Annotated in this window: 112 protein-coding genes, 1 tRNA gene and 1 riboswitch (1 of these 114 running past the window's edge); of the genes, 62 read left to right on the top strand and 51 right to left on the bottom strand. The window is 67.8% G+C overall.

What is annotated here, in order from left to right; genetic code table 11:
* A protein-coding gene (locus ACFPZ3_RS60715) for a hypothetical protein (protein ID WP_379523550.1) crosses the window boundary here: on the bottom strand, positions 1-1,209 show its 5' portion. The gene continues 87 nt to the left of window position 1, outside the view; the window shows 1,209 of its 1,296 coding nt (coding positions 1-1,209); the start codon lies at positions 1,207-1,209; the stop codon falls past the left edge of the window.
* Between the two features lie 399 nt (positions 1,210-1,608).
* Between ACFPZ3_RS60715 and ACFPZ3_RS60710 the strand changes: the two genes are divergently transcribed.
* The 18 genes from ACFPZ3_RS60710 to ACFPZ3_RS60625 all read left to right on the top strand — a co-directional run bounded on the left by ACFPZ3_RS60710 (position 1,609) and on the right by ACFPZ3_RS60625 (position 23,439).
* A complete protein-coding gene (locus ACFPZ3_RS60710; RefSeq protein ID WP_379523549.1) occupies positions 1,609-1,776 on the top strand; it encodes a hypothetical protein in 168 nt (55 codons plus the stop codon).
* A gap of 61 nt (positions 1,777-1,837) precedes the next feature.
* Positions 1,838-2,128 carry a WhiB family transcriptional regulator gene (locus ACFPZ3_RS60705; protein WP_379523548.1) on the top strand — a complete coding sequence of 97 codons (291 nt, stop codon included), beginning with the start codon at positions 1,838-1,840 and terminating at the stop codon, positions 2,126-2,128.
* Positions 2,128-2,511 carry an RRQRL motif-containing zinc-binding protein gene (locus ACFPZ3_RS60700; protein ID WP_379523547.1) on the top strand — a complete coding sequence of 128 codons (384 nt, stop codon included), beginning with the start codon at positions 2,128-2,130 and terminating at the stop codon, positions 2,509-2,511. Before ACFPZ3_RS60705 ends, ACFPZ3_RS60700 begins: the two co-directional genes overlap by 1 nt.
* A complete protein-coding gene (locus ACFPZ3_RS60695; protein WP_379523546.1) occupies positions 2,508-3,515 on the top strand; it encodes a DUF2637 domain-containing protein in 1,008 nt (335 codons plus the stop codon). The genes ACFPZ3_RS60700 and ACFPZ3_RS60695 overlap by 4 nt, the downstream gene beginning before the upstream one ends.
* A 26-nt stretch (positions 3,516-3,541) precedes the next feature.
* Positions 3,542-3,919 (top strand): hypothetical protein, encoded by a 378-nt coding sequence (locus tag ACFPZ3_RS60690; RefSeq protein WP_379523545.1) that lies wholly within the window; start codon positions 3,542-3,544, stop codon positions 3,917-3,919.
* On the top strand, positions 3,916-6,180 hold the full coding sequence (locus ACFPZ3_RS60685; RefSeq protein WP_379523544.1) for a cell division protein FtsK: 2,265 nt from the start codon (positions 3,916-3,918) through the stop codon (positions 6,178-6,180). Before ACFPZ3_RS60690 ends, ACFPZ3_RS60685 begins: the two co-directional genes overlap by 4 nt.
* Positions 6,181-6,318: 138 nt before the next feature.
* Positions 6,319-6,537, top strand: a complete 219-nt coding sequence (locus ACFPZ3_RS60680; protein ID WP_379523543.1) for a hypothetical protein — start codon at positions 6,319-6,321, stop codon at positions 6,535-6,537.
* A 26-nt stretch (positions 6,538-6,563) separates the two neighbouring features.
* A complete protein-coding gene (locus ACFPZ3_RS60675; RefSeq protein ID WP_379523542.1) occupies positions 6,564-7,010 on the top strand; it encodes a single-stranded DNA-binding protein in 447 nt (148 codons plus the stop codon).
* Positions 7,011-7,108: 98 nt separating this feature from the next.
* On the top strand, positions 7,109-7,315 hold the full coding sequence (locus ACFPZ3_RS60670) for a hypothetical protein (protein WP_379523541.1): 207 nt from the start codon (positions 7,109-7,111) through the stop codon (positions 7,313-7,315).
* Complete coding sequence (locus ACFPZ3_RS60665) at positions 7,302-8,228, top strand: bifunctional DNA primase/polymerase (protein WP_379523540.1); 927 nt, start codon at positions 7,302-7,304, stop codon at positions 8,226-8,228. Before ACFPZ3_RS60670 ends, ACFPZ3_RS60665 begins: the two co-directional genes overlap by 14 nt.
* Before the next feature lie 23 nt (positions 8,229-8,251).
* On the top strand, positions 8,252-9,430 hold the full coding sequence (locus ACFPZ3_RS60660) for a DUF3631 domain-containing protein (protein WP_379523539.1): 1,179 nt from the start codon (positions 8,252-8,254) through the stop codon (positions 9,428-9,430).
* An 88-nt stretch (positions 9,431-9,518) separates the two neighbouring features.
* A complete protein-coding gene (locus ACFPZ3_RS60655; protein WP_379523538.1) occupies positions 9,519-9,800 on the top strand; it encodes a helix-turn-helix transcriptional regulator in 282 nt (93 codons plus the stop codon).
* 12 nt (positions 9,801-9,812) lie between these two features.
* Positions 9,813-11,177 carry a tyrosine-type recombinase/integrase gene (locus ACFPZ3_RS60650; RefSeq protein ID WP_379523537.1) on the top strand — a complete coding sequence of 455 codons (1,365 nt, stop codon included), beginning with the start codon at positions 9,813-9,815 and terminating at the stop codon, positions 11,175-11,177.
* A gap of 513 nt (positions 11,178-11,690) precedes the next feature.
* Complete coding sequence (locus tag ACFPZ3_RS60645; RefSeq protein WP_379523536.1) at positions 11,691-12,125, top strand: group II intron maturase-specific domain-containing protein; 435 nt, start codon at positions 11,691-11,693, stop codon at positions 12,123-12,125.
* 1,364 nt (positions 12,126-13,489) lie between these two features.
* On the top strand, positions 13,490-14,617 hold the full coding sequence (locus tag ACFPZ3_RS60640) for a DNA cytosine methyltransferase (protein ID WP_379523535.1): 1,128 nt from the start codon (positions 13,490-13,492) through the stop codon (positions 14,615-14,617).
* Positions 14,614-16,497: a P-loop NTPase family protein gene (locus ACFPZ3_RS60635; RefSeq protein ID WP_379523534.1), complete on the top strand. Its 1,884-nt coding sequence runs from the start codon at positions 14,614-14,616 to the stop codon at positions 16,495-16,497. The genes ACFPZ3_RS60640 and ACFPZ3_RS60635 overlap by 4 nt, the downstream gene beginning before the upstream one ends.
* A 3,892-nt stretch (positions 16,498-20,389) precedes the next feature.
* On the top strand, positions 20,390-22,927 hold the full coding sequence (locus ACFPZ3_RS60630) for an ATP-binding protein (protein ID WP_379523533.1): 2,538 nt from the start codon (positions 20,390-20,392) through the stop codon (positions 22,925-22,927).
* Positions 22,924-23,439, top strand: a complete 516-nt coding sequence (locus ACFPZ3_RS60625; RefSeq protein ID WP_379523532.1) for a very short patch repair endonuclease — start codon at positions 22,924-22,926, stop codon at positions 23,437-23,439. The genes ACFPZ3_RS60630 and ACFPZ3_RS60625 overlap by 4 nt, the downstream gene beginning before the upstream one ends.
* Positions 23,440-24,334: 895 nt before the next feature.
* Here ACFPZ3_RS60625 and ACFPZ3_RS60620 read toward each other — a convergent pair.
* Positions 24,335-24,406: transfer RNA gene (locus tag ACFPZ3_RS60620), tRNA-Arg, on the bottom strand.
* Between the two features lie 115 nt (positions 24,407-24,521).
* Here ACFPZ3_RS60620 and ACFPZ3_RS60615 point away from each other — a divergent pair.
* From ACFPZ3_RS60615 to ACFPZ3_RS60595, 5 genes are all read left to right on the top strand, one after another.
* The gene (locus ACFPZ3_RS60615; RefSeq protein WP_379523567.1) at positions 24,522-24,908 is read left to right on the top strand and encodes a response regulator transcription factor; all 387 of its coding nucleotides are present in this window, start codon (positions 24,522-24,524) and stop codon (positions 24,906-24,908) included.
* 260 nt (positions 24,909-25,168) lie between these two features.
* Positions 25,169-25,795 (top strand): tetratricopeptide repeat protein, encoded by a 627-nt coding sequence (locus ACFPZ3_RS60610; RefSeq protein WP_379523531.1) that lies wholly within the window; start codon positions 25,169-25,171, stop codon positions 25,793-25,795.
* A gap of 269 nt (positions 25,796-26,064) precedes the next feature.
* On the top strand, positions 26,065-26,733 hold the full coding sequence (locus ACFPZ3_RS60605) for an AIM24 family protein (RefSeq protein WP_379523530.1): 669 nt from the start codon (positions 26,065-26,067) through the stop codon (positions 26,731-26,733).
* A 42-nt stretch (positions 26,734-26,775) separates the two neighbouring features.
* Positions 26,776-27,078: an ArsR/SmtB family transcription factor gene (locus ACFPZ3_RS60600; protein ID WP_379523529.1), complete on the top strand. Its 303-nt coding sequence runs from the start codon at positions 26,776-26,778 to the stop codon at positions 27,076-27,078.
* Positions 27,068-27,589 (top strand): YbaK/prolyl-tRNA synthetase associated domain-containing protein, encoded by a 522-nt coding sequence (locus tag ACFPZ3_RS60595; protein WP_379523528.1) that lies wholly within the window; start codon positions 27,068-27,070, stop codon positions 27,587-27,589. Before ACFPZ3_RS60600 ends, ACFPZ3_RS60595 begins: the two co-directional genes overlap by 11 nt.
* A gap of 10 nt (positions 27,590-27,599) precedes the next feature.
* Here the strand turns inward: ACFPZ3_RS60595 and ACFPZ3_RS60590 are convergent, their stop codons facing one another.
* The 3 genes from ACFPZ3_RS60590 to ACFPZ3_RS60580 all read right to left on the bottom strand — a co-directional run bounded on the left by ACFPZ3_RS60590 (position 27,600) and on the right by ACFPZ3_RS60580 (position 29,921).
* On the bottom strand, positions 27,600-28,640 hold the full coding sequence (locus tag ACFPZ3_RS60590) for a cellulose binding domain-containing protein (RefSeq protein WP_379523527.1): 1,041 nt from the start codon (positions 28,638-28,640) through the stop codon (positions 27,600-27,602).
* 106 nt (positions 28,641-28,746) lie between these two features.
* Positions 28,747-29,568, bottom strand: a complete 822-nt coding sequence (locus ACFPZ3_RS60585) for a universal stress protein (protein WP_379523526.1) — start codon at positions 29,566-29,568, stop codon at positions 28,747-28,749.
* Between the two features lie 5 nt (positions 29,569-29,573).
* On the bottom strand, positions 29,574-29,921 hold the full coding sequence (locus ACFPZ3_RS60580; RefSeq protein ID WP_379523525.1) for a hypothetical protein: 348 nt from the start codon (positions 29,919-29,921) through the stop codon (positions 29,574-29,576).
* Between the two features lie 90 nt (positions 29,922-30,011).
* Positions 30,012-30,124, top strand: a riboswitch (TPP riboswitch).
* On the opposite strand from ACFPZ3_RS60580, the gene thiC reads away from it, so the two are divergent.
* Together thiC and ACFPZ3_RS60570 are read left to right on the top strand one after the other, a co-directional pair.
* Positions 30,117-31,661 (top strand): phosphomethylpyrimidine synthase ThiC, encoded by a 1,545-nt coding sequence (thiC, locus tag ACFPZ3_RS60575; RefSeq protein ID WP_379523524.1) that lies wholly within the window; start codon positions 30,117-30,119, stop codon positions 31,659-31,661. It overlaps the preceding riboswitch by 8 nt.
* A gap of 138 nt (positions 31,662-31,799) precedes the next feature.
* Entirely contained in the window at positions 31,800-32,123 is a 324-nt protein-coding gene (locus tag ACFPZ3_RS60570; RefSeq protein WP_379523523.1) for a hypothetical protein, read from the top strand.
* 42 nt (positions 32,124-32,165) lie between these two features.
* Here the strand turns inward: ACFPZ3_RS60570 and ACFPZ3_RS60565 are convergent, their stop codons facing one another.
* The 5 genes from ACFPZ3_RS60565 to ACFPZ3_RS60545 all read right to left on the bottom strand — a co-directional run bounded on the left by ACFPZ3_RS60565 (position 32,166) and on the right by ACFPZ3_RS60545 (position 36,385).
* Positions 32,166-33,122 (bottom strand): glycine betaine ABC transporter substrate-binding protein, encoded by a 957-nt coding sequence (locus tag ACFPZ3_RS60565; protein ID WP_379523522.1) that lies wholly within the window; start codon positions 33,120-33,122, stop codon positions 32,166-32,168.
* Positions 33,119-33,895, bottom strand: a complete 777-nt coding sequence (locus ACFPZ3_RS60560) for an ABC transporter permease (RefSeq protein ID WP_379523521.1) — start codon at positions 33,893-33,895, stop codon at positions 33,119-33,121. The genes ACFPZ3_RS60565 and ACFPZ3_RS60560 overlap by 4 nt, the downstream gene beginning before the upstream one ends.
* On the bottom strand, positions 33,892-35,070 hold the full coding sequence (locus ACFPZ3_RS60555) for an ABC transporter ATP-binding protein (RefSeq protein WP_379523520.1): 1,179 nt from the start codon (positions 35,068-35,070) through the stop codon (positions 33,892-33,894). The genes ACFPZ3_RS60560 and ACFPZ3_RS60555 overlap by 4 nt, the downstream gene beginning before the upstream one ends.
* A complete protein-coding gene (locus ACFPZ3_RS60550) occupies positions 35,063-35,728 on the bottom strand; it encodes an ABC transporter permease (RefSeq protein WP_379523519.1) in 666 nt (221 codons plus the stop codon). The genes ACFPZ3_RS60555 and ACFPZ3_RS60550 overlap by 8 nt, the downstream gene beginning before the upstream one ends.
* A gap of 63 nt (positions 35,729-35,791) precedes the next feature.
* A complete protein-coding gene (locus ACFPZ3_RS60545) occupies positions 35,792-36,385 on the bottom strand; it encodes a TetR/AcrR family transcriptional regulator (RefSeq protein ID WP_379523518.1) in 594 nt (197 codons plus the stop codon).
* 95 nt (positions 36,386-36,480) lie between these two features.
* Between ACFPZ3_RS60545 and ACFPZ3_RS60540 the strand changes: the two genes are divergently transcribed.
* Positions 36,481-36,918: a nuclear transport factor 2 family protein gene (locus ACFPZ3_RS60540; RefSeq protein ID WP_379523517.1), complete on the top strand. Its 438-nt coding sequence runs from the start codon at positions 36,481-36,483 to the stop codon at positions 36,916-36,918.
* Positions 36,911-37,765: an NAD(P)H-binding protein gene (locus ACFPZ3_RS60535; RefSeq protein WP_379523516.1), complete on the top strand. Its 855-nt coding sequence runs from the start codon at positions 36,911-36,913 to the stop codon at positions 37,763-37,765. The genes ACFPZ3_RS60540 and ACFPZ3_RS60535 overlap by 8 nt, the downstream gene beginning before the upstream one ends.
* A gap of 16 nt (positions 37,766-37,781) precedes the next feature.
* On the opposite strand, the gene ACFPZ3_RS60530 is transcribed toward ACFPZ3_RS60535, so the two are convergent.
* Positions 37,782-38,564 (bottom strand): SDR family oxidoreductase, encoded by a 783-nt coding sequence (locus ACFPZ3_RS60530; protein ID WP_379523515.1) that lies wholly within the window; start codon positions 38,562-38,564, stop codon positions 37,782-37,784.
* Positions 38,565-38,677: 113 nt separating this feature from the next.
* On the opposite strand from ACFPZ3_RS60530, the gene ACFPZ3_RS60525 reads away from it, so the two are divergent.
* From ACFPZ3_RS60525 to ACFPZ3_RS60480, 10 genes are all read left to right on the top strand, one after another.
* Complete coding sequence (locus ACFPZ3_RS60525; protein ID WP_379523514.1) at positions 38,678-39,013, top strand: hypothetical protein; 336 nt, start codon at positions 38,678-38,680, stop codon at positions 39,011-39,013.
* A gap of 18 nt (positions 39,014-39,031) precedes the next feature.
* Entirely contained in the window at positions 39,032-40,435 is a 1,404-nt protein-coding gene (locus ACFPZ3_RS60520) for a sensor histidine kinase (RefSeq protein WP_379523513.1), read from the top strand.
* Positions 40,432-41,094, top strand: coding sequence for a response regulator transcription factor (locus ACFPZ3_RS60515; protein ID WP_379523512.1), 663 nt, complete (start codon positions 40,432-40,434; stop codon positions 41,092-41,094). The genes ACFPZ3_RS60520 and ACFPZ3_RS60515 overlap by 4 nt, the downstream gene beginning before the upstream one ends.
* A gap of 87 nt (positions 41,095-41,181) precedes the next feature.
* Entirely contained in the window at positions 41,182-41,721 is a 540-nt protein-coding gene (locus tag ACFPZ3_RS60510; RefSeq protein ID WP_379523566.1) for a DUF4956 domain-containing protein, read from the top strand.
* A 50-nt stretch (positions 41,722-41,771) separates the two neighbouring features.
* Entirely contained in the window at positions 41,772-42,611 is an 840-nt protein-coding gene (locus ACFPZ3_RS60505) for a polyphosphate polymerase domain-containing protein (RefSeq protein WP_379523511.1), read from the top strand.
* A gap of 62 nt (positions 42,612-42,673) precedes the next feature.
* Positions 42,674-43,459, top strand: coding sequence for a DUF6891 domain-containing protein (locus ACFPZ3_RS60500; protein ID WP_379523510.1), 786 nt, complete (start codon positions 42,674-42,676; stop codon positions 43,457-43,459).
* 381 nt (positions 43,460-43,840) lie between these two features.
* Positions 43,841-44,446, top strand: coding sequence for a DUF6879 family protein (locus tag ACFPZ3_RS60495; protein WP_379523509.1), 606 nt, complete (start codon positions 43,841-43,843; stop codon positions 44,444-44,446).
* 997 nt (positions 44,447-45,443) lie between these two features.
* Positions 45,444-45,722, top strand: a complete 279-nt coding sequence (locus ACFPZ3_RS60490) for a hypothetical protein (protein ID WP_379523508.1) — start codon at positions 45,444-45,446, stop codon at positions 45,720-45,722.
* A 76-nt stretch (positions 45,723-45,798) separates the two neighbouring features.
* On the top strand, positions 45,799-47,103 hold the full coding sequence (locus ACFPZ3_RS60485) for a sensor histidine kinase (RefSeq protein WP_379523507.1): 1,305 nt from the start codon (positions 45,799-45,801) through the stop codon (positions 47,101-47,103).
* Positions 47,100-47,756 carry a response regulator transcription factor gene (locus ACFPZ3_RS60480; RefSeq protein WP_379523506.1) on the top strand — a complete coding sequence of 219 codons (657 nt, stop codon included), beginning with the start codon at positions 47,100-47,102 and terminating at the stop codon, positions 47,754-47,756. Before ACFPZ3_RS60485 ends, ACFPZ3_RS60480 begins: the two co-directional genes overlap by 4 nt.
* A 244-nt stretch (positions 47,757-48,000) precedes the next feature.
* Here the strand turns inward: ACFPZ3_RS60480 and ACFPZ3_RS60475 are convergent, their stop codons facing one another.
* Genes ACFPZ3_RS60475 through ACFPZ3_RS60450 form a run of 6 tightly spaced genes read right to left on the bottom strand, consistent with a single transcriptional unit; the run spans position 48,001 to position 55,409 of the window.
* Complete coding sequence (locus ACFPZ3_RS60475; protein ID WP_379523505.1) at positions 48,001-48,762, bottom strand: class I SAM-dependent methyltransferase; 762 nt, start codon at positions 48,760-48,762, stop codon at positions 48,001-48,003.
* A gap of 8 nt (positions 48,763-48,770) precedes the next feature.
* On the bottom strand, positions 48,771-49,994 hold the full coding sequence (locus tag ACFPZ3_RS60470) for an acyl-CoA dehydrogenase family protein (RefSeq protein WP_379523504.1): 1,224 nt from the start codon (positions 49,992-49,994) through the stop codon (positions 48,771-48,773).
* Positions 49,995-50,008: 14 nt separating this feature from the next.
* Positions 50,009-50,986, bottom strand: a complete 978-nt coding sequence (locus tag ACFPZ3_RS60465; protein ID WP_379523503.1) for an ABC transporter ATP-binding protein — start codon at positions 50,984-50,986, stop codon at positions 50,009-50,011.
* Positions 50,976-52,862, bottom strand: coding sequence for a dipeptide/oligopeptide/nickel ABC transporter permease/ATP-binding protein (locus ACFPZ3_RS60460; protein ID WP_379523502.1), 1,887 nt, complete (start codon positions 52,860-52,862; stop codon positions 50,976-50,978). The genes ACFPZ3_RS60465 and ACFPZ3_RS60460 overlap by 11 nt, the downstream gene beginning before the upstream one ends.
* Positions 52,855-53,793, bottom strand: a complete 939-nt coding sequence (locus tag ACFPZ3_RS60455) for an ABC transporter permease (RefSeq protein ID WP_379523501.1) — start codon at positions 53,791-53,793, stop codon at positions 52,855-52,857. The genes ACFPZ3_RS60460 and ACFPZ3_RS60455 overlap by 8 nt, the downstream gene beginning before the upstream one ends.
* A complete protein-coding gene (locus tag ACFPZ3_RS60450) occupies positions 53,790-55,409 on the bottom strand; it encodes an ABC transporter substrate-binding protein (RefSeq protein WP_379523500.1) in 1,620 nt (539 codons plus the stop codon). Before ACFPZ3_RS60450 ends, ACFPZ3_RS60455 begins: the two co-directional genes overlap by 4 nt.
* A 109-nt stretch (positions 55,410-55,518) precedes the next feature.
* Between ACFPZ3_RS60450 and ACFPZ3_RS60445 the strand changes: the two genes are divergently transcribed.
* Positions 55,519-56,208, top strand: coding sequence for a TetR family transcriptional regulator (locus ACFPZ3_RS60445; protein ID WP_379523499.1), 690 nt, complete (start codon positions 55,519-55,521; stop codon positions 56,206-56,208).
* 6 nt (positions 56,209-56,214) lie between these two features.
* Here ACFPZ3_RS60445 and ACFPZ3_RS60440 read toward each other — a convergent pair whose 3' ends face one another.
* The 4 genes from ACFPZ3_RS60440 to ACFPZ3_RS60425 are packed head-to-tail and all read right to left on the bottom strand — an operon-like array spanning position 56,215 to position 60,969.
* A complete protein-coding gene (locus ACFPZ3_RS60440) occupies positions 56,215-58,158 on the bottom strand; it encodes a DUF6807 family protein (RefSeq protein WP_379523498.1) in 1,944 nt (647 codons plus the stop codon).
* The gene (locus ACFPZ3_RS60435; RefSeq protein ID WP_379523497.1) at positions 58,158-59,210 is read right to left on the bottom strand and encodes a mandelate racemase/muconate lactonizing enzyme family protein; all 1,053 of its coding nucleotides are present in this window, start codon (positions 59,208-59,210) and stop codon (positions 58,158-58,160) included. The genes ACFPZ3_RS60440 and ACFPZ3_RS60435 overlap by 1 nt, the downstream gene beginning before the upstream one ends.
* Entirely contained in the window at positions 59,207-60,079 is an 873-nt protein-coding gene (locus tag ACFPZ3_RS60430; protein WP_379523496.1) for a 5-dehydro-4-deoxyglucarate dehydratase, read from the bottom strand. The genes ACFPZ3_RS60435 and ACFPZ3_RS60430 overlap by 4 nt, the downstream gene beginning before the upstream one ends.
* Entirely contained in the window at positions 60,076-60,969 is an 894-nt protein-coding gene (locus ACFPZ3_RS60425; protein ID WP_379523495.1) for an NAD-dependent epimerase/dehydratase family protein, read from the bottom strand. The genes ACFPZ3_RS60430 and ACFPZ3_RS60425 overlap by 4 nt, the downstream gene beginning before the upstream one ends.
* A gap of 180 nt (positions 60,970-61,149) precedes the next feature.
* On the opposite strand from ACFPZ3_RS60425, the gene ACFPZ3_RS60420 reads away from it, so the two are divergent.
* From ACFPZ3_RS60420 to ACFPZ3_RS60395, 6 genes are all read left to right on the top strand, one after another.
* The gene (locus ACFPZ3_RS60420; protein ID WP_379523494.1) at positions 61,150-62,103 is read left to right on the top strand and encodes a LacI family DNA-binding transcriptional regulator; all 954 of its coding nucleotides are present in this window, start codon (positions 61,150-61,152) and stop codon (positions 62,101-62,103) included.
* A 194-nt stretch (positions 62,104-62,297) separates the two neighbouring features.
* The gene (locus ACFPZ3_RS60415) at positions 62,298-63,260 is read left to right on the top strand and encodes a carbohydrate ABC transporter permease (RefSeq protein ID WP_379523493.1); all 963 of its coding nucleotides are present in this window, start codon (positions 62,298-62,300) and stop codon (positions 63,258-63,260) included.
* 79 nt (positions 63,261-63,339) lie between these two features.
* Positions 63,340-64,110, top strand: a complete 771-nt coding sequence (locus ACFPZ3_RS60410) for a carbohydrate ABC transporter permease (RefSeq protein ID WP_379523565.1) — start codon at positions 63,340-63,342, stop codon at positions 64,108-64,110.
* Between the two features lie 43 nt (positions 64,111-64,153).
* Positions 64,154-65,440: an extracellular solute-binding protein gene (locus tag ACFPZ3_RS60405; RefSeq protein WP_379523492.1), complete on the top strand. Its 1,287-nt coding sequence runs from the start codon at positions 64,154-64,156 to the stop codon at positions 65,438-65,440.
* Between the two features lie 9 nt (positions 65,441-65,449).
* Positions 65,450-66,730: a Gfo/Idh/MocA family protein gene (locus ACFPZ3_RS60400; protein WP_379523491.1), complete on the top strand. Its 1,281-nt coding sequence runs from the start codon at positions 65,450-65,452 to the stop codon at positions 66,728-66,730.
* Positions 66,720-67,808 (top strand): dienelactone hydrolase family protein, encoded by a 1,089-nt coding sequence (locus ACFPZ3_RS60395; protein ID WP_379523490.1) that lies wholly within the window; start codon positions 66,720-66,722, stop codon positions 67,806-67,808. The genes ACFPZ3_RS60400 and ACFPZ3_RS60395 overlap by 11 nt, the downstream gene beginning before the upstream one ends.
* A 52-nt stretch (positions 67,809-67,860) precedes the next feature.
* Here the strand turns inward: ACFPZ3_RS60395 and ACFPZ3_RS60390 are convergent, their stop codons facing one another.
* From ACFPZ3_RS60390 to ACFPZ3_RS60360, 7 genes are all read right to left on the bottom strand, one after another.
* Positions 67,861-69,645 (bottom strand): ABC transporter substrate-binding protein, encoded by a 1,785-nt coding sequence (locus ACFPZ3_RS60390; RefSeq protein ID WP_379523489.1) that lies wholly within the window; start codon positions 69,643-69,645, stop codon positions 67,861-67,863.
* Between the two features lie 19 nt (positions 69,646-69,664).
* A complete protein-coding gene (locus ACFPZ3_RS60385; protein ID WP_379523488.1) occupies positions 69,665-69,937 on the bottom strand; it encodes a DUF2160 domain-containing protein in 273 nt (90 codons plus the stop codon).
* A 3-nt stretch (positions 69,938-69,940) separates the two neighbouring features.
* A complete protein-coding gene (locus ACFPZ3_RS60380) occupies positions 69,941-70,774 on the bottom strand; it encodes a carbohydrate ABC transporter permease (RefSeq protein WP_465263607.1) in 834 nt (277 codons plus the stop codon).
* Positions 70,775-70,779: 5 nt separating this feature from the next.
* A complete protein-coding gene (locus ACFPZ3_RS60375) occupies positions 70,780-71,694 on the bottom strand; it encodes a carbohydrate ABC transporter permease (RefSeq protein WP_379523487.1) in 915 nt (304 codons plus the stop codon).
* The gene (locus ACFPZ3_RS60370; protein ID WP_379523486.1) at positions 71,691-72,785 is read right to left on the bottom strand and encodes an ABC transporter ATP-binding protein; all 1,095 of its coding nucleotides are present in this window, start codon (positions 72,783-72,785) and stop codon (positions 71,691-71,693) included. Before ACFPZ3_RS60370 ends, ACFPZ3_RS60375 begins: the two co-directional genes overlap by 4 nt.
* Positions 72,778-73,863, bottom strand: a complete 1,086-nt coding sequence (locus ACFPZ3_RS60365; protein ID WP_379523563.1) for an ABC transporter ATP-binding protein — start codon at positions 73,861-73,863, stop codon at positions 72,778-72,780. Before ACFPZ3_RS60365 ends, ACFPZ3_RS60370 begins: the two co-directional genes overlap by 8 nt.
* Positions 73,864-73,946: 83 nt before the next feature.
* Entirely contained in the window at positions 73,947-74,546 is a 600-nt protein-coding gene (locus ACFPZ3_RS60360; RefSeq protein WP_379523485.1) for a TetR/AcrR family transcriptional regulator, read from the bottom strand.
* 97 nt (positions 74,547-74,643) lie between these two features.
* Here ACFPZ3_RS60360 and ACFPZ3_RS60355 point away from each other — a divergent pair, with 97 nt between their 5' ends.
* On the top strand, positions 74,644-75,783 hold the full coding sequence (locus ACFPZ3_RS60355; protein WP_379523484.1) for an FAD-dependent oxidoreductase: 1,140 nt from the start codon (positions 74,644-74,646) through the stop codon (positions 75,781-75,783).
* A gap of 11 nt (positions 75,784-75,794) precedes the next feature.
* Here ACFPZ3_RS60355 and ACFPZ3_RS60350 read toward each other — a convergent pair whose 3' ends face one another.
* Positions 75,795-76,292 carry a MarR family winged helix-turn-helix transcriptional regulator gene (locus tag ACFPZ3_RS60350; RefSeq protein WP_379523483.1) on the bottom strand — a complete coding sequence of 166 codons (498 nt, stop codon included), beginning with the start codon at positions 76,290-76,292 and terminating at the stop codon, positions 75,795-75,797.
* Between the two features lie 60 nt (positions 76,293-76,352).
* Between ACFPZ3_RS60350 and ACFPZ3_RS60345 the strand changes: the two genes are divergently transcribed.
* Complete coding sequence (locus tag ACFPZ3_RS60345; RefSeq protein ID WP_379523482.1) at positions 76,353-76,745, top strand: VOC family protein; 393 nt, start codon at positions 76,353-76,355, stop codon at positions 76,743-76,745.
* Here the strand turns inward: ACFPZ3_RS60345 and ACFPZ3_RS60340 are convergent.
* Positions 76,723-78,216, bottom strand: coding sequence for an alpha/beta fold hydrolase (locus tag ACFPZ3_RS60340; protein WP_379523481.1), 1,494 nt, complete (start codon positions 78,214-78,216; stop codon positions 76,723-76,725). The two genes, ACFPZ3_RS60345 and ACFPZ3_RS60340, sit on opposite strands and share 23 nt — an antisense overlap.
* Before the next feature lie 116 nt (positions 78,217-78,332).
* Positions 78,333-79,157: an SDR family NAD(P)-dependent oxidoreductase gene (locus ACFPZ3_RS60335; RefSeq protein ID WP_379523480.1), complete on the bottom strand. Its 825-nt coding sequence runs from the start codon at positions 79,155-79,157 to the stop codon at positions 78,333-78,335.
* Positions 79,158-79,242: 85 nt separating this feature from the next.
* On the opposite strand from ACFPZ3_RS60335, the gene ACFPZ3_RS60330 reads away from it, so the two are divergent.
* Genes ACFPZ3_RS60330 through ACFPZ3_RS60320 form a run of 3 tightly spaced genes read left to right on the top strand, consistent with a single transcriptional unit; the run spans position 79,243 to position 81,654 of the window.
* Positions 79,243-80,805 (top strand): hypothetical protein, encoded by a 1,563-nt coding sequence (locus tag ACFPZ3_RS60330; protein WP_379523479.1) that lies wholly within the window; start codon positions 79,243-79,245, stop codon positions 80,803-80,805.
* A 37-nt stretch (positions 80,806-80,842) separates the two neighbouring features.
* Positions 80,843-81,304, top strand: a complete 462-nt coding sequence (locus ACFPZ3_RS60325) for a hypothetical protein (protein ID WP_379523478.1) — start codon at positions 80,843-80,845, stop codon at positions 81,302-81,304.
* A complete protein-coding gene (locus ACFPZ3_RS60320; RefSeq protein WP_379523477.1) occupies positions 81,304-81,654 on the top strand; it encodes a hypothetical protein in 351 nt (116 codons plus the stop codon). The genes ACFPZ3_RS60325 and ACFPZ3_RS60320 overlap by 1 nt, the downstream gene beginning before the upstream one ends.
* 40 nt (positions 81,655-81,694) lie before the next feature.
* Here the strand turns inward: ACFPZ3_RS60320 and efeB are convergent, their stop codons facing one another.
* The 7 genes from efeB to ACFPZ3_RS60285 all read right to left on the bottom strand — a co-directional run bounded on the left by efeB (position 81,695) and on the right by ACFPZ3_RS60285 (position 89,488).
* Positions 81,695-82,975, bottom strand: coding sequence for an iron uptake transporter deferrochelatase/peroxidase subunit (gene efeB / locus ACFPZ3_RS60315; protein ID WP_379523476.1), 1,281 nt, complete (start codon positions 82,973-82,975; stop codon positions 81,695-81,697).
* A 13-nt stretch (positions 82,976-82,988) separates the two neighbouring features.
* On the bottom strand, positions 82,989-84,110 hold the full coding sequence (efeO, locus tag ACFPZ3_RS60310; protein ID WP_379523475.1) for an iron uptake system protein EfeO: 1,122 nt from the start codon (positions 84,108-84,110) through the stop codon (positions 82,989-82,991).
* A 12-nt stretch (positions 84,111-84,122) separates the two neighbouring features.
* On the bottom strand, positions 84,123-84,950 hold the full coding sequence (gene efeU, locus ACFPZ3_RS60305) for an iron uptake transporter permease EfeU (protein ID WP_379523474.1): 828 nt from the start codon (positions 84,948-84,950) through the stop codon (positions 84,123-84,125).
* A gap of 84 nt (positions 84,951-85,034) precedes the next feature.
* Entirely contained in the window at positions 85,035-86,402 is a 1,368-nt protein-coding gene (locus ACFPZ3_RS60300; RefSeq protein ID WP_379523473.1) for a glycoside hydrolase family 5 protein, read from the bottom strand.
* Between the two features lie 4 nt (positions 86,403-86,406).
* Positions 86,407-87,255, bottom strand: coding sequence for a carbohydrate ABC transporter permease (locus ACFPZ3_RS60295; RefSeq protein WP_379523472.1), 849 nt, complete (start codon positions 87,253-87,255; stop codon positions 86,407-86,409).
* Positions 87,252-88,211: a carbohydrate ABC transporter permease gene (locus tag ACFPZ3_RS60290; RefSeq protein WP_379523471.1), complete on the bottom strand. Its 960-nt coding sequence runs from the start codon at positions 88,209-88,211 to the stop codon at positions 87,252-87,254. The genes ACFPZ3_RS60295 and ACFPZ3_RS60290 overlap by 4 nt, the downstream gene beginning before the upstream one ends.
* Entirely contained in the window at positions 88,208-89,488 is a 1,281-nt protein-coding gene (locus ACFPZ3_RS60285) for an extracellular solute-binding protein (RefSeq protein ID WP_379523470.1), read from the bottom strand. The genes ACFPZ3_RS60290 and ACFPZ3_RS60285 overlap by 4 nt, the downstream gene beginning before the upstream one ends.
* A 148-nt stretch (positions 89,489-89,636) precedes the next feature.
* Between ACFPZ3_RS60285 and ACFPZ3_RS60280 the strand changes: the two genes are divergently transcribed.
* The 3 genes from ACFPZ3_RS60280 to ACFPZ3_RS60270 all read left to right on the top strand — a co-directional run bounded on the left by ACFPZ3_RS60280 (position 89,637) and on the right by ACFPZ3_RS60270 (position 91,634).
* Positions 89,637-90,650 carry a LacI family DNA-binding transcriptional regulator gene (locus ACFPZ3_RS60280; protein ID WP_379523469.1) on the top strand — a complete coding sequence of 338 codons (1,014 nt, stop codon included), beginning with the start codon at positions 89,637-89,639 and terminating at the stop codon, positions 90,648-90,650.
* A gap of 256 nt (positions 90,651-90,906) precedes the next feature.
* Entirely contained in the window at positions 90,907-91,230 is a 324-nt protein-coding gene (locus tag ACFPZ3_RS60275) for a DUF6247 family protein (protein WP_379523468.1), read from the top strand.
* Between the two features lie 26 nt (positions 91,231-91,256).
* Complete coding sequence (locus ACFPZ3_RS60270; RefSeq protein ID WP_379523467.1) at positions 91,257-91,634, top strand: Scr1 family TA system antitoxin-like transcriptional regulator; 378 nt, start codon at positions 91,257-91,259, stop codon at positions 91,632-91,634.
* Between the two features lie 34 nt (positions 91,635-91,668).
* On the opposite strand, the gene ACFPZ3_RS60265 is transcribed toward ACFPZ3_RS60270, so the two are convergent.
* A complete protein-coding gene (locus tag ACFPZ3_RS60265) occupies positions 91,669-92,121 on the bottom strand; it encodes an ATP-binding protein (protein WP_379523562.1) in 453 nt (150 codons plus the stop codon).
* Between the two features lie 283 nt (positions 92,122-92,404).
* On the opposite strand from ACFPZ3_RS60265, the gene ACFPZ3_RS60260 reads away from it, so the two are divergent.
* Positions 92,405-93,265: a helix-turn-helix domain-containing protein gene (locus tag ACFPZ3_RS60260; protein ID WP_379523466.1), complete on the top strand. Its 861-nt coding sequence runs from the start codon at positions 92,405-92,407 to the stop codon at positions 93,263-93,265.
* A gap of 30 nt (positions 93,266-93,295) precedes the next feature.
* Positions 93,296-93,571, top strand: coding sequence for a DUF397 domain-containing protein (locus ACFPZ3_RS60255; RefSeq protein WP_379523465.1), 276 nt, complete (start codon positions 93,296-93,298; stop codon positions 93,569-93,571).
* A 336-nt stretch (positions 93,572-93,907) separates the two neighbouring features.
* On the opposite strand, the gene ACFPZ3_RS60250 is transcribed toward ACFPZ3_RS60255, so the two are convergent.
* From ACFPZ3_RS60250 to ACFPZ3_RS60240, 3 genes are all read right to left on the bottom strand, one after another.
* Positions 93,908-94,240 carry a hypothetical protein gene (locus tag ACFPZ3_RS60250; protein ID WP_379523464.1) on the bottom strand — a complete coding sequence of 111 codons (333 nt, stop codon included), beginning with the start codon at positions 94,238-94,240 and terminating at the stop codon, positions 93,908-93,910.
* A 134-nt stretch (positions 94,241-94,374) separates the two neighbouring features.
* Positions 94,375-94,932: a hypothetical protein gene (locus tag ACFPZ3_RS60245; protein ID WP_379523463.1), complete on the bottom strand. Its 558-nt coding sequence runs from the start codon at positions 94,930-94,932 to the stop codon at positions 94,375-94,377.
* 242 nt (positions 94,933-95,174) lie between these two features.
* On the bottom strand, positions 95,175-96,065 hold the full coding sequence (locus ACFPZ3_RS60240) for an AraC family transcriptional regulator (RefSeq protein ID WP_379523462.1): 891 nt from the start codon (positions 96,063-96,065) through the stop codon (positions 95,175-95,177).
* A 76-nt stretch (positions 96,066-96,141) separates the two neighbouring features.
* On the opposite strand from ACFPZ3_RS60240, the gene ACFPZ3_RS60235 reads away from it, so the two are divergent.
* A complete protein-coding gene (locus tag ACFPZ3_RS60235) occupies positions 96,142-96,978 on the top strand; it encodes an alpha/beta fold hydrolase (protein ID WP_379523461.1) in 837 nt (278 codons plus the stop codon).
* Positions 96,979-97,164: 186 nt separating this feature from the next.
* Positions 97,165-97,917: a maleylpyruvate isomerase family mycothiol-dependent enzyme gene (locus tag ACFPZ3_RS60230; protein ID WP_379523460.1), complete on the top strand. Its 753-nt coding sequence runs from the start codon at positions 97,165-97,167 to the stop codon at positions 97,915-97,917.
* A 155-nt stretch (positions 97,918-98,072) separates the two neighbouring features.
* On the opposite strand, the gene ACFPZ3_RS60225 is transcribed toward ACFPZ3_RS60230, so the two are convergent.
* Entirely contained in the window at positions 98,073-98,888 is an 816-nt protein-coding gene (locus tag ACFPZ3_RS60225; RefSeq protein ID WP_379523459.1) for an alpha/beta fold hydrolase, read from the bottom strand.
* A 45-nt stretch (positions 98,889-98,933) separates the two neighbouring features.
* Positions 98,934-99,374, bottom strand: coding sequence for a MarR family winged helix-turn-helix transcriptional regulator (locus ACFPZ3_RS60220; protein ID WP_379523458.1), 441 nt, complete (start codon positions 99,372-99,374; stop codon positions 98,934-98,936).
* A gap of 40 nt (positions 99,375-99,414) precedes the next feature.
* Between ACFPZ3_RS60220 and ACFPZ3_RS60215 the strand changes: the two genes are divergently transcribed.
* The gene (locus ACFPZ3_RS60215) at positions 99,415-99,777 is read left to right on the top strand and encodes a nucleotide pyrophosphohydrolase (RefSeq protein WP_379523457.1); all 363 of its coding nucleotides are present in this window, start codon (positions 99,415-99,417) and stop codon (positions 99,775-99,777) included.
* 4 nt (positions 99,778-99,781) lie between these two features.
* Here ACFPZ3_RS60215 and ACFPZ3_RS60210 read toward each other — a convergent pair whose 3' ends face one another.
* On the bottom strand, positions 99,782-101,275 hold the full coding sequence (locus tag ACFPZ3_RS60210; RefSeq protein WP_379523456.1) for an MFS transporter: 1,494 nt from the start codon (positions 101,273-101,275) through the stop codon (positions 99,782-99,784).
* Between the two features lie 94 nt (positions 101,276-101,369).
* Between ACFPZ3_RS60210 and ACFPZ3_RS60205 the strand changes: the two genes are divergently transcribed.
* On the top strand, positions 101,370-104,519 hold the full coding sequence (locus tag ACFPZ3_RS60205) for an AfsR/SARP family transcriptional regulator (RefSeq protein ID WP_379523455.1): 3,150 nt from the start codon (positions 101,370-101,372) through the stop codon (positions 104,517-104,519).
* On the opposite strand, the gene ACFPZ3_RS60200 is transcribed toward ACFPZ3_RS60205, so the two are convergent.
* Positions 104,486-104,962, bottom strand: a complete 477-nt coding sequence (locus ACFPZ3_RS60200) for an SRPBCC family protein (protein ID WP_379523454.1) — start codon at positions 104,960-104,962, stop codon at positions 104,486-104,488. The two genes, ACFPZ3_RS60205 and ACFPZ3_RS60200, sit on opposite strands and share 34 nt — an antisense overlap.
* Before the next feature lie 103 nt (positions 104,963-105,065).
* Here ACFPZ3_RS60200 and ACFPZ3_RS60195 point away from each other — a divergent pair, with 103 nt between their 5' ends.
* The 3 genes from ACFPZ3_RS60195 to ACFPZ3_RS60185 are packed head-to-tail and all read left to right on the top strand — an operon-like array spanning position 105,066 to position 108,031.
* The gene (locus ACFPZ3_RS60195; protein WP_379523453.1) at positions 105,066-106,280 is read left to right on the top strand and encodes an amidohydrolase family protein; all 1,215 of its coding nucleotides are present in this window, start codon (positions 105,066-105,068) and stop codon (positions 106,278-106,280) included.
* Positions 106,281-106,299: 19 nt separating this feature from the next.
* A complete protein-coding gene (locus tag ACFPZ3_RS60190) occupies positions 106,300-107,331 on the top strand; it encodes an alpha/beta hydrolase (RefSeq protein ID WP_379523452.1) in 1,032 nt (343 codons plus the stop codon).
* Positions 107,332-107,350: 19 nt separating this feature from the next.
* Complete coding sequence (locus ACFPZ3_RS60185) at positions 107,351-108,031, top strand: helix-turn-helix domain-containing protein (RefSeq protein ID WP_379523451.1); 681 nt, start codon at positions 107,351-107,353, stop codon at positions 108,029-108,031.
* Here ACFPZ3_RS60185 and ACFPZ3_RS60180 read toward each other — a convergent pair.
* Genes ACFPZ3_RS60180 through ACFPZ3_RS60165 form a run of 4 tightly spaced genes read right to left on the bottom strand, consistent with a single transcriptional unit; the run spans position 108,015 to position 110,525 of the window.
* Positions 108,015-108,695: an alpha-ketoglutarate-dependent dioxygenase AlkB family protein gene (locus ACFPZ3_RS60180; RefSeq protein WP_379523450.1), complete on the bottom strand. Its 681-nt coding sequence runs from the start codon at positions 108,693-108,695 to the stop codon at positions 108,015-108,017. The genes ACFPZ3_RS60185 and ACFPZ3_RS60180 overlap by 17 nt on opposite strands.
* Positions 108,653-109,327, bottom strand: a complete 675-nt coding sequence (locus tag ACFPZ3_RS60175) for a hypothetical protein (RefSeq protein ID WP_379523449.1) — start codon at positions 109,325-109,327, stop codon at positions 108,653-108,655. The genes ACFPZ3_RS60180 and ACFPZ3_RS60175 overlap by 43 nt, the downstream gene beginning before the upstream one ends.
* Positions 109,324-110,040, bottom strand: a complete 717-nt coding sequence (locus ACFPZ3_RS60170) for a 2OG-Fe(II) oxygenase (protein ID WP_379523448.1) — start codon at positions 110,038-110,040, stop codon at positions 109,324-109,326. The genes ACFPZ3_RS60175 and ACFPZ3_RS60170 overlap by 4 nt, the downstream gene beginning before the upstream one ends.
* Positions 110,037-110,525, bottom strand: a complete 489-nt coding sequence (locus ACFPZ3_RS60165; RefSeq protein ID WP_379523447.1) for a methylated-DNA--[protein]-cysteine S-methyltransferase — start codon at positions 110,523-110,525, stop codon at positions 110,037-110,039. Before ACFPZ3_RS60165 ends, ACFPZ3_RS60170 begins: the two co-directional genes overlap by 4 nt.
* Before the next feature lie 123 nt (positions 110,526-110,648).
* Here ACFPZ3_RS60165 and ACFPZ3_RS60160 point away from each other — a divergent pair, with 123 nt between their 5' ends.
* Positions 110,649-111,461 carry an alpha/beta hydrolase gene (locus ACFPZ3_RS60160; RefSeq protein WP_379523446.1) on the top strand — a complete coding sequence of 271 codons (813 nt, stop codon included), beginning with the start codon at positions 110,649-110,651 and terminating at the stop codon, positions 111,459-111,461.
* A 55-nt stretch (positions 111,462-111,516) separates the two neighbouring features.
* On the opposite strand, the gene ACFPZ3_RS60155 is transcribed toward ACFPZ3_RS60160, so the two are convergent.
* A complete protein-coding gene (locus tag ACFPZ3_RS60155; protein ID WP_379523445.1) occupies positions 111,517-111,789 on the bottom strand; it encodes a hypothetical protein in 273 nt (90 codons plus the stop codon).
* Positions 111,790-111,848: the final 59 nt, after the last annotated feature.

Raw genomic sequence — 111,848 nt, 5'->3', positions numbered from 1 at the left:
TTTCAGGTCTCGAACGTACCGGAGATAACGCGCGGACTTGAGAGGGCCGGCGAGGTTGACGGCTTCAAGCGCAACCAAGGCGGCCTTCGCGGGCTGTCCCATGTGGACGTAGCTAGCTGCCTGTACGAGGCGGTCGAAGGCGAGCGTCCGCACGTACATCGGGTCACAGAGATCGACGGCCTGACCGACGAATTCCATGGCCTGTGAAGGGATCCTGAGGTCGCGATAGCAGTGCGCACCTTCGCTGGCCAGCTCCGCGGCGTCGAAGTAGCGTGACCACGGAGGGTCATCCTCCACATTGCGCTTGCCGAAATACTTCTCGGCTTGGAGCAACGCGCGTGCGCACTGGGCCTCGTCGTCGTTACCTGCGTGGGCCCGCGCTTCCATGGCGTAGAACAAGGCCATGGGCGTGGCGGTGGAGACGTCCTTGCACCCTTCCTGCGCTGCCCGTGCAAGCTGTATCGCTTGGTTGTAGCGGCCGAGGTAGTTAGCTTGATGGCTCATATCGGCGAGTAGCAGACCGCCCATCATGCGGTCACCCGACGCCTGTGCGAGGCGTAGTCCCTGGAGGAAATATCGCTGAGCGAGCCCATGTCTGCCCAGGTCGTAAGCCGTCCAAGCGACCAGCTCGGTGATTTCCGCAGCCGCCGCGTACAACGATCGTCCAACCGGCTCGGTGAATTTTCCGTTCAGCATTGGGACGACTTCGCGGTTGTAATACTGAATGAGCGCGGAACGCGCGTGACCGCCGCCGAACTGAAAACCCATGTTGGCGAAGATCTCGGTTGTCGCCCGGACCGCGTGGACGTCCCACACACCCACAGATGGCCGGGCATTCTCCCTGGCTTGATGCGGCTCAGGCCGCGACAGCAGCCACGCGATCAGAGCCTCACTCCAGGCGTCCGGCACGATCACGGACTCCAGCGCAACGGGATCATCGGCGAGGTCCCGCCGGGTAAGGCCCAGCAGCAGCCTTCCGACATCGGATATCCCGCCACCGTGCGCGAGGGTGGCTTCAAGCGTCTCCGGAGTGACGACGCTGCCCAAGCCTATGTCGTCCAGCGAGAACGTCACGCCGGCCTTCTGAGAGAGGGCCTCGGCGATGAATCTTGCCGTCGCCGACCGAGGCTTCACACCATCAAGCCAACGCTTGACGTCCACATGGGTGCAACTCAGGCCTATGCCGTCTTTCTGGGCAATTTGCCGCACTCGCGAAGCAAGTCCCGAATTTGAGCAATCCGCACGCCGCATAGCCTGCGCGAGCGCAACATTGGGCATTCGAGACACGTTCACCTCCACATATCCGCGCCTTCGCATCATGGCGCGGACAAGGCTTCCGCGGCTCGAACTCCACAAATTCGGTCTGGATGTTTCTCCTGGTCGAGAGCCAGATCACCCCCAAAAAGCACCTCCTGTGCATTCAGTCCCGGGGGCGATCACAGTGTTGCCGCAGCGCGCGGCGAGGAATCCTTGAGTCAGCAGGAACGAGCGAGGCGAGACCCGCAGGAACCCAACACGACCGGTGCCGTGGACTTGACTCTCAGTGACTGTACATGTTCTATGTCTCTTAGAACCTGCTCGCAGGTTCTCGAACTGAGAGGGCTCAACATGCTTGTCCGTCCGCGAAAGGTGCTCCCCACCGTCCTCACGATCTGCGCCGCCCTCTACGCCCTGAAGGACCCCGAGGGCGCGGCAACCATCGTCAAGGCGGCGGCGCACCTGATCATGAGCGCTTCTGAGTCGTTCGCACGGTTCGTCCAGACCGTCAGCAACTAACCGCAGGAAGAGAGACCCACCAGTGGCACACAACAGCAACCGCCCGATCCATCCGGCGCGTATGTCGCTCGCCGAAGTCGAAGCCACCTGGCGTGTGGACGGCGAAACGCCGCTTCCTGAATGCACCTACGACCCCGAGTTGCACACCGGCCCTCGGCTCACGATCGAGATCACCGAGGAACGCGCCGCTCGCGAGGCCGTCGCCCGCGAGGTCTGCGCCACCTGCCCGGCCCGGCTGTTCTGCGAGCTCTACGCACTGGAGACGCGTCCGACCTCGGGCATCTGGGCTGGCCGGACGCCCGCCGAGGTAGTCGAGCACGCCGCCGAGCTGGAAGACCTGGAGGTGGCCTGATGACAAGCCGTATCCGCGCCCGCTTCTGGGACCCGACCGGCGACCGGTACAGCATCCCCACCTACCCGTGGAAGATGGCCCCGCCGCACCTGCTCACCCTTCGCCAGCTCACCGCCGAAGGGCTGCGCCCTGGCGGCCAGGGAGTTCAGGCCCAAGTGCTGTGGTGCTCCCGCCGCTACGGTGCCCCCGGCGTCCGCACCGCCTACCTGTACGACGTCCGGTTCGCCCTGCCCAAGCGCACCGCGACCCTACGCCAGCGCCTTGCCTTGTCGAAGGCGAACGCCGCCCGCCGTACCTGCCCGGAGTGCCTGACGGATGTTGGGTACGTGCTGCCGCGCCACCTCGGCACCTGCCTCGACTGCGCGGAGGAGGTAGCCGCATGAACGCCCGTACCACCGCACCCCGCCCCCTCACCGAGGGTGAGCGGACAGCCGTAGCCGTCACAGCCACCGTTACCGGCGCGCTCGGCCTGATCGGGTTCATCAACAGCTTCGAGCGCGTCGCACACGCCGCCGGCCCTTCGTTCGGCTGGTTCGCCTGGACGGTCCCGCTCGGCATTGACCTGGGCATCGCCGTGTTCTCGGCACTCGATATCGTGCTGGCCCGCCTCGGCATGCGGGTGAGCTGGCTGCGGTTCATCCCGTGGGGGCTGACCGGTGCGACGGTCTACCTGAACGTGGCCGCCTACCTCAGCGCCCCCGGACCTACCGACTGGTTCGCGGTCGTCGCCCACGCGCTACTCCCGCTGCTGTGGGTCATCGCCATCGAGGTCGGTGCTCACGTCATCCGCAAGCGCGCCGACCTGGTCAAGCCCGATCACATGGCCGGGATCCGCCGTTCACGCTGGCTGCTTGCGCCGATGGCGACCGTTGCGCTCTGGCGCCGGATGGTGCTCTGGGAGATCTGCAGCTACCCCGAGGCCCTCGGACGTGAGCGCGAACGCGTCCTGGCCAAGACGGAGCTACAGGATCGGTACGGCCTGCTCTGGCGCTGGAAGGCCACCCGCCGTGAGCGAGCCCTGTACTACCTCGGCGAGCTGACACCCAAGAACATCCCGATCAAAGCAGAAGCCGTACGTGTCGATCCGGAGAACCTCCCCCCGGCCCTGCCGCCCGCGCCGCGCAAGCGCTCTGCCTCCAACCGCACCCGTACCAAGAAGTCCCTGCCGCCGACGCCGAACGTGGGTGACCTCGTCCCCCTTGGACGACGCGTTGCCGCTGATCTCAAGGCGCAAGGCGAGCCCCTGACCCGTGACCGCCTTCGAGACGCCATTCGCCGCGAAGGACAAAGCATCTCGACCGACCGCGCCGGGGCGCTCCTGTCGCGCCTGAAGAGCGAGGGCTCCGCGAAACAGGCGATGTCCGCACGTGAAGACGAGGCCGCCTGATGACCCTAAGCATCACCGACACGCACATGACCTCGGACGACTGCCCGAACGTGGCCGAACTTCGCGGCCGCCGCTGGAGCGTCACCGGCTACCCCGGACGCACCTTCGACCGCAACCAAGCCATCACCGCCATGCTGCTGGCCGAACTACTGGCTCAGCGCCCGTTCTCGGAAGACCGTATCGAACTGCTCGCCGCCACCTGGCGCGCCGAACTCGGCATCACCGAAGCGGACGGACCGCACACTCCGACCGCCACCGAAGAGCCCGCAGACCGACCGGACGAGCAGCGGTCCGACCGCGCATCGTCCCTGACCGCCACATGGGGCGCGGCCTCATCCGCCAAGACAACGACCGCGCCCCAGGACCCCGCGACCAGCAAGTCAAACGAGGTGCACACATCATGACCCACCAGCAGGACAACCCCAACCACGAGGACGACAAGAACCCGGACCGGTCCGCCGCCCCGGACCACGAGAACGGCAAGGACGCCGACATCGTCCACCTGGACGCCGCCCGCGCGGGACGTCAGCCTCAGAGTCCCGCCGACCGGTCCGAGCCGGACACCGAGGCCAGCCCCGCGAACGCGGACGGACCGGTCCTGGAAGGCGCGGTCGTCCGCGTCGACCAACCCGGTCCGACCGCAGCGGACTGGCGGACCGCGCTGGAGGCCAAGGCACGCAGCCGACAGCCGATCGTCCCACTGTGGCTGCGCTCCCGCGCCGAGGCCGTCGAGAGCATCAAGTGGATTGGCCTCCACTACCTGCACGTGGCTGGATACCAAATCTCCCGCGTACCGCTGTACGGCGGACGACTGACCGCACGCGCCCCGCGAGGGTTCCTACGCCTGGTAGGAGGCGTCATCAAATGGACCTTCGACCTGGAGGGCGAGCCGGTACGTCTGGCCGCCGTCCAGAAGGCCGACCCCGAGGCGTACCTGAAGCTCAGCAGGCAGCGAGACTCTCGCGTACGGCTACGCGCCCTGGTCTCCATCGCCGCCCTCGTCACGTTGTTGATCGCAGGCGTCATCGTGGCCGACCAGACGAACCCCGTGCAGTGGATGGCGCTCGCGGTCGCCATCGCCACGCTTGGCATCCTCGGCAAGCCCGCCGACCGGCCGCTGATCAACCGCGCGGTCGTATCGTCCACGGTCGAGAAGCTGACCAGCGACATCGTCGTGCGCTCCCTGACCGTGCTCGGCATCGCCGGCATCAACCAGGCCATCGCCAAGAACCCCAAGGACGCCATCCGGTTCGTCGCCCCGATCACCCGCGACGGCCCCGGCTGGCGCGCCGACATCGACCTGCCGTACGGCGTCACCGTGGCCGACGTGATGGACAAGCGCGACCGCATGGCCTCGGCACTACGCCGCCCGCTGGGCTGCATCTGGCCCGAGGGCGACTCAACCATCCACGAGGGACGGCTGATCCTGTGGGTGGGGGACAAGGATCTGTCCAAGACCGTCATCAAGTCCCCACTGCTCAAGGCCAGCTCGCACGACGTCTTCAAGGGCATCCCGTTCGGCTGCGACCCGCGAGGCCGCGCCATCGTCGTACCGCTCGTTGAGCAGAACATCCTGATTGGCTCACAGCCCGGCCAGGGCAAGACAGCCTCGGTGCGGGTACTGGCCTCCGGCGCGGCCCTCGACCCGACCGCCGAACTGTGGATCCACGAACTCAAAGGCACCGGTGACCTCGACCCGCACGAACAGAACTGCCACCGCTACGTCTCCGGCATCGAGGACGAGGCCATCGGCTACGCCGCCGACTCGCTGACGCTGCTCCGCAAGGAGGTCATGCGCCGCGCCGCCGCCCTCAAGGCCCTGCCCCCGGACCTGTGCCCGGACAAGAAGGTCACCCGGCAGATCGCCGACAAACGCTCACTGGGACTGCATCCGCTGGTCGCCATCTTCGACGAATGCCAGAACCTGTTCGCCCACGCCGAGTACGGCGACAAGGCAGGCGATGACGCCGAGTTCATCATCAAGCTCGGCCGCGCCCTCGGCGTGATCCTCGTGCTGGCCACCCAGCGCCCGGACAAGGACAGCCTGCCCACCGGCATCAGCGCGAACGTCACCATCCGGTTCTGCCTGCGAGTCGCCGGCCAGCTCGAAAACGACATGATCCTCGGCACGTCCGCCTACAAGAACGGCATCCGAGCCACCGTCTTCCAGCCCAAGATGGACGCCGGTATCGGCTACCTGCTCGGCGCAACCCCGATGCCCAAGGTGGTGCGCACCGCCTACCTGGACACGCCCGCCACGCAACGCATCGCCGACCGCGCCCACGCGCTACGAGCCAGCACGGGAGCACTGAGCGGGCACGCCCTCGGCGAGACGCCTGAGCAGCACGCGCCCACCTTCGACCTGCTCGCCGACATCCTGGCCGTGGTCCCGCCGTCCGAGGCCAAGGTCTGGAACGAGACGATCGTAGATCGCCTTGCCGAGCTGCGGCCCGACGTCTACGGCCCGTGGGAGCGCCTGGAGGGCGGCGCGAAGACGGCCCAGCTCACGACGGCGCTCAAGCCGTACGGCATCAAGACCATGCAGGTGTGGGGCACGCCCGAGGGCGGCGGCAAGGGCGCGAACCGCATCGGTGTAGCCCGAGACGACATCACCACGGCAGTGACACACCGTGATATCGGCAGAGGTTCCAGCGCCGCCTCATAGGCCCCGATCGCCTCTAGACCTAGAGGCAGACCCCTCTAGGTCTAGAGGCCCGCCTAGAGCCTAAAACGGCACTCGACCTGCGCTCTAGTACCTAGACCCTGACCTGCGGAAACCCCGGAAACGGCCCTGGAGGCCCACATGGCCACTGCCATCGCTCTTCTAGCAGTCTGCCTACCGTCAATCACTCTCAGTTACATCATCGTCTGCCTGGCGTGGCCCTGGGGCCGCTGCATCCGATGCCGCCCCGGCGGCAAGAACCGCACGTGCCGCGCCTGCGACGGCACCGGCATGCGGCCCCGCCTCGGCTGGCAGCTCTACGTCTACGCCCGCCGCCTGTACCGCGACGGCAGCCACTGACCCAGTCCCACGGAAGGAAACCCGCCATGTCCGGCGAGACCACCATCACGATCATCGGCAACCTGACCAACGAGCCCGAACTCCGCTTCACCCAGACCGGTACGGCCGTCGCCACCTTCACCATCGCCTCAAGCCCACGCACCTACAACAAGCAGCTTGAGCAGTGGGAAGACGGCGAAGCCCTGTTCATGCGCTGCTCGGCCTGGCGCGACCTCGGCGAGCACATCTGCGAGTCCCTCACCCGAGGCACCCGCGTCATCGCCTCAGGACAGCTCCGGATGCGCACCTACGAGGCCAGCGAGGGCGATCACCGCACCGTCTTCGAGATGACCGTGGACGAGATCGGCCCGTCCCTGCGCTTCGCCACCGCCAAGCCCGCCAGAGCAGCCCGCAAGCCGCCTACCAGCCACAACGGCAGCACGCCCGACACATGGGCCACCACGGCCCCAACGGGCGACAAGCCGCCGTTCTAGCCACGCTCACGCATCACCGGGATACGGCCTCGGCGACCAGCCGCCAAGCACAACCGCCGAGGCCACCCACCCCGATCACGAGGAAAGGCACTGCCAGCATGGCACCCACCAGCACCCGTTCCCATCGCTACACCCGAACGACCGCACCGCGCCCGCCCCTTGAGGACCTCAACCACCTCGGCCGGGGTCGGCTCACGCTCGACGTGCACGCCGCCACCCCATTGGACGCACTCATGCGCGTCCCTGCCGAGGGCTACCGTCTCCGGTTCCTTGCGGCCAAGGAGGCGTCCAATGGGGTGGCCTGACCTGACCCGCGCCGCCCTGGAGGCCGCCGCCCGTGGCTGGTGTGTCTTCCCGCTCACCCCGCGCGGCAAGAAGCCGTTGCGCGGCTTCACCGACTGGGAACAGCACGCCACCGCGGACACCGACCGCATCGCCGCCTTCTGGCCGCACCAGCCGTACAACATCGGCATCGCCTGCGGCCCGTCCCGCCTGGTCGTGATCGACCTCGACCAGCCCAAGCCCGGCGAGCACCCACCCGCCGACCTCGCCCAGCATCACCCGCAGAACGGAGAGCACGTCTTCCGCCTGCTGTGCGCTGAGCATGACCAGCCGTACCCCGACCACACGTTCACCGTCCGCACCCGGCGCGGCGGCACACATCTCTACTTCACCCCGCCTGAGGGTCTACGGCTGCGCAACAGCGCAGGTCACAAGGGCGGGCTCGGCTGGCTGATCGACACCCGCGCCTGCGGTGGCTACGTCGTCGGCCCTGGCAGCCACGTCAGCCAGCCGGACGGCACCGGCCCCTACGAGATCACCAACGACCTACCATCCGCACCGCTCCCGGCCTGGCTCGCCGAGGCGCTCACTCCTGCCACGCCACCCTCGCTCAGCGCCGCTGACCTACTGGCCAGTCTTCCCGATCACCGGCTGACCAAGTACGGCGAGGCCGCACTACGCGGCGAGATCGAACGCGTGGCCACCGCCCGACGCGGCACCCGCAACCGTGCGCTCAACACCGCCGCCTTCAACCTCGGCCAGCTCGTCACACGCGGCGCGCTGCCCGCCGAGGCGGTCATCACCGCCCTCCAGGCCGCCGCCGAGAACGCGAACGCCGGAGGCGATCCGAACCCGCCGCGCGAGATCGCCGCCGTCATCGCCTCGGGCCTGTCCGCAGGCATGAAAGCCCAGCCACGCCGTTGCAGGGCCGCATGAACACCACGCAAGGAGCACCGTCCATGAACGACCGCACATCCACCGGCGCCGCTCTGCTCGACCGACTACGCGCCGCGCTCACCCGCTACGTCATCCTGCCGAGCTCCGAGGCCGCCGACGCTGTCACCCTGTGGATCGCCGCCACCCACGCCCAGCCCGCATGGGCGCACGCACCACGCCTAGTCATACGGGGCCCGGAGAAGCGCTGCGGCAAGTCCCGGCTCCTGGACGTGGTGGAGGCCACCTGCCACGAGCCGTTCATCACCGTCAACTCCTCCAGCGCCGCCGTCTACCGCTCCATCACCGAAGACCCGCCGACCATGCTCGTGGACGAGGCCGACACCATCTTCGGTCCCAAGGCCGACGGCAACGAAGACCTGCGCGGCCTGCTCAACGCCGGGCACCAGCGCAACCGCCCGGCCAAGCGCTACGACGCCGCCACCAACCGCGTCGAAAGCATCCCGACCTTCGCCATGGCCGCACTCGCCGGCATCGGCGCGATGCCCGACACCATCGAAGACCGCGCCGTGGTCATCCGCATGCGCCGCCGCGCCCCCGGCGAGAACGCCGCCCCGTATCGACACCGCCGTGATCGGCCCGCGCTGCGTGATCTGGCCGCCGATTTGAACCTGTGGCTCCGCGCTGACCTGTCCGTCTTGGAAGCGGCAGAGCCCAGCATGCCGGTAGAAGATCGCGCCGCCGACACCTGGGAGCCTCTCGTCATCGTCGCGGACCACGCGGGGGAGAGCTGGCCTGATCGCGCCCGCGCCGCCACGTTGACGCTCACCGCCGAGGCCGACGACAACGGCCAGACCTCAGCCCGAGTGCGCCTGCTCGCTGCGTGCCGCACCGCGTTTGGCCCCGACACCGCGCTACCTACCTCCGTCTTGCTGGAGCGGCTCAAGAGCGACCCCGAGAGCGAATGGGCCGACCACGGCCCTGCCGGACTGACCGCGATGAAGCTCGGCACGATGCTGCGCGAGTACGACATCCGCTCGGGCAACATCCGCTTCCCCAACGGCATGCAGGCCAAGGGCTACCAGCGGGCCGACTTCGCCGACTCCTGGGCCCGCTACTGCCCCGCCCTCGGACCCATCCCAGAGGCCGATGTGGTGCCGATCGACAGGGAGGGCCGTCCCAGCCGTCCCAGCCTCGTCACCGCAGGTCAGAGCGGGACGGCTCCCATCGCCGGGACGGCATGACCCGTCCCGCCAAAACAAGCCGTCCCAGGCTTGACCTGCGGAAATGACCCTGGGACGGCTGGGACGGCTTACCCCTCCACAACCACCTATGAGCACCCTCGGCGACCAGCCGCCAAGCACAACCGCCGAGGCATCACCCCGCACCGATCACGATGCCCGAAAGGCAGTCACCACCATGCCAACGCGCCCCAAGACCATGCTCACCATCGCCGAAGTCCTCGACGAGATAGACGTTCCGAAATCCACCTTCTACCGCTGGTTGAACACCGGCCGCGGCCCGAGGTCTCTGAAACTCCCCAACGGCAAGCGCAAGGTCCGCCGCTGCGACCTGGACGCCTGGCTCAGCACCTTCGAGCAGACCGCAGCCTAGGAAGGGGGCAACATGCTGACCCACGACGTCGTGATCTGGAGTATCCGCAACCGTAAGGGCCGCGCCAAGCCGTACCAGCTTCGATGGAAGGTCGGCACAGAGCCGAAGTCCAAGGCGTTCCTGACCAAGGCGCTTGCCGATCACTTCCGCGCCGACCTGCTCAAGGCCGCAAAGAAGGGCGAACCCTTCGACACGCTCACCGGCCTGCCCGCCTCCATGACGAAGACGGAGCAGGCGACCCTGAGCTGGTACGACTTCTGCCGGAAGTACGTGCGCATGCGCTGGAAGAGCGCCGCCGCCAAGACCCGCGAGAGCATCGTAGACAGCCTCACGGTTGCCACGTTCGCCCTCCTGACCGACGGGGCTTCCGGCCTCTCCAAGAAAGAGATCAGAGCCGCGATGCAGTGGGCCCTCATACCGCGCCAGGAAGATGAGGCGGCCCCGCCTCATCTCGACTACGCCGTTCGCCTACTCCAAAAGGGCACCATCAACGTGAGCGACCTCGCCGACCCCATCGTGGCACGCAAGGTCTGCGAGGAACTCACGCTCACTCGCGACGGCAAGCGCGCCGCGGCGGACACAACGGCCCGCCGACGCCGCGGCCTCAACACCGCTCTTGAATACGCGATCGACCTCGGCGAACTGGCCGAGAACCCGCTCAAGCGAGTCAAACAAAAGAAGGTGGCCAGGGACAACACCGTTGACCGGCGATGCGTGATCAACCCCGCCCAGGCCCGCGAACTCCTCGTGAGCCTCTCCTACGTTGGGAGTTGGCATCGCGGGCGCGGCCGCCGTCTCGTGGCGTTCTTCGCCACGCTCTACTTCGCCGGCCTCCGCCCGGCCGAGGCGATCGGGCTCCGGGAGACCGACTGCTTTCTGCCGGAGGAAGGATGGGGATTGCTCACTCTCGAAGTCACTCGCCCGAGCAGCGGCAAGCAGTGGACCGACAGCGGGGCCGTGCACGACCAGCGCGGCCTCAAGCAGCGAGAGGAGCGCGGGGTTCGGCCCGTGCCGATCCCGCCGGAACTGGTTCACACCCTGCGAGTGCACCTTGAAGAGTTCGGCACGGCCCCGGACGGGCGGCTGTTCCGCAACGAGAGAGGTGGCGTCCTCGGCGCCTCCACCTACTCGCGGGCCTGGGAAGAGGCCCGCCGCTTCGCCTTGACCCCGCAACAGGTCGCCTCACCCCTCGTTGGCAAGCCCTACGACCTGCGCCACGCCGCTCTGTCCACATGGCTCAACGCAGGCGTCGACGCGACGGTAGTAGCGGAGCGCGCGGGCAACAGCGTGGAAGTCCTCCTCAAGCGGTACGCCAAGTGCCTCGATGGGCGCGACAGCCAGATCAATCGCCGAATTGAGGCCGCCTTTGAAACATGATCAAGTTCAATCGGTGCGGATCTGAACCATGCCCTCAAGCGATGAGGGCGTGGTCAGCGAGGGCCCCTTGGGCCCGAGTACCGGAAGCGGGGCGGCGTGCGCCACGAGGCGCTGTTTGACCGTGCGGAGGTGGAAGGCCTTCGCCGATGGCTCGTCGTAGCGGGTCGTGTGAAGTGGGAGGCAGCCTGATCCCGGAGGCGTGGGTGAGGGCGGGAGCAGCCTCGACGACGTCAGGGCGTGCCGGTACTGCCGGACGGTGCGGGCCTGGTTAACGAGCGGGAAAGGTGTACGCGAGGAACCAGTGGTGTAACGCCCTTTAAGGCTTCCACCAGCTCAAATCTGGCGTATATGGGCTGGGTCGCGGTGCGTACCTGCCGGACGGTGTCTGGTGGGAAACTCCTGGGCCGGTTGTCGCGCTTGGCCGGGAGGTCCTGGTGAAGGTCTACGGCGTAGCCAGGGCGCCGCCACGACGCCGAGCAGTTGAGGGAGCAGGCGGCCACGGTACTGGCCCCGATGGGCTTGCGCTTGTCGGAGGCCAAGACCTTGGTCACCCACATCGACGACGGGTTCGTCTTCTTGGGGCACCACATCCAGCGGCGCCGCAAACGAGGAACCCAGAAGTGGACCGTCTACACCACCTATCCGAGCAAGAAGGCGATCAACACGGTGATCGCCAAGGTGCGGGCGCTGATTCACCCAGGACAGCCTGACCTGAGAACCCTGTTGATCCGCGTGAACGCGGTGATCCGGGGCTGGTGCAACTACTTCCGGCACGGCATGTCGTGGCGGAAGATACGGATCCGGCTGCTCAACAACGGCTGGGAGATCTCCGCACTGGGAATCGTCTTGCTGGACGCGGCATCGATCCCGGTCACCCGGTATCGCTGGCGCGCCTGGGACATCCCGACACCCTGGTCACGGCGAACAGAACCATCCCCAGCGGCGTGAACCTGTGGAGAGCCCGGTGCGGTGAAATGTGCGCCGTCTAACTCGGCGCCGGATCGCCCCCGCAGGGGGCAGAGGTTCGGGAGGAGGTGACCTCTGGGCCACCCGCCTTACCTGAACGGGAAACCGGGAGGGGACAAGAGCATGGCGGGAAAGCGCGGAGTGCCGTGAAGACGCCGAAGGCACGGTCGTGCAAGGCCCGCGTGATAAGGCGAAGGCCAGACTGCTTGAAACCCAGTCTCCAGCGGTGCAAACGTTCACACCTCCCGACACGGCGTCTGTTGTCGGGGCCGTCGGCATAGGGCGATTCCGACTTTCGTCGTCTTCAACCCTCCCGGCCGGCGGGCGACGGGCAACGAGCCCGTTCAAGGGGACGGACCGGGACGCCTACGTCACGCTCGATACGTCTGGCGCATAGAGGAATTCGGGATGGCCTACGGGGCGCGAGCCCTAGGGTCACGGAGGGTCCGTAGTAGTCGCAGGAGTCACGCCCTGCCAGGGAGGACGGGAGAGCCGTCCACACGGGCGAAGGGACCCAGGCGCTCAAGATCAAGGAACGGTGAGGTACGCGAGATGCGAGACGCCGCAACCGTGCTGGAGATCAACGAAAAAGAGCGCTGGAGAGCCAGCTGCTACGGAAAGCGGGCACGGCTGGTTCGGAGGGGGGCCGTCGGAAAAGGACCAGGTCAACTGGCACCTCGTCGGCGGCCTACCCTACCGCACGCCGGGTTCGGAGGGCGGGCCGGAGAAACGGACCAGTCGCAAGGCTGGCACCGCGCTTCGGTCCGACCCCACAGAAGGGCTGAGAGGTGGCTTCGGTCAGCAGAAAGCCTCCCCGCGTGCTGCAACAGCGACACGATCTCTGTGGGAGGCAGGCTTAGGCCGCTTCTGCGACGAGGTCTCCGCCGTTGCGGATTGAGCTGTCACGGGATGTAACGCCAGCATGGAGCAAAACGATGATCTCTATGAGATCACCTCTAGTCATGAGAGCTGTCCGTCGAATGCTGATACGTGCCTAATAGCCTTGTTTGTCTACATCGGAAGGCGTTCTCTGTATGAGAGTAGAGGGCTACGGCTTTTGGGCGGACGTATGTGGGTTGTGCGGAAGCCCAACGATTGTCGGTGGCGAGGGATAGTCTGTCGGCTATGTTCAAAAACCCCGAAGCCTACCGTCGTCAAATCCACTGTTCAGGTATCAGCGCAGATAGTGCTTATTGCGGCCCAAATCTGCTCGCACGCGAGTTAGCGTACCCGCCTGGGCCCGCCTGTGCGCACTCGGCTGTAAGTGCGCCCCGGTGCGCTGATGGTGGAAAGACATTAGCTAACCTAGTGCCCTGTTCCATCAAGCTAGACAAGGCGCAGCAATAATGGCGCGCGCACCTAGGACATACGCAGCGGTCTCTCTGTTTTCGGGTTGCGGAGGTATGGATCTCGGAGCGGAACAGAGCGGCCTAGCGAGAGTTGTTTGGGCTAATGACAACGAGCATTGGGCTGTAGAAACGTACCGGCGGAATCTAGGCAAGTACGTTGTCGAAGCAGACATTACGGAGTTACCAGTGCCTGACGTCCCCTGCGATATCTTGCTAGCCGGTCCTCCTTGCCAAGACTATTCCACGTTGTGGAACCACGACGGGCTTAAGACTGCCCGCGGTAACCTCTTTCGGCAGGTTGCCCGCTTTCTCGATTCGCTTCGGCCGGCAGCTTTCGTTGTCGAGAACGTACCTGGGCTGCTATCGGCAAATCACGGAGCTGCATGGGCCTTAGTTCGCCACGCGCTTCGCGCTCCATCGAACTTTGTAGGAGGGCAACGCGACACCCCGGGTCCCCGCTATGACTTATCTGCACAAGTTATCGACATGGCAGATTGCGGCGTACCGCAAAACAGAGAACGACTTATTGTTATTGGCATACGCCGCGACCTCGGCGTTCGCCCGCCTGTGATTCCTGCCCCATATGCGGGCCGCCATATCACAGTGAGGGAAGCATTAGACAGAGACCCTTTGCCGGATAATGCTCCTAACCATGAGCGTGGACTTGATAGTCCGGAAGTGGTAAAACGGCTAGAGATCATTCCGCCAGGCAGCAACTACGAGGTAATACCTCAAGGCCATCCGCTCGCTGTACGGGGGCTAATAAGTCACGTGTATCGCAGACTCGCTCCCGACAAGCCGGCCTACACCATGATTGCGGGCGGTGGGGGCGGAACGCACGGCTATCATCATGCGGAACCGCGCCGACTCAGCAATAGAGAGAAAGCTCGCCTGCAGGGTTTTCCGGACGACTTTATCTTCGAAGACGGGAGCCCCAGGACGCGCAGTTCTGCATACGTGCGCGTGCGCCGCCAAATAGGTAATGCTGTGCCCCCACCAGCTGCGAAAATAATAGTAGAGGCTGTCGCTGCCACATTGATCCAAGCGGGAGTTCATGCGAGGTCGGCGGCAGAAATCCTGGCTGCACGGCGAAGCTCTCAGGGTAAGAAGGGGAAAATCGAGTGACCGTTCCAGTCGATCCCATATCTACTGAACTTCCTGTGGTTAGAGCGCTTCGATCTCTCTCGATCTTCAGCGCAGATCAAGGTGGCGCCTATCGCGAACACTTTGCGCTGCTCGCAGAAACACTGGGCCGTGATATCGACACGAAGCTTGGACGTCATGTGACGACATGGGCGATACAGGCGAACCCCGGTGTGATGATTCTCACTGGGAACGCTGGCACGGGTAAAACCGCCATCGCCGAATGCTATTGCCAAGCCTTGGACCGTTCCCTGCCAAACTCTGATGAGCTTATGGAGGTATCGCCGGGCCGCTGGGTGGTTAAAGATCTATCCGGCCTGCCCTCATCTGCCGCAAGAGAGGCAACCTTACGGCGTGCTTTGATAGATGCGAAGCAGGATTCCGCGCAATTTCTCATCTGCGCCAACGAAGGTGTACTTCGTGACGTGCTCAATGTCCTAGATCTACCCGCTTTCAAAGACGCGGTGGAGCGGGCTCTGCGTACCGGAGCTTTTCAGACGGACGGGGTGACCGTCGTTAATGTCAATCGGCAACGTCCCACTGCCGAAGGGCTTTGGCAGGCACTACTGGATTATCTGACCAGGGAAGACATGTGGGACGGATGTGCCGATTGCCCATTAGACCGCGGGGGGTGCCCTATGCGGAGCAACGCGGCGGCCCTCCGAGACCCTGGTATCCGTGCACAGCTCAGAACCCTGGTTCGTCTCGGGGTGGGTGATGCTGTGCCGACAATGCGAGAGACTCTCGCCATCCTGTCGTGGGCCATAGTCGGCGGGCAAGGATGCCCGCAAGTTAAAGCGGCTGTGAGAGATCTGGACAAGGATGCCTTTCACGCGACAAGCGGATATTTTACGCGGGTGATGGGTGGCGGGCTGTCTCCAGAGGTGGTTGAGCGATCGCCCCTGCTGTCAAGCATCCGTGGGTCCGGCCTGGGAGAAGTCAGCGATCTGGAGATCGACGGATGGTTGCGGGACACTACAGGTGCTCCTGACGATGTTCGACGCTTGGCTGGTGATCCGCAGGTGCTAGAGCAGTCGCCTAACGAGTCTGACGCGCGCGGCCTGGCGGGGAGTAGGTCGCCGCTTGATCGGGTCCGCACTAAGCAGGGCACGATGACTTTTCATTTCCTCGGTGAGACCGTAAGCACCAGCGAAGATCCAACGAAGGTCGAGGACGGCCTCGATGCCCTCGTAGCAGGAGACGGCCAGAGCAATGCACCCGCGCAAATGCTATGGCGCCAGCGCTTGTATTTCGAGGCGGCCCACGTTCTCGGTGGCCATACCGGCGCAGCCCGTAGGTTGTTGAGCTACCGCTACTTGCCGGACTTGATTGAGCTTGCTCACAAGGCTGCGGATGGCGGTGACACGATGCTGGAACTGACGGAGATAGTACGAGGGCTAAACTTCCTTGTCACCGGCTTCTCGAGTCCGCACGAAGGGCTCGTGGTCCCCGATCCCGCTTGTCTCTTCGCTCGAGATCCCGGAGCCTTCCGCCCTGCGCGGCCCTCGCTCGTACACGGCCAAGTCCATATCGACCGGCTTGCAATAGCTGTACCAGACAGAGGTCTGGTTCAAGATCTCCTCGACGTGGACCACGTCGACGTGGACCTCACGGTGGACGATGACCGTGCTATCGCGCTTCGGATTCGTCCTCAGATGTATGAAGCCATTCGTGAAGCGGCTGAATTCCAGGGGCCTGTCGGGCAGGGCGTCGCGGAGATGAACGACCTGAGGGGATTTTACGGAAGGGTGGCTTACGCGTCTGCCGCAGAACAGCACCTGAGAGTAGCAGACCCGGAGTCCAGTCCGCCCGCGCTTGTACGCGTCAACCTGCCTTACTTCTCAAACAAAGGGGCGTCCTGATGGCAATACGACGCCTCGCCCCCGGTCAAATAGCAAAGGCGCTTTTTGGGCTTGATCCAGATAGAGACGAGCGCGCCTCCCAACTGTGTGCTGAGACGTTACTGACGCTGGCGCAGAACAACTATGAGGTCCCAAACGCGACGGATGAGCTGAGGAGCCCAAAGAAACAGCGATTTGCCCTGCGCAGCTTAGCGCTTGGTGTCAACTTTTTAGCTGGCCGTGATACGGGGCGCGCTGGGGACGATTCTATGGCTCCCCAACTCTATGGCAAGAAGCTAGCTGACGGTGATGACTTGCGCAGTAGTGCAAATCTCAAACTTGCACAGGCTGCTCTCCAAGGGCTAATTGACCCCGACACACAAAAGGGTCAGCCTGGAGCATGGCTGCTAAGGCCATTTCATGAATCACTTCTCTGGTATGACGCGCGACGGTCGAGTGCCAATAAGGCGGAGTGGTCCGTCCGGAAAGTTTACATGCGTGGCAGTGGTGTAACCTTGGCCCGTCTGCTTATGGACCCAAGAGATGCAGAAGCTGCCGCAATAGGACGATCCGCCGTCCAAGAGATGAAAAGAGTCCTGACAGGGCCTAGCCCCCTTGCCGACGTGAGCAATCGGCTGGAAGCAGCCCTCCCCTCTAATGAGACGTACACTCGATCGCCGGACACGGAGGACGACGAAAAGGAGTCCTGGGAGCAGGGACTTAGTCCCGTGCTGCAACCGCTAGCATCACGTCTGTGCCGTCATGCTGAGGGCGTCATGCTGCAGGGAGGGGCGAGTGGCCCGGCTCGTCTATGGCAGCTCCGGACAATACTTGCGCTCGACTTAGCCATGCATGCCCTGCAAGTCGTGTGGGAAGCGACGCGGACCCCACACGAGGATAGATATCTTCTGCTGAGTTTCGGTGGTGCAGCTCGCGCGCAAGATAGGGTGCGGCAGCGTTCAGAAGAATCCTACCGACGTGCCAGGATCCGCCTCAGCGAGGCCACGGTGATCACGTTAGCTCAGATGATGCAAAGACTTGCCCGCGAAGGGGTGACGAGTTGGGCTGCTGAGTTCGAGCCCAGAAGTGGTCTTGGAGGGGCAGAATCGGAGAGTGTCGCATCACAGCTGCAGAAGATGCCGGCAAACACTCCCACGGACGAATTCCTGCGTCTGGCACGTTCGGCAGTAGAGGTGGCAGGTTACGGACGTTCAGAAGATGCTTTTAGGGTCTTGTTGGAATCGATCGGGCTTCTTGCTGGTCGGGGAGGTTACCGTTATCTGACAGCATCTCCCGACCTGCTAGGAGCTCTAGTCGGTGCGCTCTCAAGCCGTATGCCTATGTCTAGTAGCGACTTCTTCGCAGCGGTTCGACGGGAATGGGGTTTTGTGGTCAACCAACATTCGGCCGCGGAGACGAGCCTCGCGGGGCAGGTCGATGGCGCGGACCTCGAACGTAACGCGCGACGGGCCGAACACCTGATGAGTGGCGCGGGACTGGCCCTCGGGCTCTCTGATCGAACCACCGTCGTTGGCGAGCGAGCTAAAAGGGGGCAGGCGTGAGCCGTCGACTTGGTTCTGCTCTAGCGGAGCACATCCGAAAGATGGGAGGACTTTCGAAGTTCGTTCTCATCGAAGGGGTGCCTATTTCATTGGCGGGAGGAATGGTTGACGCATGGGATGACGATCTCCCCCATCTAGCCATCGTGTCCTCCACGCCAAACCGTTTCGGATCGTACGCCTTGATAGGGTCGGCGACTGGGCTTCGCAACGGATACCCTCAAGGCGTCGTGCTTGTGCTGTGTGAAGGTCATCAGGTGCCCGACAGGAGCGGCCTTAACCTGTTTGAGAATTTGGCCCCTGGAAGCCTTCTTGACTCTCCAGAAGGGCTGGTTCTTCTAGCTCGGCAAAATCCTCCAGCAGCACTCGATGGAGCTGCAAGGGCGGTTCGAGAAGCCATTATTCGCGCGAACCCCGCCACGCGTCCCAGTGCGGCTGCCGTAGCCGATTATTTCGATCGTCTTGGATCCGGAGGGAGTCCGCTTGCTAGCCTGCCTGTGCTCGGTGCGTTTGCTGACATAGCAACTGGCGATCGAGTCGATGCGGACCGTATCGCCGATAATCTTGCACTTGCTTCTCGCAGGACGAGCGACGAGGTGCTACGGCCGAACGCGTATGTAGACATACGCCGTAGAGCTGAGGCAGTGCTGTCGCGTAGGCCGGGTATCCGAGATAGCGCATCAGCTAAGGCTGCAGCGAGTGAGGTAATGTCACTTCTCCAAGCTGGAAGCGACGCTCTTCTGCAGAAACTGCAGTATGACGAGGCTCGCGAAATCCTTGAGCAGAAAAGCCAAGATCTTACGAGCACAGTTGTCACTCAAATTAGGGATTACCGACTCAAATCGGAACGAGAACAAGGACAAGGTAAGGACCTAGTCTCTCTCCCTTGGGATACATATATTGCCAAGGCAGATAACCTTAAGCGTAGCATGGAACAGCGTGATGCAGCCCGAGAGCTATTGGAGCTTGATGCTACGCAAGGGAATCTTATTTTCGACAAGAGTACACGTTCAAAACTTGAACGCCTCCTTCGCGACAAGTCCGTTAGCGGCAGCAACCCCTCCTGCCCTGAATATGCGTTAATACGTGCAGTCCAGCAGCTTGAGGCGCCGCTAAAACGAATCAAAGTCATTAACCCCCCTTCGGCCACAACTTCTCGTACTCGAACCGCTGCTGTGCGCGCGATAACGCTGGCGTGTGCGCGAATGCGGTTGGGGGGGTTGATGCGTCGACTGGAGCGCAGAGGCGTCGAGATCGACGGATTGCTACTACAGCCCGCGCATATAGATTCTGTAACAGAGTCCTTTCAGGATGCCGATCTCGGTCCTGGGGACCTCGCTGTACTGCGACTGCGTCTGTACAGCGAGGACGGAAGTACGGTGCAGGTCGATTGGCGGCCCGACCTCGATGACGCAGCCCTATTGAGGGCTGCATTGCACTTCGCAGAACACCCTGGCTTGACCTTAACCGTGCAAGGTGAACCCACTCTTAGTTACTTCTGCAGCGCTAATGTCTCAAATACTGGTGCTGTGCCGCCGGCCTTGTCTTCAGTTGCTAATCAGTTATTCGAATTAGCGTCTGGAATCCTTAAGCTAGGCCTAGCTCCCGATCAGCTCCACAGGTGGTCGGACACCTGGACATCCGCTTGCGCCACTGAAGAGTCTCGGGCGAACTCATCGCATGCGGAACAGCTCGCCATGGCAGGCGCGGTAGTCCAGGCGGGGCAATCTGTTGCCCTCACTGGCTTGGCGCCTCTCAAAGCCGAGTGGCTAGCCCAATATCTTGAGGCCTTGTGGGTGCTGCTCGATACTGCCGCCAGCCGAGTAGGTGAGGACACGCCATCAGCGGGCCCTACGGAGCCGCTTGCTGCAACAGCAGAAGGGATTGCAGGCTGTACAGCTTCCCACCATCCTGCCCATGTCAGGATGCGTGCGCGGGACCGGGTTCTGCTGCCTACAAGCGAGGGACGTATCTGGAGCCTCTATGGAGGCAAGGAACGCCGGGACGAGAGCGGACACGCTGGTAGAGCCCTTACATCAGTAATCGTTCGATTGCTGTCTCTTCAGCCTGAGGCGGCAGGCCATCTACGATGCCTTGCCTATGGGCCGGGTGCGGCAGACCTGTTGGTCTCCCAAGCTGTCGAGTTAATCGGTCAGAAGGTCGGCCGCACTACAGTCGCGAAGGTCGAGATCTTTTGCGTAGGACGGGAAGCTTGGTCGCGACCGGGATGGCGAACGCTTGCCACCGCGGACGAGGAGCTGCGGGATAGTCGCGATGTCCTTGAACTGAGGTACCTGGATAGCCTGGAACATGCCAAGAGGACCCTTCAGCCTGTAGGGAGTGCAAGCCCGGCCGTGCACTTGGCGCTGGTGACCGGGATCAGTGATGGCGGCAATCGCCTTCAGATCGAATCGCGTGAAGTCGACGCTCCTGCAGAGGATGTAGAGGTCCTATTCGCTCCACGTACTTCCCAAAGACCCGGGCGAGATCGGCGGATGCTCCTTATGCCGCCAGCCACTACGCCGGCGGGAACCATGTGGCTAAAGCTCCAGAATGCCATCGATGATGACTGGCCTGGTGAAGGGGACCTTTTACAGGTGCCCGAGATTCGCACTGGGGCGATGGATATCGCTGATGCGCTTCAAGAGGTCCACGATCTCGCGCTGTGGGTCGCGACGCTGGATCGCTACGTCACTCGAGACAACCTCGAACAGGCCCTCGGTGCTGATCGGGTAGCGATCCTCCATCAGGAACGGCGACTCGGAGGCGACAGCCCGCTATCTCTCGTACTGAGTCAAAAGTCGGGCGGCCCGGCGGATCGTGCGATTGGGCGCAGTTTACTGGCTGCAAATATCATCTCGAACTTCGATCTCGCGCTAGATATTGGGACGAGTATCCGCCGTGTAGCGAGTCAGGGCTATGGAATCCTCGCTTTAGAAGCAGCAACGAGCGGGGCTGGCATCAATGAGCTCGTGGGACACGTAGTTGCGTTCTCTCTACTCGCTACAACAACGACTCCGTGGCCTCTGCCTCCTGGCTGCCGGGTACTGCTGGTCAGCCTTGATGAGTATCGCCACTGGTTCCCTGGCAAGCGAGCTGATCTGCTGGCCATCGCTCTCGACCCAGCAGAGGGAGGTGTCCATGTCGCGGCGATAGAGGTGAAAGCTCGTCGCAGTGACGAGGTGGATGCCGCTAGCGGAGCTCTTGATCAACTCAATCAGACCCTCGCAGCAACTCGCTGGGCCGCCTATCCAGAACAGGAGTCAGTTCACAGCAGGCTATGGCTAAATCGTATAGCGGAGGCTGCCTACTCAGTTGCGCGGGAGTCTAGATTCAAACTTGATGCACAAGAGCTGCTGGCACTTGAGGCCTTCAGGAAAGGTTCCGGGACACTAGAGTGGGCGGGTGTTGGGCTGGTCTTTGGGCCGAACGTTAAAGAGGGAGATCGCTATTACCCACAAAAAGTTGCTGGCGATATCGTTCCAGTGGTAATACACAGCATCAAACTAACGGAGGACCTACTCAGGAGAGCGACAGAAGTCCGTATCACAGAGCTGCGCACTGTTGAGGCGGCGCGGCCGCCTCTTCAAGGTGGTCGCATCCGTCGACGGCCGGAAGCGAAGGCGAGTGTGGATGAAGGGTCTTCTAGCGCAGAGCTGGTGTCCTTGCCTGTTCATATGCAACGAAACAGTCAGCTAGAGGAAGCGGAGTCCGAGACCCAGGAGGGCGTAGACCGGCCTGAACAGAAGGACGCAGTTTCCTCCGATACAGAGCCTAGCGAAGGTGCTGAGACCAGCTCCTCCGTCGTATTCGTCCAAGAGGAAGCTTTTCGCCCTCCCCTGCTGGGCTGGGATGCATCGACGAGTGAGGAAGTGCGCTGGCATCCCGCAGGATCGCAGCAGGATGAGCTTCAGAACGGCCATATCGAGGTCTGGGGAAGCTCTGGTATGGGCAAGACGCAGTTCACCATGAGTCTCCTAGCGCAACTTGCTCGACATAGTGGAAGTAAGTTCGGTATTGCCGACTTCAAAAATGACTACAGCGACGATGCGGGGTTTCCGGCGCTTAGCGGGGCCGAATTTCTCGACTTGTGGAATGATGGAGCGCCGTACAACCCACTCGCTCTCGCCGAGAATTCCGAGAGGGCCATCAACACCGCCATTATAGAGCTCCGTGACGCTGTTGACGTCGCCACCCAGTCATTTACTCGGATGGGAGTCCGCCAGAGGGCCAAGCTAGAGAAGGCGTTGAAGGCTGCCTACGCAGTGGCCCAGCGAGAGGGGCGGTGGCCGACGCTTCTTCTCCTGCACGATCAGTTGGATGCTGATCTGACTGGTGTCCTGGGTGATCTCACAGGCAACGAGCTTTTTCGAGAGGGGCTGCCTCTAGGCGATATAATTGACCGAAACGTAGTATTTGGTCTCAGCAGAATACCTGGGAACGGACAGACCACCGTGCTAGCGGCAGGTTTTATCCTTTCTTCTATGCTGTTGAAGATACAATCACTGCCGCCTGTTCCCAATACCATTCGATATCTTGCGGTCGTAGATGAGGCCCACCGCGTCGTGCGTTTTAAGGCGGTCGATACAATGATTAGAGAGGGGCGATCTAAAGGGCTCGCTGTGGTTCTCGCCACGCAACAGCCCGCAGACCTTCCCGACGTGGTTAAAACCAACGCTCAGACAAAGATTTGCTTCCGACTTCCAGATGCCACAGTAGCTGCCGTAGCTGCAAGAAAGCTGAATCCCAGCGACTCTAGGCTTTCTGATCAAATCAGAACGCTGGGAGTTGGCGAGGCCCTGGTTAGCTTCGGAGGAGGTCGACCACGTCTTCTGCGTATGACACAGGCGCACCGAGATAGCCCGCAGTTCATCCGCCCAAATGAGCTATGACGAGGAAATCAAGCGCTGGCCGCCCGAGTACATCACGCCGCACGCCACGGACCGGAGATGTAGCCCGAAGTTGGGCTAGTAGTGAAGCGGTACGCGGGCGGATGCAGAGACAGAAAACGCGCGACACTCTGCCCGAGATGGCGGTTCGTCGACTACTTCATAGAGCAGGACTGCGCTATCGAGTAGATGTGCCTCCCCTTCCGGGGTTGCGTCGGCGTGCCGATATTGTATTTGGCCCTGCTCGTGTGGCTGTCTTTATTGACGGATGCTTCTGGCATGGATGTCCCGAGCATGGAGCACGTACTACTCGATCTAATAGTGACTATTGGGCGGCGAAAGTGGCGCGTAATAGGGCCCGGGATAATTCGACAGATGATGAGCTTGCAGCAGCTGGTTGGCGGGTTATACGAGCTTGGGAACATGAAGATGCTAGGAGCGTCGCGGTACGTATAGCTGAAGTCGTGGCGGCACGACGACCAGCAAGGTGCAGGAGGCTGGGCGGCACGGACTAGGCTTACTCGCTTTGGGTGAGCCGCCATTAACGCTGTCCTTTTCGTGCCCGGCTGCGCAATTTTAGGCCTCAGAGAGGCTCTTGATAAGGTTGTGGCATCTCTCCTGAGATTGAGTGAATTCTGGAGTGGATGAATAGCGCTCTCATTGAGCGTGTGGCGGTGCTGACCGCGACCGGCCGAAGAGTCGCAGCGCGGGCAGAAGCCGCCACGAGCGCCGGGCCGGCGCAGGCGGTCCGGCCTTGAAACCGTGGAGAAAAGTCTCATCCGGTCATGACATCACTGCATCGACTGCGCACTGCATCGATCAGTGGAGCTTGAAATAGGCGGACAGAGGCGACGCTGATCAGCGACGGCACGTGCTGGCTGGAGCGCTCACCACTCACGCCTAGGAATCGGTCGACGCATCGGCCATGACCGCCGTGTTGGTGCCTGCGGTCGTCACAAGACGACATTCCGAGCAGTTGCAGGCCCCGCTCTGGAGCGCGAGGCCTTCCGGGCGCCGCCAACCAGTCGCTACCGGCTCAAGGCCCTCGGTCGGGGGGGGGGGGGCTGGTTTCCACGACTGGGGCGGGCTCGATGCCGACCGCCACGAGTTCGTCGCCATCCAGCGCACCACAGGCGATCTCGCATTGATCGTGGCCGCCGACGAGTGATCAGCACCTGGGCGATATAGGGATCTGCTGACCCGTGCCGATCTCAACCGCATCTGGGAAGCACAGGTGACATGGAGCCGCCTCGCCGTTCGAGGCTCAGATGGAAGCTCGATCATGGTCCACAACTGGTCCACAACCAGCGAGCTTCAACGAGAACGGGCGGGACTCCGTGAGACTGGAGGCCCGCCCGTACCTGCGATGTTTGCCCTGGTCAGCGGCCTGAACCGCCGGTCAAGATCGTGTGCCCCCTGTAGGATTCGAACCTACGCACCCGGCTCCGGAGGCCGGTGCTCTATCCCCTGAGCTAAGGGGGCTCGACGAGTGTTAAGGCTACCAGCATCTGGGCACCACTCGGCACCAGATAAAGGTCCTTGAACACTTCTGGTGAAACCCCCCGTGACCGCCCCGCTACAGGTTAACTTTGCGCCCGTGGGCGAGGTTCTTGGGAAAGTACTGGTCGTAGACGACGACGAGGTCATTCGGCAGCTGATCGCGGTCAATCTGAACCTGGAGGGGTTCGAGGTCGTGACTGCCACGGATGGGCAGGACTGTCTCGAGCGGGTGCTCGACGTCATGCCCGACGTCATCACGCTCGACGTGATGATGCCCTTCCTGGACGGGTGGACCACGGCGCAGCGGTTGCGTACGGAGGAGGCCACCAGTCACATCAAGGTCGTGCTCATCACGGCCAGGGCTCAGGACGATGACAGGGTGCGGGGGTTGGGGATCGGGGTGGATGCCTACCTGACCAAGCCGTTCGATCCGGCTGAGCTGATTCAGGTTGTGCGGGATCTGGCGGCGGGGAGTCGGAACTGAGTGGGGCAAGTGGTGTCGGTGCCGGTCCCGGCCAGTCGGGATGGTGGCTGGCGGCGTTGGTCTCGGAGCGTGGGTTTGTGGTCAGGGGTTGGTCCTGTTCCCTGGTGTGGGATTTGTGAGGAAGCGCGGGCGTTTTCTCTGATTTCGGGTGTCTGGGTGGGTTAGGCTCGCGGGCTACTGATCTGGTGGGTTGGGCTTGCGGGCTTCTGTATTGGGCTGGGTTTGGCGCGCGGGCTCCTGATGGGTGGGGTGGGTCGCGGATGGGGCGGATCGAGCGGGCCAGGCTGGCGTACGAGAGGGCCGTTTTTGCCGGTGATGGCGGCGGGGTGGTCGGTGCGGAGCGGGAGCTCGATCAGGTTGAGGCTGATCTCGCGGTGGCTCGGGGGCGGCTGATGCATGCGCGGTTCCTCGATGGGGAGCCGGCTCAGGAGCGGGAGCTGGAGCTGTTCGAGACGGCTGTGCGGCTTTATCGGGGGCTGGGGGATGTTCGGGGGGAAGGCGAGGGGCTGTTCTGGGTGGGGGTGTTTCTGCAGGTGGTTCGGGGGGACCATGAGGCGGCGCGGCCGGCGTTGGAGCGGTCTCGGGAGCTGGCGGAGCAGGCCGGTGACAAGCTGACCCTTTCGTACGCCCTGCGCCACCTAGGCATCGCCGAGCATGTCGCCGGGCGGCTGGTGGGGGCGCGGGAGCGGCTGGAGGAGTCCGTACGGTTGCGGAAAGAGGTCGGGTTCTCCGCTGGGGTGGCGGCCAATCTGGTCGGGCTGGCGCATGTCGCGGTGGACGAAGGGCGGCGGGGTGACGCGGTCGTGTTGCTCGATGAGGCAGAGGTGCTCGCGGAGGGGGCCGGAAGGGTCATGCGGTCCGTAGAGGAAGCGCGGGGTCGGCTCTAACGGGGTCGCTCTAACGGGGTCGGCTCCAACGGGGTCGGCTTCAATGGGCTCTATCTAGCGGTCCCGGACGGCTGTAGGTGCTGCGGCACACGATGGGCGGGCGCGGGCACGTATCCAAACGGGCGTGTCTCTGGCGAGCACGTAACTAACGGCGCGTCTCTGGCGGGCGTGTATCTAACGAGCACGTACGCGGTCCTAGCGGGTGCGGTACGCGGTTGGCGGATCTTCCGTACGCTGGCCGCAACATCTCTCGCGAAAGGCTTCAAAACGTGCGTAGCTCGATTTTCGGTAATCTCGACCCCCAGCAGTTGCCCCCAGGATTCTCCCTGGAGAACGGCAAGATGCTCCGCGTCCAGCTGCCGCAAGAAGTGCTGGCCAAGCAGGGCTCCATGGTGGCCTTCCAGGGGCAGATGGACTTCGACTACGAGGGCGCGGGCGGCCTCGGGAAGTTTCTCAAGAAGGCCATGTCGGGTGAGGGCACCTCGCTGATGCGCGTACGCGGCCAGGGCCTGCTCTATCTCGCTGACAATGCCGACGACATCCACCTGTTCTTCCTGGAGAACGAGGGCATCACGGTCAACGGACGCAACCTGCTGGCGTTCCAGCCGCAGCTCACCTGGGACATTCAGCGGGTTCAGGGGGCGGGGGTGGCGGCCGGCGGGCTGTTCAACACCACGGTCACCGGGACGGGGTGGGTGGCGGTGACCACGCACGGCACGCCGGTGCTGCTCGACGCGGCTCGCATGCCGACGTTCGCGGATGGTCAGTCGGCGGTCTGCTGGAGTACGTCGTTGCAGGTCGGGGTCAACCGGACGATGAAGGCGGGGGCGTTGATCGGGCGGGGGAGCGGGGAGGCCATGCAGCTGGCGTTCAGGGGGCAGGGGTTCGTGCTGGTGCAGGCCAGTGAAGGGCCTCCCGTGGTGACCGCCTCCAAGTAGGGCAAGCTGGACAGGGAATTAGCTAATTGCCATAATGCCTTGGTGCTGGACATCGACCTGGTCAAGGCGCTGGCCAATGACAAGAGGCTGCTGGTCCTGGAGTGGTTGCGTGATCCCGAGCGGCATTTCCCGCCGCAACGCGACGGCGACCTCGTACGTGATGGCGTCTGTTCGCTGTTCATCGCCGAGAAGCTCGGCGTGAGCCAGCCCACCTGCGGCGAGCATCTCAAGGTGCTCGCCAAGGCGGGGCTGATCCGTGGCCGGAGGATCAAGCAGTGGGTGTTCTACCAGCGCGACGAGGAACGGATCGCGGCGGCGAAGGAGTTGTTGGGCAGTGACTGGTGAGCCGTATCCCGCTTACGAGCGCTTGATCGGGGACATGGAGGCCGCGAAAGCGCGTTACCGGGTGATCGACCACGCGCCCGAGGGGCGTACCGAGCAGGTCAGCGCGTTGCGCGGGCACGACGTGTCGCAGGCGGCCAAGTGCCTGATCGTGATGGTCAAGGTAGGCAAGAAGCAGACCCGGCACGTGCTGGCCGTCGTGCCCGGGGATGCCCGGCTCGACCTGCAGGCGGTCAAGGCGCTGCACGACGGCACATACGTGGCCTTCGCCGGCAAGGAGAAGGCCGAGGAGCTGGCCGGGAGTGTGAGCGGGACGGTGTTGCCGTTCAGCTACGACCCCAGGCTCGAGCTGGTCGCCGATCCGTCGCTGCTGGACCAGCCCGAGCTGTACTTCAACGCCGCCCGCCTCGACCGCTCCGTGGCGCTGGCGACCGACGACTACGTGCGGCTCGCGGCGCCCAGACTGGCCGCGATCACGGCGCCCAGACTGGCCGCGATCACGGTGAACGACTGAGCGCTGGCGATCACAGCGAACAACTGGGTGTAGGGGCGGTGTTGGCGCCGTTCCAGGAGGCCAGGAAGCCGAACGTGGTCGAGGCGCCGGGCGCCAGGGTGCCGTTCCAGCTCACATTCCGCACCGTCACCGAGGACCCGCTCCCGCCCAGCGTCCCGCCCCAGATCTGGGTGATCTGCTGCCCGTTCGCGAACGTCCACCCCACCGTCCAGGCGCTCGTCGCCGCGGTGCCGGTGTTCTTGACGGTGACCTCACCCTGGAAGCCGCCCTGCCACTGACCGGTGGCCTTGTACGTGGCCGCGCAGCCCCCCTGCGGAACGGTAGGGGTGACGGTAGGCGTGGAGGTGGGGATGCCGGACAGGGCGTTCACCAGGGCCGGGTACCACTTGTCGGACATCTTCTGGTCGCCCGCGGCGTTCGGGTGCACCCCGTCGTAGGTGTCCGTGCCCGTGCTGAACCCGGCCCACTGGTCGACCACCGTGATCGGCGACTGCTGGGTGGTGGTCGCGGAGGCCCAGGCGGGGATGGCGTTGTTGAAGTTCACGGCTCGCTGGGCGCAGTCCGCGCAGCTGGACGGGTTCATGGGGATGATCTTGGCGACGATGATCTTCATGGCGGGGTTGCTGGCCCGCATCTGGTTCACCATCGTGGTGAACGCGCTGAGGATCGTCGCAGGGGCGATGTTGCTCCACACGTCGTTGGTGCCGAGATGCATCAGGACGACGTCGGGCTTGGTGGCGGAGAGCCAGCCGGTCAGCAGGTTCTGGCCGGCGATGTTGGTGGCGAGGTAGCCGCCGTGGCCCTCGTTGTCCCCGTCGTGCGCCACTCCGCAGCCCTGCGGCGGCAGCGTGCCCACGAAGTCGATGTTGGTGTAGCCGGTGCTCCGGAGGCGGTTCCAGAGCAGGGCCCGCCAGCAGCCGGGGGATCCGGTGATCGAGTCGCCCAAAGGCATGATCCTGGTGGCGGCGGCGCTGGCCGTGGCGGTGGTGGCGAATAACACCGCCGCGGCCAGGGCCAGCATCGCGGCCAGCACGGAGCCGGTCTTGCGCATCGTCTGCTCTCCCGTCGTAGCCTGCGCAGATCGTAGGATCGCGCGGCGGTGACGGGAAGCGGGCGATCATCGCGGAGAGCATGACCTGGGGGGATGGATGTAACTTTCAGCCGTGTACGACAGCGAGGGGCCCGGGGGCGTGGTGCAGCAGCGCCTGGCTGATCGAGCCGATGAGCATCCCCGCGAACTGTCCGTGCCCGCGCGACCCGACCACCAGCAGGTCCGCACCCACGGCCGCCTCTTTGAGCACCTCCACCGGATGGCCGTGCACGACCTCCGCGACCACGTCCACCCCGGGATGCCGGTCCTGGTGCCCGGCCAGCGACTCCTTCAGCCGCCGCAGCACGTCCTGCTCGCCTTCGCGGTCGGCCGGCTCGAAACCGCCGGCATGGGGCCAGGCCCACGCCTGTACGGCACGCAGCCGCGCGCCCCGCAACTCGGCCTCGGCGAAGGCGAACTCCAGCGCCCGCCCGGCTCCGGGCGAGCCGTCGGTCCCGGCCACGATCTCGCCGCGCGGGGAGAGGGGCAACTCGTGGACCAGCACGACGTCGGTGCGCGCGTGCGCCGTCACTCCATAGGCGACCGACCCGACCAGCAGCCCGCGTACACCACCGATCCCTCGGCTGCCCACGACCAGCAGTTCGGCCCCCTCCGACGCCTTGATCAGCGCGGATCGAGGATCGCCCGGCAGCAGCAGGCCCTCCACCCGCACCCGCGGCCACTCCCGCTGGATCCGGTCCTGGGCGGCGGCGAGCACGGTGTTGGCGCCCTCGCGCATCCACCGGGCGACCTCGGCGTAGCGGACGGTCTCTCCGCACACCCACTTCGGCACGGCATGCGCCACGGTCAGTGGCGTCTGGCGCAGCGCGGCCTCGGCCGCTGCCCAGGCGGCCGCCTCCAGGCCGGTGCGGGAGCCGTCAACCCCCACGATGATCACTGTGCGTAACACTCCACCTCGGCCCGGCGCGACGCGATCCCCTTCGCCTCGGAGTCACGGGTGCACGCGCGCTCGGACTTGCTGAGCCGCAGCGTGCCGCAGACCGACACGCCGGAGTAGGTGCGGCAGTCGAGCTGGTGGTCGGCCTCGCCGATGCGGTACATCTCTCTGACCGCCGCACGGCATTTCGCCTTCCCCGTGTCGGAGTAGCGGCACTGGGCGATCATGGTGTCGTACTGCTCTTGGCTGACTTCGTGCTGATCCATGCCGTCCCCGGCGGCTGCGGTTGCGCCGGACGCGGCCATCACGACGAGTAGTCCTGCGACAGCGGCGATTCTTCTCATGTTCCCCCTGATGGGGACCGTACCGCTCAGGGCGATCGCCAAACCTCGCCGTGCTGGTTTGGGCCGGGGCCCGGCGTGGGTACGATCACCGCCGTCCAACGCGGGAGCCCGGTGTGGACCGGGCTGAGAGGACGGCTGACAGCCGCCGACCGCCAGAACCTGCTCCGGATAATGCCGGCGAAGGGAGTTTGCGCGATGAGTGGCGCGCGCTTTTCCAAGACCTACCTCGGTGACCTGAGGGTGCCCATGAGGCAGGTGCGACTGTCCGACGGCTCGGCGGTCACGCTGTACGACACCTCGGGCCCGTACACCGACCCCTCCTTCGAGCCGGACCTCGGGCGGGGGCTGCCGCGCCCGCGTGAGCCGTGGATCCGCGAGCGCCGGGAGGCGGGCGAACCGGTCACACAGGTCGGGTGCGCCCGGCGCGGGCTGGTGACCAGGGAGATGGAGTTCGTGGCCGTGCGCGAGGGGGTCGCGGCCGAGTTCGTCCGGCAGGAGGTGGCCGCGGGCCGGGCCATCATCCCCGCGAACGTCAACCATCCCGAGTCCGAGCCGATGATCATCGGCCGTAACTTCCTGGTGAAGATCAACGCCAACATCGGCAACTCCGCCGTGACCTCCTCCATCGAGGAGGAGGTGGAGAAGATGACCTGGGCCACCCGGTGGGGCGCCGACACGATCATGGATCTGTCCACCGGTGACGACATCCACGAGACCCGCGAGTGGATCCTGCGCAACTCGCCCGTCCCGGTCGGAACCGTGCCCATCTACCAGGCGCTGGAGAAGGTGAAAGGCCGTCCCGAGGCGCTGTCGTGGGAGGTTTACCGCGACACGCTGATCGAGCAGTGCGAGCAGGGCGTCGACTACGTGACCGTTCATGCGGGGGTGCGGCTTTCGTACGTGCCGCTCACCGCCCGCCGCAAGACCGGGATCGTCTCACGCGGGGGCTCGATCATGGCCGCCTGGTGCCTCGCGCACCACCGCGAGAGCTTCCTGCATGAGAACTTCGCCGAGATGTGCGAGATCCTGGCCCGCTACGACGTGTCGTTCTCGCTCGGCGACGGGCTCAGGCCGGGGTCGATCGCGGACGCCAACGACGAGGCCCAGTTCGCCGAGTTGCGCACGCTCGGGGAGCTGACCGGGATCGCGCGCGAGCACGACGTCCAGGTGATGATCGAGGGGCCGGGCCACGTGCCCATGCACAAGATCAAGGAGAACGTCGACCTGCAGCGCGAGCTCTGCGACGACGCCCCGTTCTACACGCTCGGCCCGCTCGTTACCGACATCGCCCCTGGTTACGACCACATCACCTCGGGCATCGGGGCTGCCATGATCGGCTGGTTCGGCACGGCCATGCTCTGCTACGTCACCCCCAAGGAGCACCTCGGCCTGCCCGGCAAGGACGACGTCAAGACGGGCGTGATCACGTACAAGATCGCCGCCCACGCCGCCGACCTCGCCAAGGGCCATCCGCGGGCGCAGGCGTGGGACGACGCGCTGTCGGACGCGCGCTTCGAGTTCCGCTGGGAGGACCAGTTCGACCTGTCGCTCGATCCCGGCACGGCGCGCTCCTTCCACGACGAGACCCTGCCCGCCGCGCCCGCCAAGACCGCGCACTTCTGTTCGATGTGCGGGCCCAGGTTCTGCTCGATGAAGCTCAGCCACGACATCAGGCAGGCGGGTTACGCGGAGAAGGCGGCCGAGTTCAGGCGGCTCGGCGGCGAACTCTACGTCGAGTAGCCCTTTGTCCAATGTCCAGAGTCGTGACCTGGACAAAGATCGCTGGAGCCTGCCGCTCTTCCGGTGGCAACGTGGCAGACATACCCGGTACGAGATGTCGCCGGGATGCCCATGATCACCGGAAGAGGGGGATTCTTCATGTCCATCCGCAACCGTGTGGCGGCCTTCGCCGCCGCGTCCGTCGTCGCCGCGGGCCTGGGAGTCGGGCTCGGCGCCGCCCCGGCCTCGGCGGACGTCCACCGGGGTGTGGCCGGGTGCTTCGCCTGGTCCTATGGCGACGGCAACTCCTCGGTGACCGTCTACTGGCACAACCGGTGCAAAACCAAGCACAAGCTCAAGATCAAGTACAGCCTGAGCTGGACCACGAAGAACTACACGGCGGTCGTCGGGGGCAACGGCAAGGGGCACAAGAAGTTCCAGACCGCCTCGATCGTGTCCATCAAGGACGGTGGCCGGGCCTGACCCGGTGTGTGTCGCCTCCCGGGCCCGCAGCGGGCCCGGGAGCTACTTCACGAAACCCTGTGACCTGAGCCAGTCGCGGGCCACCAGCACGGGGACGCCGCCGTCCACGTCCACCTTGGCGTTGAGCTCGCGGATCACGTCGTCGGTCAGCTTCGCGCTGATCGGGGCGAAGAGCTTGGCGATCTCCGGATGCGCGTCGGCGAGTTGGCGCCGCATGGTCACCGCCGCGTTGTACTGCGGGAAGAAGTGCCGGTCGTCCTCCAGCAGCACCAGGTCGAGCGCCTTGACCCGGCCGTCCGTCGTGGTGACCATGGCCATGGCGCACTGGCCGCTGGCGACCGAGTTGTACAACACGCCGACCGACACCCGCTTCACGTTCCCGGCCGGCACGTCCTTGCCGTACTGCAGGCCGTAGCCCTTGAGCATGCCGAGGAAGCCGTCGTCGCGGCCGAAGGTCTCGTGGTCGACGCAGTACGTACGCTGCCCGACGGGGATCTTCGTCATGTCCGACATCGTCTTCAGCCCGTACTTCTCGGCCGTGGCCCGGGTGACGCCGATCGTGTAACTGTTGTTCAGCGGGGCGGGGGGCAACCAGACGATGCCGTTCTCGCGCAGGTCCAGGTCGCGTACGGCGTCATACTGCTGGGTCGGGTCCGGGATCGGCTTGGACTGCCCGAGGTAGGTGACCCAGCCGGTGCCGGTGTACTCCCACATCAGGTCGGCGTCGCCGCGGGTCAGCGAGGCGCGGGCGTTCACGCTGCCCTGCACGTTCGTCTGGTCGATCACGTCCGCCCCGGCGGCGGTGAGGGCGAGCACCGCGATCTTGCCGAGGACGAGCTGCTCGGTGAACTCCTTGGACGTCACCCGCACCGTCGTGCCCTCCAGCGCGGGTATCGGCCGGATGCTGCCCGGCTCGACCGGCGGCACGAACGACGAGGCGGGCCGCAACCCGCACGCCGTGACGGCGAGGAGGAGCAGCACGGCCATGACGACCCTCACGACAGACCCTTCGGAGACAGGAGACGTTGTGCGAGCCCGCCCAGCCAGTCGATGATCAGCGCCAGCACCGCGATCAGCACGCACCCGGTGATCAGCACCAGGCTGCGTTGCGTGCTGACGCCCGCGGTGATCAGGTCGCCGAGCCCGCCTGAGCCGATGAACGCCGCGATTCCGGCTGTGCCCACGTTGAGCACCAGCGTGGTCCGCACCCCCGACAGGATGATCGGAACCGCCATCGGCAGCTCCACCTTGAACAACACCCCCGCCGCCGACATGCCGATGCCCCGCCCGGCGTCGATCAGCCGCGGGTCCACCTGGTCCAGCCCCACCATCGTGTTGCGCAGCGTGGGCAGCAGGCTGTAGGCGAACAACGCCGCCACCGCCGTCCAGAACCCGATCTGGAACACCACCGCCAGCAGCACCACCATCCCCACCGCCGGAGTGGCCTGGCCCAGGTTGACCAGGGCCAGCACGAACGGCGTCGCCCTGCGCAGCCCGCGCCGGGTGAGCAGCACGCCCAGCGGCAGCGCCACCACCAGCACCAGCACGGTCGAGAAGAAGACGAGCTGGATGTGCTCCCATGTGCGCCTGAGGATGAACGGCAGGCTGAGCGAGCCGCGCTCGATGCCGTCGAGCGGCACGACCTGCGTGTAGACGACCATGGCGACGCCCACGGCCAGGTAGCACAGCGGAGGCAGGATCACGTGCCACGAGCGGCCGATCCGCGGTTCGGGAGCCGTGGACTCCTTGGCGGCCGCGCTCTCGACCGTCACTGGGCCTCGCCCCTTCGCAGCCTGCGCTCGCGTTCGCGGGACTTGATGGAGGCGATCGCGTTCTGCACCGTGGCCAGGGACAACGCGCCCGCGTACGCCTGCCGCCTGCCCACCACGGGGACGACGTCGGTGTCGGCGTTGAGCAGCGCCTCCAGGGCGTCCTGCAAGGTCATGCGGTGCCCGATGGCGCCGGTGACGCGGTCGCCGGTCGCGCCGATCGGTCCGCTGCGCTCTTCGAGGTCGGCCTGGTTGATCCATCTGAGCGGGCGCCGCATGCCGTCGGTGATCAGGGCGTACCCGCGTCCGTCGCGCTCGATCTCCTGCCGCAGCTCCTCCGCGTCGGTGCCCTCCGAGGTGTGCACGACCTGGTCCAGCTCGATGTCGCCCACCTTGGTCAGGCGCAGCAGCCGCATGGAGGAACCGGCGCCGAGGAACTGCTCGACGTAGTCGCTGGCCGGGTTCGTGAGGATCTCGGCCGGCCTGGCGTACTGCACGATGTGCCCGGGGCGTTGCATGATCGCGATGTGGTCGCCGATCTTGAGCGCCTCGTCCACGTCGTGGGTGACGAACACGATCGTCTTGGCCAGGTCGTCCTGGAGGTGGAGGAGCTCGTCCTGGAGGCGTTCGCGGGTGATGGGGTCGAGGGCGCCGAACGGCTCGTCCATGAGCAGCACGGGCGGGTCCGCCGCCAGCGCCCTGGCCACGCCGACGCGCTGCTGCTGCCCGCCGGAGAGCCGGCGCGGGTAACTGTCGCGGAACGTGGCCGGCTCCATGCCCACCAGCGTGAGCAACTCGTCCACGCGCTCGGAGATGCGCTGTTTGTCCCAGCCGAGCATCTTGGGCACCTGGCCGATGTTGGCGGCCACGGTCATGTGGGGGAACAGGCCGGCCTGCTGGATCACGTACCCGATGTGCCGGCGCAGCCGGTCGGGGTCGATGTCGCGGGAGTTCTGGCCGCCGATGAGGATGTCGCCCGAGCTGGGCTCGATCAGCCGGTTGATCATGCGCATGGTGGTGGTCTTGCCGCATCCCGAGGGGCCGAGCAGCACCACGATCTCGCCCGCGGGGATGTTCAGGTCCAGCTCCTGTACGGCGGGCGCGCCGCCGCCGGGGAACACCTTGGTCACCTTGTTCAGCTCGATCGGCACACCGCCGGCGGGCTGGTCGTCAGGCACCCGCGCCTCCTGTCGCCGGCCGCTGCCGCTGAGTCGTGAACCGTCCGAGCAGGACGAAGAAACCGTCGAAGAGGAGGGCGAGGATCGCGATGCCGATCGTCCCGGTCAGCGTGGAGTTGACCGCGTTCGCGCCGCCCAGCCGGGCCAGCCCCGAGAAGATCTGCTCACCCAGCCCCGGCCCCGAGACGTACGCGGCCACCGCCGCGATGCCCATGGCCAGTTGCGTGGCGACGCGGATGCCCGTGAGGATCACCGGCCAGGCCAGCGGCAGCTCGATCCTGGTCAGCGACCTGCCCCGGCTCATCCCGATGCCGCGGGCCGCGTCCACCAGCAGGGGATCGACGCCCTGGAGGCCGACGATGGTGTTGCGGATGATGGGCAGCAGGGCGTACACGACAAGTGCGGTCACGCTGGGCGCGACGCCGAGGCCGAGCGGGGGGATCAGCAGGCCCAGCATGGCCAGGGACGGGATCGTGAACAGCACGCCGGCGATGGCCGTGGCCAGGGCCGAAGGCCGGGGGCGGCGGTAGGTGGCCACGCCTATGAGGACCCCCAGCACGGCCGCTATCAGGACGCACTGGGCGACCATGCTGGCGTGCTGCAACGCCTCGAAGACGATGAGATCCCATCTGTCCTCGACGTACTCCCACAGGTTCATCCCCCAAGACTTAACCGTGAACGCACACCTCAAACACCCCAACTGTCACTTGCGTAACATGCCCTACGACTCCGAGGAAAGTGCTCGGAGGAGCAGGTCGGTGAGCTTGTCGAGATAGCCGGGTTCCGCCTCCACGGCTCGTACGATGACCCGCCAGTAGACCGGCGCGGCGATCAGGTCGAGCGCGATCTCCACATCGAGGTCCGGCGGCAGCTCGCCGCGCTCGATCGCCCGCCGGAGCATCACCACCGTACGCTCGCGTTTCGGCGCCCCGGCCATGACCTCGACGACCTTGCCCAGTTCCGGGTTGCGGGCCATCTCGGCCACCAGGTCGGGCATGATCCGCGAGAACCGGGGATGGGTCAGCCACTCCGTCACCGTGTCGAGGGACGCGCGCAGGTCGCCCCTCAGCGAGCCGGTGTCGGGAACCCTGACCTGCTCCCCGCTGAACTCGGCGATCACCGCGATCGCCATCTCCTGCTTGGAGGCCCAGCGGCGGTAGAGCGCGCTCTTGCCCACGCCCGCCCGTTTGGCCACGGCTTCCATCGAAAGCCGCGCGTAACCCTGCTCGCTCAGCTCGTCGAGCACGGCTTCCGTGATGGCCTCGGTGACCGTCGATTGCAGCACCGCTGCGCCGGTGGGGGTGCGACGTGACATGGGGAGCAGTCTACCGATTGGACGGGACGGGCCCGTTCCGCGTAGAGTCTCGTCGGGACGGTACCGTATCGTCCGATAATGGTGGGAGATTCTCGATGAAGGCGACTGAGCTCGTCGACCACGCACTGAAGCTGCTGCTGGACAAGGACATGGCGGCCTTCGCGGACCTGTGGGCGGAGGACGGCGCGATCGAGTTTCCCTTCGCGCCGCCCGGATACCCGCCGCTGGTCGAGGGGCGTGCGGCGATCCGGGAGTACATGCGCGGCTATCCGGACATCCTCGACGTCCGGGAGATCGTTGAGCAGACTGTGCACCAGAGCGTCGATCCCGAGGTGGTGATCGCCGAGTTCGAGGCCGCCGGCATAGTGGTGCGCACCGGCAAGCCCTACCGGCTGCGGTACATCGCGGTCATCACCGTGCGCGACGGCGAGATCCAGCACTACCGCGACTACTGGAACCCCCTGGCCGCGGCCGAGTTGATGGGCGGCTCCGAGGAGCTGAACACCGCTTTCGCCGGTGACGTCCATGCCTGAGATCCTCGTCATCGGCGCGACCGGCACCACCGGTTCCAGGGTGACCGCCCTTCTGCGGGAAGAGGGCGTACCGGTCCGGCCGGCCACCCGCCAAGATCTCGCCGGATATGTACGCTTCGACTGGGCGAACCGGGAAACCCACGCACCCGCGTTGTCCGGTGTACGGGCGGTCTATCTCGTCGCCCCCATCGGGGTGGCCGAACCGGCGCCGCTGGTGGAACCCTTCCTGCACGAGGCCGTGCGCCAGGGTGTCGAGCGCGTGGTGCTGCTCGGCTCGTCCGCGGTGCCGGAGAGCACGTCGGGGGTCGGCGCGCTGCATCGCCTCGTCCGCACCATCGTGCCCGAATGGACGGTGTTGCGGCCGTCGTGGTTCATGCAGAACTTCACCAGGGAATCCCTCGCGCTCAGAACGCGCGACGGCGACATCCTGTCCGCCACGGGGAAGGGCCGGGTGGCGTTCGTCGACGCGGCGGACATCGCCTCCGTCGCCGGCCGCGCGCTGACGGCGGAGACGCCGCACAACACCGAGCACATCCTGACCGGTCCCGAGGCGCTGAGCTACGACGACGTCGCCGGCATCATCACGCGGCACGGCGGCGGGCCGGTCCACCACCGGGCCGTCACGGCGGAGGAACTGGCCCGGCACTTCGCCGGGCACGGCATGCCGCCGGATTTCGCCGCGCTGCTCGCCGGGCTCGACGCCGACATCGGCACCGGCTCGGAGGACCGGGTCACCGACACCGTCGAACGCGTCACCGGGCGGCCTCCCCGGAGCTTCCAGGCGTTCGTCGAAGGCGCCGGTGACGCGTGCGGCTCCCTGAGCAGGCGGTCGAGGACTTCGCGGTGAGGCGCTGGAGGCCCCGTCACGGCTCCAGGGAAAGGACGAAGTCGGACATGCCGGCCAGCCACCGGTCGGTGTCCTCTGCCTTGAGGTGGACGAACTCCGCCACCTCCGGATGCGGGAAGATGTGGAAACGTTCGGCGTCCAGGCCGTCGATGACCGACGTCGCGACGTCCGCCGGGTCGAGGATGGGTCCCGACGCGTACACCGCCTTGAAGGCCAGGTGGTCGGAGCCGAGGCCCTTCTCCAGCATCGCCGTCCGCACTCCGAGCGGGCACAGGACGCTGACCTTGATGCCCTTGGGGGCGTAGTGAATGGCCACCCACTCGGCGAACGCGACCGCCGCCGCCTTCGTCACCGCGTACGGCGCGTCTCCCGGGCAGCTGAGCAGGCCCGCGGCGGAGCAGGTGTTGAGGAGGTAGCCGCCGCCTCGGTCGATCATGGCGGGGATGACGGCGCGGGCGGCGTACACGTGGGCCATGACGTTCACCGCGTGCAGGTCGCGCCACTCCTGCTCGGATGCGTCCAGGCCGTGGGCGGCGCTGATGCCGGCGTTGGAGCAGAACAGGTCGACAGGGCCGAACGGGGTGTCGGCGAGGCCGGCCACCTGCTCTTCTGAGGAGACGTCCACGTGTACGGGGACGGCCCGGGAGCCGATCTCCTCGGCCACGGCGGCGGCGCCCGCCTCGTCGAGGTCCGCGACGACCACGCCGGCCGCACCCTCGGCGGCGAACCTCCGGGCCAGCGCACGGCCGATTCCGCCGGCCGCGCCCGTGACGACGACGACCTTGTCTCGTACCCGCATGAGCACTCCTCAGCTCGTACAACATGAATCTACTGCGGTGGGGTCTGCCCAGATGAGAGGTTTCTCATCTGTGCTTCAGCGTGGTCTCCTCGAAGGGCGTCATGGTCTAGCTCATGAAACATCGGGGCATGGTGATCATCCTCGTCCTGGGGCTGGCGGCGGCGGGGTTCATGTCGGTTCAGCTGGTGCGGGCGGCCGACGAAGGGCCTGATCTGGGCGGGCCGGTGGTGGTCTCGCGATCGCCGGCGGCCTCGACCTCGTCGATGGGGCGGAGCGCGGAGCCGTCGCCCAGAGCCGGCTCGACCGGTAAGAGCGCGGAGCCGGGTGAGGGCGAGCGCCCCGCGCCGCGCAAGACGAAGGCCGAGCCGGTCAAGCCGCCTTCCCCGAGACCGGGGGGCGGCGACGATGACGACGATGGTGGTGGCGACGATGACGACGACGATGACTGATGGGGTGGCCGCATGCGGATGAGCGCCCGTGCCCGGATCGTGGGCTGGATGCTCGCCGTCGTCGGCCTCGCCCTGTCAGTGGCGATCTTCGCGACCTGGACCATCCTGCTCGCTCGGCTCGACGATCGCATGAAGGCCGAGCTGGGCAACGAGGTCGACAAGCTCCGCCTCTACGCCGACACCACGCGCGACCCGCGTACCGGAGGGCCGGTTACCGACGTCGCGGCGCTGATGACCGGATACCTGCAGCTCAACGCGCCCGACAGATGGGAGACCTTCTTCAGCATCGTCGACGGGAAGGCCCACAAGGTCACGTTCATCCCGCCGCCCGTCCCCATCGACACCGACAAGGCGCTGGTCGCCCGGATGGCCACGGCGACCCGGGTGGATCGCCGGGAGATGGAGACCGCCAGCGGAACGGTCCAGTACGCGGTGATACCGGTGTCGGTGTCCGGCGATCGACGCCAGGGCCACTTCGTCGTGGCGATCTTCTACGACCTGCACCGCGCGGAGATCGTGGAAGCGGTGCGCGTGCTCGGGTTGTCAGCGCTGGCGGCGATGGCGCTGGCGGGGACGGTCGGATGGTTCGTGGCGGGGCAGGTGCTGGCGCCGGTCCGGCTCGTCAGGCAGACCGCCGAGCAGATCAGCGACTCCACCGATCTGACGCGCCGGCTCGAGGCGCCGGGCGACGACGACGTGGCGGCGCTGGCGGCCACGTTCAACCACATGCTCGACCGGCTGGAGCAGGCCTTCGTCATACAGCAGCACTTCATGGACGACGCCGGTCACGAGCTCCGCACGCCGATCACCGTCATCCGCGGTCACCTGGAGCTCATGGGCGACGACCCGGACGACCGGGCCGAGACCCTCGCACTGGTCACCGACGAGCTCGACCGGATGAACCGCATCGTCGACGACCTGCTCACCCTCGCCAAGGCCGAGCAGCCGGGGTTCCTGGCGCTCGACAACGTCGAGCTCGCCGACCTCACGGTCAGCGTGGTCGCCAAGGCCCGCGCGCTCGGCGAGCGCCGGTGGCGGGTCGACGAGGTGGCCGAGGCGCGCCTGCCGGCCGACCGGCATCGGCTCACGCAGGCGCTCATGCAACTCGTGGCCAACGCCGTGCGCCACACCACCGACGACGACCTGATCGCCGTCGGCTCCGCCGTCCGCGACGGCCACGTCGATCTGTGGGTACGCGACAGCGGCCCCGGCGTCGCACCCGCCGAGCGTGAGCGGATCTTCGGCCGGTTCGTACGCGGCGCCGGCCGCACCGGAACCCACGACGGGGCCGGTCTCGGCCTGGCCATCGTCAGATCCATCGCCCAAGCCCATGGAGGCAATGTGAAAGTGACGGAGGCCTCGGGCGGCGGGGCCTGTTTTGTCATGTCGCTTCCGCTGTGGGAGCTGTGGAGGCTGCATTGAACCGGATTCTGATCGCCGAGGACGAAGCCAGGATCGCTTCCTTCGTGGAGAAGGGGCTGCGGGCCAACGGCTTCGTGACCGCCGTGGTGGGCGATGGGATGGCGGCCTACGACCTGGCCAGCGCGGGCGGGTTCGACCTGCTCATCCTGGACATCGGGCTGCCGCTGAGCGACGGGTTCACGGTGTTGCGGCGGTTGCGGGGGTCGATGGTGACCATTCCCGTGATCATCCTGACCGCCCGTGACAGCGTCACCGACACGGTCGCGGGGCTGGAGGGCGGCGCCGACGACTACATCGCCAAGCCGTTCGCCTTCGAGGAGCTCCTGGCCCGCGTGCGGTTGCGGCTGCGGGCCGACCGCACACCCGAGGTGACCGTGCTGCGGGTGTGCGATCTGTCGCTCGACCTGCGAACCAGGCGGGTCTATGTCGGTGACCGGGCCGTGGACCTGTCCACCAGGGAGTTCGCGCTCGCCGAGATCTTCTGCCGGCACCCCGACCAGGTGCTGACGCGGGAGCAGTTGCTCAGCCACGTGTGGGGGTTCGACTTCGACCCCGGCTCCAACGTGGTGGATGTCTATGTGCGCTACCTGCGCCGCAAGATCGGAGCCGACCGGATCGAGACGGTCCGGGGCACCGGCTACCGCATGAGAATCGCCTAATCGTCACCTCACCGCCGCCTCACCCCGCCCCCTCAAGCTATTACCAAGGGCACTACAGAAGGAGCGGCCGTGATATCCGGACTGGTGATGGACCTCGTGGCGATCATCGTGCTCGCCTACGGGCTCTACTATCGGCGACATCATCGCCGTGACCTGCTGTTCGCCTACATCGCGCTCAACGTGGGCATCTTCGCGGTCGTGTCCCTGCTGCTGGTGCAGCGGATCGACATCGCCATCGGCTTCGGCCTCTTCGGCGTGCTCTCCATCATCCGCCTGCGCTCCAGCGAGATCACCCAGCAGGAGATCGCCTACTACTTCATCGCGATCGTCCTGGGCCTGGTCAACGGCATCGCCGCCGCCTGGCCCATGACAGCCCTCTTACTGAACGGGATGCTCCTCGTGGTGATGTACATCGCCGACCATCCCGGCCTCCTCGGCCGCACGCGCCACCAGGTCGTGACGCTGGACGTCGTACACGCCGACCCGGACATGCTGCGCGTGGACCTGGAAAGCCGCCTGCGAGCCCGAGTCCTGCACTGCGTGGTCACCCACGTCGACTACGTACGAGACGTAACCGTCGTAGACGTCCGCTACGTGGCGCCGAACGCACGGATCGGGGTGCGGTGATGCGCGATGGTCGTGATGCAGAGGTTGGGGATCGGCTTCGGAGGGTGGCGATGACCGAGCCGTATGCGGATGCGTTGCTTGCCGGGGTGGCCGCAGGGGCGTCGGCGATCGGGCTGGAGGACGTGCCGGAGCTGATGAGCCGGGTGGACTGCAAATACATCGTGACGTCCTCGACCATGGCAAGACTCGCCGCCGAGTTGGGGGACCGGTTCTGCGTGTTGCAGATCGAAGGGCGGCGGCAGTTCCGCTACACCTCCACATACTTCGACACTCCTGGCCTGCTCACCTACCACCAGCACCGCCAGGATCGGCGGCGCAGGTTCAAGGTCCGCACCCGTACCTATCTCGACGGGGGCGGCCAGTGGCTGGAGCTCAAGCTCAACGGCGCCCGGGGCAGCACGGACAAGCACCGCATGCCCTATGACGGCGTGCGGAGCCAGACGCTCACGCGGGAGGCCCTGGACTTCGTACGCGACACGTTGCTCCGCGAGCTGCGCCTGATCGCGCCGGAGACATTGGAACCGGTGCTGGCCACCGACTACAAACGGGTGACGCTCATCGACCGATCCGGCGCGGCCCGCCTCACCTGCGACACCGGCCTGCTGTGCCGTGACGGCGAACGACGTGCGCCGGCTCGCGGGGATCTGGTCCTGCTGGAGTCGAAGTCGGTGGACGGGAAGGCGATGGTCGACAAGGTGCTGCGCGGGATCGGCGTTCGCCCGGTGAACGTGAGCAAATACTGCCTCGCGGTCGCCGCACTCCGGGACCAGCCCGCCAACCGCTGGCACCCCGTACTGCAACGCTATCTCGCTCACCGCCCGAGCCCCCGGCGACCAGTCCGCGCCCATGGCCGAAGCGAATGGCAGCCCCAGGTGGGTGGGTTGGTCTGACCGCCACAGGGACCACAGGCTTTACCCTCTGTAGTCGTTGAGGGCTGGCATAGTGATCGGCCATGGACGTCGACAGGCGGCAGCTGATTGATGCAGCGGACCTGGAGCAGATCACCGACGAGGTTCGGGTGGCGGTGGCCGTCGGGCGTCGCGACTTCGAGCAGATCGTCAGAGGCGTGATCGAGACCTGGAACGACGAGATCGAGGATCCGGAAGTCCTTGAGGAGACCGTCAGGGAGGTCGCCGTACAGGAGTTCGCCCGACATCTCGCTGCGCAGGCCGACTGGCCTCCGATCACCGACTGCGATCGGTTGAGCCTGACCATGGCGGACCTGGCCATGGCGGGGATCTTGCCTCGGGAGCACTACACCTGCTGCTTGTCGTGTGGGCTTGGGGAGATGGGGCGGGAACTCAAGGGGCTGTCCTGGGCCCGGGGTTACGTCTTCTACCACGAGCAGGATGCTGAGCTGGCGGTTGACGGTGGTGGTGTCTATCTCGCCTTTGGGCCTAATGATCTTGAGGGCGTTGAGGGCGTTGAGGGCGTTCGTGGTGGGTGGGGTGGTCGGGATGGTGAGCGTGATGAAGGGATCGGGATCGAGATTGTTGGGGTGCTGAGGCGGCGTGGGCTGGATGTTGAGTGGATGGGGGATACGCGGCAGCGCATCCGGGTGAGGGTGAACTGGCAGCGGCGGCGCTTCGGATGGTTGGCGGAGTATCCGAAGGACGAGCATCCAGAGGCCGGCGGGCTCGGTGAGGTCGAGGTCGGTGGCGTTGGTGAGGTCCGTGATATCGGTGACGTCAGTGGGGTCGGTGACATCCGTGAGCTTGAGGCCGGTGAGGCCTCCTGAGGCCAGTGAGGCTTGCAGGGATCAGCCGATGGTCATGTCAGCGCAGGGGTGTCGGGACTTGTTGCTGGACGTCACCTCGCCCCGCGTGCGAGGTACTCGGCGGTCTCCAGTCGGTCCATTACCGCGCCCGGTGCGGGCGGAGGGGTCGCGCTTCGGCGGCGTACCAGGGATTTGGCTGATGGGCGATGAGGGGTGGGGGTTTGTGTCGACTCGCCTGCTGCGACCTGGGGGAACTCGACACGGGGACTTCGTGGTGATAGGCAGGGACTTGACCAGCGACTTTGAGTAGTGGTTGCCGGCGGATGGTTCATTGGCCCGGGGTGAAATGCCTGGGAGTTATTCGGCGGAACGTACTGCCTGCGGCTAAAAGGGATATTCCTCATGCTTGAGCGCATTCATGAGATATCAGGTGTCTTGCTGGATGCGGATGAGTATCTTGATGACTTCTGGCCGAACTTTCGGAAGATTGATGATGTGTTCTGGAAGCTTGAGCGGATCCAGAGTTTTCGGCAGGCGGGTGAGCCTAGCTGGGTCGCGATGATGGAGGGCGATTGGGATCGTTCGCTCAAGCTGATCGACGACGGGCGTGGTGCGGTGGGGGAGGGCGCATCTTCTGCTGAGAGGTTCGTACGTCGGCGAATTCGGATCGTTGAGCAGCCGGTCACGCCCTACCTGCAGTGGGAGATGCATGTTCTGGCGTTGAGGGTTGCGACCGCCGAGCAGGTGCGGGTGCTTGATGCCGGTGAGGTGGCCGAGATCGAGGTGGGGCGGCGGTTGCCGGAGTTGGTCGTTCTCGGGACTGTGGTGATGTACGAGGTGACGTACGACGACTCGGGGACGCATAGTGGGGCGCGGCGGATCGATGATCGGGAAGTGATCGCCGCCTGTCGGGGAGAGCTCGACAAGATGTTCGCCGCAGGTGAGGACTTTCGGGGGTATTACGAGCGGGAGATCGTGCCGCTCCCCGCTCCTCGAGTCACCGTTTGAGGTGATCGGGGTGGTGCCCATCTGTCGAGTCTTCTCGGAGGCGGTGGGTCACTGAGCGGCGGTTGGGTGTGGACGGGCCGTGGTCGGTTGGGTGCCCGGACCATGATCCCGTTGTGCGGCTGTCTGTCAGGGACGAGCCGAGAAACCCCACTGCTCTGTGGGCGTCGGCGTCGCAGATGAGCGGATGTGCGCCTGGGGTGCTCCGGTGGCAGCCGGTTCTTGGTGGTCGGCTGTTCTGCCGGGCTAGTTGAGGTGATCAGGGCGGCGGTCGTCTGGGGTTGAGGGGCGCCGTTGTCCGCGCTGCGCTTCATGCGGGACCCCGCAGGACCTCAAGGGGCGCGGTCGTCTGCGCTGCGCTTTAGGACCCCGAGGGGCGCGGTCGTCTGCGCTGCGCTTCAGGACCCCGAGGGGCGGGCGGCCGCCGCGCGGGGCGGTGTCCCGCCGAGTGGTGGATCAACGATCTCGCCGTGCGCCGCCTACCTGGGCAAACAGGGCTGAGTCGGGGAGGAACTACACCACTCTGCGGGACGTCACCGTCTGCGGGCTCTTCGCCTGCGGCCGAAGGTGGCCGTCGTCTGCTCTTCGTTTGGGGTGAGGGGCGCTGTTGTCTGCACCTCGTGTGGGGCGGGGGCGAAGTCATGTGGGGTTGCGGGGCGAAGGCGTGTGGGGTGGCTGGTTCGGGGGGTGGTGTTGTCGGGCGATTGGTGGGGGGTGGGTCAGCCGTTTGGCTGGTTGGTTTATCAACCGGATGGGCGTGCGGTTGGGGGATGTGTGAGCTGGTGGGACGTTGCGACGCTGGAGGGTGTCCAAGGAGAGAAGGTCTGTTGTGGGGAAACGTGGTTCGCGTCCTGCTGTTGCGCCGGTGTCTGATGAAGCGTTGGGGCATGAGCGGAGCCTTAGGGCGTTTCGTACTATGAAGGTGCTTGTTGGGGGTTATGTCGGCCTTAGTGTGCTTGCGCTGGTGGTCGCGTACCTGCTTCGGCGTGATCCTTTGCTGGTGAGCGACACGGTCTGGGTGCGGGGTGTGATCGTCGCGGTCAGTTCCCTGGTGATGTTCGCCTTCGTGGTCGGGGTCTCCAGGGGGCGGCGGCGGGCCTACCTGCGGCTGAGGATCGTCTCGGGGGTCATGGTGGTGGCCATCGCGGTTCTTGTGTCGCTGCCGGGGTTCTTGCCGGCGTGGATGAGGGTTGAGCAGGGCGTCTGCGGGGTGCTTCTCGTGGGGGTCATCGCGATCCTGAACGGTGGGTACCTGCGGTCGGTCTTCGCTGGAGGGTAGAACGGTGCTGGTGCGGCCAGGCCCCAGGAACGGGAGGGTGCGGATGGGTGGTGGGAGGGCGCGCTGGTCCTTGGCCATGAATGTCGTGCCGTACGGGCTGCTGGCCTTCCTGGTCGTCGTCACCGTGATCAGTAAGTGGTCGGCAGGGACGTCCCTGGTGGTCGATCTGGTTCTGTGTGCGCTGATCGCGGGGTGGATGTTGTGGTTCGTCACGTTGCATCCTGGCTGGCACGGGCGGACGCCGTTGATGATGGTGTTCTTCGCGGGGCAGATCGCGGTCATGGCGGTGCTGGTGCTCAGGGATCCGTGGTTCGGGTTTTTCACGCCCGCGGGCTATATCTACGCGTTCAGGCTGCTGCAGCCGCCGTGGCGGCGGGCGGGTGTCGCGGCAGTGGCGGTGGTGGCGGGCACGGCTCAGGCCTACGGGGTGGAGAAGGACACGCTTGAGGGTCTGCTCACGTACATCGCCGTCGTGCTGGTGAATGTGGGGCCCATGTGTGCTTTCGAGTGGTTTGCTCGGCGTGCCGGGCGGCAGTTCGATGAGCGTCAGCAGGCGCTGGAGGCGGCACGTGAGGCGAATCGCCGGCTGGAGCTGACGCTGGCGGAGAACGCGGCCCTCCACGAGCAACTGGTGGCGCACGCGAGGGAGGCCGGTGTGCATGATGAGCGGGAGCGGATGGCGCGGGAGATTCACGACACCCTGGCGCAGGGGCTGACCGGCATCATCACCCAACTGCGCGCGGCCGAGCACGCCGGTGACGACGCGGCGGGCCGGAGCAGGCACACCGAGGCGGCGATCAAGTTGGCCGTGGAGAGCCTGTCGGAGGCGCGCAGGTCGGTGCACGCGTTGCGTCCCGAACCGCTGCAGACGGCCCGGCTGAGCGAGGCGCTCGCGGGGGTGGCCGGGCGTTGGTCGGCGCTGCACGAGATACCGGTCGAGGTCGTGACGACCGGTACGGCGCGGCCGATGACGCTGGAGACGGAGGTCGCCCTGCTCAGGACCGCGCAGGAGGCGCTGGCGAACGTGGCCAAGCACGCGGGCGCGACCAGGGTGGGGGTGACCTTGTCGTACCTGGAGCACGAAGTCGCCCTGGACGTCCGGGACGATGGCAGAGGATTCGATCCGGGTCGGCTCGGGGGCGGTGCCGATGGTGCGCGGGTGGATCGCGGTGGGTTCGGGGGCGGTGACGATGGCGTGCGGGTGGATCGCGGTGGGTTCGGGGGCGGTGACGATGGCGTGCGGGTGGATCGCGGTGGGTTCGGGCTGGTCGCCATGCGGCAGCGGATCGAGGGGTTGTCGGGGAGACTGCAGGTGGAGTCGGAGCCGGGTGGCGGCACGGGGGTTTCGGCCTGTGTTCCTGTGGAGGTGCAGGCGGGATGAGTGGGGCGATCAGGCTGGTGATCGTTGATGATCATCCGGTGGTCAGGGATGGTTTGAGCAGCATGTTCGCGCGGGATCCGGAGTTCGAGGTGGTCGGTGAGGCCGCCGATGGGGCTGAGGCGGTCCGGGTTGCCGAAGCGTTGCGGCCGGACGTGGTGCTGATGGATCTGCGGATGCCCGGCATGGATGGAGTCAGCGCGACGAGGGAGTTGGTACGGAGGGGGAGTGGGGTGCGGGTTCTGGTGCTGACCACGTACGACACCGACAGTGACGTGCTGCCCGCGATCGAGGCGGGTGCCACCGGTTACCTGCTCAAGGACGCTCCCCGCGACGAGCTCCTGCGTGGGGTACGAGCGGCGGCGCGTGGGGAGGCGGTGCTGGCACCCACGGTGGCGGCGCGGCTGATGGAACGGGTGCGCGGGTCGGGCGCGGGGCCGCTCTCCCAGCGGGAGCTCGAAGTTCTCCAGCTCGTGGCGGCCGGAGCCACCAACCGGGAGGCGGCGGCCAAGCTGTTCATCACCGAGGCCACGATCAAGTCCCACATGATGAACATCTACGCCAAGCTCGGGGTGAGCGACCGCGCCTCTGCCGTGACCGAGGGGTTCAACCGGGGGCTACTCGTCCCGAGGACGCAGACGGAGCAGCCCCGGTGAGGATGCGGACAGCGCCGGGGGCTGGTCGTCCTGAGGACGCAGACGGAGCAGCCCCGGTGAGGATGCGGACAGCGCCGGGGGCTGGTCGTCCTGAGGACGCAGATGGAGCAGCCCCGGTGAAGGCGCGGACAGCGCCGGGGGCTGGTCGTCCCGAGGACGCAGACGGGGCAGCCTCGGTGAGGATGCGGACAGAGTCGGGGGGTGCTCGTCCTGAGGACGCGGACAGAGTAGGTCTGACGGGTGTCTATGGGTGGGCCGTCAGGACCTCCAGGGTCACGGGTTCGGTGAAGTGGCTGTCGGGGGTGGTTGCCAGGAGCGCGTCGGTGAGGGCCTGCTCGAAGGCGGGCCGGCGGTCGGCCAGCAGGCGGCGGAGCGGTAGCGAGGTCGAGTACAGGTAGCCGATGATCTGGTCCACGGTCCAGGTCCGCTCGTACTCGTGCACCAGCCGCGTGACGTCCCGGAACCGGGATCGGGCCAGCACCGCCTCATGCGGCTCGCGCACGGTTCCTGAACGGGCGGGAAGCGGGCCCAGGAAACGCTTCTGTACGTCTTCCACGACGTGCCGCCAAGGCGTGTATGCCAGCGCCAGGCAACCATCGTTGGCGATCACCAGGCCGCCCTCGTCCTCCACCATTCCGGCCAGCGCTTCCAGGGCCCGCGTACGGTCCATCCAGTGGAACGAGCGGCCCATGGTCACCAGCCGGAACCGCCCGAGATCACCGGGTAGGTCCGCCGAGCCGCCGTGGACCCAGGTGAGGTTGCCGGCCTCGGAGAGTGCCGCGGCCTCGGTGAGCATGTCCGGGTCGGGGTCCATCCCGATCGCCTGCTCGACGTGCCCGGCGAGGGGAATGGTCAACTGGCCGGTTCCGCAGCCCAGGTCCAGCAGCCGGCCGGTGCCGTCCAGGGAGAAACGGTGGATCAGGTCGTCGAAGAACGCCTTCGGGTAGCCGGGACGGAAACGCGCGTAGAACGCGCTCGTCCCGGCGAACAGGCCCTCAGAGGTCATGCCTGGGATTACAGGGGGAGGCCGCCGGTGGCGCTGTTGGTCGAGCCGGTCGCCTGGTAGGCGGCGATGGTGCGCTCCGCGATGCGCATCTGGTGGATCTCGTCGGCGCCGTCGGCGAAGCGGGCCCAGCGGGCGTGCTGGAACATGTTCGCCAGCGGCGTGTCCGTCGAGTAGCCGAGGGCCCCGTGCACCTGGATCGCCCGGTCCACGATGCGGTTGAGGCTGTTGGCCACGAAGTGTTTGGCCATGGACACCTCCGTACGGAAGTCCTCGCCCTTGTCGATCTTGGAGGCCGCGTGCAGGACCATCAGCTTGCACTGGTAGAGCTCCATGGCCGAGTCGGCGATCAGCCACTGGATGCCCTGCTTCTCGGCCAGCAGGGAGCCGTGGCTGTAGCGGTTGAGCGCCCGGTCGACCATCATGTCCAGGGCCGTTTCCGCCTGGGAGATCCAGCGCATGCAGTGGGCCAGGCGGGCCGGGCCCAGGCGGTACTGGCCCAGACGGTGGCCGTTGCCGCGCCCGCCGAGGATGGCGCTGTCGGGCACGCGCAGGTCCTTGATGACGATCTCGCTGTGGCCGGTGGAGCCGTGCATGGTCTCCACCTCGCGCACGTCGTTCCAGCCCGGGTTGGGCAGGTCGATGAGGAAGGCGGTGTTGGCGCCGCGCGAGCCCTCCGGCACGTCCGGCTCGGTCCTGGCGATGAGGATGGCGAAGTTGGCCCGCCGGGCGTTGGAGATGAACCATTTGTGGCCGTTGATGATCCACTCGTCGCCGTCCTGGACCGCCTCGGTGCGGATCAGGGTGGGGTCGGAGCCCGCCACCTCCGGCTCGGTCATGGCGAAGCAGGACATCTGCCGCCCGTCGAGAAGGGGGCGGAGGTAGGTTTCCTTCTGCTCGTCGGTGGCCCAATGGAGGAGGGTGTGCATGTTGCCCTCGTCGGGGGCCTGGCAGTTGAGCACCCACGGGCCGATGCGGGTCTTGGCCGCCTCCGACTGCACCATGGCCAGCTCCACATGACCCAGGCCCATGCCGCCCCACTCCTTCGGCATGTGCGGCAGCCAAAGGCCCTCCTCCTTGGCGAGGGAGCGGAGGTGGAAGATCACGCGGAGGTATTCGTCGCGCTCGCCCTCCTTCAGGTCCTCCATGGCGGGAACGACCGTGCCCTGGATGAAGGTACGGATCCGCTTGCGGATCTCCTCGTGCTCCGGGGCAAGGGTGAAATCGATGGCCATGCTGGTGTTACTCCTTATGAATCCGCTGGGTAGTGGCAGGCCAGCCAGTGGTCCTCGCCGATCTGCCTGATCTGGGGTTCTTCGTCGGCGCAACGTGCCGCCGCCCGAGGGCAGCGGGTACGGAAGCGGCATCCGGTGGGCGGGCTGACCGGGGACGGAGGCTCGCCGCTGATCAGCGTGTCGGCGGGAGGCAGGTCCATGCCGCCGCCGGGGATCGAGGCGATGAGCGCCCTGGTGTACGGGTGCGCCGGACGGCTGATCAGCTCGGCGCCCGGCGCCAGCTCGCACACCTTGCCCAGGTACATGACCATGATCCGGTCGCTGACGTTCTTCACCACGGCCAGGTCATGGGCGATGAAGACGAGCGTGAGCCGGTAACGGGCCTTGAGGTCCTCCAGCAGGCCGAGGATCTGGGCCTGTACGGAGACGTCGAGGGCTGAGACCGGCTCGTCGCAGATCACCACCTCCGGGTCGAGGATCAGGGCCCTGGCGATCGAGATGCGCTGGCACTGCCCGCCGGAGAACTCGTGCGGCCGGCGTACCGCCGCCGTCGCCGGATCGAGCCCGACCGCCTCCAGCACCTCGTCCACCCGGTCGTCCGGGAGGTTCCACACGCGCGGGCCCTCGCCGACGATGTCGCGGACGCGGCGGCGGGGGTTGAGGGAGGAGATGGGGTCCTGGAAGATCATCTGGAGGCGCTGGCGCGTTTTGCGCAGGGCCTCGCCGCGCAGGGCGGTCAGCTCCACGCCGTCGAGCCGGACGGAGCCCGAGCGGGGCGGGGGGAGCTGGACGAGGGCGCGGGCGGCGCTGGACTTGCCGCAGCCTGATTCGCCGACGATGCCCAGCGTCTCACCGCGCGCCAGGTCGAAGCTCACCCCCGACACCGCTCTGACGATACGGCCGCGGCCCGCGGGGAACTCCACGACCAGATCCTCCACCCGCAGCAGCACCTCGTCACGGGGACGGAGGTGAGCACTTCCGCTACCGGCCACTGGTCTCAGCCCCTTCGGTGACGTTCTTCTGAGCAGCCTCGGTGGGATCTCTGGGGAACCAGCAGGCGTACTGGTGGTGGCCGTCCTCGAACAGGGGCGGAGCCTCGTGCGAGCACCGCTCACGCGCGTAGGCGCACCGCGCGCGGAACGCGCACCCCTGCGGGAGGTCCACCAGGTCGGGCGGGCGGCCGGGGATGACGCGCAGGCGGTGGTGGACGGGGTCCGTGAGGCGGGGCGCGGCCTGGAGGAGAGCCTCCGTGTACGGCATCCGCGCCCGCGCGAACACCTCGGCCGCGGGGCCCCGCTCGACCACCTTCCCGGCGTACATGACGATCACTTCGTCGGCCCACCGCGCGACCACGGACAGGTCGTGGCTGATCAGCACCACGGCCATGTCGCGCTCCTCGCGCAGCCGGTGCAGCAACCGCAGCACCTGGTCCTGGATCGTCACGTCGAGCGCCGTGGTGGGCTCGTCGGCGAACAACACGTCGGGGCGGCACGACAGCGCCATCGCGATCGTCACCCGCTGCCGCATCCCGCCGGAGAGCTGGTGCGGGTAGCGGCGCAACGTGCGTACGGGGTCGGGGATGCCGACCGAGGCCAGCAGCCGCACGGCCTCCTGGCGGGCCTGCTTGCGGCTCATGCGCAGGTGCACCCGGAGGGGTTCGGTCACCTGGGTGCCGATGGTGCGGACCGGGTTCAGCGCGGTCATCGGGTCCTGGAACACGGTTCCGAGCTTGAGGCCGAGGACGGAGCGCATCTCGGCGGGGGTGTAGGTGGTCAGATCTTCGCCGGACAGGTACACGTTCCCGCCCCGCACCGAGGTGCCGGGCAGCAGGCCGAGGATCGTGCGGATCAGCATGGACTTGCCCGACCCCGACTCGCCCACGATGGCCAGCGTCTTGCCGCGTTCGAGGGTGAAGGAGACCCCGTCCACGGCCTTGACCAGGCCGCGCGGCGTGACGAAGTGCGTACGCAGGTCCTCTGCCTGCAGGAGGACGTCGCGGATCGGGTGGGTGGCGGCGGGAATGGCGGGGGCGGCGGCCTGGCGGACCGGCTCCAGGCCACTCTCACGCACGTCCGTCATGGACCGCAGCCGGTCGCCCACCAGGTTGAACGACAACACGGTCAGGAACATGACGATCGAGGGGGCCAGCACCACGTGCGGCGCGGTCTCCATGAGGGTGCGGCCCTCGTTGATCAGGCCGCCCCAGGTCGGCGTGGGCGCCTGGACGGACAGGCCCAGGAAGGCCAGGCTGCCCTCGGCGACCACGACCACGGCCATGCCGATGAAGGCGTACGAAGCCGCGGGAACGGCCACGTTCGGCACGATCTCGCGCCACAGGATCCGCCGGTCGCGGGTGCCCAGGACGCGGGCGGCCAGCACGAACTCGCGCTCGGCGAAGGTGAGGGTGGCGCCCCGGATGAGGCGTACCCAGGAGGGCACCCCGAGCACGCCGAGGACGATCAGCACGTTGCGCAGGTTCGCCCCGGCGAAGGCCACCACGGCCAGCGCGAACACCAGCGCGGGGAACGCCTGCGCCACGTCGTTGAACGCCATGATCACTGCGTCCGCGGCCCGCCGCCGGTACCCGGCCAGGATGCCGAGCGGCGCGCCGATGCCCAGGCCGAGCAGGACGGCGCCGACGCCGACGCCGAGGGAGACGCGGGCGCCGTACACGACCCTGCCGAGCACGTCGCGGCCGAGGCCGTCGGTGCCGAACGGGTGCGCCGCGCTGGGCCCCGACTGGGGCGGCCCGGCCAGCGTCTCGTCGTAGCGGCCGATCGGCAGGACGTCGGCCAGGAGCGCGGCGAGCAGAATCAGCCCGATCCAGCCGGCCGCCAGCCAGAATCCGAGCCCGAGTCTCCTACGCACGCCGGATCCTGGGATCGACGGCGGCGTACACGAGGTCCACCACGAAATTGACCACCACATAGCCGACCGAGATCAGCACGACGCCTCCCTGAACCGCCAGGTAGTCGCGGGAAAAGATGGAGTCGACGATGAGCCGCCCGACGCCGGGCAGGCCGAAGAGGGTTTCGATGATCACTGTGCCGCCGATGAGCGCGCCCAGGTTGAGCCCGATGGCCGTGATCAGCGTGATCGCCGAGGGCCGCAGCGCGTGCCGCCACACGATGCGGCGCGGCGACAGCCCGCGAGCGCGCGCCAGCGTGATGTAGTCCTCCTGGAGGGTGGCGATCATGTCGGTACGCAGCAGCCGCGCGTAGACGGCGAGCTGCCCGCACCCCAGCGTGATCGCCGGCAGGATCACGGACGTGAGGTTCCAGCCCAGGTCGAGCGAGATGGGCGTCCAGCCGGTCGCGGGCACCACGTGCCAGGTGACCGCGAACAGCAGGATCAGCACCACGCCGAGCACGAAGACGGGCGTGGACAACAACGCGAAGCTGAGCGCGGTGAGCACCTGGTCGAGGGCGCGACCGGCGCGCCGGGCGGCGGCCACGCCCACCGGGATCGCCAGCCCGAGCGCGATGATCTGCGCGACGACCAGCAGCTCCAGGGTGACCGGCAGCCGCTCGGCCAGCTCCGCGCCGACGGGCATCCTCGTGATGTAGGAGGTGCCGAAGTCGCCGGTGGCAAGCCCGCCGAGCCAGTCGAGGTAACGCACGAGCAGTGGCTGGTCCAGCCCGAGCTCCTGGCGGAGTTGCGCGCGGGCCTCCTCGGTCGCCGACAGGCCCAGGATCTGCGTCAGCGGGTCGCCGGGCAGCAGGTTGAGCAGGACGAAGGAGAGGAAGGTCACCACGACCAGCACCAACAGGAGCCGGACCAGCCGGTGGACGACGATCACCGTTCGCTGACCCAGAGCTGGGCGAACGGGTGGAACGGGATGGGTGAGCCGCTCAGCGGCAGCCCCTTCTCGCCGTCGGGCAGCACGTGCTCCCCGATGCCCCGCACCTTGGTCTTGGCGATGATGGCGCCGGTGCTGAGGTGGTCGATGAACACGTACGGGACCTGGTCGCGCAGCCGCTCCTGCACGGTGGCGTACGCCGCCTTGCGGGCGGCCTCGTCGGGGTTCATCCGCCCGGCGTCGAGGGCCTTGCTCAGCTTGTCGTCCTTGAGCCTGGTCATGTTGAGCGATATGGCGCCGACGGGCTTGGCGTAGCCCTGGTGCATCCAGATGTACTCGCCGTCGGGGTCCTGGGCGGAGAACTGGGTCCACACGGTGGCGGAGAAGTTGCCGGTGATGGCGCGGTTGATCAGGTCGGCCTGGTCGGCCTGCTTGATCGACACCTCGATGCCGGCCTTGCGCCACATGTCCTGGGCCAGCTCCACGCCCTGCATGGTGTTCGGGTCGGGAGTGGAGATCAGCTCGAAGCGGATCGGGCCCTTCTCCGCCTCCACCTCCTTGACCAGGGCCGCGGCCTTGGCCGGGTCGTAGTCGGGGTAGCCGCCGGGGGCGTACCACTTGGAGTCCTTCGACCAGGGGCCGTCGGCCGGCTCGGTGAGCCCGCCGCGCAGGGTCGAGATGACGGTCTTGCGGTCCGTGGCGTAGGCCATGGCCCTGCGCACCCGTACGTCGTCGAGCGGGGCCACGGCGGTGTTGAGCAGGAACATGTACTCGGCGACGGCCATGCCCTGCGCCCGGTGCACGGTGTAGGTGTCCTTCATCGCGCCGAACTTGGTCAGGTCCTCGTCACGGGAGGTCCCCATGGCGTCCACCCCGCCCGCTTCGAGGGTCTGGGCCCTGGTCTGGCTGTCGGGCAGGATCCTGAACTCGATCTCGTCCAGGTAGGGCAGGCCCTGCCGCCAGTAATGCGGGTTACGGGTGACGACCATGCGGTTGTCCGGCACGTACTCCTTGAAGATGAACGGCCCGGTGCCCACCGGCTTGAGGCTGGCCGTCTTGGGGTCGGCGAGCGAGGAGGGCGGGACGATCATGCCGTTCTGCAGGGCCAGGTAGTAGGGGAAGGGCACCCACGGCTGGTTCAGCTTGACCTTGACGGTCATCGGGTCGGCCAGCTCGAACGACTTGATCGGGACGAACACCGCCGCGGTCAGCGGCGAGACCTTCTGCGCCTCCAGGTTGGCCTTGACGATGTCACCGGTCAGGGAGATGCCGTCAGAGAACGAGATGCCCGACCTGACCTTGATCGTCCACTCGTCGTAGGTCTTGTTAGGGGTGATCGACTCGGCCAGGTACGGCTTCCACTCGCCGTCGGCGGCCACGGCCACCAGCGGTTCGATGATCGGAGTCGTCATGCTGTAACTCTGCGCCGCGAACTGGTCGGTGATCGGGTTGAATCCGTTGGCGTCCGCGCTGAGCGCGTAGACCAGCCGTCCACCTTGGGCGGGCCCCGTCGCGGGCGCGCTCGACTGCGGTGCCGCGACCGGCCGCTGACCACTGCAGGCCAGCATGACCAGCGAGGCCAGCAACAATGTGGCCGGCGTTCTCCAGCGTTTCATCACATCTCCTCCCGGCAGATCCCCCCGAGAGCAATTTCACCGATAGTACTATCGGTGAAATTCCGCACAAGTGCCGCGAGACAATCGTTACGAGGAGGGAGGGGGAGCGATGACGAGCACGCCGCTCAGCCGGAGCGAGGCCAAGGACCTGACCAGACGCAGGCTCATCCGCGCCGCGCTGGAGATCCTGGACGAGGAGGGCGAGGCCGGTCTGACCACGGTCAAGGTGGCCAAGGCCGCCGGGATCGCGCAGTCCAGCTTCTACGTGCACTTCAAGGACAGGCAGGAGCTGCTGCGGGTGCTCGCCGAGGAGGGCGGCGAGCGGTTGCGCGGGTCGATGCGGGAGGCGCGGCGCAAGGCCCGCGAGGCCCCGGACGACCTCGAACGGCACCGCGAGACGTTCCGCATCCCGCTGGAGTCCATCTGCCGGCACCCCGAGCTGCTGCGCATCCAGCTCAGGGCGCGGCACGACCCCTCGTCCTCGCTACGGGACTTCGCCGTGGAGACGGCGGCGGCCTATCGCGACCATCACGCCGCCGACCTGGCCGCGCTCGGCTACACGGCCGACAACGAGCGGGACAGGCAGCGGCTGGAGATGATCGCCGAGGGGATCAACGCGGCCACCAACGCGCTGGCGATGGGGCACCTGGAGGGGCGCTACCCCGATCTGGACGAGGCCGCCGACATCCTGACGGCCCTGTCGAGAGGTGCGCTCCGGCTGCTCAGGTCCACCTCGGGCAAGCCCGCCGGCGAGCCTTCGGCCGGCCCGCAACGCGGAGGCCGTCCAGATCCAGGATGACTTCGCTCAGAGTCCCACGCCGGCGGCCAGCGCGGACACCTCCCCCTCGGTCAGCCTTCCGTCCGCGACGACGGTGACGATCCGCCTGGTCAGCGTGGTGTCGAGGAGCAGCGGCGTGTCCCAGGCCAGCGCCTGGCCCACCCCCGGATACTCGGCCACCCGCACGAACCACGGATCGCCGTCCGCCTGGACGAAGACCAGGGTCCAGTCCCGGCCGTCCGGCGTGGTGCCCGACATGGCCACCCAGGGCTCCCGGCTGCCGTGCACGGCCTCCTCGTCGCCGGGCAGCGTGACCCTGGCGGTGGAGGTGCCGGGCGCGCGCCAGAAGAAGCCGCCGTAGCCCGCGCCCGCCCGGCCCTTGGTGGCCGAGCTGTGGATCTCCAGCGGCGCGCCGGTCAGGTTGGTGAGCGTGAACGCGAAGTCCAGCGCCCAGGCCTCGCCCACCGGCCTGGCGGTGACCGTGCGCTCCTCGCGGGCCAGCGCGCCGCCGGGGCCGATCCACTCCAGATGCTCGATGAAGCCGCCGTCGCCCAGGTCGGTGAAGGCCACGTGCCGCTGTCTCCCGTGGTTGTCCAGCCACGTGGGACCCTGGTCCCTGACGTAGGAGCGGCCGCCCCAGAAGTTCGCCCCGCCCAGGTCGGAGATCGCCACGCCGACGCCGAGGTGGTGCACGTGGTCCTCGGGACGGACCTCGGTGACCTCCACCCCGCCGAGAGTGCGCACCCGATGCAGGTACGGGCGGGGCGAGTCGGTGGCGGGCAGGTCGGGACGCCTCTCGTAGGCGGCCACCGCCTGGCCCGAGACCAGCAGCTCCACCCGCGTCCACGGGACGTCGAGCTCGGAGTAGAGCGCCAGCTCCCGCGCGCTGCGCCGGGTCAGCTCGGCCACGCCGGGCAGCACCCGGCCCACGACCTCGCCCGCGGCATCCCGTTCCACGATCTGATGCCGTTCGGGGATCGGCGCCGGCTCTGGCGCCAGCCTGATCGCGTCCAGCACCTGCGTGAACCGCTCGGTGCCGGCGAGCGGCGCCAGCAGCTCGGCGCCCGTGCGGACGTGGTCGATGAGGTTGTCGAGCAGGTTCACCCGATCGTGCGCGGTCGTCGTGACCGAGCCGTCGGGCAGCTCCACCGTGAGCCGGTCATGCGTGTACACCAGCGTGGCCCGGCCCGCGTCGCCGTGCACGACCAGGTGAGCCTCGCCGCGCGCGTTCGATGGTGTGGGCTCCGCGTAGGGCGCGCACAGCGTCGCCGCCATCGTGATCGTGAACCCGTTCTCCAGCCGCAGGCGCACGCAGGAGGTGTCGTCAGACTCGATCGGATGGGCGTGGTACAGCTCGGTCTCGATCTCCGCGATCGGGCCGTCGGCCAGGGCCAGCGCGGTCGCGATGGCGTGCGCGAACGGGTTCGTCAGCGCGCCGTCCATCACGTCCACGCCGTTCAGCCGGCGCTTGCCCGCCCACGGCGAGCGGGTGAAGTAGGCCGACGGGCGGTGCCAGGCGCCCCAGCCGCCGATGCCGCGCACGTTCCCGATGGCCCCGCTCGCGATCAGCTCACGTACGGCTGGGATGGCCGCGGAGCCGAGGGACTGGAAGCCGACTTGGCAGGCCAGCCCGGTCTCCTCGACCGCCGCGGCGATCCTGCGGTGCTCCTCGGGGCTTGGCGCGGGCGGCTTCTCCAGCAGCAGGTGCGAGCCGGCGCGCAGCGCGGCCACCGCGAGGTCGGCGTGCGTGTTGATCGGCGTGCAGATGATCGTGATCTCCGCGCCGGTCTTGGCGATCAGCTCGCCCAGGTCGGACGACTGCATGGGCGAGCCGAAGTCCACCTCCACGGGCCGCAGGTCGCAGATCCCGGCCAGCTCGACCACGCCGCGCTCGACCATCCCGCGCAGGATGCCCAGGTGGTGCCTGCCGTGCCCCTCGGCCCCCGCCAGCACGACCTTGACGGGCGCCATCACGACCACCTCAGCCCGAGCCCGGCGTGCCCGCCCGAGCGCAGCACCCCGCCCGAGATCTCCACCGGGTACGGCTCCGCCAGCAGCCCCAGCCGCGCGAACGAGGCGTCCTCCACGTCCTCCACCATGACCGGCAGCGGCAGGGCCAGGGCGAGCTGTCCCGACACCTCGCTCAGCAGGTGCGGGTACACCGGCACGTCATACGTCCTGGCCAGCTCCACGATCCGCAGGAACGGCGTGATGCCGCCGACCCGCACCACGTTCGGCTGCACCACGTCGCACGCCCCCGCGGTCAGCAGGTCGCGGAAGCCGTAGGTGGTGTAGACGTTCTCGCCGACCGCGACCGGCACGTCGATGGAGCGGCGCAGCTCCACGTGCGCGGCCACGTCGTCGGCGGGCAGCGGCTCCTCGATCCAGTGCAGGCCGAACTCGCGCAGCGCGGCCAGCGCCCGCCGGGCCCTGTGCAGGTCCCAGCGCTGGTTCGCGTCGATCATCAGCAGCCGGTCGGGGCCGATCACCTCGCGGACCGCGGCCACCCGCGCCACGTCCTCGGCCAGGTCGGGACGGCCCACCTTGATCTTGACGCCCCGGTACCCGGCCGCCACCCAGCGCCTGGCCTGCTCGACCAGCTCCTCCAGCGGGTAGTGCAGGTTGACGCCGCTGCCGTAGACCGGGAGCTCCTCGCGCCGCCGCCCCAGCACGTCGGGCAGCGCGTCGCCGCCGCAGCGCAGGTCCCACAGCGCCAGGTCGATCCCGGCCAGCGCGATCGTGGTGATCCCGCCGGGTCCCGCCTCGCGCAGGTGCCGCCACAGCCGGTCCCACACCACCTCGGGGTGGGCGGGCAGCCCGATCAGCGCCTCGCGCAGGTCGTGGTCGAGCAGGGCCTTGACGGCGTGCGCGCCGATCTGCGGCGTCCAGGAGAACCCGGTGCCGGTGCGCCCGTCCTTCAGCGTGACGTGGGTGACGATCACGTGGTTGGCGGGCACGTCCTCGCCCCAGGGGCGCGGCAGCGGGGCGGTGCGCAACTCGGTACGCAGGTCCGCGATCGTCATGACGCCGCCAGTTCCAGCCCGGTCTTGATCAGCGCCCCCAGCTCCTCCAGGTGCTCCTCGGTCACCTCCACCAGCGGCGGGCGGACGGTGCCCACGTCCAGGCCGCGCAGCCGGACACCGGCCTTGACCAGGGAGACCGGGTAGCCGGGGACCTTGCCGCGCAGGCGTACGAGGGGGGCGTAGAACTCGGTGAGCAGCCGCTCCTCGCCGTTCAGGTAGGCCAGCGCGATCTCCGGCGCGAACGCGAACACCGCGCTGGAGTACAGCTCCACGCCGATGCCCCGGTAGGCGGGCATGGTCAGCTCCGCCGTCGGCAGCCCGTTGAAGAACAGGAAGTCCGGGTACACCTCGCGCACGGCGAGCACGGTCCGCTGCATCCGGTCGATGTCGCCCAGGCCGTCCTTGAGCCCGATCACGCCGGGGAGGCCGGCCAGCGCCACCACGGCCTCCGGTTCGAGCACCACCGAGCCGCGCTGGTAGACGATCACCGGCAGCACCTCGGCCACCGCCCGTACATAAGCCTCAAAGCCATGCAGGGGTCCCTGCGACAGGTACGGCGGCATGAGCAGCAGCCCGTCCGCGCCCGCCTCCCGAGCGGCCCGCGCCTGGTTCAGCGCCGCGCCGATCGGCCCGCCCGCGCCCGCCAGCACCGGCACCCGGCGGTCCACGACCTCGGCCGCCACCCGCACCGCCCGCGCGTGCTCGGCCTCGGACAGCGCCGAGAACTCGCCGGTGCCGCACGCCACGAACACGCCGCCTGGCCCGTGCTCCATGCCCTGCCGGATGTGCTCGGCCAGCACCTGCTCGGACAGCGCGCCGTCGGCGTCGAAGGGGGTGACGGGGAAGAACAGGACACCGCTGAGATTCATTCGGATTCTTCCTTGAGTTCGGTACGCCAGGAACGCTTGGGCTGCCAGCCGAGCAGTCGCTCCGCCTTGGCGGTCGAGAAGGCGGGGGTGGTGCCGGTCAATCCGGACGCGAACGGCTCGGTGCCGGGCACGACCTGGGGGAGCAGCTCGGCCAGCGGCTTCCTGGCCAGCGCGTCGGCCGCCCCGGCGAAGAAGACCTCGCCGTTGGGCAACTCGGGCAGCGCCTCGGAGAGCATGGCGATCATCTCCGCGGCGTCGCGGGAGTCGATGTAGTTGAACAGCGACACCCCGCCCAGCTCGGGCTGGTCGAGCCGTTCGGCCACCGTGTGCCCTGACTGCGTGGGCGCGCCCGCCCATTCTTCTGGCGGGATGACGAAGCACGGCCGCACCGCGGCCATCTTCGTGCTCCCCGCCCGGGCGAACGCCTTCATCGTCTGCTCGGCCGTGACCTTGGACAGGTTGTAGGCGTTCCAGGGGCGGACCGGGTGCTCTTCGTCGATGGGCAGATATTCGGGCGCCCAGCCGCCGGGGGCGCCGTACCCCATGACGGTGGGGCTGCTGGCCACCACCACACCTGGCACACCCAGGGCCACCGACGCCTCGCACACGTTGAACGCGAGTTGCGTGTTGACCTTGAAAATCACCGATTCAGGGAAGCTGAACGGCGTGGCGATCGCGGCCAGGTGAATCACCGACTCCGGCCGGAACCTGGCGATCACCTCGAATGTCTCACCCGTGTCGGTGAGGTCGGCCGGTAACGTGACGGCCGCCTCCGCCGGTGTCCCGGGGACGCGGTCGACGCCGATCACCTCGTGCCCGGCCGCCGCGAGCGTGCTGACCACGCTGCGGCCGAGGCGTCCTGCGCTTCCGGTGACGAGGACTTTGCTCACCGTGAGGGGCTCCTTCAAGACTGCAAACAGTTGCACTAAACCTTTGTGTCAGGAAGGGTGAGGCGTCAAGAGGCGATTTCGTCACCGGCCGTCTAGCTGGGGGTTCCCGGGTGGGTCGTGCGGCAAGCGCTTTCATCGTACTCATTGGTCCTGCAAGCGGTTGCGTTAGGGTGGGCGGCTGTGACAGTGACGATTCGTGATGTGGCCAGGGCGTCCGGCGTGCATGTGTCGACGGTGTCCAGGACGTTCTCCGCGCCGCACATGGTGAACGCCGCGACCCGCTCCAGGGTGCTGACGGTGGCGGAGGAGCTGGGATACCGGCCCAACCGGGCGGCCAGGGCGCTCACGACCGGGCGTACCCACAACATCGGCCTGATCGTGGCCGACATCGCCAACCCGTTCTTCCCGCCGCTGATCAAGGCCGCCCACTCGGCGGCCAGGCAGCGCGACTACCACCTGTTCGTGGCCGACACCGACGAGGAGCCGGCCGCCGAGGAGGAGTTGGTCCAGGCCTTCTCCAAGCAGGTGGACGGAGTGGTGCTGTGCAGCCCGCGCTCGTCCAACAAGGCTCTCGAACGGCTGGCCGAGCGGGTGCCGTTCGTGGTGATCAACCGGCGGCTGCGCGGCGCGGCCACCGTGCTGATGGACGTCGGCCACGGGGCCAGGCTGGCGGTCGAGCACCTGGCCGGGCTCGGCCACACCCGCGTGGCGCTGGTGTCGGGGCCCGCCGGGTCGTGGACGAGCGCCGAGATCCGCACGGCCGCCGAACAGGTGCCGGGCGTCGACCTCGTCGTCGTCGGCCCCAACGCGCCCACCGAGCGGGGCGGGTACGCCGCGGCGACCCGCGTGCGGGACTCCGGGGTGACCGGCCTGCTCGCCTACAACGACCTGGTGGCCATCGGGCTCATCGAAGGGCTCGGCGACCTCGGGATGAGCGTGCCCGAGGACATGAGCGTGATCGGGATAGACGACATCGTCCCCGGCCGGCTGAACCGCCCGAAGCTCACCACGGTCGCCATGCCCACGGCCGCGGCCGGCCGGCTGGCGGTCGATCTGCTCATCCAGGAGGTGAGCGCCACCACCTCGCTGGAGACCCGGCTCGTCATCAGGGACTCCACCGCTGCTCCGCGATAGCCTCAAAGCTGCAAACGGTTGTACTAAACCGGATCGAAATTCATCTGACTTCTCGGGTGGACACGCTTGTTAGCTGGGAAAATGCCGTGGCGATATATCGGTAACGGCTATGTAACGCCTGCAAAGGGTTGACGGAACTTTCCCCCCAGCTATAGGAAAGCGCTATCCATTCACTTCTTGCCGGAAGGTCCGTGATGACTGAAGTTTCGGTGGCGGTGAAACCCCCCCACACGGCGAAGGAGCCCGTACGTGGTGGTCACCGCTCCACGAAACGGTCCCGCCGAGAGGCACGCGCCGCCTACCTCTTCCTGGCCCCCTGGTTCGTCGGCCTGCTCGTCATCACGATCGGCCCGATCTTCGCCTCCCTGTACCTGTCGTTCACCGACTACAGCCTCCTGGAGGAGGCCAAGTGGGTCGGGTTCGACAACTACACCAGGATGTTCACCGAGGACCCGAGGTTCCTGGCCTCGCTGAAGGTGACCACCATCTACGTGATCGTCTCGGTCCCGCTGCAACTGGCCTTCGCGCTCGCGCTGGCCCTGGTGCTCGACCGGGGGCTGCGCGGCCTGCCCATCTACCGCTCGATCTTCTACCTGCCCTCCCTGCTGGGCGGTAGCGTCGCGATCGCGATCCTGTGGCGCAAGGTCTTCGGCGCCGACGGCCTGGTCAACGCGGTGCTAGCGGTCTTCGGCATCGAGGGCCCCGGGTGGGTGGGCGACCCCGACACGGCGCTGAGCACGCTGATCCTGCTCCACGTGTGGACCTTCGGCGCCCCGATGATCATCTTCCTCGCGGGGCTGCGCCAGATCCCGGCCAGCTACTACGAGGCCGCCGCGGTGGACGGGGCCGGGCCGCTGCGCAGGTTCCGCTCGATCACTCTGCCGCTGCTGACGCCGATCATCTTCTTCAACCTGGTGCTGGAGCTCATCAAGTCGTTCCAGTCGTTCACCCAGGCGTTCATCGTGAGCGGTGGAAGGGGCGGCCCCGCCGACTCCACGCTCTTCTACACGCTCTACCTGTATCTGCAGGGCTTCAAGAGCTACGACATGGGCTACGCCGCGGCGATGGCCTGGATCCTGCTGTTGATCATCGCCGGACTGACCGGGGTGAACTTCCTCGCTTCCAAGTATTGGGTCTTCTATGGCGACACCAAGTAGGCCGGTCCCGGCCCTGTTCCGTCCGTTCAGGGGCGGAACCGTGGCCAAACACATCCTGCTGATCGGCTTCGGCCTGATCATGCTCTACCCGCTGTTCTGGATGATCTCCAGCTCGCTCAAGCCGGAGGAGCTGATCTTCCGGCAGCCCGGACTGTGGCCCAGCCAGGTCACACTGGAGAACTACACCGAGGGCTGGTACGCGCTCAAGCACCCCTTCGGTTATTACCTGTGGAACTCCGCGGTGCTCACGGGACTGTCGGTGATCGCGAACCTGGTGGCCTGCTCGCTGGCCGCCTACGCCTTCGCCCGGCTCAACTTCCCGCTGAAGAAGCTCTGGTTCGCGCTCATGCTGGGCACGATCATGCTGCCGCACCACGTGACGATCGTGCCGCAGTACATCATGTTCTCGAAGCTCGACATGATCAACACGATCTGGCCGCTGGTCCTGCCGAAGATCCTGGCCACGGACGCGTTCTTCATCTTCCTGATGGTGCAGTTCATCCGTACGCTGCCGCGCGAACTGGACGAGGCCGCGGAGATCGACGGCGCCGGTTATTGGCGGATCTTCATGAGGGTCGTCATGCCGCTGTGCGTCCCGGCGCTGGCCACGACCGCGATCTTCACGTTCATCTGGACCTGGAACGATTTCCTCAGCCAACTCCTCTATCTCAACAACCCCGACAACTTCACCGTGACGGTAGCGTTGCGCACGTTCTTGGACGCCAGTAGCGATTCGTCGTGGGGTCCGATGTTCGCCATGTCGATCATCGCGCTCGGCCCCATTTTCGGTTTCTTCCTGGCAGGCCAGAAATACCTGATCCGTGGTGTCGCCACCACGGGACTGAAGTAGTTCCTCCACCCCCCAACAGAGAACACCCATAGGAGGTAGAGCTGTGAGCTCTGGCAAGAAGATGTGGTCGGCGGCGCTGCTCGCCACCGCTGTGCTGGCGGTCACCGCGGCCTGCGGCAGCGGCAGTGGCGGAGGAGAGACCGCCGACGGCAAGATCAAGCTGCGCTTCTCCTACTGGGGCAGTGACGCGCGGCAGAAGATGACCGAAGAGGCCATCAAGAAGTTCGAGACGAAGAACCCGACCATCGACGTCGAGGGCGAGTTCTCCGACTTCGCCAGCTACTACGAGACGCTGTCCACCAAGGTCGCGGGCAGCGACGCGCCGGACATCATCAGCCTGGAGATCCGCGGCCTGCGCGAATACGCCGACCGCGGCACCCTGGCCGACCTGGCCAGCAAGGTCAACACCGCCGACATCGACGCCAAGGTGGTGGCCACCGGCGCCATCGACGGCAAGCAGTTCGCCATCCCCACCGGCGTCAACGCCTTCTCCCTGCTCGTCAACAAGGCCCTGGTCCAGCAGTCCAAGGCGGAGGTCCCCGACGACAAGCAGTGGACGTGGGACGACTACATCGCGCTGGCCAACAAGGTCAGCACCGGCAGCGGCGGCAAGATCACCGGTACGCAGCTGAGCTGGAACCCCGCGTACCTGCAGATCTACGCCGCGCAGAAGGGTGAGCCCTTCTACAACGGCAACAAGCTCGGCGTCTCGCCCGGCACCATCACGGAGTGGTGGGGCATCATGCAGAGCCTGATCAAGGGCAAGGGCGCCCCCGAGGCGGCCAAGAGCCAGGAGATCGGCGCGACCAGCATCGACCAGTCGCTGCTGGGCACCAACACCGGCGCGATGGGCATGTGGTGGAGCAACCAGCTCGGCGCGGCCGCCAAGGCGTCGGGCCAGAGCCTGGACCTGCTGCGGATGCCGAAGATCAAGGGCGCCACCACCGGCGGCATGTTCCTGCAGCCGGCCATGTTCTACAGCGCCTCGTCCAAGAGCGAGCACGCGGCCGAGGCCGCCAAGTTCATCGACTACATGATCAACGACCCCGAGGCGGGCGCGATCATCCTCAGCGACCGCGGCCTGCCGGCCAGCTCCAAGGTGCTGGCGGCGGTCAAGGACAAGCTGCCTGAGACGGACCAGAAGACGCTGGCCTTCCTCGACGAGGCCAAGGGCGAGCTGACCGACCCGCCCCCCGCCCCGCCGAAGGGCGCCAGCGCCATGGAGGACATCCTCACGCGCTATTCGGAGGAGGTCATGTTCGGCCGGATGACCCCTGACGACGCCGCACAGAAGTTCATCACGGAGGCGAACGCCTCCATCGCCGGTTAAAGGAGAGACATGAGGTACGCGTTCGTCGGGCTCGGGCACCGCGCGCAGATGTACGTCGACGCGCTGCTCGGGGAGTGGCGCGACGCCGGCACCATCGTCGCCCTGTGCGACACCAACCGAACCCGCATGGACTATTACGTCGAGCGGATCGGCCGGGAGGTGCCGTGTTTCGCCGCCGATGAGTTCGACAAGATGCTCGAGCTCGCCGACGCGGTCATCGTCACCACCGTCGACGCCACGCACGCGAAATACGTGTGCGCGGCGCTCGACGCGGGACGTGACGTCATCGTGGAGAAGCCGCTCACGATCGACGCCGACGGGTGCGCGGCCATCGCCGAGGCGGCCGAGCGCAGCACCGGCAAGTTGATCGTGACCTTCAACTACCGGTATTCGCCGCGCAACTCCGCCGTGCGCCGCCTGCTGCAGGAGGGCGTGATCGGCGAGGTGACGTCGGTGCACTTCGAGTGGATGCTCGACACGATCCACGGCGCCGACTACTTCCGCCGCTGGCACCGCGACCGGGTCAACTCCGGCGGGCTGCTCGTGCACAAGTCCACCCACCATTTCGACCTGGTCAACTGGTGGCTCGGCTCGGCTCCCGAGCTCGTCTTCGCGCAGACCGACCTGCGCTTCTACGGCGCCGAGAACGCCAGGAAGCGCGGCCTGGCCGACCGGCCCGAGCGCGCGCACGGCGCCCCCGGGCTGGGCAGCGACCCGTTCCTGCAGGACATCTCCAAGGACGAGCGGCTCAGGCGCCTCTACCTGGATGCCGAGCACGAGGACGGCTACATCCGCGACCAGGACGTCTTCGGCGAGGGCATCACCATCGACGACAACATGTCGGTGATGGTCCGCTACGCCAACCGCGCCGTCATGACCTACTCCCTGCACGCCCACGCCCCGTGGGAGGGATACCGGGTGGCCTTCAACGGCACGGCCGGGCGGCTGGAGCTGGACGTGGTGGAGCGGGAGTGGACGCCTGAGCACGCCGCCATCGACCCGAGCGCGGCCTCCAAGGAGCACGCGACCGGGTCCTCGGAGCGGCTGGTGCTGCGCCGCCACTGGAGCGAGCCGGAGGAGATGCCCATCGTGGCCGGGGCCGGTGGACACGGCGGCGGTGACCGGCTGCTGCTCAACGACGTCTTCCGCGGCCCCGGCGACGACCCGCTGGCCCGGCAGGCCGGCTACCGCGACGGCATCCGCAGCGTGCTGACCGGCCACGCGGCCAACCTCTCGGCCCGTACCGGGGCGCCCGTGCACCTGGCGGACGACGGCACCCGTGTTCGCTGAGCTGGCGCGGATCGCCACCGCGCAGCGCGGGCTGTACCCGGTCCTGCCGGGGCCCGAGCTGCGCGTGGCGGCACGCGAGGCCATCGGGGTGCTCGACCTCGTGGCCGCCGACGTCCGGGTCGAGCGGACCTGGACCGCGGACGACCTGTACGGCGAGGAGCTGTCGTGGTCGGTGGGGTTCGGGCCGCGGACGCGGGCCTACCTGCTACGGCCCCGCGACGCCGCCGGGCCGCTGCCCGGGGTGGTGGCGCTGCACTGCCACGGCGGGATGAAGTGGGTCGGCAAGGAGAAGATCGCCGACGGCCCCGAGGAGCCGTCGCCAGAGGTGCGGCGGGCGCGCGACGCCATCTACGGCGGCCGGGCCTTCGCCAACGCGCTGGCCCGGCGGGGTTTCGCCGTGCTGGCCCACGACGTGTTCGTGTGGGGCAGCCGCCGCTTCCCCCTGGACGTGGCGGAAGGGCCGCTCGGCGAGCCCGACACACCCGACATACCCGGCAGACCTGAAGGGCAGCTCAGCGAGGCCGACAGATACGACCGCGCCGCCAAGGAGCACGAGCACATCGTGGCCAAGCACTGCGCGGTGCTGGGCACGTCGTTCGCGGGCGTCGTCGCAGGGGAGGACCTCGCGGCGACGGCCTACCTGCGCTCACGCCCCGACGTGAGCGAGGTCGGGTGCGTGGGACTGTCGGGAGGCGGCCTGCGGGCCGCCCTGCTCGGCGCGTTCGACCCCGACGTCAGAGCCGTCGTGGTCGCCGCGATGGTCTCCTCCTACCGGGACATGCTCGCGGGGCACGTCGAGAAGCACACCTGGATGTTGTGGCCGCCCGGCCTGCCGATGCTGGGCGACTATCCCGACCTGGTCGCCGCCCGCGCGCCCGAGCCGCTCATGGTCCAGTACGCCATGCGCGACACCCTGTTCCCCGAGGAGGGCATGCGCCGCGCCCACGCCATGATCGGCGAGCGTTACGCGCACGCCCCCGGCGGCTACGAGGCGGTCTTCGCCGACGTGCCGCACAGCTTCGACGTGCCCAGGCAGGAGCTGGCCTTCGACTGGTTGTCGGCGCGGCTCAAGAGCTAGCGCCCACCGCCGCCCGTTCCCGCCACGGGCGGCGGTGCCTGGGGGAGCCGTTTCAGTTGCCCTGTTTCCAGGTGGCGATCAGCTTGTCGTAGTCCAGGGTCTCCGGCTTGCCCCGCTCGTCGGCCAGCTTGGGCGCGGGGGCGCCCGGCTGGTCGTACCAGTACTGGGCGGGGCGCTCCGGGTTCAGCTTGGGCGCGCACTGGCCGCCGTACCCCTGCTGTTCGCGTGAGAGCCGCTCCAGCCGGGACAGGATCTCGTCCTGCTGCTTGGCCAGGTTGTCCATCGACTGCTGCGCCGTGGTCTCACCGGTCACGGCGGTGGCCACGTTCTGCCACCAGAGCTGGGCCAGTTTCGGGTAGTCGGGCACGTTCGTCCCGGTCGGCGTCCACTGTTTGCGGGCCGGCGAGTCGTAGAACTCGATGAGGCCGCCGTACTTCTTGGCGTTGTCGGCGAAGTACTGGCTCTTGATGTCGGACTCGCGGATGAAGGTCAGCCCGACGATCGACTTCTTCAGCGACACCGCCTTCGACGTGACGAACTGCGCGTACAGCCAGGCCGCTGCCCGGCGGTCCTGCGGGGTGTTCTTCAGCAGCGTCCAGGAGCCGGCGTCCTGGTAGCCCAGCTTGTTGCCGGTCTTCCAGTAGGCGCCGTGCGGGCTCGGCGCGATGCGCCACTTGGGCGTGCCGTCGCTGTTGACGACCGGCAGCCCTTCCTTGGTCATGTCGGCGGTGAACGAGGTGTACCAGAAGACCTGCTGGGCGATGTTGCCCTGCGCCGGGACCGGGCCCGCCTCGCTGAAGTTCATGCCCGCGGCCTCGCGGGGGGCGTACTTCTTCAGCCAGTCCACGTACTTGGTCAGGGCGTAGACCGCGGCCGGGCCGTTGGTGTCGCCGCCGCGGGTGACCGAGGAGCCGACCGGGCGGCAGTTCTCCACCCTGATGCCCCAGTCGTCCACCGGCAGGCCGTTGGGGATGCCGGGGTCGCCGTTGCCCGCCATGGACAACCACGCGTCGGTGAAACGCCAGCCCAGGGACGGGTCCTTGCGGCCGTAGTCCATGTGGCCGTAGGTCTTCTTGCCGTCGATGGTGCCGTTGCCGTTGACCTTGTTGGTGAAGAAGTCGGCGATGTCCTCATAGGCGGCCCAGTTGACCGGCACGCCGAGGTCGTAGCCGTAGGCGTCCTTGAACTGCTTCTTGATGTCCGGGTCGGTGAACCAGTCGTAGCGGAACCAGTAGAGGTTCGCGAACTGCTGGTCGGGGAGCTGGTAGATCTTCTTGTCCGGGCCGGTGGTGAAGCTGATGCCGATGAAGTCGTTCAGGTCGAGCGTGGGCGAGGTGACGTTCTTGCCCTCCCCGGCCATGTAGTCCGACAGCGGGACCACGTAGTCGCCGCGCGAGTGGGTGCCGATGAGGTCGGAGTCGTTGACGTAGGCGTCGTAGATGTTCTGGTCGCCCTGGATCTGGGTCTGGAGCTTCTCGACGACGTCGCCTTCCTGGATCAGGTCGTGCTTGATCTTGATCCCGGTGATCTCGGCGAACGCCTTGGCGAGCTGCTGCGACTCGTACTGGTGCGTGGTGATCGTCTCGGAGACCACGTTGATCTGCATGCCCCGGTACGGGGCCGCGGCCTTGATGAACCAGTCCATCTCCGCGAGCTGCTGATCCTTGCTCAGCGTGCTCGGCGTGAACTCCTGCGTCACCCACCGCTGGGCCGCGGCCTTGCCGTCGGCCTCCTTGAAGTCGCTCGCGGGCTTCTCCGCGCTCTGTGTGCAGCCTGCCGCTATCAGGACGACCGCGACCAGACCTACGGCCGCGGACCTGCCTGCCCGATGCCTCATCGTTTGGACTCCTCTTCTGTTAGCCCCATATGCCGATCACGACCGCCACCAGCAGCGCGCAGCCGAGCGCGAGCCACATGGACAGGTCGGTGATTGCGATCCAGCCCGCCAGGACGACGGCGGCGCTGATCAGGCCGATGTAGAGCCGGTCGCCCCGATCGGTCTCGATGCGCAGGAAGCCCCGCCTGGCCACCGGCGGCGAGATGCGGGCCCAGACCGTCATGACGACCAGCAGGAGGGCCAGCCCGGCGAAGACCAGGGCGGTGGGGGCGGTCCAGACCATCCATTGCATTGCCTAGACCCTCCCCAAGGCGAATCCCTTGGCTATGTAGTTGCGGACGAACCAGATGACGATCGCGCCCGGGACGATGGTGAGCACGCCCGCCGTCGCCAGCAGGCCCCAGTCCACGCCCGCCGCGCTGACCGTCCTGGTCATCGTGGCGGCGATCGGTTTCGCGTTCACCGAGGTGATCGTCCTGGCGATCAGCAGCTCGACCCAGCTGAACATGAAACAGAAGAACAGGGTCACGCCGATCGCGGAGCGGATCATCGGCAGGAAGATCCGGATGAAGAAACGCGGCAGAGAATAGCCGTCGATCGCCGCGGTCTCGTCGATTTCCCGGGGAATTCCGGACATGAATCCTTCGAGGATCCAGACCGCCAGCGGCACGTTGAAGAGCATGTGCGCGATGGCCACGCCGAGATGCGTGTCGAAGAGGCCGACGCTCTGGTAAATCTGGAAGAACGGCAGCAGGAATACCGCCGGCGGGGCCATTCGATTGGTCAGCAACCAGAAGAACAGGTGTTTGTCCCCGGCGAAACGGAAGCGGGAGAACGCGTACGCCGCCGGCAGCGCCACGATGAGCGACATCACGGCGTTCATCGAGGTGTAGATGATGGAGTTCAGATAGCTCGAATACCAGGAGGAGTCGGTGAAGAAGGTGGCGTAGTTGTCGAACGTCACGCGCTGCGGAATGAGCGAGAAACTGCCGAGGATGTCCTCGTTCGGGCGGATCGACATGCCGAACATCCACAGGAGCGGCAACATCAGCGTGACCACGTACAACCAGAAGACCGTGCGCGCCCAGGGGAGCCGCCGTCCGGTCGTCCTGTCTTTCGACGCTGCCATGGACCTCACCTCCCCGACCTGGTGAGCACGGTGAAGAAGACGTAGCAGAGGATCTGCACGATCAGGAAGTAGAGCAGCGAGAACGCGCCGGCCGGGCCCAGGTCGAACTGGCCGACCGCGATCTTCGACAGCAGGATGCTGAGGAACGAGGTGGCGTTGCCGGGGCCGCCGCCGGTCACCACGAACGGCTCGGTGTAGATCATGAAGCTGTCCATGAACCTGAGCAGGATCGCGATCGTCAGCACCCCGCGCAGCCGGGGAAGCTGGATGTGCCGGAAGGTCGCCCAGGCCGAGGCGGCGTCGATCTGCGCGGCCTGGAAGTAGGGCTCGGGGATCGAGCGCAGCCCCGCGTACGCCAGCAGCGCCACCAGCGGCGTCCAGTGCCACACGTCCATGAGCAGCACGGTGATCCAGGCGTCGGTCGAGTCGAGGGTGTAGTTGAAGTTGATCCCCAGCACGTTGTTGATCGTCCAGCCGCCGAGCCCGATGTCGCCGCGGGCGAAGATCTGCCAGATCGTGCCCACCACGTTCCAGGGGATGAGCAGCGGCAACGCGACCAGCACCAGCGCCACCGACACCCACACGCCGCGGCGCGGCATCACGACCGCCAGCGCCACGCCGAGGGGGATCTCCAGGAGCAGCACCTGCGCGGAGAACAGCAGCGTGCGCAGCAGCGCCGCGCGCACCTCCGGGTCCCGCGCGATCGACCTGAACCACTCCAGCCCGACGAAGACCCGCTCGCTGGGGCTGAAGACGTCCTGCACGGAGAAGTTGACCACGGTCATCAGCGGGATCACCGCGGTGAACGCCACCGACACGACCACGGGCAGGACCAGCAGCCAGGCCCGGTTGTTCTTACGCTTCAGGCTGACCCGCGGCTCTTCCTCCGTGGCGACCTCTGCGGTGCTCTGCTCGCTCACGCCTGACCCCTTCCGTTCAGGGGCGCCAGCGCGCCGCACCTCACCTCGTCGCGGAACAGGAACGTGCGATCGGCGGGGAAGTGCAGGAACTCGACCGTGTCCGGCTGGTAGGAGGTGCCCGCCTCGGTCTTGGCGATCACCGGGTGCTCGCCGACCAGGGTGTGGACCAGGTCGTACGCGCCCATCCGGTCGATCCCCGTCACCTTGGCCGCCACACCGGGGGAGGTGCGGGCCTCGGTGATCCGGACGAACTCGGGCCGCACGCCGATCCGCACAGGCCCGGGTGGGAGCTCGTTCGTGACCGCGCCGACGTCCGACTGCCCGACGCGTACGACGCCGCCGACCACCTCGGCGGGCACCACGTTCATGCCGGGGGAGCCGATGAAGTGCCCGACGAACTCGTGCGCCGGCGACAGGAACAACTCCGCCGGCTCGCCGGCCTGCACGATCGCGCCGTCGTTGAGCACCACCACCTCGTCGGCGAACGTCAGCGCCTCCGTCTGGTCGTGCGTGACGTAGATCAGCGTGTGCCCGGTGTCGCGGTGGATCTCCTTGAGCTTGCTGCGCAACGTCCACTTCAGCGCCGGGTCCACCACGGTCAGCGGCTCGTCGAGCAGGACGGCGGCCACTTCCGCACGCACGAGGCCGCGGCCCAGGCTGACGATCTGCTGGCGGCCCGCGTCGAGCCGTCGTGACCTGCGGCGCAGGAGGTGGTCGAGGCCCAGGAGCTCGGAGACCTGGCGGACGCGCCGGTCGATCTCCTGCTTCGGGACCTTCCTGTTCCTGAGCGGGAAGGCGAGGTTGTCGTAGACGGACATCTCCTCATAGAGCACCGGGAACTGGAAGACCTGCGCGATGTTGCGGCCGGCCGTGGGCACGCCGGTGACCTCGCGGTCGTCGAAGAAGATCTGGCCCACCGAGGGGGTGATCAGGCCGGAGATGATGTTCAGGAGTGTGGTCTTGCCGCAGCCGCTGGGGCCCAGCAGCGCGTACGCCCTGGAGCTGTGCCACGTCCACGTCATCGGCTTGACCGCCCAGGTCCGGCCGCCGTCGTAGCTGTGGCCCACGCCCTCCAGCCGGATGTCAGCCATGCAGGTCCACCTCCGCCGCGCTGGTGGCCAGCAGGCGTCCCCCGTCCTGGTCGAAGACGAAGACGTGGGCGGGGTCCACGTACGCGGTGGTGGACTCGCCCGGCGTGAAGAGCTGTGGGCCCGACAGGTGGGCGACCAGGTGGCGGTCGCCCTGGAGGAGCAGGTGCAGGAAGGTCGCGCTGCCCGTCACCTCGGCGAGCCTGATCTCGGCGGGTAGCTCAAGTGCGCCAGGACCATTACGACCGATTGTCACCTGGTGGGGACGTACGCCGAGCACCACGTGGTGGCCGGTGGCGTGCGCGCGGGGCGCGGGGAAGGAGGTGCCGAGGACCTCGATGCGGCCGTCGCGTACGACGCCGGGCAGCAGGTTGAGCGGCGGGTCGCTGAGCGTGGCGGCCACGGCGAGGGTCGGCGGGTGGGCGTACATGTCGGCGACGTCCCCCACGTGCCCGACCCTGCCCTCGCCCAGCACCACGGTCGGCGCGGCGAACGTCAGGGCCTCGTTCGGGTCGGCGGTGGAGTAGAGCACGACGCCGGGGGAGTCGGCGAACATGGTCTTGAGGTCGGCGCGCAACTGCTCGCGCAGCTTGAAGTCGAGGTTGGCCAGGGGCTCGTCGAGCAGCAGCAGGTCCACGGGCCGGGCCAGGGCGCGGGCGATGGCGGTGCGCTGCTGCTGCCCGCCCGACAACTCGGCGGGCCGGCGGTCCAGCAGGTCGGTGATGCCCATGAGTTCGGCCACCTCGCGCACCCGCCGCTCGACGCCCTCGCGGCGGAAGCGCGGGTCGAGGCGAAGGGGGGAGGCGATGTTGTCGTGCACGGTCAGCGACGGGTAATTGATGAATTGCTGATAGACGAAGGCGACCGAGCGTTTTCGCACCGAAATTCTGGTGACGTCTTTTCCGTTGACCACCACGCGACCTGAATCGGGCGTCAGCAAACCGGCGGAGACGCGCATCAACGTCGTCTTTCCGGCCGTCATCGGGCCGATGAGGGTGGTCATTCCCTGAGCTAATTCGAGGCTGATGTGGTCTAACCAGGTCTCTCCACGCTGCCGTACGGATACGCCATCGAGAATCACCGTCACTGTGCCCGGTCCTCTCTGCTTCCCTCTCTTCTAACATGATCTGAATCTGGCTGCAAAGAGTGCTTGTGTGGCCCTTGTTAAGGATGTGACTCGTGGTTTCCGGCCGAGTCAAGCCCGAGAATGCCGTGAACGGCCGGGGCTATCGCCGCGACGACTTCTTCCCTGCTCATGGCGGTCAACGGCGGAAATTTCAGGACATATCGGCATAGGGCAATCCCGAGGAGGTGCGCCGACACCAGCCCCGCCCGCGTCGGGGCCCGCTCCGGGGCCTGCTCCGGGTCCCGCTCCGGGTCCGGCGACAGCGCGGCCACCGCGGGCACGAGCTGCTCGGCGAAGATCGAGCGCAGCCGCTCGGCCGCGGACTCGTTCGTGATCCCCGTACGCAGCAGGATCCGCAGGCTCTCGCCGGACTCCCAGCGGTTCAGGAAGTGGCGCACGAGCGTGGCGGCGATCTCGCCACGCGGCAGGTCCCGTACGTCGGGCAACCTCAGGTCGAACTCGCTCGCCGCCGCGAACAGGCGCTCCTTGTTGCCGAAATACCGCATGACCATGGCCGGGTCGATGCCGGCGTCGGCGGCGATGGCCCTGATCGTGGCCCGGTCGTAGCCGTCGGCGGCGAACCGCTCCCGCGCCGCGGCCAGGATGCCCGCCTTCGTCTCGGTCGCAGATCTCCTCATGCCCACGACTGTAGGCCAACATCTGTTGACATTCCAGGTGCCGCGTTCTAGCGTCAACAGGTGTTGGCCTACAAGCGTTGACTCCTGAGGAGGAGACATGATCACCACTGACGTGCTCGTCGTCGGCGCGGGCCCCGTGGGACTCACGACCGCCATCGTCCTGATCCGGCTCGGCCACGACGTCGTCATCGTGGACGGGCAGGCCGAGGGCGCGAACACCTCCAGGGCCGCCGTCGTGCACTCGCGCACGCTGGAGCTGCTGGAGCCGTACGGCGTCACGCCCGCCCTGGAGGCGCGCGGGCTGCACATGCCCCGCTTCACCATCAGGGACCGCGACCGGCTGCTGGTCGGGGTGCCCTTCGAAGGGCTGCCGACGCGCTACCCGTACACGCTGATGATCTCCCAGGCGGACACCGAGGCGTTCCTGCTGGCCCGGCTGGAGGAGCTGGGCGGGCGCGTCCTGCGTCCCGCCCTGGTGACCACGATCGCGCAGGACGCCTCCGGCGTCACCGCCACCCTCGACGACGGCCGCACGCTGCGTGCCTCCTACCTGGTGGGAGCCGACGGCATGCACAGCGCGGTACGCGAGCAGGCCGGCATCGGCTTCACCGGCGGCACCTACGCCGAGTCGTTCGCCCTGGCCGACGTGCGGCTGAGCGGCGGCGTGCCGAAGGACGAGGTCATCCTGTACTTCTCACCCGACGGCCTGGTCGTCGTGGCGCCCCTGCCCGACGGGATCCACCGGATCGTGGCCACCGTGGAGGAGGCCCCGCACGAGCCCGACGCGGCCTTCGTGCAACGGCTGCTCGACGCGCGCGGGCCCGAGGCCGAGCCCGCCGTGGTGGAGGAGGTCGTGTGGGGCTCCCGCTTCCGCGTCCACCACCGGATCGCCGACACCTACAGGGACGGGCGGATCCTGCTCGCCGGCGACGCGGCGCACGTGCACTCGCCGGCCGGCGGGCAGGGCATGAACCTCGGGATCGAGGACGCCGTCATGCTGGGGGAGGCGCTGGCCAAGGTGCTCGAAGGCGGCTCCGGCGACCTGCTCGACGTCTACGCCGCCGCGCGCCGGCCGGTGGCGGAGAAGGTGGTGGGGCTGGCGAGCAGGCTGACCACGCTGGCCACGACCGGCGCCGCCCTGCGGCCGCTGCGCAACGCGGTGCTGGGCCTCGCGGGCCGCCTTCCCGCCGTACGCCGCCGCCTGGCCTGGCAACTCTCCGGCCTCGACCGCCGCTGACCGCTCACCCGCTACCGGCCGCCTCCCTGCCTGTGCTCGCCTACGTCGCCTGTGCCTGCCTGCCCGCCTGTGCTCGCCTGCCCGCCGGTGAAGACCTTGGTCACCAGCTCGCGCAGCCGCGTTCGCTCGGCGGGCGTCAGTGGGGCCAGCGTCTCGCGCTCCACCTTCTCGACCAGGGAACGCGCCCGGTTCAGTGCGTCCAGGCCGGACGGCGTCACTGACACCCGGTAACGCCGCCGATCGGCCGGATCACGATCGCGCTCGGCCAGCCCCGCCGCCACGAGCCCGTCCATCAGCCGCACCATGTCGCTCGGATCCAGCCCGAGCCGGTCGCCCACCTCCCGCTGTGCCGACGCCCCGAAGTCGGCCAGCGCCGCCAGCGCCGCGAACTCCCACAGGCTCAGCCCCGCCTCGTCCGCCAGCCGCCCGGCCAGCACCCGCCGGCCGGCCGCCCCGACCTTGTGCAGCACGAAGGTCGTGGTGGCGAGCAGGGTCGGCGGAAGATCCATGCGACCAAGTGTAGGTTGTTACCAATCATTGGTGACTACCAACTGTTTTGGAGGTTCAGAATGGACGCTCTCTACCCCCGCCTCCTGGTCCGCGACTTCCCCACGGCCGTCGCGTTCTATCGGGCCGCACTGCGCGACCTGCTGGGCGTGGAGCCGGTGAAGGTCCTGCCCGGTTACGCCAACTGGGACATCGGTGGCGAGGCCGGGCTGGTCCTGTTCGCCCGCGACCGCCTGGCCGAGGCCGTCGGCGCCGGGCATCTGCCGCAGGCCGCTCAGGACACGGCCATGCTGGTCATGAAGGTGGACGACGTGGACGGGGCCACCGCCCGCCTGGCCGGGCACGGCGCCATGGTGGCCGCCCCGCCCCAGGACCGCCCTGACTGGGCGCCCACCCTGCGCACCGCGCACCTCCGTGACCCGGAGGGCAACCTCATCGAGCTGCAGTCGTACTGAAGCCGGGGCACGTGTCAGGGACGCGGCCGGTGTCGAAGTAGGCGGCCACCTTCGTCTGGCAGCCGGGAGTCTGCAGGGCGGAGCCGTGCATGTCGTCGTCGATCGTCACCACGCGCCCGCCGATGGCCTTCTGGGTCTCCAGCGTCCACTCGTACGGCGACGGGCTCTCATGCAGGTGCCCCGACAACGCCAGCGAGCCGTCGCTGTGCCGCAACTTCGGCGCCTTCGGGGGCAGCGGCCACCCCGCGCACATCGGGATGGGCACGGTGGCCTCTCCGGTCACCGGGTAACGCTCCAGGCGTTGCCGGTAGGCGTTCCAGGCCGACTCGAACGTGTGCGGCCCCAGATCCTCGTTGCAGAAGATCGAGACGTTGACCACCGGGTTCTGGCGTTCCGGCGCGTCGTCCGGCATGGGCGGGCGGCCCTCGCCGAAGATCCGCTTGAGCGCGGGCGGCGCCTCGGGGCCGGTGGCGTCCACCAGCTCCTTCAGCACCTCGGCCACGTCGGGCCAGGCCACGCTCGGCTGCCCCGCCGCCTCGGCGATCATCCGGCCGTCGATGGTGACGTCGAGGTCGGTGAAGGTGATGGGGTGGTCGGCGTACTTCTCGCGCAGCCGGGTCAGCGCGGACACCACGCCGGCCTTCGTCGTGCCGAATCCGTAGGTGTCGTCGCGCCTGGCGATCCACGCGGCCATGCGCAGGAAGTCGCGGTCGGCGGCCATCGCGCGTACCTCGGTGAAGACGTCCATCTTGGGCACGGGCAGCGCCGGGCTGTCCAGCCACATACGCCGCACCCTGGCGGGGAACAGGCTGCGGTACACCGTGCCCAGCCAGGTGCCCCAAGAGACGCCCAGGAAGCCGATCTTCCGCTCGCCCAGGGCGGCGCGGACGCGGTCGAGGTCGCGGGCCACGTTCGCGGTCGTGAGCTGGCCGATCAGGGGGTTCGACGTGGCGCACGCGCGGTTGGCCGCGGCGGTCTCGTCGTAGGCCGTCCTGGCCACCTCCTCGGTGATCGGCCCCGGCGGCGGTGGCTTCACCGACAGCCGGCACTCCGCCCTGGTGCTGTAGCCGACCCCGCGCGGGTCGAACCCGATCAGGTCGTGGCGCTCGTTCAGCTTCATGCCGGACATGACGAGCTCGATGGGCATCAGGTAGCCGCTGCCGCCCGGCCCGCCCGGGTTGACCGCCAGGCTGCCCAGCCGCCGCTTCCTGTCGGTGGCCTTCAGCCTGGTCACGGCGATGCTGATCTGCTTGCCGTCCGGGTCCGCGTAATTCTGGGGGACGCTGAGGGTGCCGCATTCGGTACGCCCTGACAGGCGCCTGAACTCGGGGAAGTCCTTCTCGGCGAGCCCGCGCCCGCGCAGCACGTCGTCGGAGTATTTCGGGCATTCCCGCCAGGTGATGCTCTCGGCGGGGGTCGCCACCAGGGCACCGAGCGACAGCGCGCCCGCGAGCAGGGTGTGGAGGATCATGCCCTCAGGCTGGCCGTGACCCCCCGTACGCCACATCCCCCGGCAGTGGGAGCCCGCGAGCCACCTTCAGGGGAGGACCTCTGGGGGAGAACCTTCAGGGGGGACCTTCAGGGAATTCAGGGAAGGATCGAGTCCACGTACCCGCCGTCCACCCGCACCGCCGCGCCCGTCGTCGCCGAGGCGAGGGGCGAGCTCAGGTAGACCACCAGGTTCGCGATCTCCTCGGGCTCGATCAGGCGCTGGAGCAGCGACTGCGGGCGGTGCAGCCGCATGAACTCCCGCTGCGCCTCCTCCCACGGCAACTCCCGGTCCACGAGTTGGTAGACGAAGTCCTCCACGCCCCCGGTGTGCGTCGGCCCCGCGATCACCGAGTTGATCGTCACGCCGCTGCCCGCCGCCTCCTTGGCGAACCCCCTGGAGACCGCCAGCAGCGCCGTCTTGCTCATGCCGTAGTGGATCATCTCGATCGGGACGACGATGGCGGAGTCACTGGCGATGTACTGGATCCGGCCCCAGCCGCGATCCTTCATGGCGGGCAGGTAGGCGCGGGTGAGGCGCACCGCGGTCAGCACGTTGACCTCGAAGTAGCGCCGCCACTCCTCGTCGCCGATCTCCAGCGCGGGCCTGGACTCGAAGATGCCGAGGTTGTTGACCAGGATGTCGACGTGCGGCAACATCCGTACGACCCGCTCGCAGCCGTCGTCCGCCGAGACGTCGCCCGGCGCCGCGACCAGGTCGTAGTGCAGTCGCTCGCCGCCGGTCCGCTCGGCCTCGATGCGCTCGTCGTCCATCCGTTCGATGGCCGTCGCCACCGAGCCCTCGCTGCGGCCGTTGATCCCCACGCGGGCTCCCGCCCGGGCCAGTCCGGTGGCTATGGCCGCCCCGATTCCCTGGGTCGAGCCGGTGACCAGCGCGGTCTTGCCGCTGAGATCGATGCGCACGATGTCCCACCCCCCTGCTCGCCATTGTCCGCGATCACGCTGCGGCAGCTCGCACCGGGGGTGTGGTGCGTAGGCTGGAGGTCGCGTGGAAGGGGCGTGGGTGCACCGGATCCTGTGGCTGGTGGTGGCCGTCGCTTTCGCGGTGGGCCTGGTCCTTCCGGAGGATCCGCGGCCGGAGGAGTGCCCGTCCCGCGACACCCGCGTGGTGGCCCCTTACGCGGTGACCGGCTACTGGGTCATGCCGCGCGCCGACCGGTGCGTCACACAGCGCATGGTGGAGGCCGTCCACGCCATCGGCGGCGACACGCTGATCACGTTCGGCCCGCGGTTCTCCTCGGATCAGGAGGACTTCGCCGACTGTCTCGTGGACGGGCGGCCGTGCGCCGAGTTGCCCGGCAAGCGGGTGCGCCAGGTCTACACGTACGCGACCAGCGAGGAGTTCGGGCAGAGCATGTTGCGCTGCCCGGGGATCGACCGGCGGATCGAGAGCAGGGGCCGGATCTTCTACCGGCTCTCCCTGGCCACCTCCTGCGCCGACCCCGAGCACGACCTGGTGCTCGTCTCCACCGACGGCGACGGCCTGGGCAACCTGGTGCGGGAGGCGTCGGCGTACGGCATGACGGTCTTCCCCGGCCTGCCCGCCGCCCCGCAGCGCGCGGACAAGCCGTGGGAGCCCGACCTCACGCACCTCGCCGCGCTCAGGGCGTTCACGGGGCGGGTGCTGGCGGACTACCGGGAGCGGTTCAAGGGGCTGGCGGCGTTCGGCGGGGTGTACCAGTCGTTCGAGCTGGCCATGCGGGCGCGATCGGACAAGGATCCGATCATCTCGTTGTACGGGGCCCAGCACGCGGTCGTCGCCTCCGCGCTGCCCGGGAAGAAGATCGTCGTCAGCCCGTACATCGACGCCCGCAGAGGCCGCGGCTTCCCGCCCGCGCAGGTCGAGGAGGGGCTCGCGGACATCGCGGGCACACGGGCCGGGATGCCCATGGCGATCGCGGTGCAGGACGGGCGGGGCACGGGCAAGGTGCCGGTGTACGGGCCGCACGAGGCCGGCGCCAAGGTGGCCCCGCGGCTGGTGCCGGTGGTGGGGGACGTGAGCAACGCGCAGGCCTACTACGGCTCCACCGGCGACTACGTCGAGGCGGCGGCCCGGCGGGTGCCGGACGGGGTGGAGCTCTGGGTGAACATCGAAGGCTTCGAACCCTCCCCCGCGGCAGGGGAGTGCGGGCGGGTGGATCCGTTGCCGTTGCGCGGACGTACCACGAAGAGCCGGCTCGACCAGCAGATCATGGCGGCGGGGACACACGCCTCGAAGATCATCTCTTACGGCTGGGACCCGTTCTTCACCTGCCAGGCCCGCTACGACACACCATCACTCGCCGACGACATCGCGGCCGGGTGGCAACAGCCGATCATCGTCGGGGCGTCCCGCAAGGACATGAACGGACGACCCGGCATCCTCGTCGAGGGTCACAACCTGCGGGGCGGTGTGTTGCGGTTCGGCGGGGTCGAGGTGAAACAGGAGCGGTACGGGCGGGGGCGCCTGGAGTCGGCCTGGGCCCCGTACGTGCCCACGGGGGAGTGGACCTCCATTACGGCCACCAACGCGGCCGGACAGTCGAGCACGAGCGCTTATGTGATGCGCTGAGCAGCGCATCTGAACTACTTCAGATATGCTGCTCAGCATGGCCACGAAGTGCTTTCCGTACAGCACGTTCCTCAGAGGACCTTCTGAGGTGCTGCCGACTCTCGACAATGCCGACGTCATCCTCGAACGGCGCGATGACGAGAACCTCATCCTCATGCGGGCAGAACGATTCGAGGCGGGTGTGGCCAGTCTGCGCATCGCCGCGAGGGCGCTGGCGATAGTGGCCCGCCGGAACGGCGATCTCGCGGAGGAAGTGCTGGCCGAGGAGCTTGCCTGGCTCATGTGGCTGCCGGAGACGGAACGGCGTGAGTGCGTCCGCGAACTTCTCGGTCACCTGATCGCGGGGGCGGACACGGGAGAGTTGTTGCCCTTCGCCCGAGCGCTGATCTCGTGGCGATCGACTGCGGTGATCTGGAGCGATCCGGAACTCGCCCGTGAGCTCCAAGGGCCCTTCTCCGGGGACGGTGCGGAGGTTCCCCGCCCGAAAGGCGACTCCTGATGCCGGGGCGGGGGGATGATGTTCCGCGGCCACATCCCTGGCGCGTCCGCTTCGCGGACCGGCGCGCGGCTGAAGGTTGGCAGCATCTGCTCGCTCAAGCCCCGGAGAACCTCGACCGGGCGTGGGTGGCCATCACCGGTGATCCGCGACGAGTCGACTGCCGCCAGCATCCGCTCAAGGGGGCGCTCGGCGTCGTCAAGATGGGCGGCCAGCCGCTCGAACAGTGGCAGTATGAAGCCACGTCCGGTGGTCGGCTGTGGTACGCGGTGGATGACGAGGAACGCACCTTGTGGATCACCCGTGCCGGGACGGGACACCCGAAGCAGACCGATCAGCGGCGAGCCCGGTAGGGCGTGGTTCGGCGGATCCCTCCTGCCGGAAACTTGAGGATCATCCCTCGAAAAGGGTTCGGCCCCAGTAGTCTCCGCCGTCCCGAACGCCTGGTGGGCAGGCGAAAAGTGCGCTGGAGACGTGTTTGATGTACTCGTTGAGCGGGTCGTTGCGTGCCAGGCCCATCTGCACGGGCACGAACTGTTTGCGCGGGTCGCGCTGGTAGGCGATGAAGAACAGGCCCGCGTCCAGGCGGCCGAGGCCGTCGGAGCCGTCCACGAAGTTGTAGCCGCGCCGTAGCAGGCGGGCGTCGGCGTGGGAGCTCGGGTGTGCCAGGCGTACGTGAGCGTCGCTTTTGATGTGCGGCTCCCCGTCCGGTCCCTTGGCCGCGAAGTCCAGCGGGTCGAACTCCGCCCGCTTGCCCAGCGGCGCCCCCTCGCCCTTGTTCCTGCCGAAGATCTGCTCCTGCTCGGCCAGTGACGTACGGTCCCAGGTCTCGACCATCATCCGGATCTTCCTGGTGACCAGGTAGGCGCCGCCCGCCATCCACGGGCTGCCGTCCTGGGCCGCCGCCCAGAGGTGGTCGCGCAGCAGGCCGGAGTCCTCCAGTTTGAGGTTGTTGGTGCCGTCCTTGAAGCCCATGAGGTTGCGTGGGGTGCTCTGGGCGCGGGAGGTGGAGGACGTACGGCCGAAGCCGAGTTGCGACCAGCGGACGGAGACCTTGCCGAAGCCGATCCTGGCGAGGTTGCGGATGGCGTGCACGGCGACCTGCGGGTCGTGCGCGCAAGCCTGGACGCAAAGGTCGCCTCCGGAAATTTCCGGAATGAGCTGGTCTTTCGGAAATTTCGGTAAATCGGTCAGGGGGGCCGGGCGGTGCCTCGCCAGGCCGAACCGGTCGTCGAACAGCGACGTCCCGAACCCGACCGTCAACGTCAGCCCCGACGCCGGCAACCCGAGCGCCTCGCCCGTGTCGTCCGGCGCCGCCTCAGGAGCACCGCCCACCGCCCCGTACGAGCCCGCCTCCTTCCCCTGCGTCAGCCGCGCCGCCGCGGCCGTCCACTCCTGCAGCAGCTCCACCAGCTCGGCCCGCTTGTCCGTGGTGACGTCGAAGGCCACGAAGTGCAGCCGGTCCTGCGCGGGCGTGACGATCCCGGCCTGGTGCTCGCCGTAGAAGGGGAAGGGGTCGGAGGTGGAGGTGGCGTGCGCCTGGGGCGGCTCGTCCAGCAGCGTGTTCGCCGCCACCATCCCGGCGCCCAGCGTGGCGGCCCCGGCCGCGCCGAGACCGAACACCTTCCTCCTGCTCACCCGCTCCTTCGCGGAGCCCTGCCCGTCGGTCGTCATCGTGCCCGCCTCCCTACTTCGCGACGACCGGCGCGATCTTGCTGATCGGCTCGGCCAGCGCGTTGATCGTGTCGGACAACGTCTTCAGCTCGGCCTTGGACAACTCGTCGTGCAGCCGCCACCCGTCGCCCTTCTGGTGCGCCGCGAGCGCCGCCTCCGCCGCCGCGAACTTCTCGTCCAGCGTCTTGACCAGGTCGGGAGCCCGCTCCTCCAGCACCGGCCGCAGCGCCTGCACGGCCGCCTTGGAGCCTTCGAGGTTGGCGTCGAAGTCCCACAGGTCGGTGTGCGACCAGATGTCCTCCTCGCCGGTGATCTTCCCGGTAGCCACCTCGTCGAGCAGTTCCTTGGCGCCGTTGGCCAGGTTCAGCGGGGTCAGGGGGGTGGCGTTGGCCTTGGCCACGATGGTCCTGACGTCGGCGATCAGCTTGTCGGCCATCGGGCCGCTCTTGCTGATGTCCCGGTGAATCCACAGATCCTTCTCGATCCGGTGGAAACCGGTCCACTCCTCACCCTCGGCCAGGTCCGCCTCGCGGCCGTCGATGGCGGGGTCGAGGTCACCGAAGATCTCCGCGACCGGCTCGATGCGCTCCCAGTACGTACGCGACACCGGGAACAACTCCTTGCCCTTGCCGATGTCCCCGGCCTTGACCGCGTCCACGAACTCCTGCGTCTTGACCAGCAACGTGTCGGTCTGCGACTTGACGTAGCGCTGGTAGCTCTTCGTGGCCTCGGCCAGCTTGGCGTCGGCGTTGAGCGGTTTGTGCTCGCCGGTCACCTTGAACGCGTTCCGGAGGCCCTTGCCGATCATGCCGGGTTTGCACGCCGTCTCGTACGCACCCGCGGGCAGTTCGGTGATGAGCTCCCTGGTCAGGCCCGGGACGATGTTCTCGACCTCGGCCATGACGCGGTCGCCCGGCGCGTACACGTAGAACTCGGTGACCTTGCTGCCGCCGTTCGTGATCGAGAACGTGGTGGTGCCCGCCGCGACCTCGGTGGCGGCCACCTTGCACTCGGTGTCGGACGCGGCCACGGTGATCTTGCCGGGTCCGGAGGGGGAGGGCGCGGGGCCCGAGCCGCAGGCGGCCATCGCCGCCAGGGCCAGCGCGCCGGCGGACAGGCGGATCGCGGTAGGCATGATGACTCCCGTTCAGGCCGAGGCGGGCGCGGGGGTGGGCTTGACGCGCTGGGGTCGCAGGAAGAGGAAGAGGGTGGGGACGAGGTACGCGGCCCACGCCACGACCTCGGCGACACTGGGCTGCGGGGTGATGTTGAACATGCCGGTCAGCAGGGCCGCGTACCAGGAGTCGGCGGGCAGGACCGCGCTGATGTCGAAGGCATACGTGCTCAGGCCCGGCAGCACGCCCGCCTCCTGGAAGTCGTGCACGGCGTACTTGAAGATCCCTGCGGCCACGAGGATCAGCAGTATGCCCGTCCAGGTGAAGAACCGGGTCAGGTTGATCGTCACGGTGCTGCGGTAGATGCCCCACCCGATCAGCACGGCCGTGACCAGCCCCAGGGAGATCCCGATCAGCGGCTGCGCCGTCGCGGTGGCCCCCTGCACGGAGGCGAAGAACAGCAGCGCCGTCTCCAGCCCCTCGCGGGCGACGGTCAGGAACGCCATCACGACCACCGCGACCCAGCCCAGCTCCAGCGCCTCCGACAGCCTGCCGCGCAACTCCTTGGAGAGCGCCCGCGCCGCCCGGCGCATCCAGAAGATCATCCAGGTGACGAACACGACCGCGAGCAGCGAGGTGATCGCCTCGAACAGCTCCTGCCCGGTGTAGTCCAGGCGTGCCGCGGTGAAGGTCAGCAGCGCCCCGAACGCCACCGACAACACGACGGCCGCGCCGACCCCGCCCCAGACGTGGGGCAGCCGGTCCTTGCGGCCGCTCTTGACCAGAAAGGCGACGAGGACCGAGACGACGAGCGCCGCCTCGAGCCCTTCGCGTAGTCCGATGAGATAACTGGCGAACACCGTTCGCTCACCGCCTGCCCGAGGAGAGCCTTGCCTAAATTAGGACAGGCAAAGCAAACCTGCGCAAGCTCCCAGAACGACAGCTCATCCTTGGAGGTTGCCGGACAGCAGGTCGAGCAGGGGCTGGCGGCGTACGCATCGCTCCAGCAGGAACGAGTCGGCCAGCTCGACGAGGTCGTCGTCGCCGAGCCCGCCGAACAGCCCCGCGTACTCGGGCAACAGCGCCTGCGCCAGCAGGATGTGCCTGATCAGGTCGTCGGCCTGGTAGCGGGCGCCCCAAGGGTAGGGATCCCAGCCGGGGAACTCCGAGGAGATCAGCTCGTGCAGCGGCGCCAGCACGTCCGCGGACTCCTCCATCGTCGAGCCCCAGCGGTCCACGCCGAGCCGCTGCTTCTTGGCCATGAAGTCGCCGAACCTGTCCAGGTACGGCCCCGCGGCGTGCACCAGACCCTGCAGCCCCACATCCTTGTACGTCCACAACGACCAGCCCACGTCCTGCCCGTCGTAGATCTCGAGCTGGTCCCGCAGGATCTGGTAACGCTGGGCGTCCATGTCCGGCTTGCCGGTGTAGACGGGCCCAAACTCGCCCACCCACAGCGGGGTGCCGGTCTCGCGCTGGAAGCGGGAACGTTCGGCGAACGTATGCTCCAGTTCGCCGCGGTCGCACCACTTACCGCGGGTGTACCCCGGATAGGGGCCACCGTGGGCGAAACCGGCCAGCGCATAGTCGTGGAGAACAAAGACGGTGTTCTCATACACCTCACGAAATATCGAGAAATCGGTGGAGTAGGTGTTGCCGTCCAGGAACAGGATGTGATGCGGATCCGCGGCCCTGATCGCCTTGACCAGCCTGTCGTAGAACGGGCCGATCGCCTTGCCCGACACGTCCCCAGGCTCGTTGACCGGGTTGTATCCGGCCACCCAGGGATGGTCGCGGTAGTGGTCCGCGATCACCTCCCACAGGTGCACCGCCCGGTCCTGGAAGTGCCGGTGCTGCCAGAACCCGGCCATGTGGGTGGGATTGTCCGAGTGCCAGTGCTGGTTCTGGGAGCCGGGCAGCGCGTGCAGGTCGATCACGCTGTAGACGCCGTGCTCGCCCAGGAGGTCGATCACCCGGTCCAGGTGGCGGAAGCCGCGCGGGTCGAGCTCCAGGGGCCGGTCGTCGGACTCCCAGTGACGGTAGTTGACCGGGATGCGCACGCAGTTCATGCCCATCCCGGCCAGCAGGGCCGCGTCCTGTTCGGTGAAGAACGAGGTCAGCAGCCGGTCGAAGAACAGCTCCGCCCGGTCGTCGCCGAGGACGGAGCGCACGGCGTCCCGCATGGAGGATTCGTTGGCCGGGTGGCCGGTGATGAAGTTCTCCATGTTCATCCAGCCCCCGAGACCCACCCCCCGCAGGCGTACCGGTGTGTCGTCGTCCCGGACGAGCTGGGTTCCGGATACGTGAAGCACGAAGTCACCCCTTCGTCGCACCGGCGGTGAGACCACCGACCAGGTGTCGTTCCGCTATGGCGTAGAACCCGAGCGCGGGCACCATGGCCAGGATGAGATAGGCCAGGATGCGGGCGGTGTCGGAGGCGTACTGGCCCTGGAACTGCTGGATGCCGAGCGGAAGTGTCCAGCTCGCCTCGTCGCTGAACACCACGAGCGGCAGCATGAAGTTGTTCCAGCTCCCCACGATGGCCAGCACCGAGACGGTGGCCATGGCGGGCCTGGCCATCGGCAGCAGGATCCGCCAGAAGAACCCGAACGGCGTGCACCCGTCGATCGTGGCCGCCTCCTCGATCTCACCCGGGATGCTGCGGAAGAAGCCGCGCAGGATGATGATCGTCAGTGGCAGGCCGAAGGCGGCCTGCGTGAGAATGACGCCGAGCGGGTTGTCCAGCAGCCCGAACGTGCGCAGCAGCACGAAGATCGGCAGGATGGCCACCGCGAACGGGAACATCAGCCCCGCGGTGAACAGCGTGAAGAACAACTCCCTGCCCCGGAAGGCGAACCTGGCGAAGACGAACCCCGCCAGCGCCGCCAGCGCGACCGTCAGCACGGTCGTGATCACGGCGATGAACGTGCTGTTCCACACCTGCAGCCAGAACGAGCCCGAGCCCAGCACGTCGGTGTAGTTCGCCGTGATCCACGCTTCGGGCAGGCCGAACGGGTTCTCGGACAGCTCGCTGTTCTCCTTGAACCCGCCGAGCAGCGCGTAGAAGACCGGGATGACCATGAACACGCCCACGATCACCGCGATCACGTGCAGCGGCAGCGTGTTGCGCCGCCGTCTGGCCGGGCTCCGCTTGCCGTGGTTCATCGCCGGCCTCCCAGGGACGTCGTCGCGCCCTCCAGGTCCCGGCGCATGACGAAACGCTGGTAGACGAGGGCGAAGACGAGGCTGAGCGCGAACATCACGACGCTGATCGCGCTGGCGTACCCGACCTGGGAGCGCTTGAAGCCCCAGTCCATCATGGTGACGGCCATCGTCTCCGAGGAGTGCGAGGGCCCGCCGCCGGTGAGGATCCAGACCAGGTCGAACAGCTGAATGGTGTAGATGACGGACAGGAAGATGCTGATCCGGATCGTCGGGCCGAGCAGCGGCAGCGTGACGTGCCTGAACGTCTTCCAGCCCGTGGCCCCGTCGATCTGGGCGGCCTCGATGAGCTCGTTCGGGATGTTCTGCCGCCCGGCGAGATAGATCATCATGTGGAAACCGAAGTACTTCCAGGTCATGACCAGGAAGAGGGCGGGCATCACGGTGTTGGGATCGGCCAGGAACTCCGACTCCAGTCCGAACACCGACAACACCCGGGTCGCCAGGCCGCTGCCGGGCGAGAGGATCAGCGAGAACAACACGCCGGTGATGACCTCGCTGAGCACGTACGGCGCGAAGAACAACACCCGGTAGAGCGCCCGCCCGCGCATGCGCTGGTTCAGCAGCATGGCGATGGCCAGCGAGAACGGCAGCTGCACGAAGATCGACAGCAGCACGAGGACCAGCAGGTGCCACAGATCCTGGGCGAAGATCTCGCTGGTGAACAGCCGGGTGAAGTTGTCCAGGCCGATGAAGTTGGACGGCAGGCCGCCGAAGCCGTTCCACCTGAACACGCTCGAATACAGGGCCACCAGCATGGGGGCCACGACCAGCAGGAGGAAGAGCACCAGCGCCGGCAGCATGAACAGGGCGATGGTCACCCAGCGCCCACGGCGCCTGGTGGCAGGGGCGGGGGCCGGAAGCTTGAGCGCCTCCGGCCCTTTCGTGAGCGTCGTCATTCTTCGCTCTTGGCCACTTCGGTGATGTCCGCGCCGACCTCTTGCGGCGTCTTCGTGCCGGCGATCAGTTCGGCCACGCTGTCGTTGACCTGCTGGCCGACGGCGGGCGGGTAGGCCTGGTCCAGGTAGAGCTGGTAGCCGCTGGCGGCGGCCAGCAGGGTCGCCACCTGCTTGAGGTTGGGGTCCTTGACCGCGCTTTCCTCGCCCTTGAGCACCGGCAGCACGCCACCGGACTCGACGGCCTTGGAGTGGTTGCCCATCTCCGTCATGAACTCGACGAACTCCACGGCCTCCTTCGGCGCGTCCGCGCCCACGGCCAGCCCGCCGCCACCGCCGAACGCGTCACCGACCGAACCCTTGCCGCCCTCGACGGCCGGGAACGGGAAGAAGCCGAGGTCGTCGCCAAGCCCCTTACCCGAGTCTGTCTGCACGCTCGGCGCCCACTGGCCCATCAGCTCCATGGCGGCCTTGCCGTTGCTCACGGTGGCGGACTGGCCGTCGGGGGTGGAGTACGCGGCGCCCAGGAAGCCCTTCTGGAACGGTTGCAGGTCGGCCAGCGCCTTCACCTGCTGCCCGGCGGCGACGAAGTCGGGCTTGGTGAAGTCGTGGTCGGTGGCGGCCTGTTTGAGCGCGTCCAGGCCGGCGATGCGCAGGGCCAGGTAGGCCCAGTAGTAGTGGCCGGGCCACTTCTCCTTGCCGGCCAGCGCGATCGGCGTGACGCCCGCGGCCTTGAGCTTCTTGACGTCGTCAAGGAACCCCGACCAGGTGGCGGGGGCTTCGGTGATGCCCGCCTTCTCGAAGAGTTTCTTGTTGTACCAGAAACCGACCAGGCCGATGTCGGTGGGCAGGCCGTAGGTTTTGCCGTCCAGTTGGTACGCGCTCAGCGCCGCCGGCGTGAAGGTCGGCAGCACGTCGGCGGTGTCGGCGGAGATGTCCTTGACCAGTCCCGCGTCGATCTGCTGCTTCAGTACGCCGCCGCCCCACGAGGCGAAGATGTCGGGGGCCTTGTCGGACTGCGTGATCGTGGTGAGCTTGGCCTTGTACGCGTCGTTCTCCAGAACGGTGGCCTTGATCGTGACGTTCGGGTTCTTGGCCTCGAACTCCTTGGCCCGCTGCGCCCAGAGCGACTTGAGGGGCTCGGCGGTCGACAGGTGCCACCACTCCAGCGTGACCTTCTCGGGGGAGCCGCTCGTGCCTTGCTGAGGAGCGTTCCCCCCACCGCCGCCACAACCTGCCATGAGCACGGCGGCGGCCACTAAGACGAGACTACGTTTCATAGGGGTTCCCTTCCTCAGCTGAGTGGCGAAAGTTTCGTTAAACCCCCGATAATTTCGATGACGCGATCGTAGGTAAACGCCGTGTAAAGCGTCAACACCTCGGCCGGGAGCGATCCCAAACCGAAACTTTCGGATACACTCCCGATTTGTGTCAGCGAAGAGACGGGTGACGATCGCACTGATCGCGGAGGAGGCCGGGGTCTCCATCCCGACGGTCTCGAAGGTCATCAACGGGCGCCCAGAGGTCGCTCCGGCGACCCGTCACAAGGTCGAACGGCTGCTGCAGGAGCACGGCTACCAGCGGCGCATCAGCCAGGACGACACCCCGGCGGGGCTGGTGGACCTGGTCTTCGCGGAGATCGAGTCGCCCTGGGCCATGGAAATCGTCCGAGGGGCGGAGGGCGCGGCCCACGAGGCGGGCGCCAGCGTCGTCATCTCGGTCCTGCACACGCACGCGGGTCCAGGCCGCGACTGGCTGGAACGCCTGGCCGCCCGGCGTACGGACGGGGTCGTCATAGTGGCCTCACGCCTGTCGACCGGCATCCAGGCCCAGCTCAGCGCCCGCTCGCTCCCGTTCGCCGTCGTGGACCCCGAGGGCGAGCCCGCCCCCGGCGTCGTCTCGGTGGGCGCCACCAACTGGAACGGCGGCCTGGCCGCCACCCGCCACCTCCTCGAACTCGGCCACCGCCGCATCGGCATGATCAGCGGCCCCTCGGACATGTTGTGCAGCCAGGCGCGGATAGACGGCTACCGCGCCGCCCTGGAGACGGCCGGCCTTCCCGTGGCCCCCGACCTCATCAGGCGCGGCACGTTCCTCGTGGACTCCGGCCACGACCAGGGCCACGCCCTGCTGTCCCTCGCCAACCCGCCCACGGCCATCTTCGCGGGCAGCGACCTCATGGCCTTCGGCGTCTTCGAAGCGGCCCGGCAGCGGGGACTGCGGGTTCCCGAGGATCTGAGCGTGGTGGGATTCGACGACCTGCCGCTGGCGAAGTCGGCCTGGCCGCCGCTGACGACGGTACGCCAGCCACTCCAGGAGATGGCCGCCCTGGCCACCCGTACGGTGCTGGCGATGGGGCACGGGGAGGTCCCAGAGACGAAACGGGTCGAACTGGCCACGGAACTGATCGTCAGAGAGAGCACCGCCCGCTACGACCAGTAGGTTCCCCGCAGCCACCCACCCGTTGCCCGTCTGGGTGGTAAACCATGGACGCCCGCCCCGAGCGGTCCTCGCTGTCGCTCGGGCTGTCCCTCCTGGTGCGCCTTCGGCGCACAACGGTCTTCGCGGTCAGGCGCTTCGCGCGTGGGGCTCAGGCGTTTCCTCCAGTCGGGCCGGAGCTTCGACCCCCGGAGGACTTCGCTTCGCTCAGACGCCTCACTTACGCGCAGGTCATGCTCGGGAAGATAGGTTGCTCGGTATGACCGCTCAGCCTGTGGAGCCCGTTGTGCCCCGTGATCCAGGTGAGGATCCGGCGGCGATCTTCGAGGCGCTTCCGCCGCCGTACCGTGCCCGGTTCCGGGCGGAGTACGACGAGGCTTTGGAGGCCGCGCACGACTTGGCCCGCTTCAAGCAGGTGCAGACGCTGTTGCGTCAGTGGCGCCTGCGTGCGATCGCTTACGCCCGCCCGGGCTACGAGGAGGCCGTCCAGGACGCTCTCCAGAAGCGTACGGAGACGTTCACTCCCTACACCCCGCCGGAGTGGGACGTTGCAGGCAGGAAGTCAGGAGTTCGAATCTCCTAGGCTCCACCATCGAAGGGTCCGGGTAGGTGGGCCGGCGCTCACCCAAACCCCGCCCCGAAGGGGCTTCGCAGGGGCGCTTCGCGCGGGAGGGCTCAGGCGTCCTTCTTTGGCGCCTCCGGCGCACCCAGCTCGGCCACCTGCTGAGCGTGAGCGTGCTGCCCTCGATCTCCCTCGGCATCATCCCCCTCGGCGCCGACCGGTCCACGATCTGGCCGACCGAGGGGTTCTTCATGTTCGACGACGCCGAGGTGACCGTCGAACTCGTCTCCGGCCACCTCACCGTGACGCGGCCGCACGAGATCGGCATGTACGCGGGAGCGTTCACGGACCTGGCCGGACTCGCCGTATACGGCAAGTCGGCACGGACTCTGATCAGGTCCGCGCTCGCAGCCCTGGATGAATAGGCTCGGGCCCGACGTACGCATCAGGCCCAGCTCATCATGCCTCTGCCACGCCTGCGGGCACACTCATCGCGTCCTCAGGCAGCGTGTCTTTGGTTGTGTGGACTTCCGCCCAGACCGCCCTGCCGCCGAGGGCGTCCTCGCGTACGCCCCAGAAGGCCGACAGCTGTTCGACGATGCTCAGCCCCCGGCCTGCGCACGCCGTGTCGCTGAACTCGCGCAGGCGAGGAACGGTCACGGATCCCTGATCGATGACCGTGATACGCGCGGTGGACTCGTCGAGCGCACTGACATCCACCGTGACCAGGCCGCCGGACAAGCGCGAGTCGGTATGGAGCACGGCGTTTCCGACCAGTTCGCTAACTACGATCAGCACGTTGTCCACGTCCTGATGTCCAGCGCATTTCAGAACACGGCCGACGCAGTGGCGAGCCACCGTGACCGAAGAAGCGACACCCGGAAACACCAGCTCTGCGAGGAACTGCTCCATCACGACTCCGCTCCCCGCAACACGCAGATGGCCGGTGAAGGGGCGCAGTGGAAGCGCGTCGTCGTATGTGCCAGCGATGACGCAGAGTCGTGGCGATCTCGCTGTTTGTGACCGAAGATGACCATGCTGGTCCCTTCCTTCGCGTGTGCTGACGGAGATCCCTGATGGCGCCGTGTCTCTGGGGCGCGGGGTGTATGAGTGGTAGTGTTCACGTGAATACCTTTAAATGCAACCATTCATTTAAAAGCCATCAAGCTGTGGCCTGGAGAGAGGGAGCAAGGACGTGGCCCGCGGCAAGCACATACCGACCGTGGCGAGCACGCGCTTGGCGAGCGAGCTTCGAAACCAGCGCGAGAAAGCAGGCATGAGCCAGGAGGCCGTGGCCGAACAGATGGGCTGGGCCGAAAGCAAGCTCTACCGGATCGAGAACGACAAGAGCCGGGTCCTCCAGCGCGACATCAAGCGACTGCTGTCCCTGTACGGGACGGAGAGCGCGCAGGCCGAAGTGATCACCGAGCTTGGCCGCCTGGCCGGCGAGCCTGACTGGTGGCACCAATACTCGGGGGCGATCCCTGAGTGGTTCCAGGTCTATGTGGTGCTGGAGGCGTCGGCATCACGTCACCTGGGGTACGACTCCGAGCTCGTTCCCGGCATCATGCAGACCGAGCGTTACGCACGAGCGATCATGATGACCACGCCCGATCGCGGCCCCGATGAGGAGATAGAGAACCAGCTCAAGGTGCGTAAGAGCCGTCAGGTGCGGCTCTCCGGAGCCAATCCTCTCAACCTCTGGCTGATCTTGAACGAGGGCGTTATTCGTCGCATGGTGGGCGGGCCGGACGTCATGCGCGAACAGGTCGAACGCCTGATTGAGGTCGCGCAGCTCCGCAACGTCACCGTCCAGGTGCTGCCGTTCAAGGCCGGCGAACACAGCGCCATGCACGGCTCATTCACGATCTTGGAGTTTCCAACTCCGCACGACCCCGACAAGGTGTACCTGGAACAGCAAATCGGGGGCATATACACGCAGAAGACGCATGAGGTGGAGCGATATAAGGTGATGTTTGACGATCTGCGTGCCCGCGCGCTCGGCCCGAGAGAGACGATCGCCATGTTTCGCTCGATCGTCACAGAATTAACGTGACAGCGCCTCAGCAACGAGGGAGAAGTAACCGTGGACCTGAGCGCTGCGATCTGGCGTAAGAGCGCCCAGAGCGGCAACAACGGTGGCCAGTGCGTCGAGGTCGCTGTGGTGCGTGGCCGCGACGCTGGAGTGGCCAACAAGGCGGAGGAGGAGTTCGTCGTCCTCGTCCGGGACAGCAAGAACCAGGACCGCCCGCCGGCCGTGTACACCGTCCCGGAGTGGGACGCCTTCTGCGAAGGCGTGCGAGAGGGACGCTTCGACTCCTCGGCCATGATCAAGGAACTTGGGACGGCTTCTGCCGCCTGACTGGGGCCTTAGGCAGCCGATCAAATCTGTCTGCGAGCCCAGGTTACTGATGGCGACGTCGTCCCGGAATCGCCCGAGGCCCAGGAGGTGCGCTGGGTGGCTGCCAAGGACCTGGAGGCCCACGACAGCGACGAGCCGTCTTCTGGCGGTTGACGACATCGCATGGCCCGTCCACGAAACACCGACAAGCCTCACTTGTCCCGGCATCCCGGCCGGAAGTGAGACAGCTACAGCGATGATGGTGGCCTCGGAGGAAGGAATCCCCCGCCTTCACTTCAGGCGGGGGAGGATGTCTAACGAGCCCGTACCGAGAAGCCCGGCAGGCGCCGCGTCGGCCTACTGTGTCGATCCGAGCCGAACGGCCTGAGCCTGCACGCCAGTGGGAGCGTCCCAGGTGGCCCCGACCCCGACCAGATGCCAGCCATCGGAGCAGTCGGCGGTGGTGTACAGGAACGCGGTGTCGGTGGTGTCGTTCGAGAAGCGGACCGCACCATCGCCCAGCGGCAGGCAGGTGTCGCTGACCGGATTCTCGACCTTGAACTCCGGCCCGCCGGAAGTGGTGACGTAGGTGTAGGAGCCCGTGGCCGCCTGTGCGGACGGCGCGGCCAGCAGGAGGGCGACCAGCGGGGCGGCGAGCGTCACCGGCCCGAACCCTTTGTGCTTGTTCATATGCGAAGAGTAATTGGCTGGTAATGCCAACGCCACGCCTTTTCGGGCGCAGGGAAGGTCACTGCCAGGCGGCGGCGACCACGAGCACCGCCCATCCCGCGATCACGCTACCGAGTGGCGTACGGCGCGATCCTTCATGGCACCTGTCTTTGATCGCGGGTGAGCCGGGCGAGTCCGGTGATCATGAGTGCCACGGACGCCAGGCCGACGGCGACCACGCTCGGCAAGTACCAGTGCGGGCCCTCGATCACCACCTCCAGGACTGCCTCATCGCTGTCGCCGAGCCGGAACGGCGTCCAGATGCACGCGAACAACAGCACTAAGAAGTACGGCAGGACAAGGACGAACGCCGCGGCCGCGGACGACTCGGTCACGCCGTACCGTCTGATGCGCCAGACCATGACGGCGAGGGCCAGGGTGAGCGCGCCGAACACCCAGGTGTAACCCTTGATCACCGTGTCAGCCACGGCGAGAAAGCTTTCTGCGGCCTGAAGGTTGGGCCAGTCCTCCTCCGTTGCGCGGGAGATGGCCAGCGCCTGAGCTCCGCCGACGAGACCGAGCACTGTGATGATCGGGCCGGCCGAGAACGCGGTGACGAACAGCACCGTGCTGCTCCTGGCGGCGAGGAGGGCGGCGAGGAGCGGCACGGCCGGAACGGCCACGATCGACCAGGCGCTGAATAAGTCGTCCATCGGCTCTTTCTAGTCGAGCCGGAGGCCGTCCGGAAACCAACCGCACCGCTGCCCGGCCAATTCGGCGGCGCCGCAGCCGCCTGCCGCAGCGCCATGGCTGATCGTGGCAGGGGGCAGGGGGCCGCAAACTTCGAGGTCATCGCAGTGCGTACCGATGGGATCGCGCCGCTACGGAGGCGCGCCCCTGGTCTTCCGTTCTCTTCTCGACATGCGAGACTCTTCCCGGTTGCTGGGGGACTCCATCAGCGCGGTAGCCGTCTCACCTCAGGCCGAGATGCCGGGAGAGATGAGCGCCTGGCGGGTGTTTCGTGGCCGGGCCAGGCGATGTCGTCGACCGCCAGAAACGGCTCACCGGCCACGGTAGCGGGGGTCGCTCCGGTGAACGCCATCACCTCCCGATGCAGGTGGGACTGGTCGGCGTAGCCGGTGTCGGCCGCGACCCGGGCCGCGCCCTCACCCGCGACCAGGCGGTGGGCGGCATGGTCGAAGCGGACCAGCGTCGCGGCGCGCTTGGGCGGCAGGCCGAGTTGCGAGCGGAACCGGGACCACAGGCGCTTACGACTCCACCCGACCTCGGCCGCCAGCCCGTCGACCCGGACCAGGCCGTGGCCGCCGGCGATCCGATCCCACGCCCAGGCCACCTCCGGGTCCACCGGCGGCCCCGCCTCGAACCGGCGGGCGAGCAGCGCGTCCGTCAGCGCGAAGCGGTCCTGCCACGAGGAGACCTCGCTCAGCCGCTCACGGATCCGTGACGTCTCCCGGCCCCACAGGTCGTCCAGGGCCACCACCGCGCCGTCGAGTTCGGCGGGGGAGACGCCCAGAACGGCGCGTGCGATCACCGGGGACAGGCGCACCTGCACGCACTCGACGTTCTTGCCGCGCGCCCAGAGCGCGCCTCCGGACCCGGCCCCGGGCCAGGCGACGACACTTCCCCGCTGCTGCCCGGCGGCATGGTCCATGACGGGCGAACCGGTGCCGAACTCCAGAAGCAGCGTCACGGCCGGGTGCGGGACCATCCGGAGCGCGTCCAGGTCACGGACGCGGAACCCGGCCATGGTGACACCGGCCACCCGGCTGGGCCGCTGCGGGTTTGCGACGTCCCACAAAGCCGCACCGTGTACGAACGTCCGCACGGCCCCATGCTACGCGAGCCGCCTGCGGGAACATTCGTTCAATCCGTCGGCGCGCGTCGGCGGCGACAGTGGCCTCATGACCCTTTCTGACAGCGGACCAGCTACCGAAAGCTCGACCCTGGCCCTGGACGACGGCGACATTTACCTCTGCCAGGACGGCCCCCGCGACGCCCCCGCACTCCTGCTCATCCACGGTTCCGCCTCCTCGGCCCGCTCGTGGGACCCGCTGGTCCCGCTGCTGACCGGATCCCATCACGTCATCCGGATCGACCTGCTCGGGCACGGCCTGTCGGGCAAACCGTCCGACAGCAGCTACGCGATTCCGGACCAGGCGCGCCGTATCGGCATGGCACTGGACCGGCTGGGCGTCGAGCACGCCATCGTGGCCGGTCATTCCAGCGGCGGCTACAGTGCCACGGCTCTCGCCGAACAGCGACCCGACCTGGTGACCGCCCTCGCGCTCATCAACACAGGACCCAGCCTGAACGCCTTCATCGCGCCGACGTCGGCCGCGATCGACCCTGCGCAGTGGCCGCCGACCGACGAGCAACTCCGCGAGTTCGCGAGCACCGGTTTCAGCCGCGTGGGCTACCAGATCCCACAAGAGCTCCTGGACGAGGTGCGCGCCATGACCTACCACACGCTCATCGCGACGATGCAGGGGTCCACCGGTTACCTGGAGCAGCGGTCGCTCCCGGATCGGCTGACGGTCCTCGGCAAGCCGCTGCTGGTGATCTTCGGTGAGGACGACCGGAGATGGCGGTCCTCCTCCGCCGCCGACTACCGCGCCGTGCCGGGCGCGAAAGTCGAGTTGCTGCCCGGTCTCGGACATTCGCCCCTTCTGGAGGATCCTCCGCGGACCGCCGCACTTCTGCTGGCCTTCACCGCGAGCCACGCGGTGCGGGCGGACTGAACGAGAACTCTGCGACACTCCTCATATGATCGTCAGACTCGCGTGTGAGCAGGACACAGCGGGTTTCCTCGGACTGGCGGCGCAGGTCGAGCACTGGTTCGGCCCGATGGTGCAGGACCCGGGTTTTCGTGCCAACCTCGCCAAGTTCATCGGCCGGAGTACTCGATCATGTGTTTGAATTGATGCATGGACTTCCCCAGGTATCTGGAGCTGCTCGATCGCGATTGCGCGCGGCTGCGGGAGGCCGCCGTCCGTGACCTGGCCGCGGCCGTGCCGTCCTGCCCCGGTTGGACGGCGGCTGACCTGCTGCTCCATGTCAGTGCGGTGTTCCTGCACAAGGCCGAGACGATGCGCCTCGGTGCGTGGCCCAGGCCGTGGCCGCCCGAGCCCGAGCCGAGCGAGCCCGCCGCATACTTCGATCGTTGCCTGGGCGTCTTGCACCGGGAGTTCGCCTCCCGCAAGCCCGGGGAGACCGCCCTGACCTGGTACGAACCGGATCAGACGGTTGGCTTCTGGGTGCGGAGGATGGCGCTGGAGACGGTTGTGCATCGGGTGGACGCCGAGCTGGCGGCTGGTGAGCCGATCATGGCGATCCCCGATGACCTGGCCCTGGACGGCATCGACGAGGTTCTCGTGACCTTCCTCGCCTATGCCACGAGCAAGTGGCCGGAGGACTTCGGTGAGAATCTCACCGGCGCGGCTGGGTGGTCGGTGTCGATCATCGCGGGTGAGGGGCGGTGGCTGGTGCGGCCCGCTGCCCCGGGGGTCGAGATCGTGGCCGGTGGTGAGGCCGGCCAGGGGGAGGCGTCGGTCTCCGGGGAGCCTCAGGATGTGCTGCTGTGGTTGTGGGGGCGCGGGGATGGTGGGTCGCTGAGCTTCTCCGGTGCCGCTGAGGTCGTCGAGCGGCTGCGTGGGTTGCTGAAGGACGCGACCCAATGACGCGATGAGAGGCGATCTCGTACGCGGCGAGGCGCGGTGACGGCTACGCGGTGACGGCTAAGCGGTGACGGCTAAGCGGTGACGGCTAAGCGGTGACGGCTAAGCGGTGACGGCTACGCGATGGCGGCTATGCGGTGACGGCTATGCGATGGCGGCTACGCGATGGCGGTGCGGAGGAGGTCCCGTAGGCGGGTGGCGTACGCGTGCGGATGGCTGGTGTTGCCGTTGTGGCCGCCGGGGAACTCGGCCAGATCGGTGCCCAGGAGCTTGGCCAGTTCGACCGCGCACCGGTGGTCGAAGACCGTGCGTGGCGTGGTCAGGCCGGTGGCGGGGATGATGCGGGTCCGGCAGGAGGACAGGTCGAGATCGTCATCGATGACGGCGAGGAAGTCGTACCGGATGAAGAAGTCGAAGTTGGTCTGGCGCTGGGCGGTCATGGGTTGCGGGGTCAGGTCGGGTTCGGTTTCGCCGCCGGTGATGCCGAGGCTGCGTGCGATCTCCTTGAGGGCCGGCGGGAGACCGGCTTCGAGGTAGAGGTCGCGGACCTCGGCCAGTTCGGTGCGGTGCTCGGCCTGGTCGGGCTTCGGCAGCAGCCAGGGGGAGACCGGCTCGTGGGCGATGAGCAGGCTGAGCTGCTCGGGGTGGTGGGCGGCCAGGTGGAGGCCGATGGAGGCGCCCAGGCTCTGGCCCAGCATGAGGACGGGCTCGTCGGTGAGGTGCGCCAGGAGCCGGTGCACGTCGTCGGCGTGCTGCCGGACGGTCACGCCGGCGCTGGAGGCGTCGATGGTGCTGCGGCTCAGGCCGCGTCGGTCGTAGGTGATCACGGTGTGGTCGTCGGCGAGGTGGGTCACCAGGTCGATGCTTCGGCCCGCGTCGCCCTCACCGCTCTCCGAGATCAGCAGGAGCGGGCCGGTGCCGCGCGTTTCGTAGTAGAGGTCGGCGTTCTGTACGCGCAAGGTGCTCTTGGTCATGCGACCACCATAACCCATCAAATTTGATGCATCAAGTTTGATGGGTTATTTGCGGAGGTTGGGGATGAGCTGGTCCGCCAGTTCCTCCAGGGCCGCAACGGCTCTGCGTACGCGCTCCGAGTCCTCCGTGCCCAGGGCGGTGGCCAGCGCCGCGTCGATCGGGGTGTCGCGGACCCGCGTCACGCGCTCCGACACCTCCGGGGTCTCCCGGATGATCGTGCGCCGGCGATCCCTGGGATCGGTTTCGGCCGTCACCGCGCCCGCCGTGCGCAGGCGGGCGATGGCGGCGGAGACTGCGCTCTGCGGCAGGCCCGTGCGGCTGGCGATCTCGCCGACCGTGGTGTCGGGGTGGGCGCGCAGGTCGCTCACGACGATCATGACGGTACGTACACTCGTGGACTGCTCGCCGATCCCCTCGGTCGGCATCGCCTCTTCGCCGATCTTCATCAGCGTCCGGCCCAGCAGGAACAGTTCGACCCCATTCACCCTCAGCAACATACCGGCGCGGTCGATAAGGTCGGGTGGCGTGACGACCGAGTTGGAGTGTCTTGCCGAGCGGCTGCGGGAGTTCGCGCGGGTCAGGGAGTGGGAGCAGTTCCACACGCCGAAGAACCTCGCGATGGCCTTGGCGGGTGAGGTCGGGGAGCTGGTGGCGGAGTTCCAGTGGCTCACCGCGGAGGAGTCCAGGAGTCCTGATCCGCAGACGCTGGACAGGATGCGTACCGAACTGGGGGATGTGACCCTCTACCTGGTGCGGCTGGCTGACGTGCTGGGGGTGGACCTGGTGAAGGTGGCGCGGGACAAGCTGGATGACAACGAACGCCGGTACGACGCCGATCTTTACCGTGGGTCGGCCAGGAAGGCGCCGCCGTCCTCGCCTGGGACTTGAAACGTCATGTGGCGTTGTGGCGCCGGAGGATGACGAGGGCGGCGGTCGCCAGGCCGAGGAAGGTGACGGCGCAGATCGCGGCCACCGTGTTGAGGCCGGTGGTGAAGGCGGCGCGGGCGAGGTCGAGCAGGCCGGGCAGGTCTTTGGCGGCGGTCAGCGCGGCCGTGATGCTCTCGCGGGCCGCCTCGACCTGCAGGTGTTCGGGAAGCTCCCCCCGGTAGACGGCGGTGCCGATGCTGCCCAGCATGGCCACGCCCACCGCGACGCCGAACTCGCCGCTCGTCTCCGTCACCGACGCCGCAGAACCCGCCTTCTCCGGCGGGGCGGCCATCATGATGATGCCGTTGCCCACGCCCATCGGCAGCGCGATGCCCCCCGAGGCCAGGACGAGGCCGGCCACGACGAGGCCGGTGCCGCCCGTGCTCGGTACCTGCGTGTGCAGGAACAGGCCCACCGCGCCCAGCGCCAGGCCGGCGGCCATCACGTACGCGGTGCCGGTGCGGCGGGCGATCGCGGGGGCGAGGGTGAGGGCGGCGATCATGGCGAGGTTCTGGGGGACCAGCCACAGCCCGGTTTCGAGCGGTGACATCGCCTCGACGGTCTGCAGGTACTGGGTGGTCATCAGTGTTGTGCCGGCCATGACGATCCCGCCCAGGAGCATGATGCCGAGCGTGGTGGAGAAGGCGCGGTTGGCGAAGAGGCTCAGGTCGAGCAGCGGCACGACAGGGCTGGAAGCAGCCCTGGTGAGGCGGCGTTGGCGGGTGAGGAACAGGGCGCCGAACGTGAGGCCGGCGACGATCGCCGCCAGGGACACCGGGTGCCAGCCGCTTCTGGCGACCTCCTTGAGACCGTAGATGACGGGCAGGATGGTGGCGAGGGACAGGGCGACGCCGGGCAGGTCGAGGCGGCCGGCGGCGGGCTCGCGGTGCTCGGGCAGCAGCGTACGGGCCGTGACCAGGACCACTGCCATGAACGGCACGCTCAGCAGGAACGCCGACCCCCACCAGAAGTGCTCCAGCAGCAGCCCGCCCACCAGGGGCCCGATCGTCATGCCGAGCATGAAGCAGGCGTACCAGAGCCCGATCGCGGTGCCCGCCTGGCTCGGCGTCCGGAACATGTTCCTGATCAGCGCCAGCGACGACGGCATCAGCGTGGCCCCCGCGATCCCGAGCAGCGCCCGAGCGGCGATCAACATTTCGGCGCTCCCCGAGTACGCGGCCAGTACGGACGCCGCCCCGAACGCCGTCGCCCCGATCACCAGGAGCCGGCGGCGGCCGATCCTGTCCCCGAGCGTGCCCATGGTCACCAGGAAGCCCGCCAGCATGAACGAGTAGACGTCCACGATCCAGAGCTGCTGCGGGCCGCTGGCCCCGAGGTCGGCGCTGAGGCGGGGAAGCGCGAGGTAGAGGACGCTGCCGTCGATGGACAGCAGCATGGCCACAGAGGCCAGGACCGCCAGGCCGATCCATTCGCGTCGCCCGGCCGTGGTCGTGTTCATGGCATTCCCTTTCTTCGAGAGTCGTCTCCACGGTGCGGGTACGCGCTTCAGGTGCGCTTCTCGTGGGCTTATGGCCGCGCATAAGGTGACGAGCATGAAATTTGGGGTGCTGGGGCCGTTGGCCGTCTGGACGGACGCCGGGGAGAGTGTCACGATTCCGGGCCTCAAGGTCCGGGCGCTCCTGGTGGACCTGCTCGTCCACGAAGGCCATCCGGTGTCCGTGGACCGGCTGGTGGACGATCTGTGGGGCGAGGAGACGCCGGCCAATCCGGCGGGCGCGTTGCAGGTGCGCGTTTCGCAACTGCGCAAGGCGTTCGAGGACGCCGAGCCGGGCGGCAAGAACCTGGTCGTCTCCCGCGCCCCCGGTTACCTGCTGCGGGCCGACGACGGCGCCGTGGACGCCGTGCGCTTCGCGGACCTGCTGGCGCGGGCCGAGACCGCCGACAGCCCCAGGACCAGGGCGGGGCTGCTGGGGGACGCGCTGGCGTTGTGGCGGGGGGCGGCGTACGCGGACTTCGCCGACGAGGAGTACACGCGCTCTGCCGTACACCGTCTGGAGGAGCAGCGGTTGTCGGCGCTGGAGCAGCACGCCGAGGCGCGGCTGGAACTGGGCGAGCACGGGCTGCTCGTGGGTGAGCTGGGCGACCTCGTGGGCCGGCATCCGCTGAGGGAGCGGCTGCGTGCCGTCCACATGCGGGCCCTGTACCGGGCGGGCCGGCAGAGCGAGGCGCTGGCCAGTTACGGCGAGTTGCGCGAGCGGCTGTCCGACGAGCTCGGCCTCGACCCCGGGCCCGACCTGGTGGCGCTGCACCAGGCGATCCTCGGGCAGGACCCGGCGCTGAGCGTGCCGGCCGAACGGCCCGTGACCAACCTGCCGGCCTCCGTCAGCAACCTCATCGGGCGGGACGACGCCCTGGCCGAGTTGTGCCGGCTGATGGGGGAGGAGCGGCTCGTGACGCTCACCGGGAGCGGCGGGGTCGGAAAGACCCGGCTGGCGCTGGAGGCCGCGAACCGGCTGGTGGACGGGTTCCCGGACGGCGCCTGGCTGGTGGCCCTGGACCAGGCGTCCCGCTCCCCGGCCGAGGCGGTCCTGGCGGCGCTGGACATCCGTGAGGATGCCGCCCCTGCGGAGGCCGTCAACGGGGTCGCACTGAGGCTGGCGGGTGTGCTCAAGGCGAGGCGGATGCTGCTCGTCCTGGACAACTGCGAGCACGTCGTCGAGCCGGTCGCGGAGCTGGCCGAGGTGCTGCTGCGGGCCTGCCCCGGCCTGCGCGTCCTGGCCACGAGCCGGGAGCCGCTGGCCGTGGCGGGAGAGGTGTTGTGGAGCGTGCCGCCGCTCGACGTGCCGGGCAGCGCCGACCTGGCCGTCATGGCGCGCTCCGACGCCGTGCGGCTGTTCGTGACCAGGGCCGCGGCCTCCGCTCGCGGGTTCGCACTGGACGCGGGCAACGCGCAGGCCGTCGCGCAGCTCTGCCGGCGGCTCGACGGCATTCCGCTGGCGTTGGAGCTGGCCGCCACCCGGGTGCGAGCGCTCGGCGTCCGGGGTGTGGTGGAGCGGCTGGACGACAGGTTCCGGCTGCTGGCCTCCGGGCAGCGCGGCGCGCCGGCCCGCCAGCAGACGCTCACGGCGGTGATCGACTGGAGCTGGGACCTGCTGTCCGAGGACGAGCGGGTCGTCCTGCGCCGCCTGGCCGTGCACGCCGACGGGTGCACGCTGGAGGCCGCCGAGTCCGTCTGCGTGGCGGACGACGATCTCGCGCTCGACGTCCTGGACCTGCTGGCTCGCCTGGTCGACCGCTCGCTGGTGGTGGTCGTGGACGGCCCGGCAGGGGTGCGGTATCGGCTGCTGGAGTCGGTGTCGGAGTACTGCCTGGCCAGGATGTCCGACGTGGGCGAGCTTGATGAGGTACGTCTCGCGCACCTGCGCCACTACCTGGCGTTGGCCGTACAGGCCGAGCCGGAGCTGTACGGGCACGAGCAGCGCGACTGGTTGCTGCGCCTGGACGCGGAGGCCGCCAACATGCGGGCGGCGCTCGACACGGCGGTGGCGCACCAGGACGTGGACAGGGCGGCGCGGCTGGTGAACGCGCTGGCCTGGTACTGGTTCCTGCGCGGCAGGCTGGCCGAGGGCAGTCGCTCGCTGGCCGCGGCCCTGTCGATCCCCGCACAGGAAGGAAGGCCGGCGCGGGACCGGGCGGCGGCCTGGGAGGTCGGGTTCGCGCTCGCGCTCGGCGAGCAGCCCAACTGGCAGCCCGTGCTGGCGGCCGTTCAGGACCCGGGGGAGCGGGCCAGGGCCGAGTTGTTCGTCGCGCTGCACGTCGAGGACATGCCGGCCGGGCAGGCTCTGGGGGAGCGGGCGCTGGTCGCCTTCAGGGAGGTCGGCGACCGGTGGGGGATCGCGGCGGCGCTCAGCAGGCAGGCCAAGGACGCGTTCACCGTGCGGGACATCGAGGCGCTCGAGCGGATCGGCGGGGAGAGCGCTCGGCTGTTCACCGAGCTGGGGGATCGGTGGGGGCTGCTGCGGGCCACCGAATGGCTGGCGTCGGTGGCCGAGATGACGCACGACTACGAGCGGGCCAAGCGGTTGTTCGGCGAGGGGCTGCTGATGGCCGAGGATCTGGGCCTGTGGTCCGAGGTCGCGACGCACATCGCCTGGCTGGGCTGGGTCGAACTGGAGAGCGGTCACTACGACCGCGCCATCGAGCTGTGCGAACGGGCGCTGAAGCAGGCCGCCGGCCAGGGGTACATGGTGGCCGCGAGCATGGCAGAGATGGGCCTGGCCTACGCCGCGCGCCGGGCCGGGCGGCTCGATCTGGCCGAGACGCACCTGCGCCACCTGCTCGACGGGCTGTCGCGGGACCCCGACGTGGAGCCCGCGCTGCACCTGGCCGACACCCTCGTCGAGCTGGGCCACGTCATGGAACTGCGGGGTGACCCGGGCGCGGCCATGGAGCTGCACACCGAGGCGCTGGCCGCCGCGTTGAAGGTCGGCGACCCCAGGACGACGGCGGGCATCGTGGAGGGGGCGGCCTCCGCCGGCGGGCCCACCGAGCGGTCGGCCAGACTGCTGGGGCTGGCGGCCTCGGCCAGGCAGCATCACCAGCTCCCGCCGGGGCCGTCGGAGCTGGTGGACATCGAGCGGGTCACGGAGCGGGTGCGCGAGGCGCTCGGGGAGGAGGCGTTCGCGGCGGCGTACGCACAGGGCGGCGCCTACAAGCTCGCCGACGCGCAGGACCTGCTCTGAACCGGTGACGGCACCACGTGCTCGCCCAGCCGGTCCACGTACTCGCCCCAGCCCGCCATGGCCTGCTCCCGATCGGTGTTGACCGCGTAACAGTGCAGGCGCATCTCGGTCCTCCCGTCCGCCTCGGCAAGCGTCACCGTCATGACGGACGCGGGCCCATCGCCCGCGTGGTCGGGGTCGCCGGTCGTGAAGACCAGCCGCCCGGGGGCCACCACCTCCCGGTAGGCCCCCTCCATCGTCACCTCGAACCCCTCCTCGCCCACCAGCGTCACCCGCCATCGCCCGCCCGCCCGCGCGTCGAGGGTGATCCGCCCCACCGGAGTCGCGAGAGAGGCGGGCCCGAACCAGCGGGAGAACCGCTCGGGCTCGGTCCAGGCGGCCCACACCAGTTCGCGGGGCGCGTCGTAGAGGCGGATGAGGTCGTACTCGGCGGTCTGGGGCATCGTCCCGTCCTCCAGGGTGAAGCGCTGCGATGCGCTCAAAGGTGCCGGGCCCGGCTTACGATCCCCTTCTCGTGACCTTCAGGCGCGTGGCAGGCTGGGCCCCATGCGGATCATTCGCGCGACCAACGTGCTCACCGGCCGTCCGGGAGAAGTGATCAAGGACGGTGAGATCCTCATCGACGGGCCGGCGATCGTCTCCGTGGGGCCGCGCGGCAGCGCGGGGGAGGCGGACGACGTGCTCGAGCTGGACGGTCACACCGTGCTGCCGGGGCTGGTCGACGCGCACGTACACCTGGGGTTCGACGACAAGGTGGACCCGCTCACCCGGCGCAGCTCCGAGAGCGACCAGCACCTGCTGCTCCGGATGGCCGAGAACGCCCGCAAGCTCGTCTCCGCCGGCGTCACCACCGCCCGCGACCTCGGCGCGCGCAACTTCCTCGACCTGGAGCTGCGCGACGCCATCGAGGAGGGCCTGACCGTCGGCCCGCACCTCGTGGCCGCCACCAGGCCCATCACGATCACCGGCGGCCACTGCTGGTACATGGGCGGCGAGGCCGACGACGAGCCCGCCATCCGCCGCGTGGCCAGGGAAAATCTGCGGGCGGGCGCCGACTGCCTCAAGGTGATGGCCTCCGGCGGCCAGATGACGCCGAGCGCGCCGCCGAGCTGGGCGCAGCAGTACGACACCGAGCAGCTCCGCGTCGTCGTCGAGGAGGCCGCCACGCGCGGCAAGGGCGTCGCGGCGCACGCCCACGCGCACGCCGCCATCCGCAGCTCCGTCGAGGCCGGCGTCACCACGATCGAGCACTGCACGTTCTTCACCTCCTCCGGCCACCGCTACGACCCGAAGCTCGCCGACCTGGTGGCGGCCAGCGGCACCTACGTCTGCCCGACTGTGCACGGCGCGTTCGAGCGGATCAGGAAGGTGCACGGGCAGGAGATGCTCGACGCCTGGCTGACCTGCATCTCCGCGATGCGGGAGGCGGGCGTGCGCCAGATCGCGGGCACCGACGCGGGGTTCGCGGTGGGCGAGGTGGACAACCCGACCGACGGCTACGTCGGGGGCCTGGAAGTGTTCGCCATGGCCGGCTACGGCAACGCGGAGATCGTCGAACTGGCCACCGTGCTGGCCGCCGACGCCTGCGGGCTGGGCGAGGTCACCGGCAGCCTCGACCCGGGCAAAAGGGCCGACCTCATCGCGGTCGCGGGCGATCCCCTCGAACGCATCGCCGACCTGCGCAACCTCGCACTCGTGCTGGTCTCAGGCCGGTCCGTCGGCCAGACAGACGTGGACACGGTGACCGCGTCGACCGGCTGAGCTTCCCGAAGGAGATCCCATGTTGCCCTGGTCAGCCGAGTTGTCCGGCCGCCTCGATCACCACGTCGTCGACAGCGCGCTGCTGCGCGGCAACCCTCTGGGGGATCCGCATGAGAGGCCGCTGGTGGTGTACGTCCCGCCGGGCTACGACGACGAGCCCGGCCGCCGCTACCCCTCCATCTACGTGCTGCTCGGCTACACCGGCCACGTCGCCATGTGGTTCAACCGCACGCCGTTCCGCCAGCCGTACCCCGAACTGGCCGACGCCGTGTTCGCCGGCGGCGAGGTGCCGCCCGCCATCGTCGTGTACGTGGACGCCTGGACCGCGCTCGGCGGCAGCCAATACCTCGACTCGCCCGCCACCGGCCCGTACCACTCCTACCTGCGCGACGAGATCGTCCCGTACGTGGACCACCACTACCGCACGATCGCCGACCGCGACCACCGGGCGGTCACCGGCAAGTCCAGCGGCGGCTACGGGGCCATGGTGACCGCCATGCTGGCGCCCGAGGTGTTCGGCGCCCTGGCCACGCACGCGGGGGACGCGTTGTTCGAGGTGAGCGTGCGGCACGCGTTCCCTGAGCTGGCGCGCAGGCTGCGCGACATGTACGACGCCTCCTACGACAAGTTCCTCGCCGACTTCCGCGGCCGGCTGGCCGGCACCAGGGAGGGCGACCTCGAACTGCTGGAGATGTACGCCTACGCCGCCGCGTACTCCGCCGACGACGACGGGACGGTGCGGATGCCGTTCGACGACACGGGCGACGTCGTGCCCGAGGTGTGGCGGCGGTGGCTGGCCCGCGACCCCGTCGTGATGGCCAGGGAGCCCCGCCACGCCGAGGCGCTGCGCTCGATGCGCGCGATCTGGGTGGACGCCGGCAACCGCGACGAATACTTCCTGGACTTCGGCGCCGTGGCCTTCCACCGGGCGTTGGAGGCGGCGGGCGTGCCGGGCGAGCGGGTCTTCTTCGAGCTCTTCGACGCAGGTCACGGCGGCATCGAATACCGCTACCCCCTCGCTCTCGCCTGGCTGGCCCACCGCCTCGCGTAGTCAGCGCTAGGCTGCCGCAATGGAACTGAAGGACCAGGTACGCGAGTTGCGCCTGCAGGGCAAGTCCCCCAAGGAGATCGCCCGCGCCCTCAAGGTCTCGCCGTCGGTCGTCGCGCCGCTGGTGCGCGCCATCGCCGCCGAGACGGTGGAGACCGGTGAGGCCGAGGTGGCGGGCTGCTGGATCAACACGGGCTGGAGCGAGGGGCTCGGCGTCGATCCGGCCCGCGGCTGGGTGGACGAAGCCCCCGACTCCGGCGTGGGCGGAATGGTGTCCGTGCTCGTCGCCCGCCGGCACACCTGGGATCGGCTGTCGGTCTGCGGCTACCTCGCCGACGTCTACTGCCTGGGCATCAAGAACGCCATCGGCCCCGACGTGCTCAACGACCGCGACCTGGTGCGCTTTCGCGAATACTTCTTCGGCGAGTACGCGGGCTGGCAGGAAGCGCCGATCGAGCTGGCCAGGCACCTCGTGCTCGGCTCGATCGACTACGCCCGCACGCTCGGCTTCGAGCCCCACGACGACTTCGCGCCCGGAGCCGACCTGCTGGGCAAGTGGGAGGGCGGCTCGGCGATCACGTTCGGCCGCGACGGCAAGCCCTTCTACATGGAGGGCCCGTCGGACGACGCGGCCAAGGTCATGCGCACGCTGCGGCGCACGCTCTCCGACTCCGAGTTCGACTACCTCACCGTAGGCCGGTGACGCGCATCGTCAGGTTGAGGCGGCCGGAGGCCAGCCCGGTGGCGGGATCGCCGGTGCCCGGGTAGACCTTCGGCACGCCGTGGTAGGCGTAGCGCGACGGGCCGCCGAACACGAACAGGTCGCCTGAGGCGAGCTGGAGGTCGGTGTACGGGCGGCCGCGCGTCTCGGTGTTGCCGAAGCGGAACAGGCAGGTGTCGCCGATGCTCAGGGACACCACCGGGGCGTCGGACTTCTCGTCCTTGTCCTGATGCATGCCCATCTTGGCCGGTCCGTCGTAGAAGTTGATCAGGGCGGTGTCGTACGGGTCCGTGTGGGTGGTCCGGCCGTAGGCGGCGGTCAGGGCGCGGTGGGTCAGCTCGCCGAGCCAGTCGGGGAAGTCCGCCACCTGCTCGCCGTTCACGTCGTGGGCCAGGCGAGTGTAGGTGTACGGCTGCCAGTGCCAGCCCAGGCAGACCGTCTGGACCGACATGACGCCGCCCCTCGGCAACACGGTGTGCCGGATCGGCACGGGCCCTGTCGCCCAGGCGCGGCACTCCTGGACGAGGTGGCGCTGCTCGTCGAGGCTGAGCCAGCCGGGCACGTGCACGGCACCGGGCGCGATCTCTCTCGGTGGCAGCGGAATCACCACGGTTCCCGATATATCACGTTTCGACCGATTCGCCATACATTTCCGTCATAGTCGGCCCCTCGCATGCCCTCCAGTGTCCCAGCCGGTGCCATCGAGACCGCCTGGGCGGTTTCGGCGAACCCATACGTACGCTCCGGATCCCACGCGGTGCTCCGCCGCAGCCGCTCACCCATCCCGGCCCAGCCACGCGCGCCGCCCGCCACCACCCAGGCGTCGGGCTCGCCCAGGGTGAACCGCCTGGCCTGCCGCAACCAGGAAGCCGCCGTCTCCGGCCACGCGACCACCGCCAGCACCTCCCCCTCCCAGGCCTCGGCGAACGCCTCGGCGACGGCCTCGGCCCCTCGTCCGTGCCCGATCACGACGGTACGGGCCCGCTGCGCCCGTACGAGCTCGACCACCTTCGCCATCTCCGGCTTCGTCGGCTTGCCGAGCCACGACCGGTAGGCGTCGGGCAGGCACGTCGCGCACGGCCGGTAGCGCGCCGCGATCGCCGTTTCCGCGTCGGCGAAGAAGACCCGGTGCCGGATATATCCCCCACGGGCTATGGCCCGCAGCGCTGAGGGGCAGTCGAGGCGGCCGTACAGACGTGCCCCTCGATGCCCGCCCAGCGTCCCGGCCACGGGGCTCACGTAGGGAAGCCCGTCGGGGCCGATCAGCGTGTACGTCACTTCGCGTCGTGGAAGACGAGCCCGAGCGTGTGCCGCAGCCCGGAGCGTACGGTGCTGACCCCGTGCCGCACGGGCGAGGCCGACCAGCCGCGCGAGGATCGCACGGGCCGGTCACGGGTGGTGAAGATCAGCCCGTGGCCCTGCGGCAACAGCGTCACCGTGCCCCGCGACTGCGCCCGGGGCCGCTGCTCCACCAGCAGGAACTCGCCCCCGGTGTAGTCCTCGCCCGGCCGGTCGAGCCCGATCACGACCTGAAGCGGGAACACCAGGTCCCCGTACAGGTCGCGGTGCAGGGCGTTCCAGTCGTTATCCCGGTAGCGCAGCAGGATGGGCGTCGGCCTGGTCTGCCCGGCCGCGTGGCACATGTCCAGCCACTCGCCGAAGTCGTCCGGCCACGGCGCGGGCTGCCCCAGCCTGGCCGCCCAGTCTCTGGCGATCGGCAGCAGCCGGGGATAGAACGCCGCCCGCAACTCCTCGATCAGTGACGGGAGGGGCCGGTCGAAGTACCGGTACTGTCCGGCCCCGAACCGGTAGCGCTCCATGTCGATGGTGGCGCGGAAGAACTCGACCTCCTCGTACAGGCCGGCGATCTGCCCGCACTCCTCCGGCGTGAGCACCTGCGGCATCAGCGCGCACCCGTAGGCGTCGAGCTCGGCCGTCAGTTTCCCCCAGTCGGGCGCGGCGACTCGCTCACCCATCTCCATGACCGTCATGACACGCTCCAGAGCTGCGGCTGGAGAGCGCCTTCCAGCGTGAGCAGGGCGTGCTTGCGTTCGAGGCCGCCCGCGTACCCCGTCAGAGCGCCGTTGGCGCCGATGACGCGGTGGCAGGGCACGACGATGAGCAGCGGGTTCGCGCCGATGGCCGCGCCGACCGCGCGGATCCGGTCGGCGGGCGCGCCGATGCGCGCGGCGAGCGCGCCGTAGCTGGTCGTGGTCCCGTACGGTACGGCGGCCACCTCCGCCCACACCCGCTTCTGGAACTCGGTGCCACCAGCCCCGAGAGGCAGGTCGAAGGCGATGCGCTCGCCGGCGAAGTACTCGCCGAACTGCCGCTCCGCCTCGGCGAACGCGAGCGGCTCACGCCGCCACCCCGCCTGAGCCGAGGCCACGTCGAACGTCACGCGGGTCAGGACCGAGCCGTCCCCCGCGAGCAGGATCTCGCCCATCGGGCTGTCGATCGTGGTGTAGATATCCATACCTTCTACAACACCGCCGCCCCCACGAAAGTCAGCGGTTTTCGGACATTGCGGCACCCCTCTTGGACGATCATCGATGGGCGGCGTACGCTCACCGCAAATTAGGGCGGAGGACTGAACACCATGGCAGAGTCGCGCGAGCACACCTTTATCGGCACCAAGGGCCTCAACAAGGTCCGCGAGTGGCGCCTTGACCGGCCGCGCTACCTCGCCATCCTGGTCCACGGGTACGGCGAGCACATCGGCCGCTACGAGTACGTGGCCGACCGGCTCGTCCACCACGGCGCCGCCGTCTACGGCCTCGACCACATCGGCCACGGCAGGTCGGGGGGCGACAGGGTGCTCGTCGAGGACTTCGAGGACGTGGTCACCGACGTGCACTCCGTCGAGGAACGCGCCAGGGCCGAGCACCCGGGCGTACCTGTCGTGGTGATCGGCCACTCCATGGGCGGCATGATCGCGGCCCGCTACGGCCAGCGCTACAACGCCGGTCTGACCGCCCTCGTCCTGTCCGGGCCGGTGATCGGCGAATGGGCGATCGTGCCCGAACTGCTCACATACGAGGAGCCGCCGGACACCCCCATCGACCCGGCCACGCTCTCCCGCGACCCGTCAGTGGGCGCCGTGTACGCCGCCGACCCGCTGGTCTGGCATGGGCCGTTCAAGCGCGCCACGCTGGAGGCGTTCGCGGTCATGCTCGGCACGATCGCCAAGACCGGAACGCTGGGCGCGCTGCCCACGCTGTGGGCGCACGGGGAGGACGACCAGCTCGTACCGCTTCCCGGCAGCCGCGTCGGCATCGAAGCCATCAAGGGCACCGACCTGACCGAGCGCATCTACCCGGGGGCCCGGCACGAGATCTTCAACGAGACCAACAAGGAGGAGGTCCTGGACGACGTGACCGCCTTCATCGACCGCACCCTGACCCACAACTGACCTACTCCCGATCCTGGACCCTCACACCACGAGCAACCATCCCGAGCCGGGACCCTCACTTCACCGGCAACCAGACGTGTCCTGAGCCTCGTGTCCGGGTCAGCTCGACCTTCCAGCAGCCGGGCTTCGGAAACACCAAGCCGGTGCCCCACTCCTGTCCTGGCTTCTGCCAGCTCGATCCGCCGTGCTCCTCTGGGCCCCATGCCCGCTTGGCAGCGGTCCCGTCCGGGAGCGTGGCCTTGACGTGCAGAGGCCCTTCGCCGGTCATCCGCCACACGATCTTGATCTGGGCGCCCCGCTTGAGCGGCGGCGCCTCCACGAACAGCAACCGTTCCTAAACAGTATCCAGGAGTGACATCTGATGCCACGTCCCGGAACTGCGCGCAT

This window comes from Nonomuraea insulae (assembly GCF_042656245.1).
This window is presented reverse-complemented; position numbering and strand designations above follow the sequence as displayed.

Coding starts and splice junctions, on each gene's coding strand:
- ACFPZ3_RS60185 (WP_379523451.1), top strand. CDS start 107,351: ATGGAACTGAAGGACCAGGTACGCGAGTTGCGCCTGCAGGGCAAGTCC.
- ACFPZ3_RS60320 (WP_379523477.1), top strand. CDS start 81,304: ATGCCGGGGCGGGGGGATGATGTTCCGCGGCCACATCCCTGGCGCGTC.
- ACFPZ3_RS60210 (WP_379523456.1), bottom strand. CDS start 101,275: ATGAACACGACCACGGCCGGGCGACGCGAATGGATCGGCCTGGCGGTC.
- ACFPZ3_RS60180 (WP_379523450.1), bottom strand. CDS start 108,695: ATGGCGAATCGGTCGAAACGTGATATATCGGGAACCGTGGTGATTCCG.
- ACFPZ3_RS60390 (WP_379523489.1), bottom strand. CDS start 69,645: ATGAGGCATCGGGCAGGCAGGTCCGCGGCCGTAGGTCTGGTCGCGGTC.
- ACFPZ3_RS60610 (WP_379523531.1), top strand. CDS start 25,169: ATGGGGCGGATCGAGCGGGCCAGGCTGGCGTACGAGAGGGCCGTTTTT.
- ACFPZ3_RS60275 (WP_379523468.1), top strand. CDS start 90,907: ATGACCGCTCAGCCTGTGGAGCCCGTTGTGCCCCGTGATCCAGGTGAG.
- ACFPZ3_RS60470 (WP_379523504.1), bottom strand. CDS start 49,994: ATGGCCATCGATTTCACCCTTGCCCCGGAGCACGAGGAGATCCGCAAG.
- ACFPZ3_RS60540 (WP_379523517.1), top strand. CDS start 36,481: ATGAAGGCGACTGAGCTCGTCGACCACGCACTGAAGCTGCTGCTGGAC.
- ACFPZ3_RS60520 (WP_379523513.1), top strand. CDS start 39,032: ATGAGCGCCCGTGCCCGGATCGTGGGCTGGATGCTCGCCGTCGTCGGC.
- ACFPZ3_RS60580 (WP_379523525.1), bottom strand. CDS start 29,921: ATGAGAAGAATCGCCGCTGTCGCAGGACTACTCGTCGTGATGGCCGCG.
- ACFPZ3_RS60355 (WP_379523484.1), top strand. CDS start 74,644: ATGATCACCACTGACGTGCTCGTCGTCGGCGCGGGCCCCGTGGGACTC.
- ACFPZ3_RS60480 (WP_379523506.1), top strand. CDS start 47,100: ATGAGTGGGGCGATCAGGCTGGTGATCGTTGATGATCATCCGGTGGTC.
- ACFPZ3_RS60640 (WP_379523535.1), top strand. CDS start 13,490: ATGGCGCGCGCACCTAGGACATACGCAGCGGTCTCTCTGTTTTCGGGT.
- ACFPZ3_RS60475 (WP_379523505.1), bottom strand. CDS start 48,762: ATGACCTCTGAGGGCCTGTTCGCCGGGACGAGCGCGTTCTACGCGCGT.
- ACFPZ3_RS60485 (WP_379523507.1), top strand. CDS start 45,799: ATGAATGTCGTGCCGTACGGGCTGCTGGCCTTCCTGGTCGTCGTCACC.
- ACFPZ3_RS60265 (WP_379523562.1), bottom strand. CDS start 92,121: ATGGAGCAGTTCCTCGCAGAGCTGGTGTTTCCGGGTGTCGCTTCTTCG.
- ACFPZ3_RS60245 (WP_379523463.1), bottom strand. CDS start 94,932: ATGGACGACTTATTCAGCGCCTGGTCGATCGTGGCCGTTCCGGCCGTG.
- ACFPZ3_RS60170 (WP_379523448.1), bottom strand. CDS start 110,040: ATGACGGTCATGGAGATGGGTGAGCGAGTCGCCGCGCCCGACTGGGGG.
- ACFPZ3_RS60290 (WP_379523471.1), bottom strand. CDS start 88,211: ATGACGACGCTCACGAAAGGGCCGGAGGCGCTCAAGCTTCCGGCCCCC.
- ACFPZ3_RS60690 (WP_379523545.1), top strand. CDS start 3,542: ATGACCTCGGACGACTGCCCGAACGTGGCCGAACTTCGCGGCCGCCGC.
- ACFPZ3_RS60495 (WP_379523509.1), top strand. CDS start 43,841: ATGCTTGAGCGCATTCATGAGATATCAGGTGTCTTGCTGGATGCGGAT.
- ACFPZ3_RS60500 (WP_379523510.1), top strand. CDS start 42,674: ATGGACGTCGACAGGCGGCAGCTGATTGATGCAGCGGACCTGGAGCAG.
- ACFPZ3_RS60545 (WP_379523518.1), bottom strand. CDS start 36,385: ATGTCACGTCGCACCCCCACCGGCGCAGCGGTGCTGCAATCGACGGTC.
- ACFPZ3_RS60535 (WP_379523516.1), top strand. CDS start 36,911: ATGCCTGAGATCCTCGTCATCGGCGCGACCGGCACCACCGGTTCCAGG.
- ACFPZ3_RS60380 (WP_465263607.1), bottom strand. CDS start 70,774: ATGGCAGCGTCGAAAGACAGGACGACCGGACGGCGGCTCCCCTGGGCG.
- ACFPZ3_RS60440 (WP_379523498.1), bottom strand. CDS start 58,158: ATGGCGCCCGTCAAGGTCGTGCTGGCGGGGGCCGAGGGGCACGGCAGG.
- ACFPZ3_RS60410 (WP_379523565.1), top strand. CDS start 63,340: ATGCTCTACCCGCTGTTCTGGATGATCTCCAGCTCGCTCAAGCCGGAG.
- ACFPZ3_RS60250 (WP_379523464.1), bottom strand. CDS start 94,240: ATGAACAAGCACAAAGGGTTCGGGCCGGTGACGCTCGCCGCCCCGCTG.
- ACFPZ3_RS60685 (WP_379523544.1), top strand. CDS start 3,916: ATGACCCACCAGCAGGACAACCCCAACCACGAGGACGACAAGAACCCG.
- ACFPZ3_RS60670 (WP_379523541.1), top strand. CDS start 7,109: ATGGCACCCACCAGCACCCGTTCCCATCGCTACACCCGAACGACCGCA.
- ACFPZ3_RS60205 (WP_379523455.1), top strand. CDS start 101,370: ATGAAATTTGGGGTGCTGGGGCCGTTGGCCGTCTGGACGGACGCCGGG.
- ACFPZ3_RS60370 (WP_379523486.1), bottom strand. CDS start 72,785: ATGGCTGACATCCGGCTGGAGGGCGTGGGCCACAGCTACGACGGCGGC.
- ACFPZ3_RS60200 (WP_379523454.1), bottom strand. CDS start 104,962: ATGCCCCAGACCGCCGAGTACGACCTCATCCGCCTCTACGACGCGCCC.
- ACFPZ3_RS60345 (WP_379523482.1), top strand. CDS start 76,353: ATGGACGCTCTCTACCCCCGCCTCCTGGTCCGCGACTTCCCCACGGCC.
- ACFPZ3_RS60385 (WP_379523488.1), bottom strand. CDS start 69,937: ATGCAATGGATGGTCTGGACCGCCCCCACCGCCCTGGTCTTCGCCGGG.
- ACFPZ3_RS60435 (WP_379523497.1), bottom strand. CDS start 59,210: ATGACGATCGCGGACCTGCGTACCGAGTTGCGCACCGCCCCGCTGCCG.
- ACFPZ3_RS60325 (WP_379523478.1), top strand. CDS start 80,843: ATGGCCACGAAGTGCTTTCCGTACAGCACGTTCCTCAGAGGACCTTCT.
- ACFPZ3_RS60415 (WP_379523493.1), top strand. CDS start 62,298: ATGACTGAAGTTTCGGTGGCGGTGAAACCCCCCCACACGGCGAAGGAG.
- ACFPZ3_RS60340 (WP_379523481.1), bottom strand. CDS start 78,216: ATGATCCTCCACACCCTGCTCGCGGGCGCGCTGTCGCTCGGTGCCCTG.
- ACFPZ3_RS60525 (WP_379523514.1), top strand. CDS start 38,678: ATGAAACATCGGGGCATGGTGATCATCCTCGTCCTGGGGCTGGCGGCG.
- ACFPZ3_RS60695 (WP_379523546.1), top strand. CDS start 2,508: ATGAACGCCCGTACCACCGCACCCCGCCCCCTCACCGAGGGTGAGCGG.
- ACFPZ3_RS60195 (WP_379523453.1), top strand. CDS start 105,066: ATGCGGATCATTCGCGCGACCAACGTGCTCACCGGCCGTCCGGGAGAA.
- ACFPZ3_RS60530 (WP_379523515.1), bottom strand. CDS start 38,564: ATGCGGGTACGAGACAAGGTCGTCGTCGTCACGGGCGCGGCCGGCGGA.
- ACFPZ3_RS60655 (WP_379523538.1), top strand. CDS start 9,519: ATGAGCACCCTCGGCGACCAGCCGCCAAGCACAACCGCCGAGGCATCA.
- ACFPZ3_RS60550 (WP_379523519.1), bottom strand. CDS start 35,728: ATGAACCTGTGGGAGTACGTCGAGGACAGATGGGATCTCATCGTCTTC.
- efeO (WP_379523475.1), bottom strand. CDS start 84,110: ATGCCTACCGCGATCCGCCTGTCCGCCGGCGCGCTGGCCCTGGCGGCG.
- ACFPZ3_RS60225 (WP_379523459.1), bottom strand. CDS start 98,888: ATGACCAAGAGCACCTTGCGCGTACAGAACGCCGACCTCTACTACGAA.
- ACFPZ3_RS60165 (WP_379523447.1), bottom strand. CDS start 110,525: ATGGATATCTACACCACGATCGACAGCCCGATGGGCGAGATCCTGCTC.
- ACFPZ3_RS60645 (WP_379523536.1), top strand. CDS start 11,691: ATGGGCTTGCGCTTGTCGGAGGCCAAGACCTTGGTCACCCACATCGAC.
- ACFPZ3_RS60160 (WP_379523446.1), top strand. CDS start 110,649: ATGGCAGAGTCGCGCGAGCACACCTTTATCGGCACCAAGGGCCTCAAC.
- ACFPZ3_RS60700 (WP_379523547.1), top strand. CDS start 2,128: ATGACAAGCCGTATCCGCGCCCGCTTCTGGGACCCGACCGGCGACCGG.
- ACFPZ3_RS60675 (WP_379523542.1), top strand. CDS start 6,564: ATGTCCGGCGAGACCACCATCACGATCATCGGCAACCTGACCAACGAG.
- ACFPZ3_RS60660 (WP_379523539.1), top strand. CDS start 8,252: ATGAACGACCGCACATCCACCGGCGCCGCTCTGCTCGACCGACTACGC.
- ACFPZ3_RS60295 (WP_379523472.1), bottom strand. CDS start 87,255: ATGAACCACGGCAAGCGGAGCCCGGCCAGACGGCGGCGCAACACGCTG.
- ACFPZ3_RS60505 (WP_379523511.1), top strand. CDS start 41,772: ATGACCGAGCCGTATGCGGATGCGTTGCTTGCCGGGGTGGCCGCAGGG.
- ACFPZ3_RS60350 (WP_379523483.1), bottom strand. CDS start 76,292: ATGGATCTTCCGCCGACCCTGCTCGCCACCACGACCTTCGTGCTGCAC.
- ACFPZ3_RS60430 (WP_379523496.1), bottom strand. CDS start 60,079: ATGAATCTCAGCGGTGTCCTGTTCTTCCCCGTCACCCCCTTCGACGCC.
- ACFPZ3_RS60570 (WP_379523523.1), top strand. CDS start 31,800: ATGTCCATCCGCAACCGTGTGGCGGCCTTCGCCGCCGCGTCCGTCGTC.
- thiC (WP_379523524.1), top strand. CDS start 30,117: ATGAGTGGCGCGCGCTTTTCCAAGACCTACCTCGGTGACCTGAGGGTG.
- ACFPZ3_RS60705 (WP_379523548.1), top strand. CDS start 1,838: ATGTCGCTCGCCGAAGTCGAAGCCACCTGGCGTGTGGACGGCGAAACG.
- ACFPZ3_RS60285 (WP_379523470.1), bottom strand. CDS start 89,488: ATGAAACGTAGTCTCGTCTTAGTGGCCGCCGCCGTGCTCATGGCAGGT.
- ACFPZ3_RS60590 (WP_379523527.1), bottom strand. CDS start 28,640: ATGCGCAAGACCGGCTCCGTGCTGGCCGCGATGCTGGCCCTGGCCGCG.
- ACFPZ3_RS60510 (WP_379523566.1), top strand. CDS start 41,182: ATGGACCTCGTGGCGATCATCGTGCTCGCCTACGGGCTCTACTATCGG.
- ACFPZ3_RS60445 (WP_379523499.1), top strand. CDS start 55,519: ATGACGAGCACGCCGCTCAGCCGGAGCGAGGCCAAGGACCTGACCAGA.
- ACFPZ3_RS60650 (WP_379523537.1), top strand. CDS start 9,813: ATGCTGACCCACGACGTCGTGATCTGGAGTATCCGCAACCGTAAGGGC.
- ACFPZ3_RS60680 (WP_379523543.1), top strand. CDS start 6,319: ATGGCCACTGCCATCGCTCTTCTAGCAGTCTGCCTACCGTCAATCACT.
- ACFPZ3_RS60450 (WP_379523500.1), bottom strand. CDS start 55,409: ATGAAACGCTGGAGAACGCCGGCCACATTGTTGCTGGCCTCGCTGGTC.
- ACFPZ3_RS60235 (WP_379523461.1), top strand. CDS start 96,142: ATGACCCTTTCTGACAGCGGACCAGCTACCGAAAGCTCGACCCTGGCC.
- efeB (WP_379523476.1), bottom strand. CDS start 82,975: ATGACGACCGACGGGCAGGGCTCCGCGAAGGAGCGGGTGAGCAGGAGG.
- ACFPZ3_RS60190 (WP_379523452.1), top strand. CDS start 106,300: ATGTTGCCCTGGTCAGCCGAGTTGTCCGGCCGCCTCGATCACCACGTC.
- ACFPZ3_RS60625 (WP_379523532.1), top strand. CDS start 22,924: ATGACGAGGAAATCAAGCGCTGGCCGCCCGAGTACATCACGCCGCACG.
- ACFPZ3_RS60360 (WP_379523485.1), bottom strand. CDS start 74,546: ATGAGGAGATCTGCGACCGAGACGAAGGCGGGCATCCTGGCCGCGGCG.
- ACFPZ3_RS60665 (WP_379523540.1), top strand. CDS start 7,302: ATGGGGTGGCCTGACCTGACCCGCGCCGCCCTGGAGGCCGCCGCCCGT.
- ACFPZ3_RS60710 (WP_379523549.1), top strand. CDS start 1,609: ATGCTTGTCCGTCCGCGAAAGGTGCTCCCCACCGTCCTCACGATCTGC.
- ACFPZ3_RS60230 (WP_379523460.1), top strand. CDS start 97,165: ATGGACTTCCCCAGGTATCTGGAGCTGCTCGATCGCGATTGCGCGCGG.
- ACFPZ3_RS60400 (WP_379523491.1), top strand. CDS start 65,450: ATGAGGTACGCGTTCGTCGGGCTCGGGCACCGCGCGCAGATGTACGTC.